Below are 114399 nucleotides of genomic sequence, written 5' to 3'. Positions count from 1 at the left end.
TCGGGCGAGACCGCCAGCGGCCCGGTGAAGTCGTAGGCCTCGTCGGACAGCAGCACGCGCCGCTCGCCGGTGGTCACGTCGATGGCGACCAGCTCGGTGCGCAGCTCGCCCTTCGGCAGGGGGACGCGCCAGGTGGCGATCACGGTGCTGCCGTCGGGGGTCAGCTCGAAGCCGCCCTCGCGCAGCGCGTCGCCCGCGTCGGGGGTCAGGTCGCGCACGTCCTCCAGGCGGTCGGCGCCGAGCCTGGCCGCGAACAGCCTGGGGCGGCCGGGGCCGAGGTCGTGGTCCCAGTAGCGGACGGGGTAGCTCTCGTGCAGGATCGCGCTGATGCCCGCCTCCTTGCGGGCCTTGCGCCGCTCCTCGTCGGCCGACTCCTCGCCGTCGAGCACGTCGGCGACGAACACGACCACGTCGCCTGCCGTCCGCACGCCGCCGATGCCGCCCGGCCTGGTGGCCACCTGGCGGGCCTCGCCGCCCGCCCGCGGCAGCAGCCACAGCGCGGGCACCTCCTCGCCGGCGTCCTTGACCGTCGGGTCGGGGCGGGCGGAGGTGAACAGCACGTCGCCCCCGGCGGTGAAGACCGCCGCCGACTCGCCCTTGGCCGAGCGCGTCAGCCGGTACGGCTCGCCGTCCAGCGGGACGGCCCAGAGCGCGGTGCCGTACGACTTGCCGTCGGGGTTGAGGGATTGCACGGTGGAGATCAGCCTGGATCCATCAGGCGAAAGCCGCAGAGAAAGGACCCGGGGAATGGCCACATAGTCACGAATGTCGTTGAATGCGCTCACTCGATCGAACCTACCTCGCAGAAGGGACCGTCGACACTCCCGCATAGGGTTGTCACGTGGGAATTTACGACGCCTTGCTGGTCCTGTCGTTCGGCGGCCCGGAGGGGCCGGACGACGTGATGCCGTTCCTGGAGAACGTCGTGCGCGGCCGTGGCGTGCCGCGTGAGCGCCTGCTCGAAGTGGCGGAGCACTACCAGAGCTTCGGCGGGGTCAGCCCGATCAACCAGCAGAACCGCGACCTGATCGAGGCGCTGCGCCCGGTCCTCGACGTGCCGGTCTACTGGGGCAACCGCAACTGGCACCCGTTCGGCGAGGACACCGTGCGCCAGATGCACGCCGACGGCGTCAGGAAGGCCGCCGTCTTCGCCACCTCGGCGTTCGCCGGCTACTCGAGCTGCCGCCAGTACTACGAGGACATCAAGCGCATCTCGTTCGAGGGCGGCCCCGAGCTGATCAAGATGCGGCACTACGGCGAGCACCCCGGCTTCGTGGCGGCGATGGCCGACCACACGCGGGCGGCGCTGGAGCGGCTCGGCCGCGACGACGCCAGGCTGGTCTTCACCGCCCACAGCATCCCGGTCACCATGGCCGAGACCGCCGGCCCCGAGGGCGGCCTGTACGAGGCGCAGCTGCGCCGCAGCGCCGAGCTGGTCAGCCGGGCGCTGGGCCGCGCCGAGCCGTGGGACCTGGTGTGGCAGTCGCGCAGCGGCCCTCCGCAGGTGCCGTGGCTGGAGCCGGACGTCTGCGACCACCTGCGCAAGATCGAGGCGCCGGCCGTGGTGCTGGTGCCGATCGGGTTCGTCTCCGACCACATGGAGGTCGTCTACGACCTCGACACCGAGGCCAGGGCGGTGGCCGCCGAGCTGGGCCTGCCGCTGGAGCGGGCCGCGACGGCGGGCACGCATCCGCGCTTCGTGGAGATGGTGCGCGAGCTGATGGCGGAGCCCGAGCCGGTGCCCTGCCCGCTCACCTGCTGCCCGCCGCCGAAGCGGCGGCCTCACGCGTAGGTCTTGGCGTACGCCTGGGCGATCCCCATGACCTTGTTCACGTAGTCCCACGAGTGGTTGTAGAACCAGATCGCCTTACGGAGCCTCTCGCCGCCCTGCCCGGCCTTGTTGGCGCACAGGTAGTTCGCCGCGCCGGGCACGGCGTCGTAGGGGCTCCAGATGTCCTTCTTGCCGTCCCCGTCGCCGTCCACGCCGTAGTGCTTCCAGGTGGCGGGCATGAACTGCATGGGGCCCAGCGCGCCCGCGCTCGACGGCCCGTTGTTGCGGCCGTGGCTGCTCTCCACCTGCCCGATCGCGGCCAGCACCGTCCATGACAGCCCGGGGCAGCGGGTGGCGGCGGCCTTGTAGAGCTCCAGGTAGCTGCTCGGCCGTCCCACGCTGACCTGCTGCTGCTGTTCCTGGGCGGGCTGCTGCTGCTTGGGGGTGCGCGCGGCGGCGTCCAGCACGACGACCTGCGCGCCCTTGCCGAGCAGCTTGCGCACGCCCGCCTCGCCGATCGTGCCCTCCTTGCCGTGCAGCAGCACCGCGACGCCCTGCGCGAACCCGAGCGTCCTGCCGACCTCCGCGCTGACCAGCCCGTCCACGCCGGTCAGCCCGAGCGAGGCGGAGGCCGCGACGCGCAGCCTGGGCCCGCCGTCCACCTGGTACATGGCGCCCAGCACCATCCCGTACTTGCGCATCGCGCCCGCGTCGGCCACCAGCTCGCCCCTGGCCAGCGCGCTCCACACGGCGGGCTGGTCGGCGACGGGCTGCGGCGTCCACGAGCGGAAGCCGGACGGGTCGACGGCCAGCAGGTTCAATCCGGTGCCCGAGACCTTGACGGCGCCCGCGTCGACGATCGTGACCTTCTGCACGTGCTTGAGCTTGGCCAGCTTGAGCCTGGTCTCCTTGGGCACGGTGCCCGGGGCGATCGCCAGCACGCGGGCCGGTGTCGAGGTGACGCCGGGGCCGCCCGCGCCGAAGTCCTTGACCGGCTCGGTGGTGGGCACGAGCTGGTCGAGGCGGGGCGCCGCCACGTCCGTCCGCAGCGGGGTGGCGCGGGGCCTGGCGCGTACCGGCTCCTGTGCGCTGAGCAGGTCACCGTCCATGATCACGACGACACCGCCGGCCGCCGCGGTGACCGCGAGCACGGCGGTGACCATGAGCATGACCGCGCGGACAGTGGGAAGACCGGACACTCGGGACACGTTAACTCACGCCAGCCCGAAACCACTTGCGATCCCGACATATGTACGCAATGGTTAGCTGCTTTGAGTAAGGGGGAAACAGCGTGGTCGGGCCTTACCGGGGGTTGTTCGAAAGGCCCGGCACGAAGGCGTTCGTGCTGGCGGGGCTCCTCGGCCGGATGCCGATGTCCATGCTCGGCATCGGCGTCATCCTGCTGATCACCGGGCTGACCGACAACTACGCCACCGCCGGCGCCGTCGGCGCCGCCTCCAACCTGGCCTTCGCCGCGGCCGCCCCGCTGTCGGGCCGGCTCGCCGACAGGTTCGGGCAGAGCCGGGTGATCCCCCCGTTCGCCATCGTCAACGCGCTGGCGCTGGCCGCTCTCATGCTCTCGGCGGGGAGCGGGCTGCCCGAGTGGACGCTGTACGCCTCCGGGCTGGTCATCGGCGCCACCTCGCTGTCGCTGGGCTCCATGGTGCGGGCCCGCTGGTCGGTGATCCACGGCGGCACGGACCGGCTGCACACCGCCTTCGCGTTCGAGTCGGTGGCCGACGAGGTCGTCTTCGTCACCGGGCCCGCGCTGGTCACGGTGCTCGCGACCACCGTGAACCCGTACGCCGGTCTGATCGTGGCGCTGGTCTGCATGCTGATCGGCTCCCTGGCCCTGGCCGCGCAGCGACGCACCCAGCCGCCCGTGCAACTGGTCAAGTCGTCGGGGGGCACGCCGATCCTGATCCCCGGCGTCGCCCTGCTGGCGGCCGTCTCCCTGGCGCTGGGCGCGATCTTCGGCTCCATCGACCTGATCACCGTGGCCTTCGCCCAGGAGGAGGGCGTCAAGTGGGCCTCGGGGTTCCTGCTGGCCTCGTTCGCGGGCGGGTCGATGGTGTCCGGGCTCTGGTTCGGCTCGCGCAGCTGGCGGATCTCGCTGCGCGCCCGGTTCGTCCGGGCGCTGGTCCTGTTCGTGGTGGGGCTGCTGCCGATCCTGTTCATCGGCAGCCCGGGGGTCATGGCGGCGGCGCTGTTCCTGGCGGGGTTCGCCATCTCGCCGACGCTCATCACCTGCTTCTCCCTCACCGAGCGGCTGGTGCCGCAGTCGCTGCTCACCGAGGGCATGGCGTGGATCTCGACCGCGATCACGCTCGGCGTGGCGCTCGGCTCGTGGGCGGGCGGGCAGCTCACCGAGACGTACGGGGCGTCCGACGCGTACCTGTTCTCCATCGTCGCCGCGGCCGTCGCCGTGGTCGTGGGCATCGGAGGTTCGGGTTTGCTGAGACTTCCCGCGGCGCCTTCACCCTCGCAGAGCTGATCCGCTACGGTCGGGACATCCCTCGCAACACCCATCACACTGGAAGCACTAGTTATGTCCCGACAAATCAGTTCACTTCTAGCTATCGCGGCTGTTTGCGTCACCCTTGCTCCCGCGCCGGCCTTCGCCCAGGCGCCGAAGAAGGAGCCCGTCGACTGCGAGCAGGTCAAGTGCATCGCGCTGACCTTCGACGACGGCCCGGGCAAGTACGCGGGAACGCTGCTGGACACGCTGAAGAAGTACGACGCGAAAGCGACGTTCTTCCTTGAGGGCCAGTACGTGAAGAGCCGCCCCCAGTACGTCAAGCGCATGGCCGCCGAGGGCCACGAGCTCGGCAACCACAGCTACAGCCACCCCGACTTCACCAAGAGCGAGGCGGCGACGATCAAGAGCGAGATCCAGAAGACGCAGGACGCGGTGAAGAAGGCGGCGGGCGTCGAGCCCAAGCTGCTGCGCCCGCCGTACGGGATGGCCGATCTCCAGGTCGCCGACATCGCCGCGGAGTTCGGCATGCCGATGATCCTGTGGACCGCCGGCTCGCAGGACTGGAGCTCCAAGAACGTCGACGCCATCCAGAAGCAGACGCTGGCCGTGGCCAAGCCGAACGCGATCATCCTCATGCACGACTGGGTGAAGCAGACGGTGGACGGCATGCCCGCGCTCATCAAGACGCTGCAGAACAAGGGCTACCACCTGGTCACGGTCTCGGACGTGGTCAAGAACGAGAACCTCGAACCCGGCGACATCTTCCCCGTTCCCGCCGGATGGGAGAAGTGAGTATCGTTCGCGTCTAACCGGAACTGAAGGGGTGCCCGTGGCCTTCGTTAATTGGGCGCGCAACCAGTCGGGCACCCCTGCCGAGGTACGCACCCCGTCCCGGGTCGAGGACGTCGTGCGCGCCGTGCGGGACGCCGCCGCCACCGGGCGGCGGGTCCGCATGGCCGGCACGGGCCACTCCTTCACCGGCGTCGCGCTCACCGACGGGATCATGCTCGAACCGGACGCCCTGACCGGGGTCAGGGCCTGGTCCGGCGACCGTGTCACCGTGCTGGCGGGCACACCCCTGCGGGTGCTCAACGAGCTGCTCGACAGCCGCGGCCTGGCCCTGGCCAACATGGGCGACATCACCGAGCAGACCGTCGCCGGCGCCATCCAGACCGGCACCCACGGCACAGGACGCGACAGCGGCGGCCTCGCCGACCAGGTCATCGAGCTGGAGCTGGTGCTCGCCGACGGCTCCGTCGCCTCCGCCGCGCCCGGCGAGGACCTGTTCGACGCCGCCCGCGTCGGGCTGGGCGCGCTCGGCATCCTGACAGCCGTCACCCTGCGCGTCGAGCCCGCCTTCCTCCTGCACAACCGCCGGCGCAAGCTCGCACTCGGCGACGTCATCGCCTCACTCGACGAGCTGACCACCGCCGAGCACCTGGACTTCTTCTGGCTGCCGCACACCGAAGCCTGCCTGGTCAAGACCAACAACCGCAGCCCAGGCCCGGCCAGGCCGCCCGGCGCCTTCCGCCGCTGGCTGGACACCGTCTTCCTGGAGAACACCGTCTTCGGCGCCGCCTGCGCCCTCGGCGCCCGCCTGCCCGAGCTGATCCCCCGGATCAACGCGCTCAGCGCGGCGGCGCTCGGGGACTCCGAGTCGGTGGACGTGTCGTACAAGGCGTTCACCGCGCGGCGGGACGTGCGGTTCCTGGAGATGGAGTACGCCGTGCCGCGCGAACGCCTGTCACAGGCGCTGCGCGAGACGCGCGACCTGATCGAGCTGATGGACTGGAAGATCACCTTTCCGGTGGAGGTGCGGGTCACGCCGCCCAGCGACGCCTGGCTGTCCACGGCGTACGGGCGGGAGTCGGCCTACCTCGCCTGCCACGTCTACCGGCCCACCCCGAACCCCGCCTACTTCGAGGGCGTCGAGGAGATCATGACCCGGCTCGGCGGGCGGCCCCACTGGGGCAAGCTGCACACCAGGGACGCCGCCTACCTCGCCAAGGTCTACCCCCGCTTCGCGGACTTCGCCGCGCTGCGCGACCGCCTGGACCCCGGCCGCCTGTTCACCAACCCCTACCTGGACACCGTCCTCGGCCCCTAGCTCGCCGGGACGCCGTCCCCCCGCTGCTCGCCCTGCTCCCCGTGCTCCCCGTGCTCCGGCACCCCCTCGGACTCCTCCTCCTCTTGGGTCGGCGGGGCGCTGGACGTGGCCTCCTGCGACGGCTCCACCGTGTCCGACGGCGTCGGCGCGGGCGTCGGCGTCGGCCGCACGCTCGGCGACCCGCTCGGCGTGGGCTTCGGAGTCGGCGTCGGATCCGGGGTGAACGTCTCGGGCACCGGGTAGGCGGGCTCCTCGGTCCCCGTCCACGTCCGCGTCTCCCGGGTGGCCGGAGCCTGCTCCTCCTCCTGCCGCTTCTGCTGGGCCTTGGCCGGCGTCTTGCCGGTGACCTGCTCGTGCACGGTCTGCTGGGCCGCCGCCTGGTAGACCAGGATGCCGCCCATGCTCACGCCGAACACGATCGCCGCCGCCGCGCCGACCTTCAGCCACGGCAGCCTGAACGCCGCCCGCCGGACCGCGGGCATGACCAGGGTCGTGTCCCGCTCCTCCTCGACCGGCTCCCCCCGCCGGTTCTTCAGCGGCGCGTGCTGCTTGACCCGCTCGCCCGTCTGCTTGAGATAGTGCGTGTAGACGGCCGTCGCGACCGTGCTGGCGACGCTCACCACCGCCGCCCCGATCACCGTGCCCGCCACGCCCAGATACGACGCCGCCACCGCCGCCGTCACCGCGGCCAGGGCGCTGCCCAGGATCTGCGGCATGCTCAGCTCGAACTTCCGCTGCTCACCGCTCATCCCCCGGATCAGTCCTTCCTGGCCATGCGTTCGGTAAAGAGCTGTCTCGTGAATAGACGCGAGTGCGTGTCCTGTTGTTCCTGTGACCTGCGTGACAGGCATCCTTCTCACTCGTGCCCCGACGACTCGGCCTGCCCTCCGTATACCTCGCCGCGGCCGTGGCAACGGCCGCCACGACCGCCGTCCCTCTCGCCATGACACCCGCTGCGGGACTTTCCCTGCACCCCGAACAGCCGGAGCCCGCCCGGCCCTACATCGTCACCGCCCGTGACCGGGAGGCCGCCCGCGACCTCGTCGGCGAGGTGCGGTGGCGGGTGCGCCGCTACTACACCTCCGCGCTGCCCGGCTTCGCCACCTTCCTCACCCAGGGCGAGCTGGACGAGCTGCGCGCCGACTCGCGCGTGCGCACCATCGAGCCGGACCGCCAGATCCACCCCATGGCCGTGCGCTCCACGGAACGCGCCCCATCGGTGCGGGCCGGTGGGGCGGGCACCACCGTGTACGTCGTGGACAGCGGCGTCGCCATCCGCCGCCCCGCGCTCGACGACCGGGCCTGGCGTGCCTTCGACGCCACCGGCGGCACCGGGCGCGCCTGCGGCGACCACGGCACCCGCGTCGCCGCGCGCACCCATGCCGTCGCCCCCAAGGCGGGCATCGCCTCCGTGCGGGTGCTCGGCTGCGGCGGCTCGGGCACGCTCGCCGACGTGCTGGCGGGGCTCGACTGGATCCACCGGCACGCCCGCGGCCAGTCCGTCGCGCTCCTGTCCACCGACGGCGCCGACTCTCCCGCCCTCGCCAGGTCCGCGCGCTCACTCGTCCGCTCGGGCGTGTTCGTCGTCGGCGCCGCCAACGGCGACGCCTGCCGCCTCGCGCCCGACGGCCGGGTCTTCTCCGCCCACGCCCCGTACCTCGCCGGAGTCGCCGCCCGCCATCTCGAACGTCATCCGAACGCCGACCCCGCCACCCTCTCCGCCTGGCTGAACTGCACCACCGCCCGAGGCGCGATTCGCCAGAACCCGTCGAGGCCAAATAACCTCCTGGTACGCAACGGCGGGCTCTAGAGGGATGGACACCACAAATGTGACCGGCGTCACATCGCCCCGGGGCTATCCCAGGAAGGCGATGTTCGGACATGCCGGGTACGGTGCTGGCAGGCAACCGGCACACGCGAGAGACTCAAGGGTCCGGGGGAAGAATGGCGACGCTGACGAAGGGACTCGCATGCAGGAGCTCCGACTCGTCGCGGTGAGTGAGGACGGCACCTACCTCGTGCTGGCTACTGCCGGACGGGGTACGCGCTTCACGCTTCCCGTGGACGACCGGCTCCGTGCTGCCGTCCGCGGCAACTTCTCCCGTCTCGGCCAGTACGAGATCGAAGTGGAGAGTCCGTTGCGCCCCAAGGAGATCCAGGCCCGCATCCGTGCCGGAGAGACGGCAGAGGAGATAGCCGCGACCGCCGGGATCCCGGTCGAGCGAGTCCGCTGGTTCGAGGGCCCCGTGCTCCAGGAGCGGGAGTACGTCGCCCAGCAGGCGCAGCGCGTCGCCGTCCGCATGCCGGGCGAATCCGCCCCTGGCCCCACCCTCGGCGAGCTCGTCGCCGAGCGGCTGACCAGGCGCGGCGTCCCCACCGACGAGATCGACTGGGATTCCGCCAAGCGCGACGACGGCCTGTGGCGGGTCAAGCTCGGCTACGTGTGGAACGGTCACACCCGCCACGCCGAATGGCTCTTCGACCCGCGCAAGCGGCACGTCACCCCGCACGACGACGAGGCCATGCGCCTGTCGGCCGCCGACTTCGACCCAGACCCGGCCGTCGTCGAGGACACCACGGTGACGCCCTTCGCGCCCCGGGTGGCCAAGCTGCAGCCGGTGCCGCCGCTGTCCTCCGAGACGCTCGCGTTCCCTTCCGTGGTGCGCGGCGAGCCCGGCGAGCCGGCCGTCCCCTTCACCCCCCCGCCCGCCCCTGCCCCGGCCTCGGCCAGAGAAGAACCGGTGGCACGCGAGCCCTTCCGGCCCGAACCGCCCGCCCGTGAAACCGGCTATGCCCGTCCCGGGGACACCTCGTCCCGTCGTGGCGGGTCTTCGCCGTGGTTGCCCGACTTCGGGTCGGGGAGGGGGGAGCACGAGTCCATCTACGCTCCGGCCACCCCGCCACCGTCCCGCCCCGACACCCGTACCGACGCCCGTACCGACATCGCGCCGCCGCCTCGTTCCGACGCCGCGCCGCCGCCTCAGCCTGACGCGTCGCTGGTGGAGTCCCGTCCGGTGCCTCAGCCGGTCACCGAGGAGCCCGCCTCCCCGGTCAGGACGGGCACCGAGCCCGCCACCCCCACCGGGTCCACCGAGCCCGCCACCCCCACCGGGTCCACCGAGCCCACCGCCCACACCCGGCCCGCCACCGAGCCCGCCGCTCAAGCCGAGCCCGCGCTGAGCTCTGCCGCCGTGCCCACCGAGCTCAGGGCGCCCGCCACCCCGGAACCGGCCGCCACCGCTGCACCCGAGGCCCCGGCCACCGCACCGCAGGCCACCACACCGCCGCCCGCCGAGCCGACCCCGGCAGCGCCCGCCGCCGCGACCGCAGGCGCGGAGACGGTCAAGGAGCCCGCAGCCGCGACGGAGCCCGAGACGGCAATCACTCCCGCTCAGCCGCAGGCGCCAGAGCCCCAGCCGCAGGTGGCGCGGGTCGAGCCGCAGGTGGCGCAGGCACAGGCGCAGGCGGCGGACACTCTGCCTGCGCAGGCCGAGGCGCCCGAGGCCGAACTCGCCGCAAGCTCCACTCCCGCCGCGAAGGCAGACGCCACCGCGGCAGGCGCCACCACACCGGACGCCACCACACCGAACGTCGCCGAGCAGGCCGAAGCCGTCAAGCAGGCGGACGCGGTCGAGCCGGCGGACGCGGCCGAACTGGCGGACGCGGCCGAACTGGCGGACGCGGCCGAACTGGCGGGAGCGGCCGAACTGGCGGGAGCGGCCGAGCTGGCGGGAGCGGCCGAACCGACCCAAGCCGTCGCGAGCACCGACACCACCCCGGCGCAGGCCTCCGCCTCGGAGCCCGCGCCGGCACCCGCCGAGCAGTCGACCGACGCTCAGCCCGTTGCCACGCAGCCGACCGACGCCCAGCCGACCGACGCTCAGCCGACTGACGCTCAGCCCGTTGCCACGCAGCCGACTGACGCTCAGCCTCCGGCCGGCCAGCCGACCGACGCTCAGCCGTCGGCCGCGCAGCCAACCGCGACCACGACCGCGCCCGAGCAGCCGACCGCGACCGCACCGGAGCCACCGGCCGCAACCGCCTCGGCACAGTCGGCGGTGACTCAGCCGGAGCCGGTCGCCCCGGAGGAGCCCACCGCCACCGAGCCCACCGCCACCGAGCGGCCCGCCACCACGGAGCCGCCCGCCGTCACCGAACCGCCCGCGGCAGCGGCTGAGAAGCAGGCCAGCACCGAAGCGGCAGCCGAGACGAAGGCCGTCACCGAAGCCGCACCGGCCGCCGAGAAGCAGGTGGTCGCCGAGCCCGCAGCCGAGGAGCCGGTCGCGCCCGAGAAGAAGGCGCCCGAGCCGGAGCCCGCGCAGAAGACGGAGCCCGCGCAGGAGCCGGAGCCCGCACAGGAGACGAAGCCTCCCGCGCCCCAGCCCAAGCCCAAGCCCGCTCCCGCGGTGCCGGCGGCGCGGGCGGGCGGCAAGGACGAGGGCAAGGAGGAGCCGCCGGTGCCGGTGCCGTCTCCCCCGCCTGCCCCGGCCGCCCGTCAGGCGCGCAAGGGTTCGAGGGGCCGCCGGGCCTCGGTGCCGACGTGGGACGAGATCATGTTCGGCGCCCGCCGCCAGGACTGACCGCAGGAGACGACACCACCGACCACGCCGTCACGCGTCGGGCGCGCGGCGGGCTGCATGCCAGGAACCCCTCCATGGCCGCACCCGCGTCCCCGCAGGAGTGACCGGCCCGGATCCGCCGCGCCCAGCCACCGGCGCCGGCCGGCCTCGTCACGAATACCCGCGCCAGTCACCGACGCCGGCCAACCCCCGTCGCATCACGGCTCGCCGCGCTCCAGGAACGGGGCCAGCCACTCGGGCGTCACCTCCGCCGCGAACTCCACCCCCTGCGCCTCCGCGACGTCGATCGCCGAGTAGCCACCCTTCCCGGCCCCGACCCCGGCGATCAGCGTCAGCACCCCCGCCCGCCGCTGGAACCAGGTCTGCCGCAGCCGCCACCCCACCACGGCCCGCCGTTCGACCACGGCCTGGGCCCGTCGCAGCGACCCCGACCGCACCGCCAGCCGCGCCCCGTCGTACCCGTGCCCGAGCGACGCGTACCGATCGAGCCCCAGCGGCACCCCCGTCGCCGCGAGGAGCAACGCCAGCACGAGCAGGACCCACCACAGGAAACCTCCGGCGAGCCACAACCCGGCGAGGCCGGCGGCGGTGAGGAGGAGCCATGGGGAGACGGCCCGGAACAGGCGGCGTCGGCGGGCCACGGGCGGGTGGGGGCGGAGGGGGGCGTGGTAGGGGCCGATCGCGTCCCCGGTGACCTGGATGGCCACGGTGCGCGGCACGTCGGGCAGGAGTTGCCCGCGCGTCTCCGAGTCGCCGAGCCCGGTCACGATGGCCCACACCCGTACGACGCCGGCCCACCGTTCGGCCAGGCCGTCCACGATCTCGTAGCCGCGCACCCGCTTGGACTCCAGCGACACGCTGCGCCGGTTGATCAGCCCGCGTTCGGCGACGAGGTAGCCGTCGCGGCGTTTGAGGACGAAGTTCCAGTTGAAGACGGCGTACATGAGGCCGCCCGCGAACGGCATCGCCAGCACGAGCAGCGCCGCCACGCCGAGCAGGAGGGAGGGGTGTCCCCAGAGCCACTCCCCCGCACTCAGGGCGTCGTCCTGGCTGAGGCCCAGGTCGTCTCCCCATTGGAGGGCCAGCCCGATCGCGCCGCCGATGAACGCGAACGGGGTGAGCAGGTACGCGCCGGACAGCGGCCCGTACAGGAGCCACTTGCGGGGCACGCCGATGATGGGCCGTTCCTTGGGGCCGGGGGCGGTGTGCGGGACGCGGGCGTCCTCGGGGGCGGCGGTGCGGCGCAGGAGGAGCGCCTTGAGGCGTTCGGCCTCGTCCAGGGAGACGCCGGCGAGCTTGGCCTCCTCCTCGTCGCCGCTCGCCCCCGTGTCGATCTTGAGGATGGTCAGGCCGAGCAGGCGGTGCATGGGCGGGGTGGAGACGTCGACGCCGCGGATGCGTTCCAGGGGGATGGTGCGGACGGAGCGGCTGATCAGTGAGCGCTTGGTCTCCAGGCGGTCGCCGACGATCTCGTACGTGAAGGTGGCCCACCGGATGGTCGAGAACACCACGGCGGCGACGACGCCGACGGCCGCGTAGGCGTAGGAGCGGGCGGAGAAGCCGCCCACGAACAGGACGCCGACCAGGGGGAGGAGGAGGGAGGGCAGCATCCGGACGGGATCGATGAGCAGCACCTTGGGGTGGAGGCGCTGCGGTGCCCGGCGCGGGAACGGCGCTTCAGGGAACGGCCCGCCGGGCGCGGGGTGCGGGCCCTCGAACCCGCCGGGCGCGGGCGGCGCCCAGCCCGTGGGGGCGCCTGCCGGACGAACGGGGGGACCAGCCGGGTGGGCGGGCGGACCAGCCTGGTGGTGGGCCGGGTGAGCGGGAGGGGGCTCATCGCCGTGGGGGCGATCCTCGGGAGCGCTCATGTCGCGTCGTCCCTCAGCTCCTCCGCCCGCCGCGCGAGCTGCTCCGCCAGCTCGGCCGCCACCCGGTAGTCGAGCCCCTTGATCGTGGACGACCCCGCGTGGGAGGCCGTCCTGATCTCGAGCGTGGCCAGCCCGAGCATCCGCTCGAACCACCCCTGCCCCTTGTCGACCGTCTGGATGCGGCTCACAGGCACGAACACCCACTCCCTGGTCAGGAACCCCGACCTGGCGTAGACGACGTCCCCAGAAAGCTCCCAGCGATGCACGAAGTACCGTACGAACGGCTCGGCCACCAGGAACGGCAGGGTCACCGCCATGACCGCGACGGGCAGCAGCCACGCGTCCGCGGCCAGCCATCGCGGCACCCACGACCAGTCGGTCCCGTCGATCCACCGCGACACCAGGAGCGAGCCTCCCAGGAAGAACACGAAGGCGACCAGCGACTCCAGCAGCCACATCCTGATGGCCTTGGGCGAGACGCGGTTCGCCGGATCGCGCAGAGCGCCCATTGACGTCACAAGGCCAGCTTATGGCGCGAACCCGGCAGGCGATCTGTCCCCGGCCCGGTAAGCGCGGCGCGGGCGCGGATTCGTGGCGGGCGGGCGTGTGCAGCGCGCGCGGATTCGTGGCGGGCGGGCGTGTGCAGCGCGCGCGGATTCGCGGCGGGCGGGCGTGTGCAGCGGGCGCGGATTCGCGGCGGGCGGGGCGCCGTACACACGCCAGGGCGGGTCCGGGGCGCGCGGGTGCGTAAAGATCCGCCGCCCGTCCCGGCGTGTCTGCCGGACCCGCGCTCGGCGTCGGTGCCATGCTCGTGGCGGCCAACCGCAGGCTGTCGAGCTTGGCCACGTCGGCGGCGCCACGTACGTGCCAGCCAGGCCCGGCCAGCGTGTGACCGCACCACTGCGCGAGTGCCTCACGCAACGTGGCAGCCGCCGCCCGTTCGAAGCGAGCGTGTACTGCATGCCGCCATCCGGGCGCAGCTTGTTTTTGGGACGCCGATGGTCCGAAACCCATGTCCTTTTCACCGGGACGGGCGGCCTGCCAAGGGCGAATGCGAACACGACACACGCTTCGGAGGGCGGCGATGTGGCCAACCTCACTACGCGAATGCCCTCAATCTTGCGCTTTTCGGATCCTTTACCGACCACCGACCATCGAGAAACGGTCTGCGCACCGCCGAGAGCCGCGTAGCATCGTCCGGCATGGGGCTGTGTAACGCGGCATCGCGCATGCGACGCTTCGCTGTCAGTGTGACGGCGGCGGCGGTCGCACTGTCGCTGTCGGGTTGCGCCAGTCTCGGTTTCATCGGCAGGTCCCAGGCGCAGGACATCGCCGAGATCAACGTCTCCAGTCCTGAGCTGCGCGAGGGCAAGCCGCTGCCCGGCGAATACTCCTGCGAGGGCAACCAGGAAAGCCCTCCGCTGCGCTGGTCCAGCCAACCGCTGTCCAAGGCCAAGTCGATCGCCATCGTGGTCGACAGCCACACGTCCGAGAAGGCAGCGGTGCACTGGGTGCTCTACGACATCCCGGCCACCACGACGGAGCTGGGCCCCAACGCCGCCGCCGACCCGCCGGCGGGCACGGGGCAGGCGAGGGTGACCAGTGGCAAGGTGGGTTACGAGGCTCCGTGCGAGCCGAAGGCCGGCTATCGGTTCACGGTGTACACGCTGAGCGGCAAGGTGGGTCTTCCGGCGGGCTCCCCGCTGCCCGCGGTGCTGAAGAAGATCGCGGAACAGACCATCGCCCGCGGCCGTCTCACGGTGGTGGACATCCAGTGAGAGGCCGATCACGGCAGGTAGTGCCGGTGTACCAATTATTCACGTAGGGTGTGACAACTCTCATAGTGGTCCGACACAATCAGATCCAATTGTTAGGCACTGGTGATCAAAGGGGGCAGATCGCGTCGATGGCCGCGCGATCTCATCGGTGCCAGAGGGAGGCCATGGCTTTGAGGGTGGTGCAATGATCGCGGTCGTAGTGAGCTTGGTCGCTGTCGTGCTCCTCGTGCTCGTCGTCGTGGCACTGGGCATGCGCTCGATGAACCGCAGGGAGAGCTCGCTTCCTCCGGAACGGCTGAAGGAGATGGCCGAGAAGGAGGAGCAGACACAGACTCGTTCGACGGACCAGTTCGCGGCGCACGAGCCGCGGATGGCCAATTTCAGTCCTGACTTCAGTCCGATCGACGAGGTCAAGGCCAAACCGGTGCGTACCGGTCAGCGTGGCAGGCGTGGCGTCGACGAGTGGGGCAACCCGACGACCGACGACGATGACGAGGAGTTCTGGGCCAACATCCGCAGTGACGCGGAGGAGGGCGAGTTCGGCGCCGGGGGCACCGTGGCCGCCAGGAAGGGCGCCTCCCGTCCGGTGGAACGCCCCGACCGTCCCGCCGCCGAGGCCGGGCAGCAGCCCAAGCGTCCCGCCAAGCGGCCCGAGCGCGCCGCCAAGCCGCGGCCCGCCGCCGCCTCCGCCGGTGTCGACCCCAACGCGGCCACCGTTCAGGCCCCCCTCCCGCAGCGTCAGCCCGCCGCCGCGTCGGCCAACCTCGCCGACCTGGTCGAGCCGCAGAAGCGCGCTCCCAGCCAGGCCGAGCTGGCCGACCAGCGCACCATGACGTTCGCGGCGCCGACGCCCGACGTGCTGAGCATCCTCGGCGCGGCGGCCCAGCCGGTGCCCGCCCCCACCCGCCCCGAGCCGGCCCCCTCCCCCCGGCCCACCCCCGTCTCCTCCAACGCGGTCTCGTCCAACGCCATCTCCTCCAACAGCGCCTACCCCGGCACCGCGAGCGGCAGCGGCTCGTTCCCCGCGGTGAGCCCGACCTCCAGCGGCAACTTCCCGGCCGCTCCCGGCCCCATCCACGGCGCGCCGACGAGCGACCCGTTCCCCGCGTACGGCGGCGGCGCGGCCGACGCGCTCGAGACCACCTGGACCCAGCAGCCCGCGGGCACCACGTCCGGCTCCTGGGCGGCCTCGGCCGACATCCTGGACGACCCGGCCCCCACCCCCTCCGCCACGCCCTACCCCGGCGCCAGCTCGTGGCCGGCGTTCGAGCAGCCCGCCGCGCGCTCGTCCTATCCCGCCTCGTACGAGGTGCGCTCCGGCTGGGCCGTGGCCGACGACTCCGACCCGCTGACCGGCCCCTCCCCCGCCAGCGGCACGCCGACCGTGCCCGGCCGGGCCGTCTCGAACTACGACGTGCTGTCCACCCCGACGCCGCCGGTTCCGCCCGCCTCCCCGTTCGCGGCGGGCGCGTACGAGACCGGCGACATCACGACCAGCCCCGCCGCCTGGCCCGAGCCGCCGTCGGCGGGCAACGGCGCCGCCGGGAGCCGGCCCGGCCAGCCCGCGCAGGCGCGCGGCGACGGCCGCGGCAACCACCGGCGCGGCCCGGACCAGCAGGACTATCCGCACGACTACTACCGGTGATCTCCAGTACCCATGAATAGGTAAAACCAGCGCGACTCCCCCCTGAAGCGAGGACGACGGAGCCCTAGGGTTTGCTCCATGTTCCGCGACACGCAGAGTAGCTGGATGAGCACCCTCCGGCATGATGTGCCAGCCTCGCTCGTCGTCTTCCTCATCGCGGTGCCCCTCTCCCTGGGCATCGCGATGGCCTCAGGAGCGCCGCTGGCGGCCGGGTTGATCGCCGCCGTGGTGGGCGGCGTCGTGGCGGGCGCGCTGGGCGGTTCTGCCGTCCAGGTGAGCGGCCCCGCCGCCGGGCTGTCGCTGGTGGTCGTGGACCTCGTGCACACGTACGGGTGGCGCGCCACCTGCATGATCACCCTGCTGGCCGGGGCCGTCCAGCTCGTGCTGGGGGTGCTGAAGGCGGCCAGGGCGGCGCTGGCGGTGTCGCCGGCCGTGATCCACGGCATGCTGGCGGCCGTCGGCGTCATCATCGCCCTCTCGCAGCTCCACGTGGTGCTGGGCGGCAGCCCGCAGAAGTCCGCCATCGCGAACGTGCTGGAGCTGCCCGGCCAGATCGCCGACCTGCACGGGCACAAGGTGGCCGTCGGCATCCTCACGATCACCGTCCTGGCGTTGTGGACGCGGCTGCCCAGGCGCGTCAAGGTGATCCCCGCGCCGCTGGCGGCGCTGGCCACGGCGGCGGTGACGGCGTGGGCGTTCGGCTGGGACGTGACGCGGGTGGACCTGTCCGACAGCCTCGGCGAGTGGGCCTTCCCCGTGCTGCCGCAGGGCGACTGGCACCTGGTGGTGGTCTCGGTGCTGCTGGTGGCGCTGCTGGCCGGGTGCGAGTCGCTGCTGTGCTCGGTGGCGATCGACGGCATGCACGGCGGGCGCCGGGTGGACCTCGACCAGGAGCTGACCGGCCAGGGCGTGGCGAACATGGTCACCGGCGCGCTCGGCGGCCTCCCCGTGGCCGGGGTGATCGTGCGCAGCACCGCGAACGTGCGGGCGGGCGCCCGTACGCGCTGGTCGGCGATCCTGCACGGGGTGTGGGTGCTGGTGTTCGCGCTCGGCTTCGGCTGGACGATCACGCTGATCCCGCTGGAGGCGCTGGCCGCGCTGCTGGTGCTGATCGGCGTGCAGATGGTGAACCTGGGCCACATCAGGAAGGTGCACGGGCACGGCGAGGTGCCGGTGTACCTGGTGACGATGGCCGCCGTCATCCTGCTCGGCCTGGCCGAGGGGGTGCTGGCGGGGCTGGCGCTGGCCGCGCTGCTCGCGCTGCGCCGCCTGACCTGGGTGACGGTGCTCAAGCGGGAGGACCGCGACGGGCGGCTGAACGTGACGATCTCGGGGTCGCTGACGTTCCTGGGCGTGCCGAGGCTGACGCACGAGCTGCGGACGATCCCCGCGGCCACGACCGTCGACCTCGACCTGAACATCGACTTCATGGACAACGGCGCCTTCGAGGCCATCCACTCCTGGCGGCTCGACCACGAGCGCATGGGCGGCACGGTGGTCATCGACGAGCTGCACGACGAGTGGTACGCGCTGGCGGCCAGCGGGGCGCGCACGCTGCCCGCCAAGTCGCCGCTGAAGGCGCCGGACCGCTGGTGGCTGCCGTGGGCGCACCGGCGCCGCGAGCAAGAGCCGGTCAGCGTGTCCCACGACGGCGCGTCGGAGTGCCTGCTGACGGCGGGTGCGCGCGAGTACCACCGCCGTACGGCGCCGCTCGTGAAGCCCATCTTCACCGAGCTGGCCCGCAAGCAGCAGCCGTCGCACCTGTTCATCACGTGCGCCGACTCCCGCATCATGCCCAGCCTGATCACCGCGAGCGGCCCCGGCGACCTGTTCACCGTGCGCAACATCGGCAACCTGGTGCCGCGCAAGGGCTCCGAGCCGCACGACGACTCGGTGGTGGCGGCGATCGAGTACGCGACGCAGGTGCTGGGCGTGCACACGATCACCGTGTGCGGGCACTCGGGCTGCGGCGCGATGGCCGGGGTGCTGAGCGGCGGGGTGCAGGCCGGCAGCCTGCCAGGGCTGCGCAGGTGGCTGCGCCACGGTGACCACAGCCTGGCCACGTTCATCGAGACCGAGGGCGAGCGGCTGCACGCCGGGGCGCTGGACGTGCTGTGCCGCGTCAACGTCCAGCAGCAACTGGAGAACCTGCGGACCTACCGCAAGGTCGACGAGCAGGTGCGGGCGGGCAAGCTGGAGCTGGTCGGGCTGTACTTCGACATCGGCTCCGCCCGGGTGCACATGGTGCCGCCGCTGCGGCCTACGCTCTGCGTGAAGAAGTTCGATCGCACGGTGGTCACGAGCGAGGATTGAACCCATGAAGGTTCTGGTCATGGGTGGGTCGGGGTTCCTGGGGCGCGCTGTCGTGGAGGCGGCGCTGGCGCGGGGCCATGAGGTGACGACGTTCAACAGAGGGCGCAGCGGGGCCGACGTGCCCGGCGTGGAGGCCGTGCGGGGCGACAGGGAGGCGCGCGCGGACCTGGAGCGGCTGGCCGAGGGCCGCTCGTGGGACGTCGTGGTCGACACCTGCGGCTACGTGCCGCGCGTGGTGGGCGAGTCGGTGGCGGTGCTGTCGGGCCGGGTGGCCACGTACGCGTTCGTGTCCAGCGTCTCGGCGGTCGACGGCTTCCCCGCCAAGCCCGCCGTGGAGGAGGCGCCCGGCTGGGCGTGCGCGCCGGACGCCGGGCCGGACGACGGCGACTACGGGGCGCTGAAGGCGGGCTGCGAGCGGGCGATCGAGGAGGGCTTCGACGGCGACGCGCTGATCGTGCGGCCCGGCGTCATCCTCGGCCCGCACGAGGACGTGGCCAGGCTGCCGTGGTGGCTGACCAGGATCTCCCGGGGCGGCAAGGTGCTGGCCCCCGGCGAGCCGTCCGGGCCGCTGCAGGTCGTGGACGCCCGCGACGTGGCGGCCTTCACTCTCGACCAGGCCGCGCGCGGCGCCTCCGGCAGCTTCCTGGTGACGGGCCCGGCCGGCGAGACGACGTACGGCGCGTGGCTGGCCGAGTGTGTGGCGGCCACGGAGTCTGGCGCCGAGCTGGTGTGGGTGGACGACGCGTTCCTGGTGGAGCAGGAGGCGGGGGCGTTCGTGGAGCTGCCGCTGTGGAGCCCGCCGTCGGAGGTCAGGGACAACTTCTGGAGCGTCCCGACGGCCAAGGCCGAGGCGGCCGGGCTGCGCACCAGGCCGGTGGCGGAGACGGTGCGCGACACGTGGGCCTGGCTGCGCGAGATCCCCGAGGACAAGCGCAACTACGGCAAGAAGAACCGGCACGGCATGGCCCCGGAGAAGGAGGCGGCCATTCTTTCCGCATGGGAGTCGCGTTCTGCGTAATCCTCCGCAGAACGGGCGGCGTGGGCCGGGTTAAGGTCGCTCTGCCAGCGAGGTTCTCCACTTGCCCATGGCGCTCCTCGCGACGCCGGTCCTGACTCCCAGGGGCCGGAGGGGCGGAGGTGCCCGACGTCGAGCTATATGCCCTCTGGACGGGGCCGCCGATGGTAGCTCGACGGCGGGACGGATCACCTCCGCCCCTCACCGTGTCTCATGCGGCTCAGCTAACACGGTGGAAACACGTGGGCAGGAATGCTGCCTGCCATGCGAATCGATTTGTCGGCTTCCGGGTAGCTTGTCGTGCCCGCGCATCCCGGGGCGCGATGGGCCGGCGCGTCCGCCGCCTTCGCTCTTCTGACCTTCAGCGGGGTTCCCGAGCCTCCGCCCCTTCCGCTCACCCGCGTGGCCGCCGCTGCGCCCTCGTACACGTCTTACCCGGCGCCCTCGCACACCTCCTATCGGAAGGGCCTCACGCGCTCGCTCGACCGCTACCTGCGCGGCGTGGACGGCGATCTCGCCGTATCGGTGCGGGAGCTCTCGTCCGGCCTGTCCTACTCCTACAACCCCGGACTCAGAACGGCCACGGCCAGCATCGTCAAGGTCGACATGGTGGTGGCCCTGCTGCTGCGCGCCCAGCGGCAGCGGCGCGCGCTGACGGGGTGGGAGAGGCGGGCGGCGGCGCAGGCGATCAAGGTCAGCGACAACGCCGCCGCGTCCCGGTTGTGGGCGGCCATCGGGGGCGGCTCCGGTCTCGCCAAGGCGAACAAGAAGCTCGGGCTGCGGGACACGCGTCCGGGGCCCGGCGGGGCGTGGGGCTCGACCACGACCAGCGCCGCCGACCAGGTGCGGCTGTTGAACGCGCTGGTCTCGGCCAAGAGCCCGCTGTCGGCGCGGCACCGTCGCTACGTGCTGGGCCTGATGCGGGACGTGGTGCCGGAGCAGGCGTGGGGGGTGAGCGCTGCCGGTGGGAAGGCCGAGGTCAAGAACGGGTGGCTGCCTCGGGAGCGGGACGGGGGGCGGTGGACGGTCAACAGCATCGGGCGGGTGCGGGCGGGTGGGCGGACGTATCTGATCGCTGTGGTCTCGCGGCGGCATCGGTCGATGGGGGTGGGGATCAAGGTGGTGGAGCGTGTCAGCGAGCTGGTCGCCGAGGCGGTCGGCCGGGCGATTCGATAGGGCGGTAGGGCGATTCGGTCGAGCGATCCGGCAAGCCCTTCCCGCCGGCCCTTCCCGCCGCCTTATCCCGCAGACCCACCTCTCAGACCCACCTCTCAGACCCACCTCGCAGACCCACCTCGCAGCCCCACCCCGCGAACCCACCCCGCAAACACACCCCGCAAACCCACCTCGCAGGCCCATCCCTAGGCCGATCCCGCAGGCCGACTCAGCCGAGGCGATCCGGCTGGTGATCCAGGCAGGCGATCCGGCAGTGCCGTGATCGGGTGGTGAGGCATGCTGGAAGGAGCCGTTCCAAGGGGATGCGATGACGCGACAGTCCGATTTCCAGCATCCGCGTTTCGCCCAGGCGTACGCGCGGGTGGCCGAGCTCGTGGACCGGCGGGGCGGGTACGAGCACCGGCGGCGGCTGCTGGCCGGGGCCGAGGGGACGGTGATCGAGGTCGGAGCGGGCAACGGCCGCAACTTCGCCCACTACCCTCCGGCGGTCACGCGGGTCGTGGCGGTGGAGCCGGACGACACGCTGCGGGAGCTGGCCAGGGCGCAGGCCGCGTCGGCGCCGGTGCCGGTGTCGGTGGTGTCCGGGCACGCCGAGGAGCTGCCGGCCGATGACGGGGCGTTCGACGAGGTGGTGGTGTCGCTGGTGCTGTGCTCGGTTCCGTCGCAGGCGCGGGCGCTGGCGGAGGCGGCGCGGGTGCTCGGGCCCGGCGGGCGGTTGCGCTTCTACGAGCACGTACGCTCACCCAACCCGGCGTTCGGCCTGCTGGAGGACGTCGTCACGCCGGTGTGGCGGCGGGCGGCGGGCGGGTGCCGGCCGAACCGGGACACGCTCGGGGCAATCCGGCGGGCCGGGTTCGAGGTGGTCGAGTCGGACAGGTTCGGGTTCGCGCCCCAGCCGGGGATGCCGCGGTTGACGCACGTCCTCGGTCACGCGCGACGGTAACCCGCCCCAGGCGCGCCTTGCCGAAAAGCCTTGCCTCCGCCTGCCACGGACGTCACCCTGCCCTGAAGCCCGCCTCCGCCTGCCCCGGGACGTCACCCCACGCGGAATGCCGCCTCCCCTTGCCCCGGGACGTCACCCTGCGCGAAAACCGCCTCCTCCTGCCGGATACCGCCGCGCCGCTTCGTCTCGATCTCCAGCTTGTGCAGCCGTTCGAGAGCGGCCTCGCTCTGGTCGAGCGCCGCGTCGAGCCGCTGCCGGGCCTGCTGCGACCGTTCCCTGGCTCGCCGGCCTCTTTCCCGAGCCTGCCGCAACCAGTCGTGCTGGTGCTCGTTCAAGGACGCACCTCACTCATGGCCCCGCACATACCCCTTGTTCTCCGGCACATTCAGGGCCCGTGCGGTCACCTCTCGGGTGGTTCGAGGAGTGGTGTGGTGGTCAGGATGAGCAGCATGGCGGCGAGATCGTCCACGTGAACCACGTGGTCGGTGATGGCGTCGCGGCCGATCGTGGCCTGCGGCATGGCCGGCTGGGCCGAGCTCTCCAGGCTGGCGCTGATCACGGTGCCGCCGAAGCGATGCACCGCGGTGCAGCCGGTGGCGGCGTCGTTGCCGTGGCCGGACAGCACCACCGCGATCGCCCGCGGCCCCGTCACGACGGCCAGCGTGGTCAGCAGCAGGTCGGCCGAGGGCCGGTACGGCGGGGTGCTGCCGGAGGGGATCAGCGCGATCGTCTCCTCCGTGGTGATCAGGGTGTGCCGTCCCGGCGGGGCGACCAGGACCCGGCCCGCCGTCAGCGGCTGACCGTCCTCGGCCTCCTCGACCTGCAGCGCCGTCGCCCTGTCCAGCAGGACATGCAGCAGGCTGGGCCGGTCGGGCGGCATGTGCTGCAGAACCAGCACCGCCGCGGGAAGGTCGGCGGGCAGGCCGGACAGCACCGTGCTCAGCGCCGGCAGCCCTCCCGCGGAGCACACCAGCGCCACCACGGGTGTCTTTCCAAGGGCGTACTCCCCGATATCCATGGCTTCCCTCCCCCACGGCACGTTCACAGGCCGCGCCGGACCCCGCTCATCGGCTCGGGTACCGACACGGACCGGTATGCCGCGAAACGACCGGTCTGAATCAGCAGGGGCGCCACGGGTTCACGGGATGCTTGCGGGAGGGGACCGCTTGGCGTGGCGGCGCAGGACGTACTCGAAGATCATAGTGTGGAGGTCGCGAGCGGCGGCAGCCTGGTCGCCTGCAGCAGCCGGCCCAGGCGGTGCGTCAGCACCCGCAGCAGGCCGCGCTCCGCCATCGTCAGGTCGCGCACGGTGCGGTAGTGGATCGACATCATCCCCAGCAGCGCGCCCTGGTCGTCGAGGACGGGCGTGGCATGCACGGTACGCGCCTCCGCATCCAGCAGCACCCGCCCCACAGGCGTCTCCGCCAGCTCACGCTCCACCTCGCGCGCGACCCCATCCCGCACGACCCCATCCCGCACGACCGCGGAGACGTCCAGGAACGGCGGGCGCAACCCCTGCTGCACGACGATCGTCAGCCCGCCCTCGGCCCCGTCGAGCAGTTGCACGTCACCCATGTCGGCGCCGGTGAGCTCCAGTGCCGCCCGCAGCGCCGTCGCCGCGACGTCGCGGGGATCGGCGTAGTCCATGCACGGCAGCAGGAAGCGGCCCACGGCACCGGAGGTCCGGCCGTCGGCCCGCAGGCGCTCCAGCCGTTCGCGGGCGTCCGCCTCCCGGATCGCCAGCCGTTGCCAGCTCGCGTCCGCGTTCAGTTGCAGCTCTTCGGCCCGCCGTAACGCGGACTGGGATCTCTCCAGCAGGCGGGCGACGCGCTCCCTGCGCGCGCCCATGTCCGCGCCGTTGCCGATGTCCATGGCATCGAGTGTCAGCCTGGCCACGCTCGCGCGCCACCCGACGAGCCGACATCCTTTCCTCAGGGTATGGCTGAACGGCCGCCCGAGGCCCCGGGCGCGTGGGACGAGGCCGCCCTTGACGTGGGCTCAAAACCCCCGAACCGCCATCATTGGCTACCGTCGGAACATGACCCTGTACTGCTATGTCTGCTTAGGGCAGAAGCGAGCCGGCGAGGCCTACACGATCATGCGAGGGTACGCGTTCTGCTTCGACCACGCCCAGCACATCATGGCCGACAAGAGGACGGGACATCCTGGTCTCGAAGGTTCGGCATTCCGCAGGGATCTGCAAAGGCTCATCGAACGCGATCGACGTGACCGCGGCGGCGACCACTGATCGACACCGTTGACGCGGAGGCCGCCGAGCGGAGGTGACGAGTCGGCCTGTAGGCCGGGTTCTGTCCTTCTTGCGAAGGGGCGACCATCCATCTAGGGCCGTCGTTGCCGGCGGCCTCGAGCGGTCTACCCGCGCGGCTCGGGCGGGCAGCCCTCGAACGTCGCGCGCGGAACGCTCCGTGGAGCGTCCCTTCTTGACCTTGCTCCGGGTGGGGTTTACCTAGCCGCCCACGTCACCGTGGGCGCTGGTGGTCTCTTACACCACCCTTTCACCCTTACCCCCCGGCCAGGCCGGAGGGCGGTCTGCTTTCTGTGGCACTGTCCCGCGGGTCGCCCCGGGTCGGCGTTACCGACCACCCTGCCCTGTGGAGCCCGGACCTTCCTCGGCGGGCCTGGTGTGGCCCGACGCGGTCGCCCGGCCGACTCGTCTGGGTGACCTTATCAAATCTCAAGCCGTTCCCAACTCAGCGACAAGATCGATTCGCTGGAATGGCGGAGTCACCGCCTGAGGGGGGCGGTGGCGACGCGGCGGCCGTGCCGGGCAGTCACTGGCGGTTCCCGGCACGGCAGCCCATCAACGCAGGTCAGCGCAGGTGCCCGGTGTCGTTGAAGGACTTGACGACGGCCGGCCCGTCGGCGTAGTACTCGACCAGCGACAGGCACGCCAGGTCGAGGTGCATACGGTAGAGGGACTCGAGCGGCGCCAGCAGCGCGTCCCTGAGGAGCAGCTTGATGGGCGTCACGTGGGAGACCACGACCACCGTCTTGCCTTCGTACCGCTCCACGAGGTGCTGCCTGGCCGCCTGCACGCGGCGGGCGGTCTGGGCGAAGCTCTCGCCGCCCGGCGGGGCTACGTCGGGGTCGGCCAGCCAGGCCGACAGCTCGGCGGGCCAGCGGCGCTGCACCTCCGTGAACGTGTGCCCCTCCCAGGCGCCGAAGTCGGCTTCCCTGAGGTCCTCGAACACCTCGACCTCGACGCCGGCCTGCTCGGCGACCGCCTCCGCGGTCTGCCTGGCGCGCTTGAGCGGCGAGGTGACGACCACATCCAGACGGTACGGGTCGCGCGACAGCCTGGCGGCGGCCGCCGAGGCCTGGGCCAGGCCGTTCGGCGTGAGCTCGGCCTCGCCACGGCCGGAGAACCTGCGTTCGAGTGACAGCTCGGTCTCGCCGTGCCTGAGGAGCAGCAGGGAGGTGGCGACGCGGGTCGGCGGGGCCCAGCCGGTGCCCTTGCCCGAAGGGGTGGCCCTGGCGGTCTGCTGGGCGGTGGCCACGGAGGCGGTGGGGGCGGACAGCTCGGACATGTCGCCCGCGTCGAGGAGGTCGGTCTGGCGGGCTGGCTTGGACGGGCTCGCGCTCTTGCGGGACTTCGCCGGACCCGCGCCGACGCCCTCGCCGGGCTCCGGATCGGCCGTGGCAGTGCTGGTGCCGCCCGCCTTCCAGGTCAGGCCCTTGGCGGCGGCGTCCATGGCCTCGTTGGCCAGGCGATCGGCGTGGGAGTTGCGTTCGCGGGGGATCCACGTCCACTCCGTCACCCGCAGCCGTCTGACCAGCGCGCCGGCCTCGGCGGCGAGCGGGCGCAGGCCCTCGTTCTTGATCTTCCAGCGCCCGGCCATCTGCTCGACGACCAGCTTCGAGTCCATCCGGACGGCCACCGCCGCCCCGTCGCCGGCCAGGTCGAGCACGGCCCGCAGGCCGGCGATCAGGCCGCGGTACTCGGCGACGTTGTTGGTCGTGACGCCGATCGCCTCGGCCGCCTCCGCCAGCACCTGGCCGTCGGAGGCGTCCATGACGACCGCGCCGTAACCGGCCGGGCCGGGGTTGCCGCGCGAGCCGCCGTCGGCTTCGATGACGTACGAGGTCACAGGCCGGACTCTGGGGTACGGACGAGGATGCGGCGGCACTCCTCGCACCGGAGCACCTCGTCGTGCGGGGCGGCCTTGATGCGGTTCATCTCGGCGATGGACAGGGCCACCTTGCAGCCCTGGCACCGGCCGCCGTGCAGCATGGCGGCGCCCACTCCGTACTGCTCCCTGAGCTTCTCGTAGAGCTTGAGCAGGTCGGCGGGGATGTCGCCGGCGACGCCCGTGCGGCGGCCCTGCACCTCGCCCGCCTCCTTCTCGATGTCGCCCAGCGCGGCGTCGCGGCGGTCCTCCGCCGCGGACAGCGCACCCCGCTCCTCGTCGCGCTTGGTCGCCAGGTCGCTCACCTTGGTGTCGGCGGCCTCCCTGCGCTCCATGATCTCCAGCACGACCTCCTCCAGGTCGCCCTGCCGCCTGTGCAGCGAGGTGATCTCGGACTGCAGGCTCGCCAGGTCGCGCGGCGAGGTCACGGCGCCGGAGTCGAGGCGCTTCTGGTCGCGGTCGGCGCGGGTGCGGACGGCGTCGACGTCGTTCTCGGCCTTGGTCTGCTCGCGGGCGAGGTCGCCGGCCTCGGTCTCGGCCTCGATCACCTGAGTGGAGAGCTTGGCGAAGGCCTTGGAGCGCTCGTCGATCTCGGCCAGCTCGGGCAGGGTGCGGCGGCGGTGCGCCAGCCGATCAATCACGGAGTCGAGCTCTGCCAGGTCGAGCAGTCGCTTCTGTGCCTCAGGGGCTGCTTTCATGATCAATATCCTCTTGTCCAAGCATCGGTGACCGTGGCGGAGACACGTGTTTCAACGGTAACGCCACTCTCGCGCAAGATGGACGCCGCGCTGTCGAGCCAGGGCCACTCGGTCGCCCAGTGCGCAGCGTCGATCAGCGCGGGCCCGCCCGACTCCACGAACTCGCTGGCAGGATGATGCCGCAGGTCGGCCGTGAGGAACACGTCGACGCCCGCGGCGGCGGCCATGCCCAGGAGAGAGTCGCCCGCGCCGCCGCTGACCGCCACGCGCAGGACCGGCCGGGACAGGTCGCCCGCCACGCGGATCCCCGCCGGCGTGCGCGGCAGCCCCTCGGCCGCCAGCCGCGCGAACTCCCCCAGCGTCGTCTTCTCCGGCAGCTCGCCGATGCGGCCCAGCCCGCGCCACGGGTCGTCGGGGAACGGCTGCAGCGGGACCAGGTCGCCCACCAGCCCGACGGCCCTGGCCAGAGCGTCGGACACGCCCGGGTTCGCGACGTCGGCGTTGGTGTGGGCGGTATAGAGGGCGATGTCGTTCTTTATCAGGGTGTGGAGGAGCCTGCCCTTGGGCGTGGTGGTGGCCACGGAGGTGGTGCCGCGCAGGTAGAGGGGGTGGTGGGTGACGATCAGGTCGGCGCCCCAGTCGAGCGCCTCCTCGGCCACGGCGGCGACCGGGTCGACCGCGAGCAGCACCCGGCGTACCTTCTGGGCCGGGTCGCCGCTGACCAGCCCCACCGCGTCCCACGACTCGGCTCGGGCGGGCGGGTAGGCCGCCTCGAGCACCTCGATCACGTCAGTCAACGTCACAGCAGCCACCTGCGCAGACTACCGGCCCGCGGAGCGCCTCGCGGCGGGCGTGGGGAGGGGTGTCTTCAGAACGAGGTTCGGCGTAATGTAAGTGAATCCTGACTTACGTGCGGAGGGCGGCATGGCACCACGCGTCGCGATCGTCGGAGCGGGCTTCGGCGGGCTGTGCATGGCGATCCAGCTCGAACGGGCGGGGATTCGCTCGTACACGGTCTTCGAGAAGGCCGGGGATCTCGGCGGCACCTGGCGGGACAACAGTTATCCGGGGGCGGGGTGCGACATTCCCTCGCATCTGTACTCGTACTCGTTCGAGAAGTATGCGAGCTGGACGCGCCGCTACCCGGAGCAACCCGAGATTCTCGGATATCTCGAACATTGCGCCGATAAATACGACGTCAGGAGAAAAATCCGCTTCCGCACCGAAGTGCGGCGGGCTGTTTTCGACGGCGCGCACTGGCAGATCACCACGACGGACGGTACGGAGGCGTTCGACGTGCTGGTCATGGGGGTCGGGCAGCTCAACCGTCCCCGTATGCCTGACATTCCGGGCATGGCGGAGTTCGAAGGGGTCTCGTTCCATTCGGCCCGCTGGGACCACGAGCACGACCTCACCGGCCGCCGCGTCGCCGTCATCGGGAACGGGTCCTCCGCCGCCCAGCTCATCCCCCGCGTCGCCGAACGCGCCGAGCACCTGCACGTCTTCCAGCGCACGCCCAACTGGGTGATCCCCAAGCCCGACGCCGCGTTCGGGCCGCTGACGCGGCTCGCCTTCCACTACGTCCCGGGGCTGCAGCGCGCCTACCGCGAATGGATCTACCGGTACGCGGAAGGCACCCTCTACCCCGCCCTCTCCCAGGGGTGGAGCGTGGGGCTGCTCAAGCAGCGGGCGCTGCGGCACCTGCGCGACCAGGTGCCCGACCCCGCGCTTCGGTCGAAACTGACGCCCGACTACCCGCCGGGGTGCAAGCGGGTCGTCATCGACAGCAGCTTCTATCCGGCGCTGACCAGGCCGAACGTGTCAGTGGTGACGGACAAGATCGTGCGGGTCACGTCCAAGGGGATCGAGACCACCGAGGGGACGCACGAGGTGGACACGATCGTGTACGCGACCGGGTTCAGGAGCACCGAGTTCCTTGCTCCGATGGAGGTCGTCGGGCGCGAGGGGCAGACGCTGGAGGAGCGGTGGGCCGACGGGGCCGAGGCCTATCTCGGGATCTCGGTGCCCGGGTTCCCGAACATGTTCATGCTGTACGGGCCCAACACGAACCTGGGGCACAACTCGATCATCTTCATGATCGAATGCCAGGTGAACCATGTCATGGCCTGCCTGCCGCACCTGGGCGGGAGCGGGCCCATCGAGGTGCGGCCCGAGGTGATGGCGGCGTGGCGGCGGCAGCTCGACGCGGCCATGGACCGGATGGTCTGGGGGGCGGGGTGTCAGAGCTGGTACAAGACGGCGTCCGGGCGGGTCACGAACAACTGGCCCGGGCCTACGACGCTGTACCGGCGGCTCACGGCCCGGCCGCCGCGGCCGGCGTACCGGGCGATCGGGCCCGGCTAGCACGCGCCCGACCTCCGCTCGACCTCCGCTCGACCTCCGCCCGACCTCCACTCGGCCTGAACCGGCCATGCTCGCGTCAACGCGCCGCGCTCGCCCCTGACCCGCCACGCTCGCCCTCGGCCCCCACCCTCGACCCACCACGCCGGCCCCCGAACCCGCCACGCTCGAACCGCCACGCTCGGCCCGCCACGCTCGAACCGCCGTGCTCGCCCTCAACCCTCCGTGCTCGCCCTCAACCCGCCACACCCGAGCAGCTCCGCCACCCCAGGTCGGCACCTCCCCCATCAAACCCCAGTCGTACAAGTGATCCAAAAGATCGAACCTGGGACGCATTGGAGCAGGTCCCAGCCTCGCGGTAACGTCCTGCCATGACCCTTCCCCTGCACCAGCGCGCAGTCGTGGCCGACACTCACAACGATCTACTGATGGCGGTCTCCGCCCGGCCGCCGCAGCAGTGGGCCTCGTTCTTCCGGGACAGATGGCTGCCCCAGCTCCTCGAAGGGGGCGTCGATCTCCAGGTGCTGCCCGTCTTCATCGACGACCAGTACCGCCCGGAGGGCGCGCTGCGGCAGACCCTGCGCATGATCGAGTGTGCGCACGTGCTGGCGGAGGGCAATCCCGACCACGTACGCCTCTGCCTCGACGCCTCCGGCATCGACCGGACGATCGACGAAGGCAAGATCGCCCTGGTGCTCGCGATGGAGAGCATGCCGGGCCTCGACGCCAGCGTCGAGCTGATCCCGACCATGCACCGCCTGGGCGTCCGGGTGGCCTCCATCGCCCACTTCGGCCGCACCCCGCTGGCCGACGGCAGCGGCGAGGACGCGACGGGCAGCGGCCTGACCTCCCACGGCGTCGCCGCGCTGGAGGAGATGGAGCGCCTCGGCATGGTCTTCGACGTCTCCCACCTGGGCGCCACCGGCGTCGCCCACGTGCTGGAGCTGGCCACCAGACCGGTCCTGGCCACCCACTCCTCCGCCCGCGCCCTGCGCGACCACCACCGCAACCTCACCGATGACCAGCTCCGCGCCATCGCCGCCACCGGCGGCGTCATCTGCGTCAACTTCTTCGCCCCGTTCCTCGCCGAACGCGAGGAGGACATGACGCTCGACCGCCTGCTCGACCACATCGAGCACATCGTGTCCGTCGCCGGCATCGACCACGTGGGCCTCGGCCCCGACTTCATCCGCGAGGTGATGGACGACCTGACGCCGCCCTGCTGCGAAGACCTGCACACCAGAGGCGTCGACCCCAAGCAGGCGGTCCCCGGCCTGGAAGGGCCCGCGGGGCTGCCCATGGTCACGGAAGGCCTGCTCGCCCGCGGGCTGCCGGAGAAGGAGGTCGCGCAGATCATCGGCGGCAACGTCCACCGCTTCTTCGGCGAGCTGCTCGCGTGACCGACACCTCACCAACACACCCCACCAGCGACTACTTCTTCGGGGGACGACCATCATGAGCACGCCCGGCAACACCTCCCACCAGACCGCCGACCTCGTCCAAGACCTGGAGGAGCTGGTCCTGTGCGAGTCCTTCTCCAGCGACCTGGAGGCGGTGGCCCGCAGCGCCAAGGTGGTGGCCGCGATGGGCACCCGCCACCTGGGCACCGCACCGGAGTTCCTGGTGATCGACGGCGTCACCCACCTGCGCTGGTCGTTCGGACCCCCCAAGGTCCTGCTGCTCGGCCACCACGACACCGTCTGGCCGATCGGCACCCTCGCCACCCACCCGTGGTCCCTCGTGGACGGGGTCGCGCGCGGGCCGGGCGTGTTCGACATGAAGGCCGGCCTGGTCCAGACCTTCCACGCCCTGGCCGGCCTCGGCTCGCTCGACGGCATCACCCTGCTCATCACCGGCGACGAGGAGGTCGGCTCCCTCACCTCCTCCCCCCTCATCCAAGACACCGCCCGCGGCCTGGCCGCCACCTTCGTCATGGAGGCCAGCGCGGACGGCGGAGCGCTCAAGACCGCCCGCAAGGGCACCTCCAACTACACCGTCAACGTGCACGGCAAGGCCGCCCACGCCGGCCTCGAACCGGAGAAGGGCGCCAACGCGGGCATCGAGCTGGCCCACCAGATCCTCACCATCGCCGCCATGGGCACCGGCCCGACCACGGTCACCCCCACGGTCCTGTCGGGCGGCACCTCCTTCAACACGGTCCCGGCCGCCGCCTCGGTGGGCGTGGACGTGCGGGTCGCCGAGCTCGCCGAACAGTCTCGCGTGGACGCTGCCATGCACGCCCTGCAGCCCGTGGTGCCGGGCACCCGCCTGGAAATCCTCGGCGGGCCCAACCGTCCGCCGCTGGAAAGCTCGATGTCGGCCGGCCTCTTCGCCCTCGCCCAGGAACTGGCGGTGGGGCTGGGGCTGGGGTCTCTAACGTCGGCTTCGGTCGGCGGGGCTTCCGACGGGAACTTCACGGCCGGCGTGGGGTGCCCAACCCTGGACGGGCTGGGGGCCGTGGGGGGTGGGGCTCATGCGGATCACGAGCATGTGGTGGTGAGTGAGCTGCCTGGGCGGGTGGCCCTGCTGCGAGCACTCATCGAGGCGGTCCGGTAGCGGCACGGCGGCGGCACACGGCGCTCGGCACAACGCTGCGACACGGCACGGTGACACGGCACGGTGACACGGCACGGTGACACGGCACGGCGCGACGCGGTAACACGGCCCGGTGGTGCGACACGGCCCGGTGGTGCGACACGGCCCGGTGGTGCGACACGGCCCGGTGGTGCGACACAACGCGGTGGTGCGACACGGCAGGGTGTGGCGGTGAAGTGCGGCGCTGGGTGCGACGCGAGGGCGGCGGCGGAGGACGCGCGGGAGCGGCGGCGCGGGGATGAGGCCCGGTGCTGGGCCCGGTGGCGGGCTCGGTGCCCGATGTCTCGCGCAGGCCCGGCGCGCGCACAACACCGATGCGCAGTGCGGCGGGTCGCACCGGCGTTTGCACTGGCCAGGCGGTCGGGTGTGACGTGCTGTGTGCGGGTGGTCAGTCGGTGTGCGGCGCGTTCGGTTGTTGGGCGGGGAGAGTGGTGGACCATCGGTCGACGGCCCTTCTTCTGCGTAGCACCAGGACGTTGGCATGGGCGGCGTGTTCGGCGATCAGGGTGTGGACGCGAGGGGCCATGTCCTTGCGGTAGCGGTAGACGTACCGGATGAAGTTCCAGGTGATGCGGTCGTACACGCCGGCGCAAGAGTGCTGGCCGCCGCGGTAGCGCCAGCGGCGGGTGGCGATGCCCCAGAGGCAGGTCAAGGCGGGAAGGTCGAGGAAGATCACGGTGTCTGCTACGGCGAGGCGGATCGGCAGGGTTGAGGCGTAGTTGCCGTCGATGATCCACGCGTCACCGGCGACGAGCGACCGCTGCCGCTCGGCGAACTCTGCGGGCGGCGTGGGCTGCCAGGTGTCGTCGTAGTAGAGGGCGTCGAGGTGGGTGACGGGGAGGTTGAGGGCTGCGCCGAGGCGGTTGGCCAGGACGGTCTTGCCGCTGCCGCCGCAGCCGAGTATCGCGATGCGGCGAGGGCGTCGGCTGGCGTGTTGTGTCATGCCCGCGTTGCTGTCCAAGGCCGCCCTTCCGAGAGTTCCGTCCGAGAGCCATCCTGGCCGAGAACGATCCCGTCCGAGAGCGTGGCTAAGTCGGTCTGGGTCTGAGAGGGCCATCCGGAGGTCGGCAGTCAGTCCCAGGGCCCGGCTCAAAGCCGCCCGCTCCGAGCGAGTCCCGTCCACGGCTGCCCGCTCCGAGCGAGTCCCGCCCACAGCTGCCCACTCCGAGCGAGTCCCGCCCACAGCCGCCCACTCCGAGCGTGTCCCATCCACGGCTGCCCGCTCCGAGCGAGTCCCGCCCAAGGCCGCCCTTCGAGGGAATGCCGCACACGGCCGTCCCTTTGGAGAGGGTGCCGTCCGGCGGTGCGCCCGTTCCGGGAGAGTGGTTCCGGGAGAGTGAGGCCCCCCTTTCGGGAAGTGCCGTCCGACGGAAGCGCCCCGTGCCGGGAGAGTGGTGTGCGGGCGGGGCGGCTGAGACGGGCTACTGGGCTCGGCTGAAGCGGGCTCCCCATTCTCGAACCTGATCGAGCAGCTCAGGCGGGCTGACCACACGAAAGTCAGCCCCGATCAACCCCAACGCCGTGATCGGCCACTCCAGCGAATCGACGACCATCCGAACCAGGCACTCTCCGTCGTCCCCCTCCTCGACCGTGCTCCACCGCCCGACACGCTCGCGCACCACCTCAGCCGGCGCCCGAACCACCACCTCAACCCAATAGGACCAGGGCGCGCTGTCCAGCCCGGTCCGGACGAACTCGGCCGCGTCCCCGGCGGGCAGGGGCCGGGGACGGAAGCGAGAGCCGGCGCCTTGAGGAGCGGACAGGCGGTCGACGCGGAAGCTGCGCCAGTCGTGTCGTTCGAGGTCGTAGGCGACGAGGTACCAGCGGCGGCCGAGCGACACGAGCCGGTGCGGTTCCGTGTGGCGTTCGGTGTGCCGGCCGTCGGCGGCGGTGTAGGAGAAGCGGAGCCGTTCGTTGTCGCGGCAGGCCACGGCGATGGTGGTGAGGACGGCAGGGTCGACGCCCGCGCGGGTCTGACCGTCCCAGCCGGCGGAGACGGTCATGGCGCGCAGGGCGTCGATGCGCCGGCGCAGGCGTACCGGCATGACCTGCACCACCTTGGCCAGTACCCGCACCGACGACTCGGCGATGCCTTCCACCGGGTTCTGGGCGGCGGCTTGCAGGCCGACGGTCAGGGCGACCGCTTCCTCGTCGTCGATCACGAGGGGTGGCAGGGCGGCGCCGGCGGCGAGCTGGTAGCCGCCGTCGACGCCGCGCTGCGCCTCGACGGGGTAGCCGAGCTCGCGCAGCCGGTCGACGTCCCTGCGCAGGGTGCGGGCCGACACGCCGAGGCGTTCGGCGAGTTCGGCGCCGGACCAGTAGCGATGAGTCTGGAGGAGGGACAGCAGGCGGAGGGTGCGGGTGCTGGTGTTCGCCATGTTTCAGAGCTTCCGGCATTCAGGCCAGAAAGTGGCCGCTATTGCTGTCAGTCTAATGCTTGTACGGCAGAACGACCCGAACGGAAGGCGACGACCATGACCGCGAACACGCCGAGCACGGCCAAGACCAGCAGCGACGTGACCGGGGAGCGGGCCGACCTGCTGGCGGCGCTGGCCAACAGCCGCCACTTCCTGCGTTTCACCGCCCGCGACCTCACCGACGAGCAGGCCGGGCTGCGGACGACCGCCAGCCAGCTGTGCGTGGGCGGCCTGATCAAGCACGTGACGCAGGTCGAACGGAACTGGGCGGACTTCATCGTGAAGGGCCCGGCGTCCATGGCGCTTCCCGCCGAGGCCGACGAGTCCGTCTACGCGAACGGGTTCCGGCTGCTGCCCGGCGAGACGCTGGCGGGCGTGCTGGCCGAGTACGACGAGGTGGCCCGCAGGACCGACGAGCTGGTCGTCAGCCTGACCGATCTGGACGCCGACCACCCTCTGCCCGAGGCGCCGTGGTTCGAGCCCGGCGCGCGGTGGTCGGCCAGGCGGGTGCTGCTGCACATCATCGCGGAGACGACCCAGCACGCCGGCCACGCGGACATCATCCGGGAGTCGCTGGACGGCGCGAAGAGCATGGGTTGACAGGAGGACGCGCACGGCGGAAGGGCGCGGGGGCGCCGGTCCCGCATGGAGGAAACGCACGACGGAAGGGCGTGGGGGCGCCAGTCCCGCATGGAGGAAACGCACGACGGAAGGGCATGGGGGCGCCGGTCCAGCGTGGAGGAAGCGCAGGGTCGAAGGGGCGCGGCGGCCCTTGTCCCGTGCGGGGCAAGGGCCGCCGTTCATGCTTCAGCCGGTGACCGGGCCGAGCTTGCGTTCCATCGCGCACCGGTTGGCGAACTCCTCGTAGTACGGGTTGGGCCGCCCATACCAGTGCCCCGTGACCTCGACCTCCACCGGATCCCAGACCAGCGGGCAAGGCCCGGGATCCACCTCCAGGTCAGGCAGGTACCCGTCCACGGAACGCAACGCGTCGCAGGCCGCCAGCGGGTACGGGTGCAGCCCGCCGTCAGGGTCACAGGTGAGGTGCATCGAGTACGCGCCGCCGTCGCGGGGGGTGACGGTGATGTAAAGGTCCGCGCCGGCGGCGGCGTGGGCGGGGAGCGTCGTGAACGGGCCGGCGATGGCCGCGGCGGCGCACAGTCCGAGCGCGGCCAGCCTGCGGGCGGCGGTCAGCACGAGCGACATGATGTCCTCCCAGGTCAATGGGCGTCCCAGCATGGGACGGCGCACCCACCATGACTACAGCGGGTGGCGCGATCACAACTATGAGCAGCGAAGACATCTCAGCGTGATGATATGGATACACAGAGATATCCGTGCAGCTCATAGACCTCCTGTGGTGTCCTTCGGGTGGCGTGCGTAAATGGAGAGATGGAGCATGAGGAGGCGGCGGCCAGGGCCGGCGTGGTGATCAGGGAGTTGCACGAGATCGGCGAGTTCGAGCAGGTCTACCGGCTCTTCGACGAGATCTGGCATCCCGAGCCGGCGAACGTGCCGGTGACCGTGGAGTTGATGGCCGGGTTCGCGCACACGGGCAATTACGTGGCCGGGGCGTTCGCGGGCGGTGACCTGGTGGGGGCGTCCATCGGGTTCCTGGCGTCGGGCGGGGGGTCGGGCGGGGCCTCAGGCGGGACGTCGGGCAGGGTGGCGGGTGAGGCGTCCAGCGGGGCACCAAGCGGGACGTCGGACAGGGTGGCGGGCGAGGTGGCGGCCGGGGCGCTGCACTCGCACGTGACCGGTGCCGTCATCGGCAAGGGCGTCGGGTACGCGTTGAAACTGCACCAACGCGCCTGGTGCCGCGAGCGCGGGCTGGAGCGGATCACGTGGACGTTCGACCCGCTGGTGCGCCGTAACGCCTACTTCAACCTGGTCAAACTGGGCGCACGGCCGGAGGCGTACCTGCCGGAGTTCTACGGGGCGATGGCGGACGCGATCAACGAGGGGGACGCCTCGGACCGATTGCTGGCGGTGTGGCGAGTCACCGGCGAGCAGGACGACAAACTGCCGCTCGACGAGGCGTACCCGGTGGTCAGTGAGGCGGCGGACGGGCGGCCCGCCGTCGAGGAGGGGGGCGGGCACCGGGTGCTGCTGGTGGGGACGCCGCGCGACGTCGAACGGTTGCGGCGGCAGGACGCGGCGGCGGCCCGGGCGTGGCGGATGGCGGTGCGGGAGGCGCTCGGCGGCGCCCTGGATGCGGGGGCGCGGGTGTCCGGATTCACCGAACGAGGCGAGTACGTGGTGATCACCGACTACCGGACGCGGTGAGTACGTGGTGGGTAATTAACTAGGTATTCCACAGGGGTTTCGGATCTCTGTAATGTGGCGGATAGGCAAGCGAGCAAGGAGATCCGCATGGCGGAATTCACCCCCACCGTTCCTGCGCGAGTCCTACCGACCGTCGCCGTCCGCGACCTACCCGAGCCACCCAAGTCAACATGGCGCATCATCGGCCCCGGCCTGGTCGGCGCGGGTGTCGGCCTGGCCTCGGGCGAGTTCATCCTCTGGCCGTACATCGCCTCGCAAGTCGGCCTCGTGTTCATCTGGGGAGCCGCGATCGGCATCATCACCCAGTGGTTCCTGAACATGGAGATCGAGCGCTACACGCTGGCCACCGGTGAGACCGCGCTGACCGGGTTCAGCCGGATGTGGAAACACTGGGGCCTGGTCTTCGTGATCATGACGCTCTGCTCGAACCTGTGGCCGGGCTGGGTGACCACGTCCGCGACCATGGTGACGTACCTGACCGGCTCGGGCGAGGGCTCCGTGCGGTGGATCGCGATCGGCATGCTGCTGGTGATCGCGATCGGGCTGACCATGGCGCCGGTGATCTATGTCCTGCTGGAACGGGTCATCTTCGTGAAGATCGCGCTGGTGGCCACGCTGATCGTGGTGGCGATCCTGTTCGCGATCAACGCCGAGAGCTGGGTGGCGCTGGGCAGGGGCCTGACGGTCGACGCCACGTTCCCGGTGCCGCCGCTGGAGTTCGCGGTGCTGATGGGCGCCATCGCGTACGCCGGAGCGGGCGGCGGCCAGAACCTGTGCCAGAGCAACTGGATCCGCGACAAGGGCTTCGGCATGGGCGTGTACGTGCCGCGCCTGGTCAGCCCTGTCACCGGCCACGAGGAGGCGGTCTCCTCGACCGGCTTCCAGTTCGCGCCGACGAAGGAGAACCTGGCGCGGTGGAAGCAGTGGTGGCGCTTCGCCAACGTCGAGCAGGCGTGGACGTTCGCCATGGTGTCGTTCGTGACGATCGCGCTCATGTCGATGCTGGCCCACTCCACCGTGTTCGGCCGGCCGGGGCTGGAGAACAGCATCGCCTTCCTGGAGGTCGAGGGCCAGGTGCTGCAGGAGACGGTCGGCCCGTGGTTCGGCGTGCTGTTCTGGGTGATCGGGGCGCTGGCCCTGTTCGCCTCGGCCATGGGCATCGTCGACTACACCTCCCGGCTGGCCTCCGACACGATCAAGACGGTCTATCTGCGCGACAAGTCCGTCTCGGTGAACCGGGTCTACTTCTACACGGTCTGGGCGATGGCACTGATCGGCACCGCGATCCTGCTGGCGGGCCTGGACCAGCCGCTCATCCTGCTGGTGTTCTCGGCGTGCTTCGCGGCCGTGATGATGTTCGTGTACTCGATCCTGCTGATCATCCTGAACCGGCGGGCGCTGCCGGAGGCCATCAGGGTGCGCTCGTTCCGGCTGGGCGCGCTGATCTGGTCGGTGGCGTTCTTCGGGACGCTGACCGTGATCGTGGTCGTCCAGCAGGCCGGGCGGCTCATGGGAGGTTGACCTCAACCGGGCTTGAGGTTACAGACTCGGCGGCATGAAGATTGTCGAGGTGACGAAGTTCGGCGGTCCCGAGGTGCTCGTGGCCGGGTCCGCGCCGGAGCCGGTGGCGGGGCCGGGGCAGGTCGTGATCGGCGTGTCCGTGGTGGACGTGATGTCCATCGACGCGCAGCTGCGTGCCGGGTGGGGGCGCGACTGGTTCCCCGCCCGGCCGCCGTTCGTGCCGGGCACCGGCGTGGCGGGGCGGGTGATCGCGGTCGGCGACGGGGTGGACTCCGGGTGGGCGGGGCGGCGGGTGGCCGCGCTGCTTCCCGGTGGCGGCGCCTACGCCGAGCAGGCCGTGACCGGGCTGGACACGGTCGTCGCGGTGCCCGATGAGGTGCCGCTGTGGCAGGCGGCGGCACTCGTCCAGGTCGGGCCGGCGGCGTTGAGCCTGGTGGCGGCGGCTGAGCTGCGGCCCGGTGCGCGGGTGCTGGTCACGGGGGCCGGTGGGGCGCTGGGGCTGGCGGTGGTGCGGCTCGCGAGTGCGGCGGGCGTGCAGGTGACGGCGGCGGCGCACGGCCCGGCCAAGCGCGAGGCGGCCCTGGAGGCGGGGGCGACGGAGGCAGTGGATTACCCGGAGCTCACGAACGTTTTCGACGTCGTCTTCGACGGCGTCGGCGGCGAGGTCGGCGCGGCGGCGTTCGCCCTGACGGCGCCCGGCGGCAGGTTCTTCGCGTACGGCGTTCCCAGCGGCTCCACGGCCCCCATAGACCCCGCGGAAGCCGAGCGAAAAGCAGTACGGGTGACCGGCATGGAACAGGTCCAGTTCACCCCCGACGAGTTCACCCGCCTGGCCGAGCAGACGTTCAAGGAAGCGGCGGCAGGCCGTCTGGCGGCGACCGTGGGCCTGGCGGTGCCCCTGGAGCGAGCAGCCGAGGCCCACGCCGCCCTGGCGACCCGCGAGCTGGTGGGCAAGGCCGTCCTGCTGACCACCGCGCACGCCGCCCGCTACAGCCGCCACGGAGACCCCGACGTTCTCGAAATCATGGAACTCCCCCTCCCCGAGCCAGGCCCGGGCCAGGTCCGGGTGGCGGTCAAGGCGGCGGGAGTGAACCCGATCGACTGGAAGCTGCGCCGCGGCTTCCGCGGCGCCCCGCTGGACGGCCCGCAGGGCGTCGGCATGGAGCTGGCGGGCACGGTGGACGCCCTCGGCCCCGGGGTGACGGGCCTGCGGATCGGCGACCCGGTGTACGGCCAGACCGTCCCGGGCGCGGCGGCCACGCACGCGATCGCCGACGCGCAAGCGCTGGCGCCCAAGCCGGACGATCTCACGTACGAGGAGGCCGCCGCCCTGCCCGTGGCCGTGGAGACGGCCCGCCGCGCGCTGCGCGACCTGGGGCTGGAGGCGGGGCGGACGCTGCTGATCCACGCGGTCGCGGGCGGCGTCGGCCTGGCCGCCGCGCAGCTCGCGCTCGCCGCCGGGGCCGAGGTCATCGGCACTGCCGGCGAGCGTCACCATGACTTCCTGCGTGGCCTGGGCGTCCACCCCGTGGCGTACGGGGAAGGGCTGGAGGAGCGGCTGCCGCCGTCCGTGGACCGGGTGCTGGACGCCTCGGGCAGGGGCGAGCTGGACCTGTCGGTGGCGCTCACCGGCGACCCGGCCAAGGTGATCACGATCGCCGACCGGGCGGGCGCGGAACGGCTCGGGGTGCGGTTCTCCACGGGCGACGGGGCCGCCGCCGCGGCGCGGGCGCTGCGCGAGGCGCCGCACGTGCGGCTGCCGGTCGCCGAGGTGTTCCCCTTGGAGCGGATCGCGGACGCGCACCGGCGCAGCGAGGAGGGCCACTTGCTGGGCAAGCTGATCATCAATACGGAAGCCCCCTTGCCGCATTAGCGGGCACACTGGTGGCCATGCTGGAAACCTCGGCCCGCCTGCTCAAGCTCCTGTCCCTCCTCCAGGCGCACCGCGACTGGTCCGGCCCCGAGTTGTCGGCCCGGCTCGGCGTCTCGACCAGGACGATCCGCAACGACGTCGAGCGTCTGCGCTCGCTCGGCTACCCGGTGCACGCCACGCCGGGCGTGGCGGGCGGCTACCGGCTGGGCGCGGGGGCGGCGCTGCCGCCGCTGCTGCTGGACGACGAGGAGGCCGTGGCGGTGGCCGTCGGGCTGGGCCGGGCGGCCGGGGGCGGCGTGGAGGGCATCGAGGAGACCTCGGTCCGCGCCCTGGCCAAGCTGGAGCAGGTGCTGCCGTCGCGGCTGCGGCGGCGGGTGAGCGCGCTGAACGCCTACACGGTGCAGATCCCGGGCAACGCGCCGGCCGTGCCGCCCGAGGTGCTGACCACGATCGCGAACGCGGCCCGCGACCACGAGGGCCTGCGCTTCGACTACACGGGCCACGAGGGCGAGGCGACCGTGCGCAACGTGGAGCCGCACCGCCTGGTGCACCGGCGGGGCCGCTGGTACCTCGTCGGCTACGACGTGGACCGCGACGGCTGGCGCACGTTCAGGGTGGACAGGGTGCGCCTGCGCACCCCGTCGTCGGGGCCCCGGTTCACGCCGCGCGAGCTGCCGGGCGACGGCGACCTGGTGGCGTACGTGGAGAAGGGGCTGAACACGGCGATGTGGCGGTACCGCGCGACGGTGCTGCTGCACGCCCCCGCCGAACGGATGCGGGAGCTGCCGCTGGGCCTGGAGGTCGAGCCGGTGGATGAGGGCACCTGCCTGCTCAAGCTGGGCGGCGACGACGTCAGCGGGATCGCGGTGTGGATCGGGTTCATCGGCGTGGATTTCGAGGTGCTCGATCCGCCGGAGCTGGCCGAGCACGTGCTGCGGCTGTCAGAGCGTTACCGGCGGGCGGTCAGCGACCGGTAAGGCGCCGGTCAGCGGGCCGCGCGAGGCTCACGTCCATGAAGAACATGACGCACGTGGCGGGCGGCAAGGACGACTTCCAGCTCGTCACGCACCTCACCCTCACCGGCAGCCAGTACGAGATCGGCCGGGACGTCGCGCAGGAGGCGCGCAGGCTCGGCTGGGCGCCCACGCCGATCGACCCGGTGGTCGGCCGGGCGCGCAGGACCTGGTTCGAGCGCCATTGGCCGCAGCACCACGCCCGCATGGACGGCGCCGCGTCCGCGCTCGGCCTGGACCCGGAGCAGGACGAGCTGGTCCTGGACGACCTGGGGTACGTGCCGGCGGGCTACGGCTGCTCGGCCATGTGGATCCCGCCGTCGGCCGCGACGGACGGCCACGGCCGGGTGGGCCGCAACTACGACTTCTTCCCCACGACCACCAGCGAGATCATGGGCGGCGAGCGCCGGCCGGACGAGCTGCCCATGGCCTCCCGCCCGTATCTGATCACCACGGTTCCCGACGAGGGGCTCTCCTCCACGGTGCTCACGATGTCGGCGCTCGACGGCTGCATGGACGGCGTCAACTCGGCGGGCCTGGCGGTCATGCTGCTGATCGCCGACTTCGAGAGCGCCGCGCCGCCGGACGCCTTCGCGCCGCAGGTCGGCGTGAACAGCGTGCAACTGCCCCGCTTCCTGATCGACACCTGCGAGAACGTGGACCAGGCCAAGCAGGCGCTGCTGACCGCCAAGCAGTACGACCACGGCATGCCGTTGCACTACCTGGTGGCCGACGCGCACGGGCAGGCGTTCGTGTGGGAGCACGGCAGGGACGGCAGCGAGCACATCGTCGAGTTCGGCGACGGCCCGCTGTGCGTCACCAACCACCTGCTGCACCGCCACCCCGACCCGATGAACCTGCCGGAGGACAGCGCGTCGAGCTTCGCCTCCTACAGCAGGCTGCGCACGCTGTACGAGCGCAGCAAGGGCGTCACCATGTCGGCCGGCGACCTCCGCGAGAGCCTGCGCGCCGTGGCGCAGCCCGAGGAGGCCGCCGTGCCGTTCCGCACGCTGTGGAGCACGATCTTCGACACCGCCGACCGCACCCTGTCCGTCCGCTTCTACCTGGGCGAGGGGCAGCGTTACAGCGACGAGCTGGTGTTCCCGGCGAGGTAGTCGGCGCGCACCTTCGAGCGCGACAGCTTGCCGGTGGGGGTACGCGGGAGCGCCTCGCGGTACTCGATCACCTTCGGGTGCTTGAACCTGGCGATGCGCGGCCCGCAGTGCTCCATCAGCTCGGCCGTGAGCTGGGGCCCCGGCTCGAACCCCTCGGCCGGCTGCACGAGGGCGACCACGTTGTGGCCCCATTCCTCGTCGGGCACCCCGATGACGGCCACGTCGGCCACCGCGGGGTGCTCCAGCAGCGCGGCCTCGATCTCGGCGGGGTAGATGTTCACCCCGCCGGAGACGATCAGGTCGGTGCGACGGTCGCACAGGAACAGGTAGCCGTCCTCGTCGAGGTAGCCGATGTCGCCGGGGGCGTACCACTCCCCAAGCTTGCTGGCCGCCGTCTTGGCCGGGTCCTTGCGGTACTCGAAGGAGCCCATGCTCGACTTGACGTAGATCATGCCGGGCTCGCCCGGCGGCAGCTCCGCGCCGCCGTCGTCGAAGATTTTCGCTTCGAACGTGGGCGCGGGCCTGCCCACGGTGCCCGGCCTGGCCAGCCAGTCGTGCGGTTTGACGGAGAAGGCGATCGTGGACTCGGTCGAGCCGTAGTACTCGTACAGCACCGGCCCCCACCAGTCCATGATCTGCTGCTTGACGGCGACGGGGCAGGCGGCGGCGGTGTGGATGACCTGGCGCAGGCTCGACACGTCGTACTTGCTCCTGACGTCCGCCGGGAGCTGCAGCATCCGATGGAACATCGTCGGCACCATCATCGCGTTGGACACCCGGTGCCGCTCGACCAGCTCCAGGATGTTGACCGGGTCGAACTTGGGCGTGATCACCACGGTGTGCCCGAGGTGCAGCGCGAACTGGGCGTGCGCGCAGGGCGCCGAGTGGTACATCGGCGAGGTCACCAGGTGGACGTCGTCGCCCGGTTTGAGGTCCACCACCTCGCCGAAGAACCACGTGTACAGGGGCACGATGGCCTCGGGCTCGGCGCCGGGCAGGCTCCGCTGCACGCCCTTGGGGAAGCCGGTGGTGCCGGACGTGTACCACATGACGGCGCCTGAGGTCCTGTCGGCGGGCGCGTCCGCGGGCTGCCCCTCGGCCAGCCCGTCCGTCCCGACCTCCGCGCCCGGCACCGCCTGGTCCGGCCCGGTGACGACGACCTTGGCGTCGCAGTCGCCCAGGATGTACGCGATCTCCGACTCGGTCAGGTGCCAGTTGATGGGCACGTAGTACAGGCCGATCTGCCCGGTCGCCATGACCATGACCAGCGCGTCCACGCCGTTGGGCAGCACGCCCGCCACCACGTCGCCGGTGCTCAGCCCGCGGGCGCGCAGGCCGTGCGACACCTGGTTGACGCGGGCGAGCAGGTCGCCGTAGGTGACGCGGGTGTCGTCGGTGTCGATCACCGCCAGGCGGCCTGGGTCGGCCGCGCCGATGGCGTAGAAACCCGGTAGCTCGCTGACGTCCATTACAGCTCCAGCAGTTGTCCGAGACGGGCGCGGTGGATCCGGGGCGGGCCCAGCAGCACCTCGTCCGCCTTGGCCCGCTTGTAGAACAGATGGGCGTCGTGCTCCCAGGTGTAGCCGATGCCGCCGTGCAGCAGCAGGTGGTCGCGGGCCACCTCGAAGCAGGCGCGGCCGATGTAGGCCTGGGCGAGCGCGGCGGCTCCCGGCAGCTCTTCCGGCGACTCGTCGGCGGCCCAGGCGGCGTACCTGACGATGGACTCGGCCTGCTCCAGCTTGCAGTGCATGTCGGCCAGCTTGTGCTTGACGCCCTGGTAGGAGCCGATGTAGCGGCCGAAGGCGACGCGGATCTTGGCGTAGGCCACGATCGCGTCGAGCGCCGCCCGCATCACGCCGAGCTGCTCGGCGGCCAGGGCCACGCACAGCCGGTCGAAGACGCCGGTCTCCGGCGCCGGGCCGAGCACGCGGGCGGGCGCGCCGTCCAGCACGACCCTGGCCTGGCCGCGGGTGAGGTCGAGCGTCTCCAGCGCGGTCCTGGTGACGCCCGGCCCGGCCAGCTCGACGGCCACCATGACCAGGGCGCCGCCGTCGCGGGCGGGCGCCACGAGCACGTCGGCGTCGCCGCCGGACAGCACCTGCGCCAGCGTGCCGCTCGCCTTGCCACCGTCGTAGGACAGTTCGGTGTGGTCGAGCGTGGCCGCGATCCGGCCCTCGGCGATGCCGGTCTGCAGCTCCTTGTCGGGCACCTGGGTCAGCGCGAGCGCCGCGAACGCGGTGGCCAGGAACGGTCCCGGCAGCAGGGCCGCGCCCGTCTCCTCCAGCGCGACGGCCAGCTCCGACAGGCCGGCGCCCGCGCCGCCGTACTCCTCGGGGACGACCAGCCCCGACAGGCCGAGCTCGCCGTTGAGGCGCGCGTACACCTGCGGGTCGTAGCCCTCGCGGACCTTGGGCAGCGGCGAGGCGGCGCGCAGGAAGTCGCGCACGGCAGAGCGCAGCTCCTGCTGTTCCTGACTGAGTACGAGCTTCACGCCTGCGTCCCCACCTTCAGGTCCTTGAACGGCACATTCTTGTCCACGCGCGGCTCCGGCGGGAGACCCAGCACGCGGTCGCCGACGATGTTGCGCATGATCTCGTTGGTGCCGCCGCCCAGCGCCATGCCGGGGGCCATCGAGATCGCGCGGGCGAGCGGGTGGTCGGCCAGCGCGGTCTCGGGCCCGACCAGCCGTGTGGCCAGGTCGGCCTGGAAGACGGTCAGCTCGGCCAGCAGCAGCTTGGCGGCGCTGCCGCGCGCGCCGGGGAAGATGCCGGCCTTGGTCTCCTGGGCCAGCCGCTGGTTGAACAGCGCCAGCGCGCGGCTGCGGATGTGCAGCTCGACGAGCTCGTCGCGGACCAGCGGGTCGCTGGTGTCGAGGGCCTGGCGCAGCGCCGACAGCGAGGCCGGGTTGTCCTTCTGGCCGCCCATGCCGACGCCCGCCGAGATCGACAGCCGCTCGTGCAGCAGCGTCGTGACGGCCACGCTCCAGCCGTCGTTGACCTCGCCGACGCGGTGCTCGTCCGGGATGGGGACGTTGTCGAAGAAGATCTCGTTGAAGTTGGCCCTGCCGGACATGTCCCTCAGCGGCCTGACGGTCACGCCGGGGTGGCGCATGTCGATGACGTACATGGTCAGGCCCTTGTGCTTGGGCACGTCCACGTCCGTACGGGCGAGCAGCAGGCCCCAGTCGGCGTAGTGCGCGACCGACGTCCACACCTTCTGCCCGTTGATGATCCAGTGGTCGCCGTCACGTTCGGCCTTGGTCTGCAGGCTCGCCACGTCGCTGCCGGCGCCAGGCTCGGAGAAGAGCTGGCACCAGACCTCCTCGCCGCGCAGCAGCGGACGCACGAACCGCTCGCGCTGGGCGTCGGAGCCCCGGTCGACGATGGTGGGCCCGGTCATGCCCAGGCCGATCGAGAAGATGTAGGTGGGGAGGGTGTAGTCGCGCGCCTCCTCGGCGAAGATCCGGTCCTCCGCCTGGGTCAGGCCTTGGCCGCCCCACTGTTTCGGCCAGGTGATTCCGGAATATCCGGCGTCGTAGAGCTTGGCCATGAACTCCTTGGCCCGGGCGATCCCGTCGGCCTCCGGGTAGTCGTCGGTTGGAGCGTTCTCCCGCAGCCACTCGCCGGCCGCACGCCGATACTCAGCAAGGTTCACATCGACTCCTCGGCATCAGTGCTCACTTACTCTAGTCAGCCCGTCCGAGGACGTACAGAGCATTGCTCTGGACAAACGTGCCTGTTTCATCCCACAGGAAGCCGGTAAGGGATCACTTGTGGGACCCCGGCCGAAGCACGTTCGGGCCCACGCGGCTACCATGATCAACGTGACTGTCGGTGAACGGGAAATCCGGACCGTGCCCGGGTTCCTCATACCAGAACAGATCACGCCCGGTTTGTCCTATAAATACTAGTGATCAGAAGTTAGAGTTACTCGCTGTGACAACAGGTTTCAGCCGATTACGGCGCGAGGATTTGCTGAAAACGGCCTGCGAGGTGATCGCGGAGCAGGGATTCGGGCACACCAGGACCCTGGACATCGCCAGGGCCGCGGGAGTCAGCCAGGCACTGCTCTTCTACCACTTCGAGACCAAGGAGCGGCTGTTCGCGCAGGCGTTCAGCTATGCCGCCCGCCAGCATCTGCACGCGCTGACCGACGTCGAGGACTCGGCGGGCACGCCGATCGACCGCCTGCGCTCCCTGCTGCGGCTCTGCTCCCCCGCGATCCCCACCGAGGGCTGGCGGTTGTGGATCGACGCCTGGTCCGAGGCCATGCGCAGCGTGGAGCTGGAGGAGACCTCGCGGCGGATCGACGCCAGGGGCCGCACGCTGATGCGCGGCATCATCGAGGCCGGCGTCGCCTGCGGCGAGTTCGAGTGCCCGGACCCGGACGCGACGACGTGGCGGCTGTTCGCGCTCATCGACGGCCTGGCCGTGCAGACGCACGCGCATCCCAAGGTGTTGTCACGGCGCAGGGTCAACGTGCTGATCCGCTCGGCGGCGGCGAGCGAGCTGGGGGTGCCCGCGGACAAGCTGTGAAACCTGTGGTCCTCACCCTTCCCAGGCTTATTGGATTCTCCGTACAATTACTGGGCGAGGAGAGGAGCGCACGCGATGACATCCGCACCGAGCTCTACCGCCGCCAGAGAACGCGACGAGCAGGTCGCGAACCGCAAGGCCTACCGCGCGGTCATCGAACGCCTCTCGAAGGCGTCGGTCGACAAGCACTGGGAGCCGTACCGCGACATCCCCTGGGACGACCCCGAGTTCCAGGTGGACCAGACCGATCCGCGCTGGGAGCTGCCGGGGGTGGACCGGCTGGGCGGGCACCCCTGGTACCTCAGCCGCTCCCCCGAGGTACGCGCGCGGATCGGCCTGTGGCGGGTCGCCACCGCCATGAAGGTGGGCCTGCAGTTCGAGAACCTGCTCAAGCGCGGGCTGCTCAACTACGCCTACCGGCTGCCGAACGGGTCCCCCGAGTTCCGGTACGTCTACCACGAGACCACCGAAGAGGCGCATCACGGGATGATGTTCCAGGAGTTCGTGAACCGTACACGGCTCCCCATCCGCGGCATGCCGGGGCCGCTGTCGGTCGTCGCCCAGGTGGCGCCCTGGATCCCGCTCATCTCCACCGAGCTGTTCTTCGTGTTCGTGCTCGGCGGCGAGGACCCGATCGACCACGTCCAGCGCAGACTGCTCAAGGACGGCCGGGTGCACCACCCGCTCGAAGAGACGATCATGCGCATCCACATCGCGGAGGAGGCCAGGCACATCTCCTTCGCCCGGCACTACCTGCGCAACCGGGTGCCGCGCATGCCCGCCTACCGCAGGCTGCTGCTCGGGATCGCCTCGCCGATCATCCTCGGCGTCATGGCCCGCATCATGCTCGCCCCGCCCGGCCCGATGATCCGGCGCTTCCGCATCCCCGCGAGCGTCGTGACCGAGGTCTACCTGCGCAACCCCGCCGCCAAGCAGGAGATCCGCGACTCCGTGGGCAAGACGCGCGAGCTGTGCGCCGAGATCGGGCTGATCAACCCGCTCACCCGGCGCATCTGGCAGGTCATGGGAATCTGGGAGGACGCCGCGCCGTCAGCACCTCGGTGACCGCCGCCCGCTCCCAACGGCCCGACGGGTTGGCCGCCAGCAGCTCCCGCCTGGCCGTCTCCACGAAAGCCCGCCTCCTGTCGCCGAGGCGGGCCGGCGCCGAGTAGGAGTAGGAGAGCTGCAGGCCGATCACCGCGTCCAGGTCGTAGGGCAGGTGCTCCTCGTAGTGGGCGCGGTCCAGCACGCTGAACGGCGAGGTGGCCAGCACGTCGTCGTGGTGCTCGCCGGTGGCCTGGAAGGAGCTGGACGCGGTGAAGGTGTTCACGCCGAACGCCTCGCGGACCCGCCGCATCACCGGCTCCCACGGCTCCTGCGGATCCTCCCTGGTCGGGCCGACCAGCGCCACGACGCCGCGCGGCGGCAGCAGCTCGTCCAGATCCGCCAGCACCGCGCGGCGGTCCATCCAGTGGAACGACCTGCCCATCACGACGTGGTCGAACGGCGGCAGGTCGTGCAGCGTCGTCGAGTCGCCCTTGATCCACCGGATGTTCCCAGCCGCCCCGGCCAGGCGCCTGCCCTCGGCGAGCATCTCCTCGTCGGGATCCACCGCCAGCAGCCGCCCCACCCGACCGGCCAGCGGGATCGCGATCGTCCCCGGGCCGCAGCCGAGGTCCAGCACCGTGCTGCCCTGGCCGAACGTCATCGCCAGGTGCTGGATCGCCGGATCGCCGTAGCGGGGACGGTACTTGGCGTAATACGGTGCCGCGCCGCCGAACAGGTCTTCCATGGGTGGGACCATATACGGGTCCGCAAGATGTTGACGGAAGGTTCTGATCTGTGAGGCGGCTACTCACCGTCCTGCTGCTCGCGCTCGCCGCCGCCGGAGTCATGTGCTCCCCGGCGTCGGCGCACAACGTGCTGATCGGCAGCGACCCGGAGGACGGGGCCACGCTGACGGCCTCGCCCGCGCAGGTGACGCTGGTTTTCGACCAGGCGGTGCGGCAGGGGTACGCGCAGGTGGGCGTGACGGGGGCGGACGGGTCGGCCTGGGCCGACGGGAGTGCCGTGGTGGCGGCCGAGCGGGTGTCCGTGAAGGTCAAGCCGTTGCCCGCCGGGGGGTCTTACGTGGTGGGGTATCGGATCCTGTCGGCCGATGGGCATCCGGTCACGGGGAAGATCAGCTTCACGGTGGCGGCGGGGGCTTCCGGGGTGGCTTCCGGGGCGCCTGTGGGTGGTTCCAGCGCTGATGCGGCCGAGGCCGCGGCCAATGGCGGGGCTGGGATGGCTGTGGTGTGGGTCGTGGGAGCGTTGCTGGTGCTGGCGGCTGGGACGGCTGTCGCCCTGCGCCGCGCCGCCCCGGCCGCACCCGCCGCGCAGCCCTCCGCCGCCGGGCCCTCCGCCACCGGGACCTCCGCCGTCCAGCCCTCCGGCGCCCGACCCACTGCCGCGCAGATATCCGGCGGGGAGGCAGCGGGCGCAGAGGCGGCCGGAATCGCTGACCGGGCCGGGAGCGCGGAGGGGGCCGGGGTGGCGGGTCGTGGTGAAGGGGCGGGCGCGTGACCGCCGTAGCCCCTCCCCTGCCTCGCCGGCGGGTCGGCGGCCGGCTGGTGGCCGGCGCGTTCGGCGTGTGCGCGATCATCGCGGCCGTCGCCGCCAGCTCGTTCACCGCACAACAGTCCGTACCGGGCATCCCCATGCCGGGCCCCGTCGTGTCGATCGGGCTGCCGATCGTGCGGGTGTTGCTCGACGTGTCCGCCGTGGCCGTCGTCGGGCTGAGCCTGCTGCCCAAGCTGCTCGGCTTCAAGGCGCCCGAACGTACGGAGCCGGTCATGCTACGGGTGCGCCCGCTGGCCGTGACGGCGGCCTGGGCGTGGGCGATCTGCGCGCTGGTGACGATCGTCTTCCAGACCGCCGAGCTGAACCCCGGCGCCGTCCCGACGTTCGGCATGATCGCCGGATATATCGGAAGTGTCGGCACGGGTCAGGGGCTGCTGTTCAGCGCGGCATGCGCGCTGGCGGCGGCCGGGATCGGCCTGATGGCGGTGCGGTTCGGCGAGAAGGTGCCGGCGGAGCTGCGGATCATCGTGGCACTGTTCGGGCTGCTGCCCATCCCCGTCACCGGCCACGCGGTGAACTCGGTCTGGCACGACCCCATCATGATCTCGATGGAGATCCACGTGATGGGCGCGGCGGCGTGGACGGGCGGGCTGATCGCCACCGCCGTCTTTGTGGCGCCGCACCGTGACCTGCTGGCCGTGGTGCTGCCCAAGTTCTCCAGGATGGCCACCGTCTGCCTGTCGCTGGTGGCGCTGTCCGGGCTGATCACCGGGTTGGGGACGATGGCGCTCACGCCCGGCGTGACGCTGCCGGACGCCATCGTGACCAGCCACTACGGGCTGCTGGTCGTGGTCAAGACGGCGTTGGTGGCGCTGCTGGTGCCGCTCGCGGCGCACATCCGCTTCCGGCTGCTGCCGGTCATCCGCCGCGGCGGGGCCACCGCTCTGGTGGGGTGGGCGGCGGCCGAGGTGGGGGTCATGGGGCTGGCGTACGGGGTCGCGGTGGCGATCACCCGCGCTTCGATCGCCTGAGCCCCGCCCCGGCCGCCAGCTTCTCTTCGAGTGGTCGTCGCAACACCCCAGTTGAGGGGATGCGATGGACTTCGAGATTCGGGAGGACCGGAAACGCAGTCGAGGTCGCAGGGCTCTTTCTCGTGAACGGGCGGCATACTTGCGGCTCGTGCAGCAGGGGATCGTCGGCATCAACCTCCGGACCGGCCGGCGATGGCGTAACGGACGCAATCCGACCGGCACGAATGTGGGGGCGCTACCGATCACATCGGCGGCGCCCCCGGACGTGCGTGGCCGCTACCTGAACGAGACCGAGCGAATTCACATCGCCGACCGGGTACGGGAGAAGGCGTCGATCCGGGAGATCGCGCACGAGCTGGGCCGTGCGCCCTCGACCATCAACCGGGAGATCCGCGTAACCGGCACCCAACCCATGGCCAGTATCGCCCGCATGCGGCGCAGGCCCGAGCGGACGCGCGCCGACCCCCGTCGCCAGGCCCAGCAGCGCCGGCCTCGCTACAGCACACCCATGGTGATGATCAGCGAGCGACCCCGCCGAGCCTGATGACCGTGCCGTGCCCGGCCACGGGGAAGGCGACTGCATCATCGGCAAGAACGGCACCTCGGCGATCGGCACCCTGGTCGAGCGGACCACGCGCTACGTGATGCTCGTCCACCTGCCGATCGACCGCAGCGCCGAGCGCATGCGCGACGCTCTGGTGGAGACCATGGCCACGCTGCCGGGTCATCTCAAGCGCTCTCTGGCCTGGGATCAGGGTAGCGAGATGGGCGCTCACCGGGCATTCACACCCGCCACCAGCTCGACGCCGCCGCCGCCGAGCTGAACTCCAGACCTCGCAAGACGCTCGACTGGGAGACTCCTGCACAACCTCTCACCGAACTCATGACGGCCTGCCTCTGACCAGTAAGAGCAGCAGGACGGCCAGGGCTCCTGGTGGGCTGATCAGCCGCAGTGTTCCTCGATTCTGCCCGTCGGGTTGCCGGACTCCAGTTCCTCGGACAGGAGCTGCAACAGACCGGGCAGATGACGCTCGATGTCCTGCCTGGGCAGTGAGACGGCGCTGCCGTTGCCGTGGTCGCGCTGCATGATCAGCCCCGCCTCGCGCAGCACCCGGAAGTGATGCGTGCGCGCGGCCTTCTTCACCGGCAGGTCGAACGAGCCGCAGGCACGCTCCCGGTCTTCGGGATCGGCCGCGAGTTCGGCCACGACCCGGCGGCGGGAGTCGTCGGCCAGCGCGCGGAACACCTTGCCCAGATCCATAACTCACTCCTAGGTACGATTTGCATCATACCTGGGCGGACGGCTAGCGTTGGCAGGTATGAAAATTGTCGTACCTGAAGGAGACGGGGCGGTCGGTATCTACGGCTTCGCCCGGCCGAAGCCCGAGCGCGCCGATGAACTGGAGCGGCTGCTGCTGTCATTCGTTGAGCCGACCAGGGCCGAGCCTGGGTCGATGCAGTACCAGGTCCACCGCGACGTGGCAGATCCCAGCACGTTCGTGTTCTACGAACTATGGCGGTCGGCCGACGACCTGCGCGCGCATCTCGCGCGCCCCGAACTCGCACACTTCCAGCAGCACCGCATGGACTACCTACGAGAGGACCTGGAGATCCACTGGCTCACGCCCCTCAGCGTGACCCCCTGACCCATTGTCAGCGTATCCACGCCGACAGGCTGAACAGAGTGACCGACCTTGGCCAGATACCCATCACCTGCGTTGGTTCCCGAAGAATCTCGCCGTCGCCCGCATCGCATGAGCAGGCAAGACGAACGGCCGCCCACTCCCCGCTATCGAGGGAGCGGGCGGCCATCGCCGCGACGCTCGGGGTCAGCGCGGACTTTCTTGCGGCTGTGCTGACCGCTGACAGCAATTGATCAATTGTGTTGCGACGACCCCTCGAATCCGCCGCCAAGACAGGGGGCCGTTCGGCGTCCGATCTCCTAAGCCAGCGGCGCGGCTGGTGCGATCACCGGCCGCGTCAGCGCCGCCTCGACCGGCCGCTGCCTGCGCCTGCCCGCCATCCACTCGATGGCCAGCCACGCGACGAGCAGCCCCAGCCCCGCCCACACAGCGGACGGCGTGGCCAGCGGAGGCGCCCCCGCCAGCCCCTCCTGCCCCTTGATCGCGCCGTACACAGGCCCCATGACGGCGTTCTGCACCACCAGAGCGCCGTACGCGATCGCCGTCACCCCGGCCGCCCCCAGCACCGCGCGCACCACCGGCACGCGCACCAGGAACGCCAGGTCCACCAGCAGCCCGGCGACGATCATGAAGAACGGCACCGCCGACGGCGGGAAACCGGTGAAGGTCAGCAGCGGCCAGATCAGCGTCCTGAACAGCACGTAGCTGCCCGCCACGAGGGTGGCCGCGCCGAACCTGCCGACCATCATCCTGGCCACGACCAGCACCGTCAGCACGCCCACCACGGCGTACACCGGGTACAGGTAGTCGGGCACGGGCAGGGTGAATCCGGCCATCATCGTGCGATCGATGGGCCGTCCCATCTGGTCGGCCGCGAACTCGAGCAGGATCGGCTCGGCGTAGGTCGCGCCGTTGTCCCACGCGCCGAGCGACAGGATGCCGTACTCCTGGTGCTGCTCGGGGAAGTGCATGTTCTCCAGGAAGAACGCGAAGAACGCGCCGAGCACGACGACCCGTTCCCGCCCCTGCCGCGCACCCAGGTACCAGCCGCGGATCACGCCCGCGATCATGAAGAACGTTCCAACGTAGAGGAGGATGTGCGACGGGCTCCACGAGGTGATGTCGAGCCCGTTGACGCGGTGGTTGATCAGGTCGAGCGGCACAGCGACGAGGAAGGTGCCGGTGCCCCACTGGATGAGCCGGAGCGCGATCTTGTCGACGCCGTAGCCGGTGTAGCCGTGGATGACGGTGAGGGCGACGACGATGGCCGTGCCGGCGGAGTTGAGCAGATGCGGCGGGGCGAGGTCGTCACGCAGCCACTTGAAGTGCCACGAGACGTCCCATGCCGAGCCGAGCACCTTGAGCGTGAACGCCGCCAGCCAGCCGAAATAGAGCACCCTGAACAGGTCTTGGGGGGTTTCGCGGCCCGCCTCGCCGCGAGTCCAGTAGGGCAGGGCCCAGGCGGCGGCCCTCTTGAACGATGCTGGAGACTTCACGGCAGAGAATCTTACGGTCATCTGCCCCGTACGGTCCGATCGCGGGGCCTCATCTCGCCGAGGCGCGCAGGGAGTACATGAGCGGAATCCCGGGAGCGCCGGCGGGCCGCCGGTAGACGCCGCCGGATTCGACCAGGTCGGCGAAGCGGCGGAACAGCGTGTGATCGTGCTCGTGCAGGAACTCGACGCGCAGGCCGGCCGCCGCGATCGCGCTGACGACGTCGCCGATGCCGTGGTCGAACTGCACGGAGGTCTGGTGTTCGAGGACGTCGTCGCCGGTGTAGGTGTACGGGTACTCCCAGACCTGCGCCTCGCGGTCGAAGTAGTCGCGGACGACGCGGGTGCCGGTGTCGTCGTCCAGCATGTTCTGGAACGGGTGGAACTCCGCGAGGTAGAGGAAGCCGCCGGGGTTCAGCAGGGCGGCCACCGTCTCGGCCCAGCGGGTGAGGTCGGGCAGCCACACGAGGGCGCCGAGGCCCGTGTAGACGATGTCGTAGGTCTCGCCGAGCGCCTGGGCCGCGTCGTAGACGTCGGCCGTCACGAACCTCGCCGGCAGGCCGCACTCGGCGGCGATGCTTCTGGCCTGCTCGATCGCGGCGGCGGAGAAGTCGAGGCCGGTCACCTCGGCGCCGAGCCTGGCCCAGGAGAGGGTGTCGAGGCCGAAGTGGCACTGCAGATGCGCCAGGCGGCGTCCGGCCACGTCGCCGATCTCCGCCAGCTCGAACGGCCGCAGCGGGTTCCGGCCGGACTTGAAGCCGGCCACGTCGTAGAAGTCGCTGGCGAGGTGGATGGGGACGCGGGCGTTCCAGTTGTCCTGGTTGATCCGCACATAGTCGTCCATGCCGGTGATCGTAAGGTGCTAGTTCCGGCGGCGCAGGCGTACCGGGAGGTGTTTGAGCCCGTTCTGGAAGTTGGAGGTGAGCCTGCGCGGGCTGCCGGCGAGCTCGACGTCCCAGGCCAGCAGCTCCCTGAACAGGGAGCGGAACTGGGCGCGGGCCAGGTGGGCGCCGAGGCAGAAGTGCGGGCCGAAGCCGAAGCTGACGTGGTCGTTCGGGGTGCGGGCGACGTCGAAGCGGTCGGGATCGGGAAAGACGGACGGGTCGCGGTTGGCGGCGGCGTGGTAGACGACGACCTTGTCGCCCGCCTTGACGCGCTGGTCGCCGAGGGTGAGGTCGCGGGTCGCCGTCCGCCTGAAGTGCATGACCGGCGGCCAGAAGCGCAGCATCTCCTCGATCGCGGAGTCCAGCAGGGACGGGTCGGCGCGCAGGCGGGCCAGCTCGGCGGGGTGCTGGAGGAGGGAGAGCAGGCCGCCGGGGATGCCGTTGCGCAGGGTCTCGTTGCCGGCGACGGCGAACAGGAAGAACATGTTCTCGAACTCCGCCTCGGTGAGGCCGCCCTCGCGCATCGCCGCCATGACGGACTCGCCGTTTATGGGCGTCTCCGCCAGGGCGTGGGCGTAGGCGAACATGTCGGACAGCGCGGCCCTCGACCGTGGGTTGACGCCCGGCCCCAGCTCGGGCCTGGCCGCGAGCGCCAGGCGGCCCATCGGGGTGAGCGAGGCGACGTCCGCCGTGGACAGGTGCGCGTAGTCGTCGTCCTGGTAGCCGATCACGCGTGACGCCCAGTCGTACAGCAGCCGCTTGTCCTGCGCGGGGACGCCCATGACGTGCGCGAGCGTCCACACGGGCAGGTCGGCGACCACCTCGACGAAGTCGCACTCGCCCGCCTCGAACAGCGCCGCCGCCCGCTCCGCGATCGTGCGCTCCAGCGCCCGCACGGCGCGCGGCGTGAACGCCGCCGCCACGATCCTGCGCAGCCTGGAATGGGCGGGCGGGTCCATGTTCAGCATCTGCGACTGGACGAAGCGCAGGTCGGCGGGGGTGTCGGGGTCGCGGATCTGGGTGGCGCCGAGGTGCGAGGAGAAGTCCTCGCTGGTACGCAGTACGTGCTTGACGTCGGCGTGCCTGAACACCGCCCAGAAGCCGGGGCCCTCGCGCCAGGGGCCGATGGGCGGCTCCGGGATCCAGCGGACGGGCGAATCCTTTCTGAGGCGGGCGAACAGCTCGTACGGGACGGCCGTGTCGTAGGTGGACGGGGTGAAGATCTCGACCGCGTCACCTTCCACACGGCGGTGACCACCGTTCGGCATGCCGTCCTCCCGTCTCCCGTTTCCCGTCTTCCGGACTGGTTTTCCACAGCCGCATCCGGGGCCGCGGCTCCTTGTCCACAGGCTCTTCGCAGGGCCTCTCAAGCACCCCGTCCAGCGTGCATGATGAGCGCGTGACTCCAGAAGACGCAGAGGCGATTCTCCAGGAATACTTCGCCCCCTGGATCAAGCAGCTCGGCCTGCGGGTGGAGGAGGTAGGCGAGCGACATGCCCTCGTCCGGCTCCCCTGGTCCGACGACCTGGCCAGAGAGGGGGGCGGGCTGTGCGGGCAGGCCATGATGGCGGCGGCCGACACCGCCACGGTGCTGGCCGTCTCGTCGGCGCGCGGCGGGTTCGTGCCGATGACCACGGTGCAGCAGTCCACGACGTTCCAGCGGCCGGTGGTGGGCAAGGACGTGCTGCTCGACGTGCGCATCACGAAGCTGGGGCGCACGCTGGCGTTCACCGAGATCACGCTCACGGCCGAGGGCGGCACGGAGACGGTCGCCCACGCCACCACGGTCTACGCGATCATGGGCTGACGCTGCCGCCTTACCTCTCAGGTAATCGCCACGCCGCACCGATTCGAGGAGACTGACACATGCATCGACCACTGAATCGGACTTGGGGGATGAATCATGACTACTTACGACACTGTGCAGGAGCTGTTGCGCCGGATCGGTGAGGGTGACACCGAGCGGGTCGCCGAGTTGTTCGCCGAGGAGAGCGAGTGGCGCTTCAACTGGCCCGCCGAGGGGCATCCTGCGGTGCCGTGGATCCGTCCCCGTTCGAGCCGGGCCGACGTGGCCGAGCACTTCCGCATGCTGGGGGCTCACCACGTGCCCGAGCTCAACGGCACCTCCGTCGCACGGATCCTGGTCGACGGCGACGACGCCGTCGTGCTCGGCGACATCGCGCAGACCGTCGCGGCCACCGGCCGCTCCTACACCTCCCCCTTCGCCCTGCACCTCACGGTCACCGACGGCCTGATCACCCGATACCACATCTACGAGGACAGCCTCACCGTGGCCCGGGCGCTCTCCGCCGACGCCACCGAGAGCCGGCAGGCGTCATGACCGGCGCCCACGTCCCCCTGCGGCGAGTCCACGATCCCCCTGCCCACCTCTCTTAGCACCTTTCAGCAGGTCCCGGCGCCACTCCGTCTCAGGGATCTCTCAGGTGTGGAAAGTAGGCTCACCGCATGAAGCGTGTGGCCGCCCTGGTCGCGGCACTCGCCCTCATCGGGGTGACGACCTGGCTCGTGTGGCCGTCGGATCCCGAGGTGCGGGGCCAGGACCAGCAGATAACCGTCGTCGACGGACCAGCCGACGACCAACGGGTCGAGCTCGATACGACGTTCTTCGCACCTCCCGACGGCGGGAAGGCGCCCGCCGTGCTGCTCGCCCACGGGTTCGGCGGCAGCAAGCAGAGCATGCGCGACCAGGCGGTCCGCCTCGCCCAGCAGGGCTACGCCGTGATGACCTGGTCGGCTCGCGGCTTCGGCCGCTCGACCGGGCAGATCGCGCTCAACTCGCCCGACTACGAGGTCAAGGACGTCAAGCAGCTCATCGACTGGCTGGCCAAGCGGCCCGAGGTCCAGCTCGACGCCGCCGGTGACCCACGTGTCGGGATCGCGGGCGGGTCGTACGGCGGGGCCATCGCGCTGATGACGGCGGCCTTTGATCACCGGGTGGACGCGATCGTCCCGCAGATCACCTGGTCGGACCTGGCGGACGCGCTCTTCCCCAACGCCGCCGCGCAGCCAACCGGCACCGCGCAGCCAACCGGCACCGCGCAGCCAACCGGCACCGGGGCGACTGCCGCACAGCCTGGCGGCACCGGCACCGGCACTGGGGGCGCGGCCACGCAGGCGGGTGCTCAGGGCGCCGGGAGTGCCGCCACGAGCGGGGTCTTCAAGCGCATGTGGGCCGGCATCTTCTTCGGCCAGGGCGTCTCGCTCGACGCCACGTCGCTGCTAGGACGCAGGGAGGCGGCGGCCGGCCCGCTGACGGAGGAGCAGGCGCGTTGCGGCAGATTCCTGCCCGAGGTCTGCGCCATCTACCAGCAGGTCGCCAAGGACGGCCGGGCCACCCCGGAAGCGGTCGAGCTGCTGCGCGAGTCCAGCCCCATCACCGTGGCCGGGCAGATCAAGGCTCCCACCCTGCTCATTCAGGGCCAGCGCGACTCGCTGTTCCCCCTCGGCCACGCCGACGCCAACGCCAGGGCCATCGCCGCGGCGGGCACCCCGGTGAGCCTGGCCTGGTTCGACGGCGGCCACGACGGCGGCAACGGCGAGGCCGACTGGCTCTTCGACCAGTCGGCCGCCTGGTTCGCCCACTACCTCAAGGGCGAGGGCGCCGGGCAGGCCGCGCCGCCGGTGAGCGCGTTCACGGTGACGCGTGACGGCGGGCGCGACCCCGGCACCCGCCAGCGCATCCGCCTCCACCCGGAGGCCGCCTCCTACCCGGGCCTCGCCGGCACCGGCACCACCACCGTCGCCCTCGAAGGCCCCGAGCAGAACATCGTCAACCCGCCCGGCGGCGCCCCCGCCTCGATCTCGACCGTGCCAGGCATCGGCGGGCTGCTGGGCGGCCAGAACACCGGCGGCGGAGTCTCGATCGACATGCCGGGACAGAGCGCCACGTTCGAGTCCGGGCCACTCACCGCCCCGCTCCAGCTCACCGGAAGCCCCAGCGTCAAGATCAGGGTGACGGGTGCGGGCGAGGCGACGCTCTTCGCGAAGCTGTACGACGTGGCGGACGACACCCAGCTCCCCACCTTGCCCGCCGGGCTGGTGGCGCCGATCCGGGTGACGATTCCGCAGGGGGCAGGTAGCGCGGAGGCCACGGTCAGCCTGCCTGCGGTGGATCATCGCTTCGCCGTGGGGCATCGGCTGCGGCTGGTCGTGACGACGACCGACATGGGCTTCGCCACTCCTGCGCAGCCTGCCGCTTACCGGGTGGCACTGGCCTCACCCGCCGTCAGCGTTCCCACCGTCGGCACCTTGGCCGCCGCTCCTACCGGGGTGGCGTGGTGGGTGTGGGCGATGCCGTTGGCCGCTGTGGTGATCGCGGGGATTGTGCTGGCTACGGGGCGTACCACGACGCGGTCCCGGGTTCGGGTTGCTGGGGTGACGGGTGGCGGGTCGGCGCAGGACGATGCGGTTCTCGTCACTGCCGCCGCCGGAAGCGGCGCCGACGGTGGCACCGCTGATGGTGGAGCCTCTGGTGGTGGAGCCGCTGATGGTGGCACCGCTGACGGCGGCGGCCATGACGGCGGGCGTGATGGGGACGGCGGGCGTGATGGTGACGGCGGGCGTGATGGTGACGGCGGGCGTGATGGGGACGCCGGTCGGGTGGCTGCGGGCGGCCGTGAGAACAGCGTGTCCGCGCACAACGGCGACGGCGCGTCACCGCCAAGCACCGGGGCCGAGGTGCCGCTGGAGATCAGTGGCCTGACGAAGGCGTACCGAAACGGCGAGCTGGCCGTCAACAACCTGTCGTTCCGGGTGGAGCGCGGCCAGGTCCTGGGCCTGCTCGGCCCGAACGGCGCCGGCAAGACGACGACGATGCGCATGATGATGGGCCTCATCCAGCCGGACGCAGGCGAGATCCGCATCTTCGGCGAGCAGGTGACCCCGGGCGCGCCCGTGCTGTCCAGGCTCGGGTCGTTCGTCGAGGGGCCGGGCTTCCTGCCGCACCTGTCAGGGCGCGACAACATCCAGCTGTACTGGGCCGCCACCGGCCGTCCCCCGGCCGACGCGCACTTCGACGAGGCGCTGGAGATCGCGAACTTGGGCAAGGCGCTCGAACGCGCCGTGCGTACGTACTCGCAGGGCATGCGCCAGCGGCTGGCCATCGCGCAGGCGATGCTCGGGCTGCCGGATCTGCTCGTGCTGGACGAGCCCACGAACGGGCTCGACCCGCCCCAGATCCGGGAGATGCGGGAGGTGCTCAAGCGGTACGCGCGCGACGGCCGTACCGTGATCGTGTCCAGCCACATGCTGGCCGAGGTGGAGCAGACCTGCAGCCATGTGGTGGTGATGCAGCGCGGCCGGCTGGTGTCGGCCGGTCCCGTGTCGCGGCTGCTCGGCTCGGCCGTCACCGTCGCCAACGGGCACGGGCCGCGACTGGAAGACGTGTTCCTCGACCTCATCGGAGACAAGCAATGACCGCCGCGACCGGCTACGCGCCGAACCGCACGCTGCCGTTGCGGGTGGAGATCGTCAGGCAGTTCAAGCGGCGGCGCACGCTCGGCATGTTCGCGCTGCTGCTGGCTCTGCCGTGGGTGCTGGTGATCGCGTTCCAGATCGGGCCGCAGTCGAGCTCGCAGGGGCAGTCGGCGCTGCGGATGTCGGATCTGGCGACGCAAAGCGGGCTCAACTTCGCCGCGTTCGTGCTGTCGGTCTCGGCCAGTTTCCTGCTCGTGGTGGCGGTGGCGCTGTTCTGCGGCGACACGGTGGCCAGCGAGGCCAACTGGTCGTCGCTGCGGTACCTGCTGGCGGCGCCGATCCCGCGCGACCGGCTACTGCGGCAGAAGCTGATCGTGGCGCTCGGTTACTCGGCGGCGGCGGTGATCTGCCTGCCGCTGATGGGGTTGCTCGCGGGAACGCTGGCGTTCGGCTGGGACGACATCACGGTGCCCGGCACGGGAGAGACCATCCCGGCGCTGGACGTGCTGCCGCGCTTCGGGATCGTGATCGGGTACGCGCTGGTCAGCCAGCTGGTGGTGGCCGCCCTGGCGTTCCTCATCTCCACCATGACCGACTCCCCGCTCGGCGCCGTGGGCGGGGCGGTCGGGTTGTGGATCGTCTCCACGATTCTGCAGGCGGTCGAGGCGCTGGGGGTGCTGCGGGAGTTCCTGCCGACGTTCTGGAACACGGCCTGGACCGATGCTCTGGTGCCTGAGCTGGACTGGAGCGGGATGGTGAAGGGGGCGTCCGTGTCGATCACGTATGCGGTGATCCTGATCGCGGTGGCGTTCCGGCGGTTCCGGCGCAAGGACGTGGTGAGTTAGGGCTGCGAGGACGCGGGGTGTCAGTCGTTGGTCCAGTCGAAGGCCTTGGTGACGGCCTTCTTCCACCCCGCGTAAGCCTTCTCCCGCCGCTCCTCGTCCCAGCTGGGGTTCCACCGCCGCGACTCCGCCCAGTGCGCCCGCAGCTCACCCGTGTCCTTCCAGTAACCGACGGCCAGCCCGGCGGCGTAGGCGGCGCCGAGGGCGGTGGTCTCGGCGACGACGGGGCGGCTGACCGGGACGCCGAGGATGTCGGACTGGAGCTGCATGCACAGGTCGTTGGCGGTGACGCCGCCGTCGACCTTGAGCACGTCCAGCACGACCCCGGAGTCGCGCTGCATGGCTTCGACCACGTCGCGGCTCTGGAAGCAGATGGATTCGAGGGTGGCGCGGGCGAGGTGGGCGTCGTTGTTGTAGCGGGACAGGCCGACGATGGCGCCGCGGGCGTCGGCGCGCCAGTAGGGGGCGAACAGGCCGGAGAAGGCAGGCACGAAGTACATGCCGCCGGAGTCGGCGACCTGCCGGGCCAGTGTCTCGCTCTGGCCGGCGGAGGTGATGACGTGGAGCTGGTCGCGCAGCCATTGGACGGCGGAGCCGGTGACGGCGATGGAGCCTTCGAGGGCGAAGACGGCGGGCTGGTCGCCGAACTTGTAGGCCACGGTGGTGAGCAGCCCGGACTGGGAGCGTACGCGGTCGGTGCCGGTGTTGAGCAGCAGGAAGTTGCCGGTGCCGTAGGTGTTCTTGGCCTCGCCGGGTGAGAAGCAGACCTGGCCGACGGTGGCGGCCTGCTGGTCGCCCAGGATGGCGGTGATCGGCACTTCGCCGCCGAACGGCCCGTAGCGGGCGGTGGCGCCGTAGCCGGAGGGGTCGGCGGAGGGGCGGATCTCGGGGAGCATGGCGCGGGGGATGCCGAAGTACGACAGCAGTTCGTCGTCCCAGTCGAGCGTGTCGAGGTTCATCAGCATGGTGCGGCTGGCATTGGTGACGTCGGTGATGTGCACGCCGCCGTTGACGCCGCCGGTGAGGTTCCACAGGGTCCAGGTGTCGGTGTTGCCGAAGACGGCCTCGCCGCGGTCCACGGCTTCGCGGACGCCGGGCACGTTCTCGAGGATCCACTGGATCTTGCCGCCGGAGAAGTAGGCGTCGGGCCGCAGGCCGGTCCTGTCGCGGATGACCTGGCCGCGTTCGTCCTGTTCGAGCGCGGCGGCGATGCGGTCGGTGCGGGTGTCCTGCCAGACGATGGCGTTGTAGTACGGGCGCCCGGTGCGCGGGTTCCACACGACGGTGGTCTCGCGCTGGTTGGTGACGCCGAGGGCGGCCAGGTCGGTGTCGTGCAGGCCGGTACGTTGCAGGGTGGTCTGGATGACGGCGGCGGTCCTGGTCCAGATCTCGATCGGGTTGTGCTCGACCCAGCCGGCCCTGGGCAGGATCTGTTCGTGTTCGAGCTGGAACTTGGCGACCTCGGCGCCGTCATGGTCGAAGATCATGAAGCGGGTGCTGGTGGTGCCCTGGTCGACGGCGCCGACGAAGTCCGGCATGGTGCTCTGCTCCCCTGGTTCAGTCGGACGGCTTCACGGTGTCGCGGTCCTCGCCCTGGGGGAGGAAGCGGGCGATGCACGCCTGGTAGAGGAAGGCTCCGAGGGCGCCGCCGATCAGCGGGCCGACGATCGGGACCCACCAGTACAGGTCGCCGTACTGGTCGCGCCACGCGCCGCCGTAGCCGGTGAGGAAGCTGGCCAGGCGGGGCCCGAAATCGCGGGCCGGGTTGATGGCGTAGCCGGCGTCGGTGCCGAAGGACATGCCGATGCCGACGACGAGCAGGCCGATGACGAACGGCCCCAGGTTGGCGCTCGGCGCCATGTTGGCCGTGTCGGACAGGGCGAAGACGACGAAGAGGAGGATGGCGGTGCCGATGATCTGGTCGCGCAGGCCGCCCCACATGTCGACGGGCAGGGTGCCGTTGCCGGGCAGGGTGGAGAAGACGATCTGCGACTTGAGGGTGTGGCCCGGGTCGAACATGGCCAGCACCTCGGAGTAGTTCCAGCGCACGATGAGGGCGGCGACGAAGGCTCCGGCGGTCTGCGCGACGGCGTACGGGATGACCTTGGGCCAGGGGAAGCCCCTGCAGAGGGCGAATCCGAGCGTGACGGCGGGGTTGAGGTGTGCGCCCGTGGTGCGCCCGGCGACGTAGACGCCGAGCATCACGCCGATGCCCCAGGCCCAGGCGATGCTGTCGTGGTCGCCGAGCTGGGCGGCCACGACCTGGGCGACGACTCCGGCGCCGAACAGGATGAGCACCATGGTCCCCGCGAACTCGGCGGCGAGCTCTCCCGTCAGCTCTCTGCGGGTGGGACGTCCGGCCACCGGTCACCTCCTTGATGCGGCGTTATGTGCCATTCCCCGATCCAAGGAGCGAACACGCTATGTGTCTTATGAGTTGCGGAACGTGACTGGCGCGGTATGGGGCTGGCCGGCGCGCTCGATGCCAGGAACCGCCAGGAGACGATCGACCGGCTCGGCGGGCAGACGTTCGACGTGCTGGTCGATGGCGCACAACGCCGCATCAAGTCGGCGGGGGCGTGACGGGGGCGGGCGCCGCGCTGGACGCCGCCGCGCACGGCGCGCCGTGATCGCGACCAGGGCCGCGGCGGTGGCGATGCTGCGTGACGAGCGCGGCAAGCGCGAGGTGGGCGCGAGGTGGGCGCGGCGAGCGCGAGGTGGGCGCGCGGGTCCGCGACGAGCAGACGGGCCGCGAGGAGGAGACGGACCGCGAGGAGGAGACGGACCGCGAGGAGGAGACGGGCCGCGAGGTGGACGTCGCCGCCGACCACGCCGAGGACATCGTGGCCCGCATGACGCGCTGCACGCCGAGGACATCGTGGCCCGCATGACGCAAATGCTCATCGAGTCGAACGAGCCGGCCGACCGGGCGGCGCCGGTGATCGCCGGGCTAATGGCCGGGCTAATGGCCGGGCTGATCGCCGGGCTGATCGCCGGCTGATCGCGGGGCTGATCGCCGGGGTTCTGGGGTGGGATCAGGCGCGGGTGGAGCAGGAGGTGGCGCGCTGCCGAAGCCTGGTGGGAGCGGAACGCACCGCCCCGGCCCAAACCAGAACCTCCGCAGCGGACGCCTGAAGGTCCATTCCAGCGAACGAGTGGAGGGCCGCTACAGCGGGCGGCTGAAGGTGACCAGGCTCGTGCCCGGGCCGTTGTAGCCGGGTGTCGGCTCGCTCACTTCGAACCCCATGCGGCGGTGGAAGGCGATGGAGGCGCCGTTGACCGGCGCGGTGATGGCCTTGACGACGCGCCGGCCGTCGGCGCGGGCCAGCTCGAAGAAGCGCTCGTACATGGTGCGGGCCAGCCCGCTCTGCCGCGCGCCGGGCGAGACGCCGACGAAGTGGATGTACGCCTCGTCGGGCAGCGACGGCGACAGCAGGCCGATCAGGAAGCCCGCCGGCTCGCCGGACGGCCCCTCGGCCACCAGGCTGGTGCGGTGGAAGTGATCGAGGAAGAGCCGAGGCAGGGCGCCCTGGATCGGGCGGCCCCACCAGTCGTCGAGCACGGCGGCGATGGCGTCGTAGTCGGCGGGGGTGGCGGGGCGCAGTGCGTACATGCGAGGGATGCTAGTCCCGGTGCGTGCATGCGAGGGATGCCAGTCCCAGTACGTACATGCGAGGGAAGCCAGTCCCAGTACGTACATGCGAGGGAAGCCAGTCCCAGTACGTACATGCGAGGGAAGCCAGTCCCAGTACGTGCATGCGAGGGCTGCTAGTCCCAGTGCGGCGGCCGGTTGTCCAGGTAGAAGGCGTCGGTGTCGGGCTCGCGCCAGTCGCCCCAGCCGAGATCGGTGTCGTCGGCGCTCTGCTCGGGCAGCAACTGCTCAGGTAGAAAATCCTCCACGACGGACATGCTACCCAGGCGTACAAACCGGCACCGAGCGTGTCCGCCGGTCCAAGGACAGGCTGCGACCACGGCGGTACGATGCGAAGGCAGGTGTCGCCTACCCCCCGTGAGGCTGCCCATGGCCACCCCGACCGGCTGGCGGCGTGAAGGCAATCTGCCGGCGGAGCTCACCAGCTTCATCGGCCGGACTCGCCTTCTCGCCAACCTGAAACGGCACCTCAGCGAGTCGCGCCTGGTGACCGTCACCGGCATCGGAGGAGTGGGCAAGTCCCGAACCGTGCTGCGGCTGGCGCACCAGGTGCGTTCCCACTACCCCGACGGCGTCTGGTTCGCCGATCTCGCGCGGCTGCAGGACGCGGGCATGGTCAAGCACACCATCGCCTCCGCGCTCGGCATCGCCGACCAGTCGTCGCGGGCGGAGTCGGAGTCGCTGTCGGAGTGGGTGGGCGAGCGCGACATGCTGCTCATCATCGACACCTGCGAGCATCTGGTGCAGGGCTGCGCCGAGCTGGTGCACGAGCTGCTGGAGGCGGCGCCCAACCTGAAGGTGCTGGCCACCAGCCGCCAGTCGCTGCACCTGCCCTACGAGCACGTGGTGCCGGTGCCGCCGCTGCAGGTGCCGGGCGACGATCCGGCCGAGAGCCTGTTCACCAACGAGTCGGTGCAGCTCTTCGCGGCCAGAGCCGGCGGCAGCGTGCCCGACTTCGTGCTGGACGAGGACAACATCGCCCCGGTGGCGGAGCTGTGCCGCAGGCTTGACGGCATCCCTCTCGCCATCGAGCTGGCCGCGGTGCGGCTGCGGGCGCTGTCGGTGGAGCAGATCCTCGGCCTGCTGGCCGACCGGTTCAGCCTGCTGGCCGGCGCCAGCCGGACGGCGCTGCCCCGCCACCAGACGCTGCGCGCCGCGATCGGCTGGAGCCACGAGCTGTGCGAGCCCGCCGAGCGGCTGCTGTGGGCGCGGCTGTCGGTCTTCGCGGGCGACTTCGAGCTGGACGCGGCCCGGTTCGTCTGCTCCGACGGCCGGCTGCCGTCCGAGGACATCACCGACCTGGTCACCGGGCTGGTGGAGAAGTCGATCCTGCTGATCAGGAGCAACCACGCGGGCGTACGGTACAAGCTGATCGACACCCTGGCCGAGTACGGCGAGGAGTGGCTCGACAAGCTCGGCCAGAAGGAGCAGATGGCCCAGCGGCACCTGGAGTACTACCTGAGCCTGGCCCAGCGCAGCGAGGACGCCTGGTCGGGCCCGCGGCAGATCTACTGGTTCGTCCGCATGCGGCAGGAGCACGACAACGTCCGCGTCGCGCTGGAGCACGCGCTCAGATCGCCGGGCAAGTCGGCGCTCGCGCTGACGTTACTGTCGTCGTTGTGGTTCATGTGGGTGTGCTGCGGCTTCGCCCGCGAGGGGCGTCTGTACCTGGAGCGGGCGCTGGAGGCCAACCCCACGGTGAGCAAGGAGCGCTGCAAGGCGCTGTGGGTGCTGTCCTACGTCAAGAGCGCGCAGGGCGACAGCGCGGGAGCGCTGGCGGCGGCCGAGACGTGCAGCACCGAGGCGGTCCGGGTGGGCGACTCGCGGGCCGTGATCCTGGCCTCGAAGATGCAAGGCACGGCGGCGCTGCTGCAGGGCGACCTGCAGAAGGCCAGCGCGCTGCTCGGCGTGGCGATCGAGTTCAACACCGAGAACAGGGAGCTCAACCCCGGCCTGCTGCCCGCCATCGTCGAGCTGTCGATCGTGCTGACCACGCAGGGCGAGCTGTACGAGGCCGAGTCGCTGCTGCAGGACTGCCTCCAGGTGTGCAAGGAGCGGGGCGAGCTGTGGGTCAGCTCGTACGCGCAGTGGGCGCTGGCCGGCACCCGCATCGCGACCGGCAGGATCTCGGACGCGCTGCAGAACGCCAGGGAGGCGCTGCGGATCAAGCGGCACTTCCACGACACGCTCGGCACGCTGATGGCGCTGGAAACGGCGGCACGGATCTTCGTCCTGTCCGACAGGCTCGCGCTGGCCGCCCAGTTGCTCGGGGCGCTGCAGCAGAACTGGAAGACGGCCGGGCTGCCGCAGCTCGGCGCGCCGTGGATGACCGAGGAGCACAACGCGTGCATGCGTGACTGCCGGCGGCGGATGGGCGAGCTGGCCTACAAGGACGCCTTCGAGGAGGGCGCCCGGCTGGATCTCGATGAGGCGTCCGCGCTCGCGCTGGACGACCCGGACGCCCCCGACGAGAGCTGAGGTTGCGGGACCGTTTTCAGGAATTCTGCGATGGCCTGCGGCGGGGTGCCGTCAGGCCTGGGGGACCGTCAGACGGCTTGCGGCCACTGGGTGCCGTCAGGCCAGGCGTGCACGTAACGCGCACTGCCGAGGGAGAACGCGATGTGGCCCCGCACCCAGTGCTCGAGGCCTCGTACGTACTTGCGGACCGGGAGCGGGGCCCACTGTTCGAGTGCCGCCCGCCGGTCGAGGAACGCGGCGATGGCGTCGTTGTGCATCTGCGCGACCTCGTGCAGCGCGTCCTGCAGTGACAGGGCCTTGTGCGTGGCCAGCACCGTGACGAGGTTGTGCCGGGCCTTGTCGTTGCCGCGCTCCTTGGCGTACGACAGGAGGTCGTTGTCCCAGCCGATGAGGTCGCAGGCCAGGTCGGACAGGGTGCGGACGTCGGGGTGGTGCCACTCCTCCGCCTCCAGCCGGTAGCCGCCGCCCGCGTCGATGAGGGCGAAGCAGGTGTAGGTCGCTCCGGTGATGCGGCGCATGAGGACGTAGTCCTCGGGGGTGGGGATGAGGTCCACCTCGCGATTGGCGGCCTCCCAGATCTGGGCGAACAGGTATTCCTTCACCGTGATGCGCCACCGGTCCACCTGGGCGGGGGTGGCGTACGCGGAGATGCGGCGCAGCAGCTCGTTGAGTGCGAGACCGAACGGGTCGCCGGCGTCGGGTTCCCGGCGTCCGTCGAGGATCTCCAGGAGCGGCGGCAGTGCGCGGGCCAGTGCCGAGGCCCGGTGCCCCATGAGCTCGCCTTCGCAGAACGCGTCGTCGAAGGCGAAGAGCCAGTTGTACCAGTCGTTGATCAACCGGAGGCTGTCCCGCGGCATGGTGGGGTTGGTCCGTGCCGCGAGCAGGCCGATCTTTGAGCGCCGGAAGTGCTCGATGGTGTCGGCGCCGTTGAGCATGTGTGAGGCGGCCAGCCATGCGTGGCTCTCCGCGTCGACCTCCGAGGCATGTGCGTTGATCTCACTCGGGAACGGACATGGCAACGGAGGGATGTGGAGCGGTCGCCTACTGAAGGAGTGCGCAGAAGTAGCCACGCCCCCAGCATGACTATCGAGTGTTCGAAAGGCCACACTCGGCAACTTCGAGCCCTTTAATGCTTATTTCATACTATGAATCTCTTTGCGCGAACCATTGGATAAACTGGTCATTTGCGAACATTCGCGCGGTCTCCAGCGCGGACGGCTGCCCGGCCTCCGGATCGGCCCCCGCGTCCAGCAGGGCTCTGACCACGGCAGACTTCTTCTTGACAACCGCGCCCGCGAGCGGCGTCTGCCCACGGTCGTTGGCACGATTCGGATCGGCGCCGCTTGTTACAAGCATGCGTGCGGTCTCGGCGTGACCGTAATAAGCCGCCGGCATCAGCAAAGTGTCACCTTTGCCGTCGGTCAGATCGACCGGCGCCCCGGCGGCGACGCAGGCGCGCATCGTCTCGGCCCCCGGCCCTGGCCAGGTCGAACAGCTCGGTGGCGAACTCATCCAGCCCTGGATCCCCGTCCATGGGTTCATTGTCCCTCGATAGGGTGCCGTGCGCGGAATCGATACGACCCGCCGTAGGTTCTGGAGAAGAGTACCTAGGGAAAGGCTGTTTAACCGTGTTCGACCCGAAGGATCTCTACGAGCTCGCAGCCGACGCGCCCGAGCTTGCCGATCCGGTGTTGCTGTACCACTTCGACGGCTTCGTCGACGCGGGCTCGGCCGGACGGCTGGCAGTGGGCCACCTGCTGGCCGAGCTGGAGCACCGGGTCGTGGCGACGTTCGACGTGGACCGGCTGCTCGACTACCGGTCGCGGCGACCCATCATGACGTTCGACACCGACCGGTGGATGGAGTGCGAGAGCCCCGAGCTGGCCGTTCATGTCGCCAAGGACTCGACGGGGACGCAGTTCCTGGTGATGAGCGGGCCCGAGCCCGACCGTGAGTGGGAGCTGTTCACCAAGGCCGTCGGGGCGCTGGTGGCGCAGCTCAAGGTGAGCAAGCTGGTGACGTTGCACGGCATCCCGATGGCCGTGCCGCACACCCGCCCGCTCGGCATCACGATGCACGCCAGCAGGCCGGAGCTGATCAACGCGCAGACCAGCGCGTTCGGGCGGGTCCAGGTGCCAGGCAGCGTCGCCGCGCTGCTGGAGCTGCGGCTCGGGGCGCAGGGCCACGACGCGCTGGGCTACGCGGTGCACGTGCCGCACTACCTGTCGCAGGCGGAGTACCCGACCGCCGCGGTGAGCGGGCTGGAGGCCGTGACGCGGGGGACGGGGCTGGTGTTCCCGATGGACGCGCTGCGCGACGCGGCCCGCCGTACGACGACGGAGATCGAGGAGCAGATCCGGGCATCCAGCGAGCTGTCCACCGCCATCAGCGGGCTGGAGCAACAGTACGACGCGTTCGCCGCGGGCGCCGAGCGCGAGAACCTGATGGCCGAGACCACCCCCATGCCCACGGGCGACGAGCTGGCCGCCCAGTTCGAGCGCTTCCTGGCCGAGCGCGACGACGAATAGCGGCCACCCCTCGATACGCTGGGTCGATGAGTGAGATTCGCGTCGGCCTCGTCGGCTACGGCACCGCTGGGGCGTACTTCCACGCCCCGCTGATCGCCGCCACTCCCGGCCTGTCCCTGGTGGCCGTGGTCACCAGGAATCCCGATCGCCAGGCCGAGGTGGCCGGCCGGTACGGCGCGGCCGGGGTGGCCGACGTGCGTGACCTGTGGGAGCGGTGCGACCTGGTCGTGGTCGCCTCGCCCAACAGGACGCACGTGGCCACCGCGGCCGCCGCCCTCGACGCGGGCCTGCCCGTCGTCGTGGACAAGCCGCTGGCCAGGACCGCCGAGGAGGGCCGCGAGCTGGTGCGGCTGGCCAAGGAGCGCGACGTCCTGCTCACCGTGTTCCACAACCGGCGCTGGGACGGCGACTTCCGCACCGTGCGCAGGCTGGCCGGCGAGGGCCGGCTGGGCGACGTGCTGCGGTTCGAGTCGAGGTTCGAGCGCTGGCGGCCGGCGCCGAAGGGCGGCTGGCGGGAGTCCGGCGGCCCCGAGGAGGTCGGCGGCCTGCTGTACGACCTGGGCAGCCACCTCGTCGACCAGGCCGTGCAGCTCCTCGGGCCGGTACGCGAGGTCTACTGCGAGAGCGACGTCCGCCGTGCGCAGGTCTCGGCCGACGACGACACGTTCATCGCGCTCACCCACGCGAGCGGCGCCCGCTCGCACCTGTGGGCCAGCTCGATGGCCGCCCGGCTCGGGCCGCGCTTCCGGGTGCTGGGCTCGGCCGCCGGCTTCGTCAAGTACGGGATGGACGTGCAGGAGGAGCGGCTCAGGGCGGGGATGACGCCCGATTCGCCGGGGTTCGGCGACGACGTGGAGGACCGCTGGGGCGTGCTGGGCACGGAGGACGACCGCGAGATCGTGCGCACGGAGCCGGGGGCGTACCTCGACTTCTACCGGGGCGTGGCGGCGGCGCTGCGCGAGGGCGCGGCGCCGCCCGTCGATCCGGAGAGCGCGGTGGACGTGCTGGCGGTCATCGAGGCGGCGCGCCTGTCCGCGACCGAGCGGATCGTCGTCCACCTCGATTCCTAGCTCGATTCACAGCTCGACTCATGGGGGGTCAGCCGCGCAGGCGGGCGCGCATCGCGGCGGTGTCCTCGTCCGTCCAGCCGTTGCGTGACAGCCAGCCCAGCGGCCCGCCGAAGCGGTCGTCGAGCACGCCGAGGAACTGCTCGATGTACCGCGCCCTGGGCATGTGGTCGTCGGCCGGGCGGGAGTCGAGGTCGTCGCGGTAGGTGTCGCTGCCCCGCAGCCGCTTGAGTATCAGCTCCAGCCGCTCGCCCGTGACCACGTAGTCCTCGACGATCGCCTCCCTGGTCGCCCCGGCCAGCTCCAGCGCCAGCGCCGACAGCACCCCGGTGCGGTCCTTGCCGGCCGCGCAGTGCACCAGGGACGCGCCGTCGCTCAGCGCCATCGCCCGCAGGGCCGCCACCACGGCGTCCGGCCGGTCGCGCAGGTAGCCGAAGTAGAAGCCGGTCACCCGGAGCTCCTCGTCCACCACCCGCTCCGCCCAGGGCAGCACCCGGTCGCCGTCGATGGTGTCGGCCTCCACGTCGGTGTGCCGGCCGCCCTCCGCGAACAGCGTCAGATGGTGGTGGCGCACCTCGGGCACCCGGGTCAGCGGCCCCGGCCCCTCCAGCGACACCTCGGCGTTCGAGCGCAGGTCCACCACATGCCGCAGCTTCAGCTCGCCCACCAGCAGCGCCACGTCCGCGGCTGTCAGCCCTTGCAGGTTGTCGGCGCGGAAGATCTGCCCGCGACGGGTGAGGCCACCGTCGCTCGTCGGCAATCCGCCCAGGTCACGCGCGTTGACCGCGCCTTCCAGATCGATCCACCTCGTCGTCTCACTCATTATTACGACCCTATATGTCCCTCAACTATGAGCGGATTCGCGGTTCATAACGCAGCATGAACGTATGGATCCACGTGCTCTGCCTCCACGGCTGGTGATCGATCCATCGCTGCACCCGGAGATCTCGGTCGAGCTGCGGTCGAGTCCGCACATTCTCCGCATGGCTCGATCGGGCGCGCGAATGGACACGACCCGCAACCCCGCCCTGCTCTTCGTCCTGCCGGCCTTCCTGATGTTCCTCATGTTCGTGGCCGGCCCGGAATACTTCTTCATCGCGAGCATGGGAGTCGGCCTCATCGTCCTCATCCGGTGGATGGCGATGGACAGCACCTACAGATCGACCAAGCGAAGACTCCGCCTCGCCAGGGAGCACGCCAACCAGTACATCCTGCCGGAGGACCTCGACTATCCCTGCCAGCAGCTCCTGCGCCGCGCGCAGAACGCGGTCGAGGCGATCATGGCCTCGGCGGTGCACAAGGCGGGGCTGATCGACAGCATCGACAACCAGGTGTCGCTGCCGGAGGAGATCTGGCAGATCGCCACCAGGCTGCGGAAGCTGTCGTCGATGCACGCCGAGCACGGCAAGATCATCCCACGCGAGCTGCCGCCGGGCATGGAGGACGCGTTCAAGCCGTACACCAGCGCGCTGGACGCCGCCTGGACGTCGCTCTCCCAGCGGGTGCGCCACCTGGAGAAGTACGCCAAACAGGTGCTCAAGGCGGACAAGGTGTACCACGCGCACACCCGGCTGGAGAAGCTGGCCGCCAAGACCCCGGAGTACCAGCAGCTCCTCGCCGAGACCGTACGGGACGAGCTGGCGCACGAGCGGATCAGGGAGTTGTCGGACCAGGCGGCTCACGTACGCAAGCTGTTCGAGGAGAGCATCCTCCAGGCCAGGCAGGCGGCCGGGGAGCTGTTGCGCTCACCCCTCACATGAAACTGCTCAGGCAGACGGGGCGGCGCGCCGCAGGAGCTCCAGCGTCCTGCGCATGCCGGCCTCGTTCCCGAGGCTGCGGTAGATCTCCCTGGCCTGCTCCAGCGGCTGCACCGCGGCCCCGCGCCCGCCCGCGTCCAGGTGCGCCTCGCCGAGGTAGCGCAGGCTCCTGGCCATCCACCACCGGTCCTCCAGCTCCGCGAACTCCCGCACCGCCCGGCGCAGCTCCTGCTCGGATTCCTCGATCCGCCCGAGCCTGGCCAGCGCCCGCCCGGCCGACACCGCGTTCCTGGCCACCCCCCACGAGTCGCCCAGCGCGACCAGGATCTCCTCGGCCCGCCGGACGTAGTCGAGCTCGCGCAGCCCGTTGTCCGGATCGCCCACCTCGCCGGCGGCCCGCAGGCAGCGCGCCTCCTCCCACAGCTCCCCGCGCTGCTTGAACATCTCGCCGGCCCGGTCGAGGCTGAAGCCCGCCCTGGTGAACAGGTTGGCGGCCAGCCGGTGGTCGCCGTCGCGGTGCTCGCCACGCGCCTGGGCGGCCAGCACCTCGCCGTAGACGCGCAGGGTCTGGGCCTCGGAGTAGCGGTTGCCCTCCCGCTTGAAGATCTCCAGGGCGTCCTCCAGCAGCTCCCTGGCCTCCTCGGGCCGCCGCTCCGCCATCCGCATCTCGGCCAGGTTGCGCTGGGTGCGGGCCATCCACCACAGGTCGTCCTCGCCCTTGAACCCGGTGATGGCTCCGATCAGGAAGTCCTGCGCGCGGTCCAGGTGGCCGTCGCTGAACAGGGTCATGCCGATCGTGCGCATGGCCCTGGCCGCCCACCAGGTCTCGCCCAGCTCGGTGAAGAGCGCCAGCGCCCGCTCCGACTCCGCCAGCCCGCGCTCGCGCAGGCCCAGCCCGCCGTGCACGGCGGCGGCGTCGAGCAGCGCGATGGCCAGCGAGCGGCGGTCGCCGGTCTTCTCCGCGGCCTCGCAGCCCAGCTCCGCCACGGCCACCCAGTCGGCCCAGTACGCGCGCAGCGAGTGGCACAGCGAGCAGAACGCCCTGGCCAGCCCCCACGTCAGCTCCCAGAGCCGGAGCTGGTGGGCCAGGTGGATCATGGCGATGAGGGAGAGCCGTTCGGCGTTGAGCCAGTCGCCCGCCCCGAGCTGCCCGTCGGCGCTGGCCCGCCGGCCGCCCCTGCTCCAGTCCTGCGGCCAGCGGTTCTGCGCCGCCGTCTCGGCGCGGCGGCGGTAGCCGTAGAGCACGCGCTCGATGGCGGCCCTGCGCCGCTCGTCCTCGTCGTGGCCGGCCAGCTCGGCGGCGAAGACCCGGACCAGGTCGTGCAGGCGGTAGCGCATGGTGCCGGTCTGGTCGGTGCCCGAGCACTCGGCGAGCTGAGCGTCCATGAGCGCTTCGAGCTGGTCGGCGCCGTCCAGGCCGGAGATGTCGAGCAGCTCGCCGGCCACCCAGCCGGGCACGTCCGGGGAGGTCAGCGCGCTGAGCAGGCGCAGCAGGCGGCGCTGCATGCCGGTGCAGTCGTCGTAGCTGAGCTGCACGGAGGCGCGCACGCTCTTGTCCACCGTGGGCGCGACTTCCAGCATGTCGAGGATGCGCCGCGTGTCGGCCAGCCGGCCCGCCATCTCGCGCATCGTCCACTGCTCGCGGGTGGCCAGCCGGCCGCCGCAGATGTTGATCGCCAGCGGCAGGTAGTCGCACAGCCGCACGACCTCCTTGGCGGCCTCCAGGTCGTCCACGACCCTGGCCCCGCCGGCCAGCCTGGCCAGCAGCTCCACCCCGTGCGCCTCGCTGAACTCGCCGAGCCGCGTGTCGTGCGTGCCGTTCAGGAACAGCGGGGCGCGCGAGGTGACCAGCACCGCGCAGCCCGGCTCGGCGGGGATGAGCGGCTTGACCTGCTCGGCGTCGTGCGCGTTGTCCAGGCCGATGAGGATCCTGCGGCCCTTGGTCCAGGTCAGCCAGAGCTTGCGCAGCTCCTCCAGGCCGCCGGGGTCGGTGGTCAGGCGCACGTCCAGGGCCCGCAGGAAGCCGATCAGCACCTCGTCGGGCCGCACCGGCGCGTCCACGCCGCCGCGCAGGTCGGCGTAGAGCCGGCCATCGGGGAACCAGCCGGCCACCTCCTGGCCGAACCTGGTCATCAGCGCCGACTTGCCGACGCCGCCCCGCCCGTAGACGGAGACGACCAGCGGCGGCGCGAGGTCGGAGGCCTTGCGCCGGGCGGCGAACACCCCGCGCAGCTCGGACAGCGCCTCGGCGCGGCCGGTGAAGTGCTCGGGCACGGGCGGCCACTGGTCGGGCGCCAGCGGGCCGGGCTCTGATCGGGGCCGGCTCTTGGCGGCGGCGCGCGACTCGGTGGTGGCCCAGGTGGTCAGGCCGACGAGCAGGGCCGCGGCGGCGGTCACGCCGACCTTGGCGGCGGGCGGGATCTCCCACTCCACGGACGCGGCCAGCACACTCGCGGCGGCGGCCGCCAGTCCGGCGGACACCGGAGCCGCCCAGGGCACCTTTCTTCGTCGTGGTTTATCCGGAAGGTTGTCCCCTGTCAACGAACACCCCCTTTGGGGGTGATTCAAGCCGATGGGGTACGGCTTGCGCCAGCCGTACCCCATCGTTCACTCAGATTCCGATCACATGACAGGTGGCCGTCATGGTCTTGCTGGGATCGCTCTCCGACGTGGCGGTGAGCTTGACCCTGGCCAGCCGGTCGCCGCCCGCCTCACGCACGGCGTTGACGGTCACGAGCGACTGCTTGCCGAACGCGACGGAGGCCAGCGCATTGGGCAGTTGGGCGGTCCAGCCCTTGCCCTGCACCTCGGCCTTGAGCCGGTAGAGGTCGGACTTCAGGTACGCGCTGACGTCCTCCGGGTGCTGCCCCTGGGCCGCCGCCGCCTTGCCCGTGTTGAACAGCGGGAACTTGCAGGTGGAGATGTTCCTGGCGGTGGGGATGCCCGCGGCGGGCAGCAGCTTGAGCCCGCGCCGCTGCGGCCCCGCGCCGTCGAGCGAGCGGATCGCGACGGTGTAGGACAGCTCGCCCTCGCGGTTGCGGTGCACGTCCGTGATGTAGAAGTGCAGGCGGTTGGCCTCGTCGACGTACTCGTACTCGCTGCCGGAGTCGGTGCCGGCGTGGAAGAGCGCGTCGGAGAGCTGCCGGTAGTCGCCGATCGTGATCGGCACCTTGGTCCCGTCGGGCAGGACGTAGTCGGTCAGGCCGATGTCCTGCGGGTTGGCGTCGATCACCCACTCGAACGCCGGGAGCTTCCAGCCGGGGCCGCGGTCCTCGTTCTTGGTCTTGGCCAGCAGCACGCCCGCGTCGGGGGTGAAGGAGTCGCTGCCCATCCGGTCCACGACCTCGACGGTGTAGTTCTCCCAGCCGCCGCCGTCGCAGAGCGGGTTGGTGGTGACGTCGCAGGCGGGGCTCTTGTCGCCGGTGTCGAAGGAGATGTTGACGCCCGACAGGCCGCTCTCGCCCGGCTGCACGGCGCGGGCCGTGACCTTGGCCGTGACCAGGCCCGACTCGTCGAGCGCCTCGCGGGAGAGCCGCAGCACGTTCTGCTCGTCCACCATGCCCAGCTTGATCTTGTTGCGCAGCATGTGGTGGGCGCCCATGGACGCGCCGCCGGTGGGCGGGATCAGCCAGCGGGAGTGCGGGCCGCCTGGGCCGTTGAAGCTGCCGCGGCTGAGCATCTCCCAGATGCCGGTGTAGGCCCTGTTCACCGGTGTGGCGTAGGGGTTGTTGTAGTTGTCGGCGATGCCCATGATGTGGCTCAGCTCATGGGCGTAGACCGCCATGCCCGAGCTCTCGGCCTGCACCGAGTCGATGCCGAAGCGGGCGTTGGGCCAGAACGAGGATCCGGCCTGCCAGGAGGTCCACTCGACGTAGCGGGTGGGCGACCAGTTGGGCAGCGCGGGGTCCGGCGGGCCCCACTCGTCGGTCACGTCCTCCTTGGTGGGGAACTTCATCATGCCGAACTCCTGCCAGGTGGACGATTCGTCCTGGCCGGCGCTCAGGTAGAAGACGAAGTCGTACTGCGCGGCCACGTCGGGGCCGACGGCGGCGAGCCAGGCGGCGTTCCCGTCGGTGCGCAGGTTCTTGGTGCAGGTGTCACCCGCGGGGCACGCGCTGCGCTGGTACTCCATCGCGTACTCGTGGTCCTTGCCGGGCATCGTGTAGGGACCGAACCCGGTCAGCTCCACGCCGATCCGCCCGCCGGAGTCCTCCATCCAGTACTCATGGATGGTGTGCCCCTTGTTGAGGTCGTTCGGGGTGTTGAGGAAGTCCTGGTAGAACTTCGCGACCTGCTCGCGCGGGACGTCGTGGGCCTCGGCGCTCGGGTTGCCGAAGACCGTCGAGCCCTTGGGCTGGGTCACCACGAACTGCTGGTTGGGGTAGTCGAGCAGGACGAGCGCGCCCTTGAAGGTGCGCTGCGACCCCTTGACCGCTGGGTCGTTCCAGGTGGTGCCGGGCGGCCTCTTGTAGTCCGCCCAGGTCATGTTGTCGGGATTCTCCCAGTTTTGCGGGTCGATGGGCTTGAGGTCGCCCGGTAAGGGGCGGGTGCGCAGGGCCTGGGCGTCGTCGAGGGGGGTGTCCGACTGCCAGGGCTGCGTTTGCGGCCAGTGGTCCAGCCGCCACGGGTGCTCGGGATCCTCGGGGGGTGCTGCGGAAGCAGGGGTCGCCATCAGGCTCACCGGGATCAGCACGATGGCCGCCAGCAAACCCTTCAGCAGCTTCTTCGGGGCGTTCACGGATTGACGGTATAGACGTTATTGACGGAGATCACCGAGCAGTTGTAGGGAAGACACGTAGTGACGATTCCGTCATTTGACGAAAAATCCACGTAGAGGTGGGAATGTGGCGGATCTCCAGCGGACCGTTGACGAGTTGGCCGCCCGGCTCGACCGCCCTGCCCTGCTGGAGGACCGCGTCCAGCGCGTCGTGGCGTACAGCGAGCAAAGCGGCGCCATGGACGACGTGCGCCGCGACTCCATCCTGCGCCGGCACACCGTGCCGGAGGTGCGGCAGTGGCTGCGGGACGCCGGCGTCCACGAGGCCACCGAGCCGCTGCGCACGCCCGGCGCCCCGCACCTGGGCCTGCTGCCGCGCGTCTGCGTGCCGATCAGGCACGCGGACGCGCTGCTCGGGTTCCTCTGGCTGATCGACGCCGACCCGCCCATGACGGACGCCGGCGTCGCCGAGGCCGCCGCCACCGCGCCCGGGCTGGCCCTGGCGCTGTTCCACGAGAGCCTGGCCAGCGGGCTCGCCTCGCACCGCGAGCTGGAGGCGGTCACCGGGCTGCTGCTCGGCGAGCGGGACGCCGCCGAGCAGCTCATCGAGGCCGGCGCGTTCCCGCAGGCACAGCCGGTGAGCGTACAGGTGGCCAGGCCGCGCACGGCCGAGCCGGACGACGCGCTGCGGCTGGCGCTGGAGCAGGGGCTGCTCGCGCTGCGGCGGCGGCTGAGCGGGCACCATCCGCTGCACCTGGTGCGCTACGACCACGCCGTGCTGCTCACCGCCGGGCCGCCGGTCCCCGCCGACGACCTGCACGCGGCCATGCCGGTGCCGGTGGTGGTGGGGATCGGCAGGCCCCGGCCGGCGCTGGCGCAGGCGGCGGGATCGTACCAGGAGGCCAGGCACGCGGCCGAGGTGGTCGCGCGGGTGCCCGGGCTCGGGCGCACGGCGGAGTGGGCGCGGCTGGGCGTGTACCGGATGCTCACCCGGGTGCCGGACCAGGAGCTGCATCCGGGGCTCGAAGGGCTGCTCGCCGACGCGCAGTACCTGCCGCTGCTGGAGACGCTGGAGACGTACCTGGACCTGGCGGGGAGCGCGGTGGCGACCTCGCGGGCGCTGCGGCTGCACCGCACGTCGCTGTACTACCGGCTGCAACGGGTGGAGGAGCTGGCGCGCACGGATCTGAAGGACGGCGGCGAACGGCTGGCGCTGCATCTCAGCCTCAAGCTCGCCCGATTGTCGGGGCGCTACTTACCTAGAGATTCACATCATTCGCCCTGATTGCGGTGATGTCACGGATTCACGTTTAATGCTCTGAGGGCTGATTTCTGACGGGGAGTAGGAAATGCCGTCCGTGAAGCGTGCCAGGCCGATGCTGGGCCGGCGCGCGCCCGCACCGGTGGTGATCCACTCCGCGCCGCTCGTCCTGCCCATGTGCGCCGAGCCCTTCCGCGACGGCGCGGTGGCGACCCGGGACGAACGGGTGATCTCCGTCGGCCCCCGGGCCGACCTGCTGACGTCCCACCCGGCCGCCGAGGAGGTGCGCTGGCGGGGCATGATCGTGGCTGGTCTGGTGGACGCGTGCTCGGCCGGTCCGTCCGCCGGGCCGTCCGCCGCGCCGGGAGTGACCGCGCGCGCCCGCGTGGTCTCCGACCTGGCCGACTCCGGCGGCTTCCGCGGCGTCTCCTACATCGAGGTGACGAGCGGCAGCGAGCAGGAGTGGGAGGACGTCGAGCGGGACGCCGTCATCACCGCCATCCGCGAGATCGACCGGCCCTGCGCGGTCGGGATCGCCGTGCACACCCGCGACTCCCTGGTGCTGGAGGACGTGGCCGTGCTCGCCAGGACGTTCGGGCTGCGCCTGCTGGTCGACCTCGACCGGCACTCCCCCGCCGCGCTGGACGAGGCAGGGGTGCTGGGCTCGCTGTGCCACGTGGTGTGCGCCAGGCCGCTCGACCCGGGCGAGCGCAAGCTGCTGCGGCTGCGCAGGACCGTGGTCGCGCTGTACCCGGCGGCCGAGGACGCTCTCGCCCTGCTGGAGGAGGGCAACGTCGTCGCCTTCTGCGACACCGGCCCGGCCGGGCCGCTCGGGTCGGCGGCGGCCGTGCGGCGGCACGTGCGCGAGCGCGGCCTGCGGCCCCGCGGGCTGGACCGCCGGCTGGTGGAGGCCGCCACGCTGGGCGGGGCCAGGGCGCTGGGCATGGACCGGGGCAAGGGCAGGATCGGGGCGCTGGCGCCCGGCGCCCGCGCCGACTTCGCCGTGTACGACGCGCGCGGGCGCTACCCGTACTCGGCGTTGCTGGCCGGGCCGCCGTGCCTGGGCACGGTCGTCGGCGGCACCCTCGCCCAGACCGCCTGACCCGCTCACCGGAATTGCGCGTCCACCAGCATCAGCAGCTCGCCGAGCTGCCCGCGCTGTTCCTCCGACAGCACCTCGAACAGCTCCTCCCCCGCCCGCCTGCGCGCGTCGCGGGCCTGCTCGGCCAGCTCCCTGCCCCCGGGCGTGATCACGAGCAGCGTCGAGCGGCGGTTGGCCGGATCGACCTCCCTGCGCACCAGCCCGGCCTCCTCCAGCGCGTCCACGACCGGCGTGAGTGATCGCGGCACGATCCGCAGCTCGTCGGCGAGCCTGACCATGCGCATGGGCCGCTCCGCGTCCGCCAGCGCCCGCAACGCCCGCGCCTGGCCGGGGTTGAGCCCCAACGGCACCAGCCGATGGATGTAACCGTGCCGCAACCGCTTGCCGACCAGGAACAAGAGCTCGGCGAGCTCCTTTTCTGCCATGCGGATCAGTTTAGCGGAACAATTATGAGCTAACCTCTGTTTGAGTGGACATCTGAAAGGGGGCCCCGATTTGGCGGAGGAACCACGCGCGCCGCTCGGGCGCATCGTCAAACTGTTCGGCGCCTACCGCGCCCGCCTCGGCGTGGTGGCCTCGCTCATCCTGCTGTCCTCGCTGGTCTCGCTGGCCTCGCCGTTCCTGCTGCGCGAGGTGCTCGACGTGGCGATCCCGGCACGCGACGCCGCGCTGCTCACGCTGCTCGCGCTGGGCATGGTCGTCGTGGCCGTCGTCACGAGCGTGTTCGACACGCTGCAGACGCTGGTGTCGACCACCGTGGGCCAGCGGGTGATGCACGACCTGCGCATCGCGGTCTACAACCACCTCCAGCGCATGTCGCTGGCCTTCTTCACCAGGACCAGGACCGGCGAGGTGCAGTCGCGCATCGCCAACGACATCGGCGGCATGCAGGCGGTCGTCACCTCGACCGCCGCCTCCCTCGTCTCCAACCTGACCACCGTGATCGCCACGATCGTCGCCATGATCGCGCTCGACTGGCGGCTCACCCTGATCTCGCTCGCGCTGCTGCCCGTGTTCGTGCTGATCAGCCGCAAGGTCGGCGCCGAGCGCAAGCGCATCACCTCCGAGCGGCAGCGCAAGCTGGCCACCATCGCCTCCATGGTGCAGGAGTCGCTGTCGATCAGCGGCATCCTGCTGGGCCGCACGATGGGCCGCTCCGCCGAGCTGACCGAGCGCTTCGGCAAGGCCTCCGACGAGCTGGCCGAGCTGGGCGTGCGCACCAGCATGGCCGGGCGGTGGCGGCAGTCGTCCATCCAGATCGTGATGGCGGCGATGCCGGCGGCGATCTACTGGGCGGTCGGCCACACCGGGGCGATCTCGGTGGGCACGCTGGTGGCCTTCACCACGTTGCAGACGAGCCTGTTCAGGCCGGCGGTCTCGCTGCTGCGGCTCGGGGTCGAGGTGCAGACCTCGCTGGCGCTGTTCGGCCGCATCTTCGAGTACCTGGACCTGCCGGTGGACATCCACCCCGGCACGCGGCGGCTCGACGGCGTGCGCGGCGAGGTCCGCTTCGAGCACGTCGACTTCGCCTACGGCGACGAGCCGACGCTGGCGGACGTGGACGTCACCGTCCCCGCCGGCACCGGCCTGGCGATCGTGGGCGAGACGGGCTCGGGCAAGACGACGCTGAGCTACCTGCTGCCCCGCCTGTACGACGTCACCGGCGGCCGCGTCACGATCGACGGCGTGGACGTGCGGGAGCTGACGTTCGAGACGCTGAGCGACGCCGTCGGCGTGGTGTCGCAGGAGACGTACCTGTTCCACGCCTCGATCGCGGAGAACCTGCGCTTCGCCCGTCCCTCGGCGACCGACGAGGAGCTGGAGGCGGCGGCGCGGGCCGCGCGCATCCACGACCACATCGCCTCGCTGCCCGACGGCTACGACACGCTGGTCGGCGAGCGCGGCTACCGGTTCTCCGGAGGGGAGAAGCAGCGCCTGGCCATCGCCCGCACGCTGCTGCGCGACCCGCCGGTGCTGATCCTCGACGAGGCCACCAGCTCGCTGGACACGCAGACGGAGCTGGCCGTGCAGCAGGCGCTCGACGCGCTGGCGCGGGGCCGTACGACGATCACGATCGCCCACCGCCTGTCCACGATCCGCGACGCGGACCAGATCGTGGTGCTCGACCGCGGGCGGGTCGTGGAACGCGGCACCCACGACGAGCTGATGGCCCGCGGCGGCCAGTACGCGACCCTCGTGAGCCGCGATCAACCCCTCGAACTCGTTTGACTGCGTTTTAAACGTGTCTTGCCTCACATTCCGGTCAGACCGGAATCGGCCCGCCGGAACAGTGCGTTTGTTCCCGCGGTGCATCTTCAAGGCAAGGATCCGTTTTGCTCCCCTCCTCCTCCACGTTCAGAGCCCTGCGTCACCACAATTACCGGCTCTGGGCGGGAGCTGACATCGTCTCCGTCACCGGCACCTGGATGCAGGTGCTGGGCGTCAACTGGCTCATCCTCACCCTCACCGGCTCGGCGACCAGCGTCGGGCTGAGCCTCGTCATGCAGGCCCTGCCGACGCTGCTGCTCGGCATGTGGGGCGGCGCGCTCGCCGACCGGCTGCCCAGCCGGCCCGTCGTGGTCGCCGCCCAGATCGCGCAGGCCGCGCTCGCCGCCGTACTGGCGGTCATCGCGTTCGCCGACGTGCGCTCCGTGCTGCCCATCTACGCCGTGGCACTGGCCGGCGGCGTGGTCAACGCGCTCGGCGGCCCCGCGCTCGGCCGCTTCGGCGCCGAGGTGGTGCCGCCCGCCGACCTGCCGAACGCGATGGCGCTCGGCTCGATCCTGAACTCCGCGGGCCGCATCCTGGGCATGAGCCTGGCGGGCGTGCTGCTGCCGTTCACCGGCATGGGCGGGCTCTTCGTGATCAACGCCGCCAGCTTCTTCGTGGTCATCGCCGCCGTCGCGGCCATGCGGCGCGCGGAGTTCCACGTGCTGGCCGCCGCCGGACGGCAGCCGGGCGCCGTGCTCGACGGGCTGCGGTACGTGCTGCGCACGCCGTGGCTGCTGGCCGTCCTCGCGCTCTGGTTCGTCTCGGGCAGCGTCGGCCGCAACTACCAGGTCACCATGGCGGCCATGAGCGCCGGCCCGCTGGAGTCGGGCGCCGCCGGTTACGGCCTGCTGTCCACGGTCTTCGCCGTCGGCACCGTGCTGGGCGGCTTCCTGGCCGCCACCAGGCCGCACCTGACGCTCAGGCTGCTGCTGATCACGGCGTTCGTGACGGGCGTGGCGCAGGCGCTGAGCGGGCTGATGCCGTCGGTGTGGACGTTCGCGGCCCTGATGCTGCCGATCGCGGCCGGCGCGGTGGCGCTCGACACCACCGTCTCCGCCAGGGCGCAGCTCGACAGCCCCGAGAACATGCGCGGCCGGGTCATCGCGGCCCTGTCCATCGTCAGCGCGGGCGCGGGCGCCGTCGGCGGGCCGCTGCTGGGCTGGCTCAGCGACACGCTCGGCCCGCGGGTCGCGCTGGAGGCCGGCGGCGTGTCCTGCGTGGCCGCCGCGCTGCTCACGGCCGTGGCGCTGGCCCGGCTGTCGGGGCGCACGTTCAGGCAGGCGGTCAGGTTGCGGCCGAGCCTCGAGAACGCCTGACTTCAAGGGGAATTTTCTTCCTCACCCCTCTTGGTTTGATCTCAGTGAGCAGGTAACCTACAACTGAAGTTAGAGGTTAGCTGCAACCGATCATCCACGAGGAGGGTGGAACATGTTGTTGACCTCGATCGACCCGTTCTTCCAGGAGTTCGAGCGCCAGTTCAACCGCCTGGCCCGTCAGAGCTTCGACAACGGCGGCGGCGCCGTGATGCCGATGGACGGGCTGCGTCGCGCCGACGACGTGCTCCTGCGGTTCGACCTGCCCGGCATCGACCCCGACTCCATCGAGGTGACGGTGGACCGCGGCGTCCTGAGCGTCAGCGCCCGCCGCGAGGAGGAGATCGCCGAGGACGAGCGCCTGTTCGTCAGGGAGCGGACCATGGGCACGTTCACCCGGCGCGTCTACCTGTCGGAGCACCTCGACAGCGACAAGATCGACGCCGGGTACGCCGACGGCGTGCTGACCGTCCGCATCCCGGTCCTGGAGCGGGCCAAGCCGCGCAAGGTGGCGATCCAGCGCGGCCAGGCCAAGGCCATCAAGGCCTGACGCGCGGTACGGGGGCGGGTGTTCCCCCGCCCCCGCGCCACGAGGAGAATGGAAGCATGCCGAACCTGCCGTTCGACGACGAACACGCGCCGCTCTACTCGCTCGGGCAGGTGGCGGAGATGCTCCAGGTGCAGCAGGCGTTCCTGCGCAGGCTCGACCAGCACGACGTCATCAGGCCGAGCCGGTCCAGCGGCGGCCAGCGGCGGTACTCACGCCGCGACATCATCGTCGTGCAGCATGTGACCCGCATGACCCAGGAGGGCATGACGCTCATCGCCATCCGCCGCATCCTGGAGCTGGAGCACGAGGTCGCCGTGCTCCGCCGTGAGCTCAAGAAGGCCCACGCCCGACTGCGCGACCAGGAGTGAGCACGCAGCGCGTACCCTCGTGACGTGCACAACACCAGATACGCGCCCTCCGGCATGGTGTGCAGCGTCGACCACCTGGCCTCGGCGGCCGGGCTGACGATGCTGGAGCGTGGCGGCTCTGCCGCGGACGCGGCCATCGCCACCAACGCCGTGCTCGCCGTCGTCGCCCCGCACATGTGCGGCCTCGGCGGCGACCTGTTCGCGCTGGTCCACGAGCCGGGCCGCGGGGTGAGCGCGCTCAACGCCTCCGGGCGGGCGGGGTCCGGCGCCGACCCCGTCCGGCTGCGCGCCGAGGGGCACGCGCGCATGCCGCACCTGCACGACATCAGGTCCGTGCCGGTGCCCGGCTGCGTGGACGGCTGGGTGGCGCTGCACGCCCACCACGGCCGCCTGCCGCTGGCGGAGCTGCTCGCGCCCGCGATCAGGCTGGCCGATCACGGCTTCCCCGCCTCACCGCTGATGGTGGCCGGCGCCCTGGGCGCGGCGCGCCGGCCCGGGGGCTCCGACTTCGCCTCCGTACGCGCCGCGGGCGACCGCATGACGAGGCCCGGTGTGGCCCGCGCACTGCGTGCCGTGGCCGGCCACGGCCGGGACGGCTTCTACCTGGGCGAGTTCGGGCAGGGCCTGATCGGGCTGGGCGCCGGCGAGTACACCGAGGCCGACCTGGCCGCGCCGGGCGCCGACTGGGTCGAGCCGCTGAAGGTGCGCGCGTTCGGCCACGACGTCTGGTCGATGCCGCCCAACTCGCAGGGTTATCTGCTGCTGCGCTCGCTGGCCATCGCCGAGGGGCTCGACGTGCCCGCCTCGCCCCGCCATCCCGCCTGGGCGCACCTGCTGGCCGAAGCCGCCAGGGTCGCCGGGCACGACCGGCTCGACGTGCTGCACGAGGCCGCCAAGGACCTGCTCGACCCGGCCGAGACCGCCAGGCGGCGGGCGCTCATCGACCCGGCCTCCCGGCTGCGGCTGCGCGCCCCCGCCGAGGCCGGCGACACGACGTACCTGTGCGCGGTCGACGCCGACGGCATGGGCGTGTCGCTGATCCAGTCGAACGCGGCCGGGTTCGGCAGCATGCTCTTCGAACCCCGTACCGGCATCAACCTCCACAACCGCGGCATCGGCTTCTCCCTCAAGCCCGGCCACCCCGCCGAGTACGGCCCCGGCAGGCGCCCGCCCCACACGCTCACGCCCGCACTGATCACCCGCCGCGACGGCACCCTCCGCTCGGTCGCGGGCACGATGGGCGGCGACGCGCAGCCCCAGATCCTGCTGCAGGTCATCACCCGCCTGCTGCTGCACGGCGAGGAGCCGGGGCAGGCGATCTCCGCGCCGCGCTGGCGGCTGGGCACGGGCGGCACCGGCTTCGACACCTGGGACGCCCCCGACGACGCCGTACTCGACCTGGAGGAGGGCGCGACCTGGGCCGACGGGCTCGCGGCCGTCGGGCACCGGGTGGCGGCGCTGCCGTACGGGGGCTCGTTCGGCCACGCCCACCTGATCGACGTGCGCCCCGACGGGATGCTGGCCGGCGCGGCCGACCCGCGATCCCTGGTGGGCGCGGCGATTGGATGCTGACCGTCCGGGTAGCGAGCCACACCATGGCTACGGACGTCATCACTCTCATCACGCAGGACCACAGGGTCGTGGAAGGCATCTTCGACAAGCTCAAGAAGGGGCAGGGCGACCAGAAGGCGCTCGTCTTCGAACTGCACGCGCTCCTGCTCGCGCACGCGCGCGCCGAGGAGGACCGCGTCTACCCGGGCATCGACGCCCACCACAGCGTCGAGGAGCACAAGGAGGCGGAGGTCCTGCTCGACTCGCTCGTACGGGCGCGGCCGGGCACGGCGGAGTTCGCCAAGGCCCTCGACGATCTCATCGAGTCCATCAACCACCACGTCGAGGAGGAGGAGACCAAGCTCCTGCCCTCACTGAAGAAGTCGGCCGACGCCAAGGAGCTGGAGCGGCTCGGCAAGGCGTTCCAGCAGCGCAGGGCCGAGGAGCTGGCAGCGCTCGGCTCCCCCACCGAGCCCACCAGGGCCGAGCTGTACGAGCAGGCGCAGCAGGCCGGCATCTCCGGACGCTCCCAGATGGGCAAGGAAGAGTTGGCGCAGGCCATTCAGGAGGGCAAGTCCTAGGATTTCGGCCCGCTCTATGGGTAGGGGGCGCATATGACCGAAACACCTCCGAACCGGCACGGCATGGCGGACGAGCAGGAGATCGAAGTCAGTGAGTGGACTGACGATCTCGGCCTCCGCCACGAAGTCGTCGAGGACGATCCCGCGCGCCGGGACACCCTCGACGAACGCCTGCGCCGGGAGGCACCCGAGCGCCTGCACGAGCCCCGCCCCAAGCATCGGCTGACGCAGCCGGACGAGGGGCTGGAGCCGGACCGGGACGACGAGGAGATCGGCGTGGACTACCTCGACGACGATGACGACCTGTCGGCCGAGGAGCGCGCGGTCCGCATCGATCCCGACGAGAACCTCACGTAAGGCGTTCCAGAGCGGGCACAAGCGCGTGCAGGTCGTCGGCGACCACGTCGGCGGCCCGCGCTTCCGGCCGGTCGGCGTGCAGGTAGCCCCAGGGGCCGCGGCGCAGCAGCGCGGTGCGCATGCCCGCCGCGGCCGCCGGGAGCACGTCGTTGTCGAGCCGGTCGCCCACGTAGAGGATCTCTGCCGGCTCGCGGCCCGCGACCGCGGCCACCTTGGCGAAGAAGCCGGGCTCCGGCTTGGACACGCCCCACCCCTCGGACGTGTGCACCGAGTCGGCCGGCAGCTCCATCGCGACGAGCGCGTCGTAGGCCCGGCTTGGCTGGTTCCCCGCGATGATCACCTGGTACCCGGCCGCCCGCAGCGCCGACAGCGCCTCGCGCACGTCGGGGTAGAGGTCGTCGGCGTCGAAGTGGTTGCGCAGCCCGCCGGGGTCGTCCCGCTCCCAAGCGGCGTCCTCGGCCTCCAGGTCGAACCCCGGGCGGACGAGCCGGAAGGCGTCGCCGTGCGGGCGGTCCAGCGCGGCCATCCCGCCGAGCAGGCCCATCAGCAGGAAGTGGCTCACACCCAGGCGCTCGGCCCAGCGGGACCAGATGCGGGTCTCGCTGATCAGCGTCTCGCCGACGTCGAACACCACAGCTTTGATCATCGATCCCCCTCAGACGAAATACCTGCAAGGGGGATTTTTTCATGCCCTCGGAGCACGATGCGATTCTGTCGCTGAGGGTGATGGCGTGGTGACATACTTAGCGTACCCGTTCGACCACGAAGGGACAGTTTCGATGGTGGCCATGGCGATCGAACCTGCGCCGATCCACTTCCGCACTATCAGAGAGGTGTTCGATGCCCTACCGCCCCTGCCCGGCTTCCGGGCCGAAATCATCGGAGGGAACCTACTCGTGAGCCCCTCCGGCACCCCCGAGCACTTCTTGATAGGCGGTGAGCTGCACCATGCCCTGCACAGGTTGTGCAAGGAACGCGGCTGGCACGGCACCTACGGCCCGTATGTCTGCATCGACGGTCCGCGCGACGCCGTCCAGCCCGACTACGTGATGTGGGAGCCCGGCTGCCGGCGCTGGGGCGATGAGCTGCTGTCATCCGGAGTGCTCATGACCGCCGAGGTGATCTCGCCCAGCAGCGTCCGCACCGACCGCGCGGACAAGCTGCGCCTCTACGCCCTCGGCAGGGTCGCGCTCTACCTGCTGATCGACCCGATCACCGAATCCCCGAGCGTGACCGTGCACAGCGACCTCGAAGACGGCAGGTACCGCGCGATCAGCACGGTCCCCATGGGCAAGCCGCTGTACCTGCCCTCCCCCATCGACTTCGAGCTCGACACCTCGATCTTCATGGTGTGAGCTTCTCCAGCGCCTTCCCGATCCGCTTCTCCGACACAGGCGTAGGCGTCCCCAGCGTCTGAGCGAAGAAGCTCACCCGCAACTCCTCGATCATCCACCGGATCTCCACCACGTCCGGGTCCCCCCGCCGCGCCGGGTGCAGCCGCTCCACCACGTCGTGGTAGTCGTCCTCGACCTTGTGCACCCGGTCCATCCACTCCTGGTCCCGCCACGGCTCCTCCGGCAGCTTGGCGAGCCGGCGGTCGATCGCCCACATGTACCGCAGGATGTCGGGCAGCCGCCGATACCCGGTGCCCGTGACGAAGCCCTTGTACACGAGCTTGCCGAGCTGGTCGCGCACGTCCTCCGTGGCCGCGCCGGCCCGCAGGGCGTCGAGGCGCACGTTCGACTCGTGCCAGACGGCGAGGATCTGCTCCACCCGGCCCAGCACGTCGGCGGCCGTGTCGTACAGGTGGGCGCGGACGTGCTGGTAGAGGCGGTCGAAGCCGACAGGGTCCCAGGCGGGGCCGCCGCAGTCGAGCATCAGCTTGTCGATGGCGGCGTTGACGACGTCGTCGAAGAGCGCGACGGCGCCGCCGTGGGGGCTGCGTGACAGGGCCAGCTTGGCCTGGTTGGACAGGCCGCCGAGCAGCGACTTGGCCGGGTTGGTGACGTTGAGCAGGAGCAGGCGGCGCACGCCGGGCCAGTGGGAGCGGCGCTGCTCGGCCTGCGTCTCGAAGATCTTGATGGAGACGGAGTCGCCGGCGTCGACCAGAGCCGGGTAGCCCTTCATCCGGCCCTGCTCGAAGACCTTGGGCAGGGTGCCGAAGCTCCAGGTGTGCAGGCCGGTCTGCTCCAGGTCGTCGCCCGCCTGGGAGAGCGTCTGGCGCAGGCGCGGCGCCAGGCGGCGCTTGAGCGCGTCGAGGTCCTTGTCCTCGGCGACCGTGCGCCTGCGCTCGTCGATCACCCGGTAGGTGATGCGCAGGTGGTCGGGCACCTGGTCGAGCTGCCAGGCGTCGTGCGGCACGCGGACGCCCGTCAGGCGCAGCAGCTCGCGTTCGACGGCCGCCAGCAGCGGCTCGCCGCCCTGCTCGACGCCGTCGAGCACCTGCTTGGCGTAGTTGGGGGCGGGCACGAAGTTGCGGCGCAGGTGCTTGGGCAGAGAGCGGATCAGCGCGGTGATCAGCTCTTCGCGCAGGCCGGGGATCTGCCAGTCGAAGCCGTCGGCGCTGACCTGGTTGAGCACCTGGAGCGGCACGTGCACGGTGACGCCGTCGGCGTCGGCCCCCGGCTCGAACTGGTAGGTCAGCTTCATCCGCTGGCCGAGCTGTTTCCAGGTGTCGGGGTAGTCGCGGGCGCTGATGTCGGCGCCCTCGTTGACGAGCATCTCCGGCGAGAACGTGAGCAGGTCGGGCTGCTCCTTGCCGGTCTTCTTCCACCAGGAGTCGAAGTGGCGGGCCGAGACGACCTCGGCCGGCACCCGCTGGTCGTAGAAGTCGAACAGGGCCTCGTCGTCGACCATGATGTCGCGGCGGCGGGCGCGGTTCTCCAGCTCCTCGACCTCGCCGAGCAGCCGCCTGTTGTCCTTGAGGAACCTGTGGTGGGTGTCCCAGTCGCCCTCGACCAGCGCGTGCCTGATGAACAGCTCGCGTGACAGGTCGGGGTCGATGCGGCCGTAGTTGACCTTGCGGCCGGTCACCAGCGGCACGCCGTACAGGGTGACCTTCTCCAGCGCGATCACGGCGCCCTGGTTCTTCTCCCAGTGCGGCTCGGAGTAGGTGCGCTTGACGAGGTGCTGGGCGAGCGGCTCGACCCAGTCGGGCTCGATCTTGGCGTTGACCCTGGCCCACAGGCGGGAGGTCTCGACCAGCTCGGCCGACATGATCCACTGCGGCTGCTTCCTGGCGAGCGCGGAGCCGGGGAAGACGGCGAAGCGGGCGTTGCGGGCGCCGATGTACTCCTGGATGGGCCTGCGGCCGCCCTCGCCGCCGCGCTGCTTGTCCATGACGTCCTTGACGCCGATGTGCGACAGCAGGCCGACCAGCAGCGAGGTGTGCACGTGGTGGGCGTCGGCTGGGCTGCTGTTGGGCTGGGCGCCGAGCGAATGGCGGACCTGGCTGTAGATGTCCTGCCACTCGCGTACGCGCAGGTAGTTGAGGAACTCGGCCTTGCACAACCGCCGGAACGCGCTGGACGACAGCTCCTGCTGCTTCTCGCGCAGGTAGTTCCACAGGTTGAGGTAGGCCATGAAGTCGGAGTCGGGGTCGGCGAAGCGGCGGTGCTTCTCGTCGGCCTGCTGCTGCTTGTCGGACGGGCGCTCGCGCGGGTCCTGGATGGACAGCGCGGCGGCGATCACCATGACCTCGCGCAGGCAGCCGTTCTTCTCGGCCTCCAGGACCATGCGGCCCAGGCGCGGGTCGACGGGGAGCTGGGCGAGCTTGCGGCCGACTCCGGTGAGGTTGTTCTGGGCGTCGAACGCGCCCAGCTCGTGCAGCAGGTTGACGCCGTCCTTGACCTGGCGGCGGTCCGGCGGCTCGACGAACGGGAACGCCTCGATGTCGCCGAGCCCGATCGAGGTCATCTGCAGGATGACGGAGGCCAGGTTGGTGCGCAGGATCTCGGGGTCGGTGAACTCCGGCCGGTTGAGGAAGTCCTCCTCCTCGTACAGGCGGACGCAGATGCCGTCGGACGTACGCCCCGAGCGGCCCTTGCGCTGGTTGGCGCTGGCCTGCGAGATGGGCTCGATCGGCAGGCGCTGCACCTTGGTGCGGTGGCTGTAGCGGGAGATGCGGGCGAAGCCGGGGTCCACGACGTACTTGATGCCGGGGACGGTGAGCGAGGTCTCGGCGACGTTGGTGGCCAGCACGACGCGGCGGCCGGTGTGGCGCTGGAAGACGCGGTGCTGCTCGGCGGCGCTGAGCCGGGCGTAGAGCGGCAGGATCTCGGTGTTGCGGAACTCGGCCTTGGCCAGCGCGTCGGCGGCGTCGCGGATCTCCCGCTCGCCCGACAGGAACACCAGGATGTCGCCGGGGCCCTCGCTGATCAGCTCGCGGCAGGCGTCCACGATGCCCTGCGTCTGGTCATCGTCCTCCTCCAGCGGCCGGTAGCGCACCTCCACGGGGTAGGTGCGGCCGGAGACCTCGATGATCGGCGCGTCGTCGAAGTGGCGCGAGAAGCGCTCGGGGTCGATCGTGGCGCTGGTGATGATCACCTTGAGGTCGGGGCGCTTGGGCAGGAGCTGTTTCAGGTAGCCGAGGATGAAGTCGATGTTGAGGCTGCGCTCGTGGGCCTCGTCGATGATCAGCGTGTCGTACTGGTCGAGCAGGCGGTCGTTCTGCAGCTCGGCCAGCAGGATGCCGTCGGTCATGAGCTTGACCAGGGTGCGGTCGCTCGCCTGGTCGGTGAAGCGGACCTTGTAGCCGACCACCTCGCCGAGGCCGGTGCCGAGCTCCTCGGCGATGCGCTCGGCGACCGTGCGGGCGGCGATGCGGCGGGGCTGGGTGTGGCCGATCAGCCCGCGTACGCCCCGGCCCAGCTCCAGGCAGATCTTGGGGATCTGGGTGGTCTTGCCGGAGCCGGTCTCGCCCGCGATGATGACGACCTGGTGGTCACGGATGGCCTCCAGGATGTCGTCCTTGCGCTGCGATACAGGCAGGTTTTCCGGATATTTCACTACTGGTACGGCTGCGCGGCGCCGTACCAGTCGCTGCTCTGCCCGTTCCACGTCGGCGAGGATCTCGGCGGCGATCTTGTCGCGTGCTTCCCGCGAGCGTACCCGGCGCATGCCGTCGAGCCTGCGCCGCAACCGCCGCTGGTCGCGCGGCATGAGCTCGGGCAGGCGGGACTGGAGCTCGGCGAGTGGAGAGGACAACGAAGGCGTTCCCATACTGCTTTCAGGATATTTGAGCCCCGCATCCCCGGAGCCAACCGCCCATGGTGCCTGACGCGCCCGCCTCGCGCATCCCAATATCGCCCGTGTCTCGGTGATCGTGAATCGCGATCACGTGCGGCGGGGCCGCCGGGGAGTACGTCAGAATTCTGACATGACGCACGACGATGCCGCCCCGACCATCGGCTATCAGCTCAAGCGGGTGCAGACCGCCCTCAGGGCCGCCATGGACGCCGCGCTGCGGGCCCACGGGCTCACCACGCCGCAGTACGCGTGCATGGAGCTGCTCGGACGCCGGCCCGAGCTGTCGAACGCCGAGCTGGCGCGCGGGACGTTCGTGACGCGGCAGTCGATGAACGTGGTGCTGCACAACCTGGAGGAGGCGGGGCTGGTCTCACGGCCCGCCTCCGCTCCGTCGGGGCGCGCGCTGCCGACGCGGCTAACGGAGGCCGGGGAGAGGGCGCTGGAGGCGGCCAGGGCCGACGTGCTGGCGATCGAGCGGCGGATGACGGCGGGGCTGGACCAGGCGCAGGCGCAGGTGCTGCTGCGGCAGCTCGACGCCATGGCGGAGGCGCTGTCCCGCCCGGAGTGACCGCCTGGGCTCGTGACCGGGATGCGGGCTCGGCTCGATGGCCTGGGCGCGGGTGCACCCAGGCGGCAGGAGGACGGGCGTCAGTGCACGCGTTGCATGCGGCCCGCCGCCGCGTGCGCGGCGCCGATGATCCCCGCCTGGTTCTGCAGCGCGGCCGGCACCACGGGCGTGTCGAGCCGGACGTGCGGCAGGAACTTGGACGCCTTCTTGCTGACGCCCCCGCCGATCACGATCAGCGACGGGGAGAACAACATCTCGACGTGCCGCAGGTACTCCTCGACCCGCTCCGCCCACTTCTCCCAGCTCAGGTCGTGCTTCTCCCTGGCACGGTCCGACGCGTGGTGCTCGGCCTCCTTGCCGTTCAGCTCCAGGTGCCCCAGCTCGGTGTTGGGGACCAGCACCCCGTCCACGAACAGGGCGCTGCCGATGCCCGTCCCGAAGGTCAGCACCAGGACGGTCCCCCGCCGGTCCCGCCCCTCGCCGAAGCGCACCTCGGCCAGGCCTGCCGCGTCGGCGTCGTTGAGCACGGTGGCCCCGCCGAACAGGTGCGCCGCGTCCACCCCCACCCAGGAGCGGTCCACGTTCGCGGCGGTCTTGATGACGCCGTTCACGACGACGCCGGGGAAGGTCACTCCGATCGGACCGGTCCAGCCGAAATGACGGGAGATCGACTCCACCACTCCGGCCACCTCGTCAGGGGACGACGGTTGCGGTGTGGGGATGCGAAGCCGCTCTTCCAGCAGCTCACCGGCCTCTGTGTCGACGGGCGCGCCCTTGATACCGGAGCCGCCGATGTCGATGCCCAGCACGTTCATGACTGTCTATCTTCCCCCCAGGCGCGAATAACTCTATTTCTGGCCGGGCTGAACCCCGCCTCTTCCCTCCGCGTATCTCGCGTCACAAGCGCTAACTAGGAGGCAACGGATGCGGCCACGCATCATCACACTCTGCGCTGTTGCGGTCGTCTTGGGAGCGACTCTCACCTCTCCCGCACACGCCACCACCAGGACGCGATTCGACGTCATCAACCTTGTGTCGGACGTTCAGGGCAAAGCCCCGGTCACCGACCCCAAGGTCGTCAACCCGTGGGGCCTGGCCATGGGCAAGACTCTGTGGGTGTCGAACACCGGCACCGGCAGTGCCACCGTCTACTCCGGCACGGGCAAGAAGGAGAAGACGGAGGTGGCCATCCCGGGCGGTGCCCCGACAGGCCAGGTGTTCAACCCCGGTGAGGGCTTCACCGTCAAGGACAAGCCCGCCACCTTCATCTTCTCCAGCCCCAGCGGCGCCATCAGCGGCTGGAACGCGGAGGTCGACCCGGCCAACGCGATCATCGCCGCCTTCACGCGCGGCGCCGACTACAAGGGCCTGGAGCTCGTCCAGACCGAGGACGAGGCGTTCCTGCTGGCGGCGGACTTCGCCAGCGGGCGCATCCACGCCTTCGACGAGGATTTCCGGCGCATCCAATTGGCCAAGTGGCAGTTCAGGGACCGGGCGCTGCCGAGGGGCTACAACGCCTACAACGTGGCGGTGGCCAACGGCAACATCTGGGTCGCCTACGCCCTGCGCGACCCGAGCACCGGCAAGCCCGTCTTCGGCAACGGCAAGGGCTTCGTGAGCCGCTTCAACGCCAGCGGGCGCCTGACCGGCCGCATCTCCCGCGTCGGCCTGAACGCCCCCTGGGGCATCACCGCGGCGCCCAAGGGCTGGAGCCAGTACAGGAACGCGCTGCTGGTCGGCAACTTCGGTGACGGCACCGTCCACGCCTACAGGAGCGGCCGCCACCTGGGCGCGCTGCGCAGCTCCGACGGCAAGGCGATCGTGCTGCCCGGCCTCTGGGACCTCGAGCCCGGCACCGCCGCCACGGGCGGCGAGAGCGCGCTGTGGTTCTCCGCCGGCATCGACGGCACCAAACACGGCCTGCTGGGGGTCATCGCCCCGCAGGGCACGAAGGTGAGCTCCAACGGGGCGGCGAGCACGCCGTCGAGCAGCCCGACGCATCCTGCGGGCCACCAGTCGAGCGCCCCGAACACCCAGCCGACCTCCCAGAATCCCTACGGCGGGTACTGACAGGCGCTCAGTCGCCGCCGCCCCCTGGCCATGGCGAGAAGCGCAGCTCGCCCAGCACGGCGAGGGGGCGGCGGTCCATCCGGCCCGGTGGCCTCTACGGTTGGAGGCCATGAGTGAGCAGACGTTCAGCGAGTGGCTGAGGCAGCAGTGCGAGCCGGAGTGGACGGCCGTGGTGACCCACCCGTTCGCGATGGCGATCAACGACGGATCGGCGGCCGACGATGACCTGCGGCGCTACCTGGAGCAGGACTTCCAGTTCGTGGACTCCTTCACGGCACTGCTCGGCGCGGCCGTGGCCGCCGCCGACACGTTCGAGGCGCGGGTGCCGTACGGCACCTTCCTCGGGCAGGTGGCGACCACCGAGGAGAAGACGTACTTCCACCGGGCGCTGGCCGAGCTGGGCGGGCGCACCGAGGTGCCGCTGGAGCCGGTGACGGCGGCGTTCAGGCGGCTCATGGACGAGGTCCGCGTCTCGCAGGACTACCCGCTGATCGCCGCCGTGCTGTGCGTGGCCGAGTGGTGTTACCTCGGCTGGGCCTCGCGGGCCGCGCAGCCGCTCCCTGAGCGTTTCGTGCACCGGGAGTGGATCGAGCTGCACGAAGGCCCCGGGTTCCGCGCCTGGGTGGCCTTCCTGCGCGGCGAGCTGGACCGCCTGGGCGCCGGGATGGGCGAGGAGCGGCGCCAGGAGGTGCTGAACGTGTTCCGGAGGGCCGTGGAGCTGGAGCGGGCCTTCTTCGACATGGCCGCCGGTCAGCTCAGGACGCCGGCCAGATCCTTCAACGTCCGGTAGTGCACGCCGGTCATGCCGAGGGCGATGGCGGCCTCCACGTTCGGCAGCCGGTCGTCCACGAACAGGCAGCGCCCGGGGTCGGCCCCGGCCCGCTCGGCCGCGATCCGGTAGATGCGCGGATCGGGCTTGGCCACGCCGACCCTGGCGCTGCTGACCACGTCGTCGGCGAAGTACGTCAGCCCGAGCCGGTCGATGTGCTCCTCCAGCGTGTCCATGGCGTTGGTCACGATGATCACCGGCACCCGTTCCTGCGCCTTGGCGAGCAGCGCCTTGACCTCCTCGTCCACCCAGAACTCGATGGCCATGAACTCGGCCACGGCCTGCCGCGCGCGCTCGTCCCCGCCGAGCGCCGTCGCGATCGACTCGGCCCACTGCGCCTCGGTCAGGTGGCCGAGCGTCGGAGGCAGGATCAGTCCCGGGTCGAAGGCCGTCTTGCGCAGAGGCAGCCCGTAACGGGCCTCGATCTCGGCCTGGGCGGCGTGGTCGAAGTGGCGCAGCACGCCGTCGAAGTCGGTGAGAACCGCGTCGAAGGGGAACACGGAACAGCATTCTGCCCCACACCGGCACTCCAGGGCTCCCCCGCCACAGGTGCCGGAGTGACCGGCGGCACTACCATCTCCGAGACAGGATTCGGTATCGGAACGGTAGGGCATGAGCGATCATCGGCTGCCACGCGAGCTGGGCGCCCTGTTCGCCGACGGCGGCAGGGGGCGCAGGCTGCCCGTGGCGCTGCCGCCCGGTGACGTGGTCTGGCCGGATCCCGGCTACACCGGGCAGGGGGACGCGCCGCGGCCGGCGTTCTGGATGAGCGAGGAGCCGGTGTCCGGGGCGGACTGGACGCTGCTGCGCGAATGGCACCCCCACAGCGGCCTGTGGCCGCTGCTGCTGGACGAGTCGGCGCAGCCCTGGGCGGTGGGGCAGGTCGTGCCGGACGACCCCCGCCAGATCGACCACTTCACCGCCGAGGGGTTCATGGCGGAGGTGTGGCAGGAGTGGGTCATGCAGATGCCGGCGAACGCGCTGGACGAGCTGGAGCCGTTCGGCGCGATCTGCCCGGGCCCGGCCGCGCCCGGCGTGCTGAAGGCCGTCCCAGGGGCGGTCGCCGACTGGCTGGCGGGCGAGCTGGCCACCAGGGGCATGCCGCTCGGCCTGGTCGCCGCCGACCGGAGCTCGGACGCGCTGGCGGTGATGGGCTGGCAGGGCGCGCTGCACCACAACGAGTGGATGGTGCCGATGGCGGCGGTGGTGCGGAGCTGGGAGGACAGGTTCGGGGCGCGGGTGGTGAGCGTCGGGTTCAACACGCTGGAGCTGAGCGTGGCCGCGCCGCCCTGCGACTTCGAGCACGCGTTACACGTGGCGGCCGAGCACTGGGCGTTCTGCCCGGACAACGTGGTGCAGGGCCCCGGCGACCTGCAAGGTTATGCCGCTCAGATCACGGGCGGACACATCTGGTCATTCTGGTGGGACTGAAAGATCTCTTTTGCGCTACCTTTAACTTTCGTGGCTTGGGGAGATCTGACGCCGGAGTTGCTGCACTCCTCCGTCTGGGCCGACGGGCTGGTGGAGGCGGCCGGCATTCCCCTCTATGACATGCCGCTGGTGTCGGTGGGCGGCGGCATCGGCTCCTTCACGCTGCTTGACGTGCTGCGCATCCGCGGCGTGGCCACCGCCGACATGCGGGTGCTGTCGACCAGCGACTCGCCCTGGCAGACGTGGGAGTACCTGACACGGGTCTCGCAGCTCCCGGCGCACGAGCGCATCCGCTCCGACTCGGGGGCGCGGCCCGACAACATCTGGGGCTTCCCGTCGTACGCGCTGCAGGAGGCCTGGCAGGAGCGCTCCATGGAGCCGCTGCTCCAGGTGCTCACCGAGCCGATCGCCGCCGACTTCTACAGCCCGCCCGCCGCGCTGGTGATGCGGAGCGTGCAGCGCGAGGCCGAGCGCATCGGCTACTGGGAGATGCTGGCCAAGGGGCAGGTCCGCATGGTCAGGAAGCGGCTGGGCGGCGGCTACTTCACCGTGCTGACGCCGCCGGCGGGCAGCGGGCCGACCAAGCGGGTGGCGCTGCGCTCGCGGTACGTGCACCTGGCCGTCGGGTATCCGGGGCTGAAGTTCCTCGACGACCTCCAGGAGTTCCGGCAGCGGCGGGGCGAGCGCCATCGGGTGGTGAACGCTTACGAGCCGCACGAGCACGTCTACGACCAGCTCAGGAAGCGGCCGGGCGTGGTGGTGGTGCGGGGTGCGGGCATCGTGGCCTCGCGGGTGCTGCAGCGCCTCATGGACGACAGGGAGCGGTACGGCCTGCAGACGACGATCGTGCACCTGTTCCGCACGTACGTGACGAGCTCGCACGGGCCGCACGCGTTCATGCGGCGCAAGGGCGGCGACGGGTGGGCGTACCAGGCGTTCACGATGCCCAAGTCGGCGTTCGGCGGCCAGCTCAAGGCGCAGTTCCGCAAGGCGACGCCGGAGCGGCGGGCCAGGCTGGCGGCGCTGGTGGCGGGCACCACCACGCCGAAGCTGGCCCGCTGGCAGGAGCAGCTCGGCAGGGCCAGGCGGGGAAGCTGGTACCACCCGGCGCACGCCGAGGTGGAGCGCATCGACCTGACGCCCGACGGCCGGCTGGTCACCCACACCCGCAGCGCCAGCGCGGCGCCCATGCAGTACGTCTCCGACTTCATCATCGACTGCACCGGTCTGGAGGCCGACATGCCGGAGCACCGGGTGCTGGCCGACCTGCTCCAGCACGGCGGCGCCCGCCCCAACAGAGCGGGCAGGCTGCAGGTCGGGCAGAGCTTCGAGGTGCTGGGCGCGGAGAACGGCGACGGCAGGCTGTACGCCTCGGGCGCGGCGACCGCGGGCAACCACTTCCTGGCGGTGGACAGCTTCCTCGGCATGCAGACCGCGGCTCTCGACATCGCCGACGACCTGGCCAGGCGCGGCTTCTGCAAGGGGCTGGGGCCGGTCAGGTCGGTGTCCCAGTGGGTCAGATGGGCGGCGAACAGGAGACCGGCTTGATCCCGACGCTGGCCGGGCGGTTGCAGACCCGGCTGTTCGTGCTGGCCACGGTGGGCGTGGTGTTGACGGCGCTGCTCGCGCTCGTGCTGCCGATGTCCTTCGGGGACGCGTTCCTGGTGCTGCTGGCCGTCGCCGTCGTCGGCGCCGGCTGGGAGCTGCTGTACCACCTGCTGATGCAGTTCCGCTGGGACAAGGACTGGCCGACGCTGTTCGGGCTGCTCACGGCCGTGCCGGAAGGGCTGCTCATGTGGCTGCTGCTCGATGCCGGCCTGGTGCCGGGGGTCGGCGGGCCGGTGTCGTTCTGGGCGTTCTGCGTGATGTTCGGGGTCGTCTGGCTCGGTCAATGGCTGTTCGTGAACGGACCCATGCGGGTGCTGTTCGTGCAGTGGCGGCTAAGGGGCGGCCGCCTCCTGTGAGTGACGGCCGTCTTCCGTGAAGGGCGGCCAAGGGACCGGCCGGTGACGACCCGGCCGGGCCCGCGACCGCAGGCGTCGGCAGGCGTCAGGGAATGCGGGCCACGGCGCCGTAATTGCCCGACGCGCTGGGCTGATCCGCACAGGCGGTGTCGTGGTCGTCGGGCCGCCATTCCGGAATCCACACCAATCCCGGATCGACCAGCACGAGACCTTCGAGCAACGCCTCCACCTCCTCCCGCGTGCGTATCGCGTGTCCCGGCAGTGTCATCGCCAGCAGGTCGTGAATGGCCGGCAACAACTCCGCCGGAATGGCGTCGAACGTGGTCTGCAGCACCGACAGGTAACTCCTCTCGGGGACCACCTGCCGAATGCGCTTGATCACGTAATGGAAGTACTCGTCGTCGTTCAGGCTGTGGGTGGACAGCAGCAACACGGCCATCGGCCGGTCCCAGTCGAGGAACGTCTGCAGCACCCGGTCGTCGAGGATGTCGTCGATCTCGCGCACGTCGCCCTCTACGACGCGGACGAGATCGGTGACGGGCTCGATGGTCGCCCTCGCGCCGGCCAGCACCATAGGGTCGTTCTCCACGTAGACCACGCGCGGCACCGAGACGCGCAGGGCGTCTGCCGCCACGTCGTGCAACTGCCTGCCCGGCGGCAGGCCACTCGGGACACCACTCCCGACGATCACGAACTGGTCCACGCCCTCATTCGCCAGATGACGGACCACGCGGCGTAAATATTCAAGCACGGCCCTGGCGGCCGTCGTCGTGATGGGCGCGGCCTGATCATAACGGCGTATGACATCCCGGTCCGCCACGAAGTTGTTCTTCCCACCCGCGGCCGCGTCGAGAATGCGAGTGAGCCGTGCGTGGGTCATCTCCAGCTTCGCCAGGTTTCGGATGGCACGCTGACGCATTGAGTGTTACCCCTTTCCCCTCGCCCACTATCTCGGGAAAAGCTGATCCTTTCGGACCCCACTCGATGACCCAGACCATATGATCCTCGCCCCACGGCCAAAGACAACCGCAAAAGCCATTGATTATGGATATACCTACGTTACCAATGGTTGGTACGAATGGTCTGGACTGATCAGATGCCCAGAGAACGCGAAAGTCGTTCGCGATGGTAATTCAGCATCTCGAAGGTCTCGTCGCGGGTGGTCGTCGTCACCGACAGCTTCGTGAACGCCTGGTGGAAGGCCTCCACGGCGGCGGAGTCGGTGATCAGCGCGTCGGACTCGATGCCATGGGCGGCGGCGATGTCGGGCTCGAAGGCCTCGGCGAAGCGCCAGAGGGTGAACGGGCCGGTGCGCGGCACGTACGCCGGATCCTCCATCGGCACCACGTGCAGCGAGACGTTGGGCCGCTTGGCGTGCTCGATCAGCACGTCGAGCTGGCGGAGCTGGACGTGCCGGCCGACGATCGAGCGCGTCAGCACGCTCTCGTCGACCACCGCCCACAGCACCACGCCGTTGTCGCGGGGCACCGCCTCCTGGCGGGCCAGCACCAGCGCGAGCGCCTCCTCCACCGTCTGCTGCCCCAGCGTCGCGGGCCCGGCCACGGTGATGGCGGCCCTGGCGTACTCCTCGGTCTGCAGCAGCGGCGGGACGAACTGGTTGTGGTACGTGCGGATCACCGTGGCGCGCCCCTCCAGGGCGTAGCCGGTGGCGAGCCAGACGGGCACGGACTGCGCGTCGTACCAGGCGGCCTCGCGCTCGCCCCTGGCCAGCGAGAGCACGTACTCGCGGATGGGGGCGACGCAGACGCCGTAGACGGTCAGCAGGCGCTCGACGGTGATGGGCGGCGGCGCGATGCGGCCCTCCTCGATGGCGGGGATGGCCGCCGCGCCCCTGCCGATCGCGGTCTCCACCTGCTCGACGGAGAGCTGCGCAGACAGCCGCAGGCCGTGCAGGCGCTTGCCCAGCGCCCGGCGCTGCGGGCCGCTCAGCGGCGCGACCGCCTCGGGGATGTCGGAGGTCGGCTCCGGCTCCTCGGGCAGCCCCTCGGCCTTGCGGGCCAGCTCGACCACGCCGCGCAGCACGGCCAGCGAGCCCTCCGACAGCCCGGAGGCGGACAGGCCGATGGTGGCCGCGCGCAGTTGCAGGTCCTCCACCGAACCGGACTCGAGGTAGTCGTCGCCGACCAGCCAGCCGACGCTCACCTGGAGGCAGGCCGCCAGCGCCCTGAGCACCTGGAGCGTGGGGTTGGTCTGCTTGCCGGTGCGCAACTGGCTGACGTAGGCACGGGTGATCGGGATGCCGGCCTCCGTCAGGGCGGAGGCGACCTGCGCGCCGGTGAAGCCGCGCTTGGTCAGCGCGAGATCGAGCCGCTCGGCGAAGTTCGCCACGGCACACCTCCTAGCCGCCCGTGAACATGGTCCAGCGTAAGGGACGCGAGCCCCACTGTCCCCTGCCATGCGGGCAAGCTCTGCCACGCAGGCAGGTATCAACTTATGCGCAAACTGTCAGTTGACATAGCCCCCTACAGAAGCAGACTATCGGAGCACGTGGTAACTGGGGCTTAACAGGCCCCAGGGGTTCTGGAGAGATCCCCCTGCGAGGAGGTGGCCGGACGTGACCATGGATTCGACCTTCCTGGACGGCCCGGCCGTCCCTGGTCAGGAGCCGGTGGTCCAGCGCATCTGCGCCCGCGTCGCGGGACCGGTGGCCGGGCCGGGCGTGCACGTCGCGAGCCTGCCGCTCGGTGGCGTCCAGGTCTGGCTCGACGACCCGGATCACCGCTGGCGCTTCCACCACCGGATGGCCCGCGAGCTGCGGCTGGCGGGCTGGCACACCGAGACGGGCCCCGACCGGCTGCTGTTGCTCGGGTGGAGTGCGGTCTGCCTGAGTCACCGCGTCAGGATGCTCGGCGCGGCCCTCACGGGACGGCTGGCCGACTTCGACAGGACGGCGTTCATCGCCGTCATGGTCGCCACCCGGCTGCGGCACGAGGGATCGCCGGCCGCGGAGCTGCCCGTCGAGGTCGAGGCCCACTGCGCCGGGGAGCTGCGCTGGCCGGCCAGACTGGCCGACCTCGACGGACTCGAACGGCGCTCGTCGCTGGAGCCCATCAGGCTGCGGCTGGCCCAGGTGGCCGGCCTGGAGGCCAAGGTGGGCCGGCGCTGCGGCGAGCATCTCGCGCTCGCCTCCAAGGTCGCGCGCATGGTGGCCGGCGGTGCGGGACCGGCCCGTACGCGGACGGCCGGCCCGAGAGCCGGGCTGACGGAGCGCATGGTCTGCGTCAGCGTGCCGAACGTGGCCGAGAGCGACGTCACCGAAAGCGGCGTCACCGGAAGCGCGGTGACGGCTCGATGAGACTCCTCACCCCCACCGGCCGAGGCGCGACGGCGGTCATCCCGTCCGCGTCCCGGCCACCGCTGCCACCCGGCGGCGCACGGCCGCCTGCCGCTCGCGGCGGGCGCGATCCGTACGCGGCCCGCGTGGCAGCGCTCCCAGCGCTGGCCCCGGCGCTTCCCCACCCCCCCGGCACCGTGCGGCACGTGCCCGACTCAGTCGGCGCGGTGCTGTCGGCCAGCGCGGTAGCGGCTGGCGTGCTGGCCGTCTCGGAGGGTGGCGCCTGGGGCTGGCTTTCTTACCGTCCGCCGGGTCGCGCGGACACGTCCGCCGCCCTGCCGCTGAACACGTGGCGGCGGCGTACCCGCGACCCGCGGCGGCTGAGCGGCTCCTCGGGAGCCGCCGACCCGCGGCCGGGCGGCTCCACGGTCGTCCGCCGCGTCGGGCTCCGCAGGGTCGTCCACGCCGGTGATTGCGGCCTGGACGGCACCATCGGTACGGCAGCGACACCGGGTGGAACGATCGCCGTGACGGGCGCCACGGTGCCGATCGGCCGGCGAAGGCCGGCACCCGGGCACGCCTGCGTGCCCATGGCCGTCCTGCCGGCCACCGTTCTGCTCGCCGCCACGGCGCTGGTGCGGGTCGCCGGGGCGTCGGAACGTCAGATCGGACCTCGATCCCGACGCGCGGCACAGGAGGGGCCGGCGGCGACGCGCCGCCGGCCCCTCGCCGGGCCGCGCGCAGCTCTCGAACGGGTACACGGCACGGCCGGGCGACGACCGGCCCGCCTTGAAGAACCACCCCGAGTAACCACCCGCTGCACATAGGAGTGATCATGCTCACCGACGAGTCGCGCAGGTCACAACCACACGAAGTTCACGCGCGGGGCATCAGGCCCGGCGCGCCGCCACCGTCCTGGGGCGGGGAACCACGAGGCGAGGAACCACGGGGCGAGGAACAGGCGGCGGGATCGGCGCGCACCGTGCACCGGCTGCGCCGCATCCGGCAGGTGTCCGTAGAAGCCATCACCGAGATCGACGAAATGCTGCGGCACCCCGCCCACTGACTCACTCTCGCCTTCCCGCACAGGAGGACACGAACCATGCGCACCGTCCGGGGCACACGATGAGCCGCCGCAGAATCGGCGTGCTCGTGGCGCCCGCGAACCCGTCAGCGGAGCCGGAGCTGACCAGGCTGCTCGGCTCGCGGGCCGACATGCACGTCGCCCGCCTTCCCGCGCGGCCGGGGCCGTCCCTGCTCGACCGGCTGGAGAGCTACAACGCGGCCGTGCCCGCCATGATCGGCGCGTTCGACGGCCTGCGGCTGGACGCGATGGTCATGGCCTGCAGCGAGCCCCGCTACCTGCTCGGCCCCGAGGAGGACCGCGAGCAGTGCGCCGAGCTGACGGCCGCCACCGGGGTGCCGTTCGCCACCGCCACGCAGGCCACGCGCGAGGCGCTGGAGCACGTGATGGTGAGCGACATCGTGCTGGTCTCGCCGTACCAGCCGTGGGTGACGGACCTGGCCGAGCGGTTCTGGAAGACGTCCGGGCTGAACGTCACCCAGGTCGTCCAGGTACGCGCGCCCGACGGGTACTCGCCCTACGGGCACACGCCAGCCTCGCTGATCGACCAGGTCGAGGTGGCGGAGCTGCCCGGCGACGCCGTGCTGCTCTTCACCGGCACCGGGCTGCCCACGCTGCCCGTGCTACGCCCGCTGACCAGCGGCAACGACCGCACTCTGCTCACCTCGAACCTCTGCGTGGCCTGGTGGGCCCTGTCCAAGGCCGTCGGCCGGCACGTGACGCTCAGCCGCGTGCCGTACCGCCGCCACATGGCGGCCGCGGCCCGCGTGGGAGGCAGGCCATGAACGGCGTCGGCGTCAGGGGAGGCAGGCCATGAACGGCGTGATCGTCGTCGGCGCCGGGCCCGCCGGACTGACGGCCGCGCTCTGCCTGGCCAGGGCCGGGATCCCGGTCACCGTGCTGGAGCGCGAGAACGAGCTGCCCCGGCAGGCGCGCGCCTGCACCTTCCACCCCGCCACCCTCGACCTGCTGCACGACCTCGGCGTGGCCACCAGGCTGGTCGGCGCCGGCCGGGTGGTGGACCGGGTGCAGTGGCGCGACCGGTCGGGCATCGTGCTGGCCGAGATGGGCATGAACCGGCTCGACGGCCTGACCAAGCACCCGTTCAGGATCCACGCCGACCAGGCCTCTCTGACCCCGCTGCTGCTCGCCGCCCTGAACGTCTACCCGGACGTGGACGTGCGGTTCGGCACCCACGTGGACGGCGTCGCGGAGGGCGGCACAGGGATCCGGGTCCGCGTCGGCCACACCTGGACGCGGGCCCGGTACATGATCGCCGCCGACGGCGCGCACAGCACCGTGCGCGGCTCGCTCGGGCTGCCGTTCCCCCGGTCCACCTGCCCCGCGCAGGCGTTGCGGGTGTTCACCGACTCGCCGCTCGACCGGCTGCTGCCGAGCGTGGCGCCGCTGACGTACGTGCGGGACGTGCAGCAGTCGTGCACCCTGCTCGCGCTGCCCGACCACTGGCGGATCATCTTCAAGATCCCCTGCGACACGCACGAGCCGCTGTCCCCTTCGAACCTGTCCCTGCTGGTCCGCAGGGCCCTGCCGGGGACCTCCGAGCCGGTCAGGATCACCGGCGCCGACCGGTTCGGGCTGTCGAGAGGGGTGCTGACGTCGTACCGGTGCGGGCGGGTGCTGTTCGTGGGCGACGCCGCCCACCTGACGTCCACCGTCGGCGGGCTGAACATGAACGCGGGCATCCACGACGCGGCCGAGGCAGGCCAGGTGCTCGCGGCCGTGCTCGGCGGCCACGCCCGGCCCGCCGCGCTGGAGGCGTGGGCCTGGCGGCGCCGCTCGGTGCTGCTGCAACGGGTGATCCCGCGCGGCGAGACGCGGCTGGCCGGGGTGCGTGAACGCGACAGCGCCCGGCTGGCGGCGGCCATGGCGGGGCTGCGGGCCATCGCCGGCGACCCGGACGCCACCCGGGCCTACCTGGCCCAGGCGTCTCTGCTGGACACGCCGAGCACTCCCAGGACCGCGAGCGCCGCCGACTCTGCCGGGAGGACCTAGCACCACGACCCACACGTGACCGCGTACCGACTTGGAGGAGGTGACACCGGATGTGGCGAACCCTGTCCGACGACGCGCGCCAGGCCATTCGTGACCTGTGCGACAAGCACGGAGCCCGCCTCTACGACTACTGCCGCACCGAGCTCGCGGCGGGCGACGCCGAGCAGGCCGTCGCCGGCGCGGCGATGACGGTGCACCTGTACGCGGATCGCGTGGTGGATCCGGCCCTGCGCCGGCCCTGGCTGTACGCGGTGGCCCGAGCCCATCGGGCGGTCGTCGCCAAGCCCGCGAGCATCGGCTCGTGGTCGCGGCCCGGCCGCATGTCGGAGCTGCTGCCCGAGGCGCTGCTGTCCCTGGAACGGCCGCAGCGGGAGCTGCTCGACCTGTCCGTACGGCACGGGCTGGCCGACCGCGAGCTGTCCGCGATCTTCGAGCTGCCCGAGCCCGAGGTGCGCGCCATCGTGACGCGGGCCGCGGAGGGCCTGGAGGCCTGGTTCGCCGCGATCATCGCCGCCCGCTCCCGCGACGGCTGCCCCGACCTGACCGCCCGCACGGCCGAATGGGTCGCCGCCCCCGGACGGCGGGCCAGGGCCAGGATCGGCCGGCACATCCAGTCCTGCGCGACCTGCCGGGCCGCGCCCAGGACCATGACGGCGGGCGCGCTGCTGCGCCGCCTGCCCATCGCGGCACTGCCCGGCACACTTCCCAACCGGCTGGCGTCGGCGCAGCCGTTGCCCGGCGAGGGGCCACTCTGGCGGGCCGACGGCTTTCCTGTGCAGGCCCGCACGCTGGTGGAGACCGGCTCCTCGTCGCCGGCTCCTCCGGCCGCCGATGTCACGCCGCCCGCCCCGGTCGCCGGCCCCACGACGGCGACCCCGGGAAAGCCCTGGTCGGCGGCGGGCGCGGCTGCCGCCGACCAGGAGCACCCCGCTGGCCCCGACCGCCCGGCCGCGACGCCGGGCCACCGCCCATACGCGGTTCCGAGCCAGCGCAGCGACCGCCCGGACGCGGTGCCGGGCCGGCCCGGCGACCGTCCGGGCGTGGCTCCGGGGCAGCCTGGCGACCGTCCGGCCGCGGCGCTGGAACGGCCCGGCGAGCATGACCGTCCTGCGGAGCAGCCCGGTGGCGAGGTGGAGCGGCCCGGTGGCGGGCTCGGGCATCCGGGTGCGCCTGCCGTTCGTGGGCGGCATCCGTTCACGCCGCCGAGCCGTACGCGGCCCTTCCGCGGCGGCGCGTACGGCGACAAGCTCGTCTTCACCGCCGCCACCAAGGGCGAGAGCAACGGCACCCACCACGAGGGCGCGGTCATCCGCTACGGCGGCATCACCCTGTCCGCCCTGGAGCAACCGGCCAACGGGGACGCCGTGCAGTGGCAGGAGTACTGGCGGCTCCCGGCCGACGAGGACGACGATCCCGAGCCGGGCACCCCGATCAGGGCCGTGGCCAGGCTCGGGCTGATCCTGGGCGTGGGCCTGCTGGCGGCCGGCCTCATCTGGGCCGTGCTGAACGCCCAGTCGCACCCCGCCACGCTCACCAAGGCCGCCGCGCAGACGAGCGTCCTGCTGGAGGAGCCCTCGCGGTGGGTCGCCGAGGTCACCACCCGGACCGCCGCCGGGTCGGCGATCGAGTCCGTGCCGCGCAAGGCGAGCCTGCCCCGTCCCGACCCGCCGGTGGCCCGGCTGTCGCCCTCGTCGGCGTGGCTCGGGTCAGGGCGCAGCGGGACGTTCTCGCTGGCGTGCGACGGCCGGTGCGAGATCGTCTCGGCCTCCGGCACCAACGGCATCGCCGTCTCCGGCAACCGCTTCAGCGTCCGCTCGGACCCTTGTGACCTGGAGCCGGGCGTGCGGCGCGGGAAGATCGCCGTGCAGTGGACCGGCCGCGCCACCGGCGACGGCCGCGCCACCGGCGGCGTCACGACCGCCGCCGGGACGCTGACCATGAACGTGGCCTGGACCGTCGGGCGGCGGCCGGCGGACGACCGCATCCTGATGGTGGACACCGACGGCGACCTCATGCGCCGCTGCTGACCTTGCGGGACGTCCCCCGCCGCGCGGGGTGCGGCGGGGGTCGTCGTGCGTCCGGGACGCTCTAGAAGAGTCGTGCGTCCGGGACGCTCTAGAAGAACTGGAACTCGGGCTCGGGCTGCGGCAGCTCCACCCGCTCGGGCCCGCGGAACGTGGCCGCGTCCTTCGGCACGTCCGCCAGCGGCGTCCCCAGCACGAACGGCACGCTCACGCTGCTCCTGGCCAGATCGACGGTGACGGCGGCCCCCGTCCCCGCCTCATCGGTGTACGTCGCGTCGGTGCCCGCGATCACCAGCCCGATCCGGTGCCCCTTCTTGAACGTGTAGTCCTGCGGCAGGGTCAGCCAGCGCACCGTGCCGTACGTCCCCGCGGGCAGCGGCGTGGACTGGCTGAGCGACAGCCGGTTCTGCACGTCGATCCAGCCGCGCGCGACGATCTCCAGCGGCCGGGTGGCGACGTTGGTGACCACCTTGCGGTAGCAGGCGTCGTCGGCCGCCGTGCTCTCGCCGTGGCAGTCCTCCTCCGCCAGCGTGGTGATGCCCTGGCCGCGCCGCCAGTCCACGCGGGTGTCCTCGCCGAAGTCCACCAGCAGCGCCGTCAGGTTGGCGGTGGGCTTGTCGAGTTTGACCCGCAGGTCGGCGGTGGGCGTGCCGGACAGCCGCAGGTTCAGCGGGAGCGCTCCGGTGGTGAACGCCACCCGTCCGGGGTTCGGCGTGCCCACGTCGGCCACCATGTCGTTCTCGCTCATGGCGACGTCGGTGAAGGAGGCGGTGCTGTTCCTGGCGGCGGGACGGAGGCCGAGCGAGCCGTCGGGCGCGGGCCGCAGGGACGCCTTGATCGCGTACGGGGCCGGCCAGTCGCGCTGCGTGATCCACCGCGCCGGCCCGATCTCGACGTCGGCGCGGGGCTCGCTGGTGATCCCGTTGCGCACGCCGTGCAGCCAGTGGTCGAACCACCGGTGCAGGGTGTCCACCCACAGGTCGCGGCGTCCCTCGAAGTCGAACGGGTCCACGTGCTGGGTCTGGCCGACCCAGATCTTGCGCGGCACGTGCCGGTCGGCCAGGGCCTTCCACCAGGTGGAGAAGTTGTCGGGCTTGACGTTGAGGTCGTTGACCGTGTGCACGACGAAGACGCTCGCCCTGACCTTGGAGACGTCGGCGAGCAGGCCGCCGATGTAGTCGCGCTCGGCCCAGAAGGCGTTGTAGTTGCCCGTGTCGTCGCCGTCCTCTGCGTCCATCCTGGCGCGCACGGCCTGGCACTTGGCCTCGGGGTCGGTGTCGACGTAGTTGGCCAGGAAGGAGGCGTAGTCGTAGTTGTAGATCACGCCGTTCGAGCGCTGGTACTTGTACCAGGAGCTGATCGCCGAGATGGGCACGATGGTCTTCAGCCCCTCGACGCCCGTGGCGGCGACGGCGTTGGCCAGCGTGCCGTCGTACGACTTGCCGATCATGGCGGACTTGCCGGTCGTCCAGTCGGCCATGGCGGGGGTGCCGTCGGCCCTGAAGGCCTTGGCGCGGCCGTTCAGCCAGTCGATGACGGCCTTGCCGCCCAGCACGTCGGCCTTGCCGCCGACGTCGGGGCAGCCGTCGGACCTGGTGGTGCCGAGCATGTCGACGTTCAGGACGGCGTAGCCGCGCGGGACGAAGTAGTTGTCATAGAAGAGCGGAAACTTCGTGACATTTCCGGCGGCGTCGTAGACCTTGCGCTCCGACTCGTTGCCGCGGCCCGAATTGTCGTAGTACGGGCTCTCGTCGATGATCACCGGCACCCTCAGCGAGGGGCCGGACTCCCTGGGCCGGATGATGTCCACCCTGACCTTGTCCAGCGCGCCGTCGAGATCGCTGTCGACGGTCGACTCGACGTACACGTGTTCACGGACGGCGTCCGCGTACGAGAAAACCGGCTGCGTGCGGCCGTCCTGGACAGTGATCACAGGAGCGGCTGCGGCGGCCTGGGCAGGGGTCGCCATCGCGAGGGTGAGGGCGACTGCGAAGAGGGCTGGGCGTAATTGTGACACGCGTGACCTCCGGGACGGTTGGCCGAAACAAGCGCAATCTCTCAAACGGCCAGAGAGGTGGCAATATCCAGGACATGGAAGTGTTGGATCGGGTACGGGGCTGCCTCCTCGGCGGCGCGATCGGCGACGCGCTCGGCGCGCCCATCGAGTTCCAGTCGCTGCGGGAGATCCGCAAGCATCACGGCACGAACGGCATCACGGGATATGTCACGACCTGGCGCGGCAGGACCGGCCTGATCACCGACGACACCCAGATGACCCTCTTCACCGTCGAAGGCCTGCTGGACGCCCGCATCACCGCAGCTCACGCTAGCGGAGCGGGCGGCGAGGAGGGTGGCGGCGCGCGGGAGGCGGTGGAAGGCGGCGCCGGGGCCGGGTCCCCGGCCACCGCGCACCGGGCACGGGCGGTGGACGCCGTACGCCGGGCCTACCTGCGCTGGCTCGACACCCAGCAGCACCAGGCGCCCCCGCCGGCCACCCTGCCCCACCAGACGGGCCCGCTGCGCGAGGAGCCCTGGCTGTACTCCCGCCGCGCCCCCGGCAACGCCTGCCTGTCGGGCCTGCACCGACCCTTCCCCGGCCCGTCCGGGTGGGGCGCGCCCGGCCCGGTGAACCCCGATTCCAAGGGCTGCGGCACGGTGATGCGCTCGGCCCCGTTCGGGCTGGTCAACCGCCTGCCGCAGGAGGCGTTCGAGCTGGCGGCGGCCTGCGCGCAGATCACCCACGGCCACCCGACCGGCTACCTCGCGGCCGGCGCGTTCGCGGCGATCATCACGCACCTCATGGCGGGCGAGGCGCTGGAGCCGTCGGTCCACCAGGCGATGGAGCTGCTGGCACGCTACCCCGGCCACGAGGAGACCACCGGCGCCCTGCGCGCCGCCGTGCACCTGGCGGGCGGCGGCGGGCACTCGCCCGAGGCGGTCGAGTCGCTGGGCGGCGCCTGGGTGGCGGAGGAGGCGCTGGCCGTCGGCGTCTACTGCGCGCTGGTCGAGCCCGCCGTGGAGCAGGCGCTGCTGCTGTCGGTCAACCACTCGGGCGACAGCGACTCCACGGGCTCGGTGTGCGGCAACCTGCTGGGCGCCCTGCACGGCACCGCCGCGCTGCCCGCCGCCTGGCTGTCCCCGCTGGAGGGCAGGGACACGATCGAACGCCTCGCCGCGGAGCTCGCCTGATCGCGCCGGCGTCTAAGGTGGATGTTCTTCAGCCGTTGAGGAGATGGGTGCATGCGTAACGTCGCCAGGACGTCGCTCGTGGACGCCGCCATCGCCGAGCTCCGCCGCGAGATCGCCGCCGGGGTGTGGCCGGTCGGCACCAAGATCCCGTCCGAGAGCCGTCTCGCCGAGAGCCTGGGCATGAGCAGGCTCTCGGTGCGGGAGGCGGTGCGGGTCCTGGCGCACGCCGGCCTGCTGCACACCCGGCAGGGCGACGGCACGTACGTGACCGCGACCGACGAGTCCAAGGTCGCGCTGCGCCGGCGGCTCGACACGGCCGCCGCCATGGACATCATCGACGTGCGCCGCGGCCTCGACCTCGTCGCCGCCAGGCTGGCGGCCGGCCGGCGCACCGAGCAGGACCTGACCGCCATGCGCGAGAGCCTGGCCCGCAGGGACGCGGCGGGCCGGGCCGGCGACCTCGACGGGTTCGCCGACGCCGACGTGGACTTCCACCTGATGGTGGCGGACGCGGCGCACAACGCGCTGCTCGGTGATCTCTACCGGAGCATGAGCGACGCGCTGCGCGACAGCGTCAGGGATCAGGAGGAGGCGGCGCTGGTTCCGGACAGGTCGCACGAGGAGTTGCTGCGGGCGATCGAGGAGGGCGACGCGGCGAAGGCGGTGGCGGTCTCGGTGGCCATCCTCGACCAGCAGGAACGCGACCTCTGACCGCCCCTTCTGCGATCGTCAGCGCATCCTGACGATCAACCGGCGGATCCTGCGCAGATCACGCACTCTGTGCTCGTACGTGGCGCCGGTGAACAGCAGCAACGCGCCCGCCACCGCGATCGGCAACCAGCGCGGCCCCTGGTCCACCAACTCGGCCACCGCGGGCGCGAACTCCTGCGCCGCCGTCACCACCAGCACCGCCCCGCCGAGAATCAGCGGAGCCTGCAACCGCGCCCTGGCCCCGGCCAGGGTGGCGGCGAACGCGGCCACGCCCAGCAGCAGCGGCCTGGCCAGGCCGGGGTCGTTCCAGGCGGCGTACGCGCTGGGCAGGAACGTCAGCGCCAGCGCCGCGCCGTATCCCGTCCAGGAGGAGATCCTGGGGTCGCGCCGCCTGGCCAGCCACGCCGCGACCAGCCCGGCCACCGTCAGGGGAACGGTGTACGCCTCGGGGGCCGTGACGCCGGACAGCGCCAGCCGCAGCCAGAGCGCCACCTGCAGCAGGGCCAGGCCGGGCCAGAAGGCGGGCCTGCGGTCGGGGCGCAGGGCCACGACCAGGGCCAGCACGCCGGCGACGGCCAGGGCGGCGGCCAGCAGGTCACGATCGTCGCCCGCCAGCACCACACCGGCCACGGCCAGCCCCCACCCGGCCACCTCACCCCCGACCGCCACCCTCCCCACGGCACCCTCCTCCGCGACCGCCACCCTCCCCGCGGCACCCTCCTCAGCGACCGACGCCCTGCGCCGCCGCTCCCGCGTCGTGAGCCCCGCGGCGACCAGCACCCCCACGGCGGCGACGCCGAGCACCGCGAACCCCGCCTCCGCCACACCCCCCCCCGCCGACAACGCCCCCGCCGCAGCCAGCCCACCCGCCGCGACGGTGGCCCCAGCAGCAGCCCCCGTCCGCACGACGTCACCCCGCGCCCCTGCCGAGGCCACCACCCCCACCACCACAACCCCGGCGAGAACCACCAGCGTGTACGCCTCCACGTCCATCGACCAGGCCACCACGTGCCCACCGGCCACGAGCGCCATCACCCCGGCCACCCCCGCCCGCTCCCCCACGCCCGCCTGCACGGTCAGCGCCACCAGCACCACCCCGTAGAACACCAGCACCCACGGATGAGCCAGCTCCGCCACAGCAGGCACCACCCCGAGGCACAACGGCACCACCACGGTCGCCACAGCCCGAGCAGTCCCCGCCCCGCGCAACCTCCGCGCCATGATCACCACGGTGGCCACCACGAACACCCCGACCCCGAGCGCGGTCGCCGCCTCCCCCCGCTCGAACCCGAAGGTCAGAACCGACGGCTGCCCGGACTCCCACACCTCCTGATGCGGCACCCACCCCCCGAACCGCTCACTCCACGGATGTCCGATCACCTTGAACGGGAACCCCAGCACCTCGGCCCAGACCCGCACATGCGGCAGGATCGCCGCCCCACAGGCGACACCCGCCAGCGCGTACGCCGCCCCCCTGACCCCATCGCTCACCCGCCACGCCGAAGCGGCCAGCGCCAGCGCCCCCACGGCCAGCACCAGCGTCAACCGCGCCCCGTCCTGCGCCAGCACCGCGGCCACCGGCCACAACGCCAGCGCCGCCGCCCCCGACGGCCCGGCCACCGCCGTGGGCAGGACGGGCAGCGCGGCGGCCCGCGACATCAGCACGATCACCAGCAGCAGCACCAGCGCCGCGTCCGGCTCGCCGAGCCCGCCGCCCAGCGCCGCGGCCACGCTCTCCGCCCCGACGGCCAGCCCGGTGATCGTGGCCGCCACGCTGGTCACCGGCGAGCCCTTGCCCCGGATCGCGCACACCAGCCCGGTCACCACGATCGCCGCCAGCACCGCGAGGGTCGCCGTCCGGTCGGCCAGCGACCAGGACACGGCCAGCGTCGCCGTCCAGAGGCTCGCGCCGCCCGCCGCCGTCCGGTTCACCGCCGACCAGAGCGCGAGCGCGGCCGTGAGCGCGACGAGGAAGGCCAGCGCCGCCCAGTACGGCAGGTCGGCCACCACCGGCAACGTCGTCGCCGCCACGGGGAACGCGATCCCGGCCACCCCCACGGCGGCCTGCCTGCCCCAGCGCGCCCAGGCCGCCAGCGCACCCGCGGCTCCGGCCAGCACCAGCACGGGCATCAGCAACGGCTGCGCCTCCCAGGCCCCGGCCGGGCTGAGCGCCTCCCGCGCCCCTTCCGCCGCACCGGCCCACGCGTGCGTCAGCCAGCCGTACGGACCGACGAGCGCCGGCACGACGGCACTGCTCAGCGGCAGCGGCGCGAGCACGGCCAGCAGACACGCCTCAACCGCCGCCACCGTCCGCCAAGCGCCTCGCGGCCTGCGCCACGCGGAGGCCGCGGCCAGCACCGCACCGACGGCCATCAGCAGCGCCAGCCCCTCATTCCCGCCGGGGAGCGGCGCTGCCGCGAACTGCACCAGCGCCACCGACGCCACCACCACGGCCGCCACCTCGGCCGCCGTCCTCCCGCCCGGCCGCACCAGCCCGCTCAGCCGGTCGAGGACCCCGAGGGCGACGGTGGCGCCCGTCCTCCCGGCCCGGACCACGGCGGCGGCCAGCTTGCGCGACGGCCTCGTCACCACGAGCGTGGCGGCCCGCACCCCGAGCATCGCCGACGCCGCCGCCAGCCCGCTCCCGAACAACGCCCACACCAGCACCCCTGCCGCCAGCGTCGCCCCGGCGCCCCCGACGGCCTGCACCACCGTCGGCCTGCCCGCCACGGCACAACCGGCCAGCACCCCCAGCAGCACGGCCGCCACCGCCACAGCGGCCTCCCGATCGGCCAGCGCCCAGCACATGGCCAGCGCGGCCAGATACACCCCGAGCCACAACGGCGCCGCACACCCACCCACCAGCACGCCCACCGGCGTGGTGCCGCCGGACCGGCGAGCGGCCAGCCACAGCAGCGCCCCTGCCAGCACCACGAGCACCCCCAGCGCCACCTCGTAAGGCATCCCCGCCGCCACCGGCGCCGTGAACACCGCCAAGGAGCCCAGAACCAGGCAGAGCGTGCGGCGAACCGCAGCCGTCCACAACTCCCCCCGCGGCGGCAGCAGCACCACCCCCACCGCCACAGCCGCGAGCACCACAGGCACGGCCCCACCGTCGTCCCACCGAACCCCGGGCCCGAGCAGGTCAGACGCCCGGCCACCCCGCTCCCCCCGCACGGACGTGAGCCAGCCGAGCGGCCCGGCCGCCACCGCGATCACCGCCTGCGTCTTCCAACAGGCAGCCACCGCCAGCACGAGCCCGCCTCCGGCCCGCACCCCGTCCCGCAGCCCCACAGGCAACCGAAGCGCGGCGACCAGCACCAGCAGCCCCGCGCACGCGACGACGGCGGCCTGCCACGAGAGCGGCACCATCGAGGCGGGCACGGCACAGCAGGCCCCCACCGCGGCGAGAGCAGCGCAGGCGGCGATCAGCAGGCGTGCGCTCCCGCCCCGCGTCGCGCCCGCCCACAGGATCGCCACCACCGAGGCGGCCCCCAGCACGAGGGCCATCGCGTAATCCACGCTCACCACGGCAGGCCCGGGGTCCATGACGGGAACGCCGACGAGCGTGAAGCCACTGCCCGCCGCCACCGTCACGAACGCCGCCACCCCCGTCCCGCCGACCCAGGCCAGCGACCCGACCGCGGCGGTGGTCACGTATTCGGCCGCGAGCCGGGCCCGCCGCGCCACCCGCCACAGGACGAGATCGAACGCGGCAGTGACGATCAACGCCCCGGCCGGCCACGCCAGCCCATGTTCAGTGGCGGAGCCCATGGCGAGGGCGGCCAGCGGCAAGGGTGTCTGGGCCAGGGCGATCGCCACCGGGGTGGGGAGCCGCAGCGGGGCCCGCCACGCGTACAGGGCCCACAGGACGCTCAGCGCGGCGCCGCCCAGCGCCCAGCCCCACAGGGGATCCGGCCCCGGCCCGCCGGTGGGCCCGCCGTCGGTGAAGACCTGCGTGACGGCGACGGCGTCCAGGGGGATCAGTACGAGCCCGAGCAGGGCGACGGTCTCGGCGGTCGCGACCAGCCGCCGGCGTACCAGCAGCCATGGGGCGGCCAGCACCACGAGCGTGAAGACGATCAGGATGAGCGCACGCAGTGCGGGGACCTGCCAGCTCACCAGCGTGAACACCACCGCCGCGATCGACAGCAGGGTGCCGCCCAGCAGGAGCAGCACGTTCTGCACGGCCCGATGCGACAGATCCCGCCGAGGCCCCCGCCCACCCGCCGACTGCACGACCGGCCCGTGATGCACATCGACCGCGGCGGGCGCGGCGGGCACGGCGGGCGC

Annotated in this window: 101 protein-coding genes, 1 other RNA gene and 3 pseudogenes (1 of these 105 only partly in view); 64 read left to right on the top strand and 41 right to left on the bottom strand. The window is 71.5% G+C overall.

What is annotated here, in order from left to right; all coding sequences use genetic code 11:
* On the bottom strand, positions 1-830 hold the 5' end (the start) of the coding sequence (locus tag FXF51_RS11355; RefSeq protein WP_148434258.1) for an alpha/beta hydrolase family protein. The gene continues 1192 nt to the left of window position 1, outside the view; 830 of the gene's 2022 nt are visible here — the first part of the coding sequence; its start codon is at positions 828-830; its stop codon lies off the left edge, out of view.
* Between the two features lie 11 nt (positions 831-841).
* On the opposite strand from FXF51_RS11355, the gene FXF51_RS11350 reads away from it, so the two are divergent.
* Entirely contained in the window at positions 842-1792 is a 951-nt protein-coding gene (locus FXF51_RS11350; RefSeq protein ID WP_148434257.1) for a ferrochelatase, read from the top strand.
* On the opposite strand, the gene FXF51_RS11345 is transcribed toward FXF51_RS11350, so the two are convergent.
* Entirely contained in the window at positions 1783-2970 is a 1188-nt protein-coding gene (locus FXF51_RS11345) for a lytic transglycosylase domain-containing protein (RefSeq protein WP_148434256.1), read from the bottom strand. The genes FXF51_RS11350 and FXF51_RS11345 overlap by 10 nt on opposite strands.
* 92 nt (positions 2971-3062) lie before the next feature.
* Here FXF51_RS11345 and FXF51_RS11340 point away from each other — a divergent pair, with 92 nt between their 5' ends.
* Genes FXF51_RS11340 through FXF51_RS11330 form a run of 3 tightly spaced genes read left to right on the top strand, consistent with a single transcriptional unit; the run spans position 3063 to position 6357 of the window.
* Positions 3063-4265, top strand: a complete 1203-nt coding sequence (locus tag FXF51_RS11340; RefSeq protein ID WP_148434255.1) for an MFS transporter — start codon at positions 3063-3065, stop codon at positions 4263-4265.
* Positions 4266-4319: 54 nt separating this feature from the next.
* Positions 4320-5042, top strand: a complete 723-nt coding sequence (locus FXF51_RS11335; protein ID WP_148434254.1) for a polysaccharide deacetylase family protein — start codon at positions 4320-4322, stop codon at positions 5040-5042.
* A gap of 37 nt (positions 5043-5079) precedes the next feature.
* On the top strand, positions 5080-6357 hold the full coding sequence (locus tag FXF51_RS11330) for a D-arabinono-1,4-lactone oxidase (protein ID WP_148434253.1): 1278 nt from the start codon (positions 5080-5082) through the stop codon (positions 6355-6357).
* Here the strand turns inward: FXF51_RS11330 and FXF51_RS11325 are convergent.
* The gene (locus tag FXF51_RS11325) at positions 6354-7106 is read right to left on the bottom strand and encodes a hypothetical protein (protein ID WP_148434252.1); all 753 of its coding nucleotides are present in this window, start codon (positions 7104-7106) and stop codon (positions 6354-6356) included. The genes FXF51_RS11330 and FXF51_RS11325 overlap by 4 nt on opposite strands.
* Positions 7107-7219: 113 nt before the next feature.
* Here FXF51_RS11325 and FXF51_RS11320 point away from each other — a divergent pair, with 113 nt between their 5' ends.
* A complete protein-coding gene (locus FXF51_RS11320; protein ID WP_148434251.1) occupies positions 7220-8167 on the top strand; it encodes a protease inhibitor I9 family protein in 948 nt (315 codons plus the stop codon).
* A 160-nt stretch (positions 8168-8327) separates the two neighbouring features.
* Positions 8328-10937, top strand: coding sequence for a septation protein SepH (sepH, locus tag FXF51_RS63445; RefSeq protein ID WP_316247617.1), 2610 nt, complete (start codon positions 8328-8330; stop codon positions 10935-10937).
* A gap of 197 nt (positions 10938-11134) precedes the next feature.
* On the opposite strand, the gene FXF51_RS11300 is transcribed toward sepH, so the two are convergent.
* Both FXF51_RS11300 and FXF51_RS11295 read right to left on the bottom strand, forming a co-directional pair.
* Positions 11135-12805, bottom strand: coding sequence for a PH domain-containing protein (locus FXF51_RS11300; protein WP_262379430.1), 1671 nt, complete (start codon positions 12803-12805; stop codon positions 11135-11137).
* On the bottom strand, positions 12802-13314 hold the full coding sequence (locus tag FXF51_RS11295; protein WP_187414333.1) for a PH domain-containing protein: 513 nt from the start codon (positions 13312-13314) through the stop codon (positions 12802-12804). Before FXF51_RS11295 ends, FXF51_RS11300 begins: the two co-directional genes overlap by 4 nt.
* 720 nt (positions 13315-14034) lie before the next feature.
* Between FXF51_RS11295 and FXF51_RS11290 the strand changes: the two genes are divergently transcribed.
* The 6 genes from FXF51_RS11290 (at position 14035) to FXF51_RS11265 (ending at position 21675) form a co-directional block, all read left to right on the top strand.
* On the top strand, positions 14035-14583 hold the full coding sequence (locus tag FXF51_RS11290; RefSeq protein WP_148434250.1) for a YbhB/YbcL family Raf kinase inhibitor-like protein: 549 nt from the start codon (positions 14035-14037) through the stop codon (positions 14581-14583).
* Between the two features lie 184 nt (positions 14584-14767).
* On the top strand, positions 14768-16228 hold the full coding sequence (locus tag FXF51_RS11285) for a hypothetical protein (protein ID WP_148434249.1): 1461 nt from the start codon (positions 14768-14770) through the stop codon (positions 16226-16228).
* Between the two features lie 105 nt (positions 16229-16333).
* Positions 16334-18541: a SulP family inorganic anion transporter gene (locus FXF51_RS11280; RefSeq protein ID WP_262379429.1), complete on the top strand. Its 2208-nt coding sequence runs from the start codon at positions 16334-16336 to the stop codon at positions 18539-18541.
* A gap of 4 nt (positions 18542-18545) precedes the next feature.
* The gene (locus FXF51_RS11275) at positions 18546-19559 is read left to right on the top strand and encodes an NAD-dependent epimerase/dehydratase family protein (protein WP_148434247.1); all 1014 of its coding nucleotides are present in this window, start codon (positions 18546-18548) and stop codon (positions 19557-19559) included.
* Positions 19560-19958: 399 nt separating this feature from the next.
* Positions 19959-20732 (top strand): serine hydrolase, encoded by a 774-nt coding sequence (locus FXF51_RS11270; protein ID WP_148434246.1) that lies wholly within the window; start codon positions 19959-19961, stop codon positions 20730-20732.
* 307 nt (positions 20733-21039) lie between these two features.
* Positions 21040-21675 carry a class I SAM-dependent methyltransferase gene (locus FXF51_RS11265; RefSeq protein ID WP_148434245.1) on the top strand — a complete coding sequence of 212 codons (636 nt, stop codon included), beginning with the start codon at positions 21040-21042 and terminating at the stop codon, positions 21673-21675.
* A gap of 92 nt (positions 21676-21767) precedes the next feature.
* Here the strand turns inward: FXF51_RS11265 and FXF51_RS11260 are convergent, their stop codons facing one another.
* From FXF51_RS11260 to FXF51_RS11250, 3 genes are all read right to left on the bottom strand, one after another.
* Positions 21768-22010, bottom strand: coding sequence for a hypothetical protein (locus tag FXF51_RS11260; protein WP_148434244.1), 243 nt, complete (start codon positions 22008-22010; stop codon positions 21768-21770).
* Between the two features lie 65 nt (positions 22011-22075).
* Positions 22076-22693, bottom strand: coding sequence for a chemotaxis protein CheB (locus FXF51_RS11255; RefSeq protein WP_148434243.1), 618 nt, complete (start codon positions 22691-22693; stop codon positions 22076-22078).
* A gap of 179 nt (positions 22694-22872) precedes the next feature.
* Positions 22873-23547: a hypothetical protein gene (locus FXF51_RS11250; protein ID WP_148434242.1), complete on the bottom strand. Its 675-nt coding sequence runs from the start codon at positions 23545-23547 to the stop codon at positions 22873-22875.
* Positions 23548-23713: 166 nt separating this feature from the next.
* Here FXF51_RS11250 and FXF51_RS11245 point away from each other — a divergent pair, with 166 nt between their 5' ends.
* On the top strand, positions 23714-23923 hold the full coding sequence (locus FXF51_RS11245) for a hypothetical protein (RefSeq protein WP_148434241.1): 210 nt from the start codon (positions 23714-23716) through the stop codon (positions 23921-23923).
* Positions 23924-23957: 34 nt separating this feature from the next.
* Here FXF51_RS11245 and rnpB read toward each other — a convergent pair.
* The 4 genes from rnpB to FXF51_RS11225 all read right to left on the bottom strand — a co-directional run bounded on the left by rnpB (position 23958) and on the right by FXF51_RS11225 (position 27324).
* Positions 23958-24349: RNase P RNA component class A (gene rnpB, locus FXF51_RS11240), an RNA gene on the bottom strand.
* A 157-nt stretch (positions 24350-24506) separates the two neighbouring features.
* The gene (locus FXF51_RS11235; RefSeq protein ID WP_148434240.1) at positions 24507-25784 is read right to left on the bottom strand and encodes a bifunctional RNase H/acid phosphatase; all 1278 of its coding nucleotides are present in this window, start codon (positions 25782-25784) and stop codon (positions 24507-24509) included.
* Positions 25781-26521 carry a zinc ribbon domain-containing protein gene (locus tag FXF51_RS11230; protein WP_148434239.1) on the bottom strand — a complete coding sequence of 247 codons (741 nt, stop codon included), beginning with the start codon at positions 26519-26521 and terminating at the stop codon, positions 25781-25783. The genes FXF51_RS11235 and FXF51_RS11230 overlap by 4 nt, the downstream gene beginning before the upstream one ends.
* A 2-nt stretch (positions 26522-26523) precedes the next feature.
* The gene (locus FXF51_RS11225; RefSeq protein ID WP_148434238.1) at positions 26524-27324 is read right to left on the bottom strand and encodes a Nif3-like dinuclear metal center hexameric protein; all 801 of its coding nucleotides are present in this window, start codon (positions 27322-27324) and stop codon (positions 26524-26526) included.
* Positions 27325-27445: 121 nt separating this feature from the next.
* On the opposite strand from FXF51_RS11225, the gene FXF51_RS11220 reads away from it, so the two are divergent.
* From FXF51_RS11220 to FXF51_RS11210, 3 genes are all read left to right on the top strand, one after another.
* A complete protein-coding gene (locus FXF51_RS11220) occupies positions 27446-28885 on the top strand; it encodes a flavin-containing monooxygenase (protein WP_148434237.1) in 1440 nt (479 codons plus the stop codon).
* 368 nt (positions 28886-29253) lie between these two features.
* Positions 29254-30282, top strand: coding sequence for a dipeptidase (locus FXF51_RS11215; RefSeq protein ID WP_148434236.1), 1029 nt, complete (start codon positions 29254-29256; stop codon positions 30280-30282).
* 55 nt (positions 30283-30337) lie between these two features.
* Complete coding sequence (locus tag FXF51_RS11210; RefSeq protein WP_148434235.1) at positions 30338-31438, top strand: M20 family metallopeptidase; 1101 nt, start codon at positions 30338-30340, stop codon at positions 31436-31438.
* 427 nt (positions 31439-31865) lie between these two features.
* On the opposite strand, the gene FXF51_RS11205 is transcribed toward FXF51_RS11210, so the two are convergent.
* Positions 31866-32420, bottom strand: a complete 555-nt coding sequence (locus FXF51_RS11205) for a topology modulation protein (protein ID WP_148434234.1) — start codon at positions 32418-32420, stop codon at positions 31866-31868.
* 478 nt (positions 32421-32898) lie between these two features.
* Positions 32899-33855, bottom strand: a complete 957-nt coding sequence (locus tag FXF51_RS11200; protein WP_148434233.1) for a helix-turn-helix transcriptional regulator — start codon at positions 33853-33855, stop codon at positions 32899-32901.
* Positions 33856-33951: 96 nt separating this feature from the next.
* Here FXF51_RS11200 and FXF51_RS11195 point away from each other — a divergent pair, with 96 nt between their 5' ends.
* Positions 33952-34494, top strand: coding sequence for a DinB family protein (locus FXF51_RS11195; RefSeq protein WP_148434232.1), 543 nt, complete (start codon positions 33952-33954; stop codon positions 34492-34494).
* Between the two features lie 207 nt (positions 34495-34701).
* On the opposite strand, the gene FXF51_RS11190 is transcribed toward FXF51_RS11195, so the two are convergent.
* Positions 34702-35100, bottom strand: a complete 399-nt coding sequence (locus tag FXF51_RS11190; RefSeq protein ID WP_262379428.1) for an SSI family serine proteinase inhibitor — start codon at positions 35098-35100, stop codon at positions 34702-34704.
* A gap of 186 nt (positions 35101-35286) precedes the next feature.
* On the opposite strand from FXF51_RS11190, the gene FXF51_RS11185 reads away from it, so the two are divergent.
* From FXF51_RS11185 to FXF51_RS11160, 6 genes and pseudogenes are all read left to right on the top strand, one after another.
* Positions 35287-36180 (top strand): GNAT family N-acetyltransferase, encoded by an 894-nt coding sequence (locus FXF51_RS11185; protein ID WP_148434230.1) that lies wholly within the window; start codon positions 35287-35289, stop codon positions 36178-36180.
* A gap of 87 nt (positions 36181-36267) precedes the next feature.
* Positions 36268-37701 (top strand): Nramp family divalent metal transporter, encoded by a 1434-nt coding sequence (locus tag FXF51_RS11180; protein WP_148434229.1) that lies wholly within the window; start codon positions 36268-36270, stop codon positions 37699-37701.
* A gap of 34 nt (positions 37702-37735) precedes the next feature.
* Positions 37736-38653, top strand: a pseudogene (locus FXF51_RS63715) (zinc-binding dehydrogenase); the annotation flags it as partial.
* Positions 38654-38725: 72 nt separating this feature from the next.
* Positions 38726-39574 carry an NADP-dependent oxidoreductase gene (locus FXF51_RS63710; RefSeq protein WP_148434460.1) on the top strand — a complete coding sequence of 283 codons (849 nt, stop codon included), beginning with the start codon at positions 38726-38728 and terminating at the stop codon, positions 39572-39574.
* A 17-nt stretch (positions 39575-39591) separates the two neighbouring features.
* Positions 39592-40551, top strand: a complete 960-nt coding sequence (locus tag FXF51_RS11165; RefSeq protein WP_148434228.1) for a helix-turn-helix transcriptional regulator — start codon at positions 39592-39594, stop codon at positions 40549-40551.
* A 35-nt stretch (positions 40552-40586) separates the two neighbouring features.
* A complete protein-coding gene (locus FXF51_RS11160; protein ID WP_222871241.1) occupies positions 40587-41702 on the top strand; it encodes a C45 family autoproteolytic acyltransferase/hydolase in 1116 nt (371 codons plus the stop codon).
* Here the strand turns inward: FXF51_RS11160 and FXF51_RS11155 are convergent.
* The 3 genes from FXF51_RS11155 to FXF51_RS11145 are packed head-to-tail and all read right to left on the bottom strand — an operon-like array spanning position 41669 to position 45356.
* Positions 41669-43171: an AMP-binding protein gene (locus FXF51_RS11155; RefSeq protein WP_148434227.1), complete on the bottom strand. Its 1503-nt coding sequence runs from the start codon at positions 43169-43171 to the stop codon at positions 41669-41671. The two genes, FXF51_RS11160 and FXF51_RS11155, sit on opposite strands and share 34 nt — an antisense overlap.
* A complete protein-coding gene (locus FXF51_RS11150) occupies positions 43171-44193 on the bottom strand; it encodes an acyl-CoA dehydrogenase family protein (RefSeq protein ID WP_148434226.1) in 1023 nt (340 codons plus the stop codon). The genes FXF51_RS11155 and FXF51_RS11150 overlap by 1 nt, the downstream gene beginning before the upstream one ends.
* Complete coding sequence (locus tag FXF51_RS11145; RefSeq protein ID WP_148434225.1) at positions 44190-45356, bottom strand: acyl-CoA dehydrogenase family protein; 1167 nt, start codon at positions 45354-45356, stop codon at positions 44190-44192. The genes FXF51_RS11150 and FXF51_RS11145 overlap by 4 nt, the downstream gene beginning before the upstream one ends.
* Before the next feature lie 281 nt (positions 45357-45637).
* Between FXF51_RS11145 and FXF51_RS11140 the strand changes: the two genes are divergently transcribed.
* Both FXF51_RS11140 and FXF51_RS11135 read left to right on the top strand, forming a co-directional pair.
* Entirely contained in the window at positions 45638-46237 is a 600-nt protein-coding gene (locus FXF51_RS11140; protein WP_148434224.1) for a TetR/AcrR family transcriptional regulator, read from the top strand.
* Positions 46238-46312: 75 nt separating this feature from the next.
* The gene (locus FXF51_RS11135; RefSeq protein WP_148434223.1) at positions 46313-47302 is read left to right on the top strand and encodes an AurF N-oxygenase family protein; all 990 of its coding nucleotides are present in this window, start codon (positions 46313-46315) and stop codon (positions 47300-47302) included.
* Here FXF51_RS11135 and FXF51_RS11130 read toward each other — a convergent pair.
* Positions 47259-48029 carry a class I SAM-dependent methyltransferase gene (locus tag FXF51_RS11130; protein ID WP_187414314.1) on the bottom strand — a complete coding sequence of 257 codons (771 nt, stop codon included), beginning with the start codon at positions 48027-48029 and terminating at the stop codon, positions 47259-47261. The genes FXF51_RS11135 and FXF51_RS11130 overlap by 44 nt on opposite strands.
* Before the next feature lie 50 nt (positions 48030-48079).
* Between FXF51_RS11130 and FXF51_RS11125 the strand changes: the two genes are divergently transcribed.
* The 4 genes and pseudogenes from FXF51_RS11125 to FXF51_RS62525 form a co-directional block, all read left to right on the top strand.
* Positions 48080-48802, top strand: a complete 723-nt coding sequence (locus FXF51_RS11125) for a copper resistance protein CopC (RefSeq protein ID WP_148434221.1) — start codon at positions 48080-48082, stop codon at positions 48800-48802.
* Entirely contained in the window at positions 48799-49830 is a 1032-nt protein-coding gene (locus FXF51_RS11120; protein ID WP_148434220.1) for a copper resistance D family protein, read from the top strand. Before FXF51_RS11125 ends, FXF51_RS11120 begins: the two co-directional genes overlap by 4 nt.
* A gap of 64 nt (positions 49831-49894) precedes the next feature.
* Positions 49895-50212: pseudogene (locus FXF51_RS62530) on the top strand (helix-turn-helix domain-containing protein); the annotation flags it as partial.
* Between the two features lie 120 nt (positions 50213-50332).
* A pseudogene (locus tag FXF51_RS62525) lies at positions 50333-50654 on the top strand (IS30 family transposase); the annotation flags it as partial.
* A gap of 119 nt (positions 50655-50773) precedes the next feature.
* Here the strand turns inward: FXF51_RS62525 and FXF51_RS11110 are convergent.
* Positions 50774-51091: an ArsR/SmtB family transcription factor gene (locus FXF51_RS11110; RefSeq protein ID WP_148434219.1), complete on the bottom strand. Its 318-nt coding sequence runs from the start codon at positions 51089-51091 to the stop codon at positions 50774-50776.
* 58 nt (positions 51092-51149) lie between these two features.
* Here FXF51_RS11110 and FXF51_RS11105 point away from each other — a divergent pair, with 58 nt between their 5' ends.
* Positions 51150-51476: a putative quinol monooxygenase gene (locus FXF51_RS11105; protein WP_148434218.1), complete on the top strand. Its 327-nt coding sequence runs from the start codon at positions 51150-51152 to the stop codon at positions 51474-51476.
* 296 nt (positions 51477-51772) lie between these two features.
* Here FXF51_RS11105 and FXF51_RS11100 read toward each other — a convergent pair whose 3' ends face one another.
* The 3 genes from FXF51_RS11100 to FXF51_RS11090 are packed head-to-tail and all read right to left on the bottom strand — an operon-like array spanning position 51773 to position 55118.
* Complete coding sequence (locus FXF51_RS11100) at positions 51773-52969, bottom strand: hypothetical protein (protein WP_262379427.1); 1197 nt, start codon at positions 52967-52969, stop codon at positions 51773-51775.
* Positions 52970-53018: 49 nt separating this feature from the next.
* Complete coding sequence (locus FXF51_RS11095; RefSeq protein WP_148434217.1) at positions 53019-53810, bottom strand: class I SAM-dependent methyltransferase; 792 nt, start codon at positions 53808-53810, stop codon at positions 53019-53021.
* An 18-nt stretch (positions 53811-53828) separates the two neighbouring features.
* Complete coding sequence (locus FXF51_RS11090) at positions 53829-55118, bottom strand: cytochrome P450 (RefSeq protein WP_148434216.1); 1290 nt, start codon at positions 55116-55118, stop codon at positions 53829-53831.
* 131 nt (positions 55119-55249) lie between these two features.
* On the opposite strand from FXF51_RS11090, the gene FXF51_RS11085 reads away from it, so the two are divergent.
* The 4 genes from FXF51_RS11085 (at position 55250) to FXF51_RS11065 (ending at position 60131) form a co-directional block, all read left to right on the top strand.
* The gene (locus FXF51_RS11085; RefSeq protein ID WP_148434215.1) at positions 55250-55657 is read left to right on the top strand and encodes a PaaI family thioesterase; all 408 of its coding nucleotides are present in this window, start codon (positions 55250-55252) and stop codon (positions 55655-55657) included.
* Positions 55658-55753: 96 nt separating this feature from the next.
* Positions 55754-56191 (top strand): nuclear transport factor 2 family protein, encoded by a 438-nt coding sequence (locus FXF51_RS11080; RefSeq protein ID WP_148434214.1) that lies wholly within the window; start codon positions 55754-55756, stop codon positions 56189-56191.
* A 125-nt stretch (positions 56192-56316) separates the two neighbouring features.
* Positions 56317-59286, top strand: a complete 2970-nt coding sequence (locus FXF51_RS62520; RefSeq protein WP_262379425.1) for an alpha/beta fold hydrolase — start codon at positions 56317-56319, stop codon at positions 59284-59286.
* Positions 59283-60131, top strand: coding sequence for an ABC transporter permease (locus tag FXF51_RS11065; RefSeq protein ID WP_148434213.1), 849 nt, complete (start codon positions 59283-59285; stop codon positions 60129-60131). The genes FXF51_RS62520 and FXF51_RS11065 overlap by 4 nt, the downstream gene beginning before the upstream one ends.
* A gap of 20 nt (positions 60132-60151) precedes the next feature.
* On the opposite strand, the gene glpK is transcribed toward FXF51_RS11065, so the two are convergent.
* Together glpK and FXF51_RS11055 are read right to left on the bottom strand one after the other, a co-directional pair.
* Entirely contained in the window at positions 60152-61666 is a 1515-nt protein-coding gene (gene glpK / locus FXF51_RS11060) for a glycerol kinase GlpK (RefSeq protein ID WP_148434212.1), read from the bottom strand.
* A 19-nt stretch (positions 61667-61685) separates the two neighbouring features.
* The gene (locus tag FXF51_RS11055; RefSeq protein ID WP_262379424.1) at positions 61686-62492 is read right to left on the bottom strand and encodes an MIP/aquaporin family protein; all 807 of its coding nucleotides are present in this window, start codon (positions 62490-62492) and stop codon (positions 61686-61688) included.
* A gap of 96 nt (positions 62493-62588) precedes the next feature.
* Here FXF51_RS11055 and FXF51_RS62515 point away from each other — a divergent pair, with 96 nt between their 5' ends.
* A complete protein-coding gene (locus tag FXF51_RS62515; protein WP_262379423.1) occupies positions 62589-62711 on the top strand; it encodes a hypothetical protein in 123 nt (40 codons plus the stop codon).
* Positions 62712-62791: 80 nt separating this feature from the next.
* A complete protein-coding gene (locus tag FXF51_RS60710; RefSeq protein WP_187414313.1) occupies positions 62792-63019 on the top strand; it encodes a hypothetical protein in 228 nt (75 codons plus the stop codon).
* Positions 63020-63294: 275 nt separating this feature from the next.
* Here the strand turns inward: FXF51_RS60710 and FXF51_RS11045 are convergent, their stop codons facing one another.
* Positions 63295-63741 (bottom strand): GNAT family N-acetyltransferase, encoded by a 447-nt coding sequence (locus tag FXF51_RS11045; protein WP_148434210.1) that lies wholly within the window; start codon positions 63739-63741, stop codon positions 63295-63297.
* Between the two features lie 155 nt (positions 63742-63896).
* A complete protein-coding gene (locus tag FXF51_RS62510; protein ID WP_262379474.1) occupies positions 63897-64028 on the bottom strand; it encodes a hypothetical protein in 132 nt (43 codons plus the stop codon).
* A gap of 109 nt (positions 64029-64137) precedes the next feature.
* On the opposite strand from FXF51_RS62510, the gene FXF51_RS11040 reads away from it, so the two are divergent.
* Complete coding sequence (locus FXF51_RS11040; RefSeq protein WP_262379422.1) at positions 64138-66258, top strand: ATP-binding protein; 2121 nt, start codon at positions 64138-64140, stop codon at positions 66256-66258.
* A 68-nt stretch (positions 66259-66326) separates the two neighbouring features.
* On the opposite strand, the gene FXF51_RS11035 is transcribed toward FXF51_RS11040, so the two are convergent.
* Both FXF51_RS11035 and FXF51_RS11030 read right to left on the bottom strand, forming a co-directional pair.
* Positions 66327-67193: a terpene synthase family protein gene (locus FXF51_RS11035; RefSeq protein WP_148434209.1), complete on the bottom strand. Its 867-nt coding sequence runs from the start codon at positions 67191-67193 to the stop codon at positions 66327-66329.
* Positions 67194-67401: 208 nt separating this feature from the next.
* Positions 67402-67800, bottom strand: coding sequence for an ankyrin repeat domain-containing protein (locus FXF51_RS11030; RefSeq protein ID WP_316247616.1), 399 nt, complete (start codon positions 67798-67800; stop codon positions 67402-67404).
* An 86-nt stretch (positions 67801-67886) separates the two neighbouring features.
* Here FXF51_RS11030 and FXF51_RS11025 point away from each other — a divergent pair, with 86 nt between their 5' ends.
* Positions 67887-68786 (top strand): proteasome assembly chaperone family protein, encoded by a 900-nt coding sequence (locus tag FXF51_RS11025; protein WP_148434208.1) that lies wholly within the window; start codon positions 67887-67889, stop codon positions 68784-68786.
* Between the two features lie 26 nt (positions 68787-68812).
* Positions 68813-69856, top strand: a complete 1044-nt coding sequence (locus tag FXF51_RS11020) for a Gfo/Idh/MocA family oxidoreductase (RefSeq protein ID WP_148434207.1) — start codon at positions 68813-68815, stop codon at positions 69854-69856.
* A gap of 28 nt (positions 69857-69884) precedes the next feature.
* Here the strand turns inward: FXF51_RS11020 and FXF51_RS11015 are convergent, their stop codons facing one another.
* On the bottom strand, positions 69885-70676 hold the full coding sequence (locus FXF51_RS11015) for a tyrosine-protein phosphatase (protein ID WP_148434206.1): 792 nt from the start codon (positions 70674-70676) through the stop codon (positions 69885-69887).
* Positions 70677-70740: 64 nt separating this feature from the next.
* Here FXF51_RS11015 and FXF51_RS11010 point away from each other — a divergent pair, with 64 nt between their 5' ends.
* On the top strand, positions 70741-71613 hold the full coding sequence (locus tag FXF51_RS11010) for a hypothetical protein (RefSeq protein ID WP_148434205.1): 873 nt from the start codon (positions 70741-70743) through the stop codon (positions 71611-71613).
* A gap of 6 nt (positions 71614-71619) precedes the next feature.
* Here the strand turns inward: FXF51_RS11010 and FXF51_RS11005 are convergent, their stop codons facing one another.
* Entirely contained in the window at positions 71620-74091 is a 2472-nt protein-coding gene (locus FXF51_RS11005; RefSeq protein WP_148434204.1) for an ATP-binding protein, read from the bottom strand.
* Positions 74092-74221: 130 nt separating this feature from the next.
* A complete protein-coding gene (locus FXF51_RS11000) occupies positions 74222-76348 on the bottom strand; it encodes a M6 family metalloprotease domain-containing protein (RefSeq protein WP_262379420.1) in 2127 nt (708 codons plus the stop codon).
* 106 nt (positions 76349-76454) lie between these two features.
* Between FXF51_RS11000 and FXF51_RS10995 the strand changes: the two genes are divergently transcribed.
* On the top strand, positions 76455-77612 hold the full coding sequence (locus FXF51_RS10995) for a PucR family transcriptional regulator (protein WP_148434203.1): 1158 nt from the start codon (positions 76455-76457) through the stop codon (positions 77610-77612).
* A gap of 64 nt (positions 77613-77676) precedes the next feature.
* Positions 77677-78690, top strand: a complete 1014-nt coding sequence (locus FXF51_RS61825) for an imidazolonepropionase-like domain-containing protein (RefSeq protein ID WP_222871240.1) — start codon at positions 77677-77679, stop codon at positions 78688-78690.
* A 5-nt stretch (positions 78691-78695) separates the two neighbouring features.
* Here the strand turns inward: FXF51_RS61825 and FXF51_RS10985 are convergent, their stop codons facing one another.
* Positions 78696-79115, bottom strand: coding sequence for a MarR family winged helix-turn-helix transcriptional regulator (locus tag FXF51_RS10985; RefSeq protein WP_148434202.1), 420 nt, complete (start codon positions 79113-79115; stop codon positions 78696-78698).
* A gap of 70 nt (positions 79116-79185) precedes the next feature.
* Here FXF51_RS10985 and FXF51_RS10980 point away from each other — a divergent pair, with 70 nt between their 5' ends.
* From FXF51_RS10980 to FXF51_RS10950, 7 genes are all read left to right on the top strand, one after another.
* Entirely contained in the window at positions 79186-80919 is a 1734-nt protein-coding gene (locus FXF51_RS10980; protein ID WP_316247615.1) for an ABC transporter ATP-binding protein, read from the top strand.
* A 104-nt stretch (positions 80920-81023) separates the two neighbouring features.
* On the top strand, positions 81024-82277 hold the full coding sequence (locus tag FXF51_RS10975; protein ID WP_148434200.1) for an MFS transporter: 1254 nt from the start codon (positions 81024-81026) through the stop codon (positions 82275-82277).
* A 112-nt stretch (positions 82278-82389) separates the two neighbouring features.
* The gene (locus FXF51_RS10970) at positions 82390-82824 is read left to right on the top strand and encodes an Hsp20/alpha crystallin family protein (RefSeq protein WP_148434199.1); all 435 of its coding nucleotides are present in this window, start codon (positions 82390-82392) and stop codon (positions 82822-82824) included.
* Between the two features lie 56 nt (positions 82825-82880).
* The gene (locus tag FXF51_RS10965; RefSeq protein WP_148434198.1) at positions 82881-83192 is read left to right on the top strand and encodes a MerR family transcriptional regulator; all 312 of its coding nucleotides are present in this window, start codon (positions 82881-82883) and stop codon (positions 83190-83192) included.
* Between the two features lie 24 nt (positions 83193-83216).
* Positions 83217-84764 (top strand): gamma-glutamyltransferase family protein, encoded by a 1548-nt coding sequence (locus FXF51_RS10960; protein WP_148434197.1) that lies wholly within the window; start codon positions 83217-83219, stop codon positions 84762-84764.
* A 23-nt stretch (positions 84765-84787) separates the two neighbouring features.
* On the top strand, positions 84788-85324 hold the full coding sequence (locus FXF51_RS10955; RefSeq protein ID WP_187414312.1) for a hemerythrin domain-containing protein: 537 nt from the start codon (positions 84788-84790) through the stop codon (positions 85322-85324).
* Positions 85325-85357: 33 nt separating this feature from the next.
* Positions 85358-85681, top strand: a complete 324-nt coding sequence (locus FXF51_RS10950) for a DUF5709 domain-containing protein (RefSeq protein ID WP_262379419.1) — start codon at positions 85358-85360, stop codon at positions 85679-85681.
* Here the strand turns inward: FXF51_RS10950 and FXF51_RS10945 are convergent.
* Entirely contained in the window at positions 85674-86327 is a 654-nt protein-coding gene (locus tag FXF51_RS10945) for an HAD family hydrolase (RefSeq protein WP_148434195.1), read from the bottom strand. The genes FXF51_RS10950 and FXF51_RS10945 overlap by 8 nt on opposite strands.
* Between FXF51_RS10945 and FXF51_RS63705 the strand changes: the two genes are divergently transcribed.
* Positions 86272-87036 (top strand): Uma2 family endonuclease, encoded by a 765-nt coding sequence (locus FXF51_RS63705; protein ID WP_148434194.1) that lies wholly within the window; start codon positions 86272-86274, stop codon positions 87034-87036. The two genes, FXF51_RS10945 and FXF51_RS63705, sit on opposite strands and share 56 nt — an antisense overlap.
* On the opposite strand, the gene hrpA is transcribed toward FXF51_RS63705, so the two are convergent.
* Positions 87026-90901, bottom strand: coding sequence for an ATP-dependent RNA helicase HrpA (gene hrpA, locus FXF51_RS10935; protein WP_148434193.1), 3876 nt, complete (start codon positions 90899-90901; stop codon positions 87026-87028). The genes FXF51_RS63705 and hrpA overlap by 11 nt on opposite strands.
* Positions 90902-91058: 157 nt before the next feature.
* On the opposite strand from hrpA, the gene FXF51_RS10930 reads away from it, so the two are divergent.
* A complete protein-coding gene (locus FXF51_RS10930) occupies positions 91059-91496 on the top strand; it encodes a MarR family winged helix-turn-helix transcriptional regulator (RefSeq protein ID WP_148434192.1) in 438 nt (145 codons plus the stop codon).
* An 80-nt stretch (positions 91497-91576) separates the two neighbouring features.
* On the opposite strand, the gene ppgK is transcribed toward FXF51_RS10930, so the two are convergent.
* Positions 91577-92311, bottom strand: coding sequence for a polyphosphate--glucose phosphotransferase (ppgK, locus tag FXF51_RS10925; RefSeq protein ID WP_148434191.1), 735 nt, complete (start codon positions 92309-92311; stop codon positions 91577-91579).
* 217 nt (positions 92312-92528) lie between these two features.
* Here ppgK and FXF51_RS10920 point away from each other — a divergent pair, with 217 nt between their 5' ends.
* Together FXF51_RS10920 and FXF51_RS10915 are read left to right on the top strand one after the other, a co-directional pair.
* On the top strand, positions 92529-93566 hold the full coding sequence (locus tag FXF51_RS10920) for a TIGR03118 family protein (RefSeq protein ID WP_187414310.1): 1038 nt from the start codon (positions 92529-92531) through the stop codon (positions 93564-93566).
* A gap of 109 nt (positions 93567-93675) precedes the next feature.
* Positions 93676-94356, top strand: coding sequence for a TenA family protein (locus FXF51_RS10915; protein WP_148434189.1), 681 nt, complete (start codon positions 93676-93678; stop codon positions 94354-94356).
* Here FXF51_RS10915 and FXF51_RS10910 read toward each other — a convergent pair.
* Positions 94317-94895 (bottom strand): HAD family hydrolase, encoded by a 579-nt coding sequence (locus tag FXF51_RS10910; RefSeq protein ID WP_222871239.1) that lies wholly within the window; start codon positions 94893-94895, stop codon positions 94317-94319. The two genes, FXF51_RS10915 and FXF51_RS10910, sit on opposite strands and share 40 nt — an antisense overlap.
* 112 nt (positions 94896-95007) lie before the next feature.
* Between FXF51_RS10910 and FXF51_RS10905 the strand changes: the two genes are divergently transcribed.
* Genes FXF51_RS10905 through FXF51_RS10895 form a run of 3 tightly spaced genes read left to right on the top strand, consistent with a single transcriptional unit; the run spans position 95008 to position 97790 of the window.
* Positions 95008-95826, top strand: coding sequence for a DUF4253 domain-containing protein (locus tag FXF51_RS10905; protein WP_148434187.1), 819 nt, complete (start codon positions 95008-95010; stop codon positions 95824-95826).
* A 30-nt stretch (positions 95827-95856) separates the two neighbouring features.
* Positions 95857-97374, top strand: coding sequence for a hypothetical protein (locus FXF51_RS10900; RefSeq protein ID WP_262379417.1), 1518 nt, complete (start codon positions 95857-95859; stop codon positions 97372-97374).
* Positions 97371-97790, top strand: coding sequence for a hypothetical protein (locus FXF51_RS10895; protein WP_148434185.1), 420 nt, complete (start codon positions 97371-97373; stop codon positions 97788-97790). Before FXF51_RS10900 ends, FXF51_RS10895 begins: the two co-directional genes overlap by 4 nt.
* An 85-nt stretch (positions 97791-97875) precedes the next feature.
* On the opposite strand, the gene FXF51_RS10890 is transcribed toward FXF51_RS10895, so the two are convergent.
* Positions 97876-98709 carry an SAM-dependent methyltransferase gene (locus tag FXF51_RS10890; protein WP_262379416.1) on the bottom strand — a complete coding sequence of 278 codons (834 nt, stop codon included), beginning with the start codon at positions 98707-98709 and terminating at the stop codon, positions 97876-97878.
* A 173-nt stretch (positions 98710-98882) separates the two neighbouring features.
* Positions 98883-100139, bottom strand: coding sequence for a helix-turn-helix domain-containing protein (locus tag FXF51_RS10885; protein WP_187414309.1), 1257 nt, complete (start codon positions 100137-100139; stop codon positions 98883-98885).
* A 226-nt stretch (positions 100140-100365) separates the two neighbouring features.
* Here FXF51_RS10885 and FXF51_RS10880 point away from each other — a divergent pair, with 226 nt between their 5' ends.
* The 6 genes from FXF51_RS10880 to FXF51_RS10855 all read left to right on the top strand — a co-directional run bounded on the left by FXF51_RS10880 (position 100366) and on the right by FXF51_RS10855 (position 106209).
* The gene (locus tag FXF51_RS10880) at positions 100366-101106 is read left to right on the top strand and encodes a hypothetical protein (protein ID WP_148434183.1); all 741 of its coding nucleotides are present in this window, start codon (positions 100366-100368) and stop codon (positions 101104-101106) included.
* 185 nt (positions 101107-101291) lie between these two features.
* The gene (locus tag FXF51_RS10875) at positions 101292-101912 is read left to right on the top strand and encodes a hypothetical protein (protein WP_148434182.1); all 621 of its coding nucleotides are present in this window, start codon (positions 101292-101294) and stop codon (positions 101910-101912) included.
* A gap of 8 nt (positions 101913-101920) precedes the next feature.
* Entirely contained in the window at positions 101921-102151 is a 231-nt protein-coding gene (locus FXF51_RS10870; protein WP_148434181.1) for a hypothetical protein, read from the top strand.
* 59 nt (positions 102152-102210) lie between these two features.
* Positions 102211-102954, top strand: a complete 744-nt coding sequence (locus FXF51_RS10865) for an arylmalonate decarboxylase (RefSeq protein WP_148434180.1) — start codon at positions 102211-102213, stop codon at positions 102952-102954.
* A 28-nt stretch (positions 102955-102982) separates the two neighbouring features.
* Positions 102983-104182, top strand: a complete 1200-nt coding sequence (locus FXF51_RS10860; RefSeq protein ID WP_148434179.1) for an FAD-dependent oxidoreductase — start codon at positions 102983-102985, stop codon at positions 104180-104182.
* A 50-nt stretch (positions 104183-104232) separates the two neighbouring features.
* Positions 104233-106209, top strand: coding sequence for a hypothetical protein (locus FXF51_RS10855; RefSeq protein WP_148434178.1), 1977 nt, complete (start codon positions 104233-104235; stop codon positions 106207-106209).
* Between the two features lie 88 nt (positions 106210-106297).
* On the opposite strand, the gene FXF51_RS10850 is transcribed toward FXF51_RS10855, so the two are convergent.
* On the bottom strand, positions 106298-108223 hold the full coding sequence (locus FXF51_RS10850) for a Xaa-Pro dipeptidyl-peptidase (protein ID WP_148434177.1): 1926 nt from the start codon (positions 108221-108223) through the stop codon (positions 106298-106300).
* A 74-nt stretch (positions 108224-108297) separates the two neighbouring features.
* Here FXF51_RS10850 and FXF51_RS10845 point away from each other — a divergent pair, with 74 nt between their 5' ends.
* On the top strand, positions 108298-109395 hold the full coding sequence (locus FXF51_RS10845) for an ADP-ribosylglycohydrolase family protein (protein ID WP_148434176.1): 1098 nt from the start codon (positions 108298-108300) through the stop codon (positions 109393-109395).
* Between the two features lie 51 nt (positions 109396-109446).
* Positions 109447-110106 (top strand): FadR/GntR family transcriptional regulator, encoded by a 660-nt coding sequence (locus FXF51_RS10840; protein WP_148434175.1) that lies wholly within the window; start codon positions 109447-109449, stop codon positions 110104-110106.
* An 18-nt stretch (positions 110107-110124) separates the two neighbouring features.
* Here FXF51_RS10840 and FXF51_RS60705 read toward each other — a convergent pair whose 3' ends face one another.
* A complete protein-coding gene (locus tag FXF51_RS60705; RefSeq protein ID WP_222871238.1) occupies positions 110125-114294 on the bottom strand; it encodes an SCO7613 C-terminal domain-containing membrane protein in 4170 nt (1389 codons plus the stop codon).
* Between the last annotated feature and the right edge of the window lie 105 nt (positions 114295-114399).

The organism is Nonomuraea sp. PA05, assembly GCF_008086045.1.
GTDB classification, from domain to species: Bacteria; Actinomycetota; Actinomycetes; order Streptosporangiales; family Streptosporangiaceae; genus Nonomuraea; species Nonomuraea monospora.
This window is presented reverse-complemented; position numbering and strand designations above follow the sequence as displayed.

Bases quoted from the DNA above. Each gene is read 5' to 3' on its own strand.
- FXF51_RS11335 (WP_148434254.1), top strand. From the start codon at position 4,320: ATGTCCCGACAAATCAGTTCACTTCTAGCTATCGCGGCTGTTTGCGTC.
- FXF51_RS11325 (WP_148434252.1), bottom strand. From the start codon at position 7,106: ATGAGCGGTGAGCAGCGGAAGTTCGAGCTGAGCATGCCGCAGATCCTG.
- sepH (WP_316247617.1), top strand. From the start codon at position 8,328: ATGCAGGAGCTCCGACTCGTCGCGGTGAGTGAGGACGGCACCTACCTC.
- FXF51_RS11300 (WP_262379430.1), bottom strand. From the start codon at position 12,805: ATGAGCGCTCCCGAGGATCGCCCCCACGGCGATGAGCCCCCTCCCGCT.
- FXF51_RS11295 (WP_187414333.1), bottom strand. From the start codon at position 13,314: ATGGGCGCTCTGCGCGATCCGGCGAACCGCGTCTCGCCCAAGGCCATC.
- FXF51_RS11290 (WP_148434250.1), top strand. From the start codon at position 14,035: ATGCGACGCTTCGCTGTCAGTGTGACGGCGGCGGCGGTCGCACTGTCG.
- FXF51_RS11285 (WP_148434249.1), top strand. From the start codon at position 14,768: ATGATCGCGGTCGTAGTGAGCTTGGTCGCTGTCGTGCTCCTCGTGCTC.
- FXF51_RS11280 (WP_262379429.1), top strand. From the start codon at position 16,334: ATGAGCACCCTCCGGCATGATGTGCCAGCCTCGCTCGTCGTCTTCCTC.
- FXF51_RS11275 (WP_148434247.1), top strand. From the start codon at position 18,546: ATGAAGGTTCTGGTCATGGGTGGGTCGGGGTTCCTGGGGCGCGCTGTC.
- FXF51_RS11265 (WP_148434245.1), top strand. From the start codon at position 21,040: ATGACGCGACAGTCCGATTTCCAGCATCCGCGTTTCGCCCAGGCGTAC.
- FXF51_RS11255 (WP_148434243.1), bottom strand. From the start codon at position 22,693: ATGGATATCGGGGAGTACGCCCTTGGAAAGACACCCGTGGTGGCGCTG.
- FXF51_RS11250 (WP_148434242.1), bottom strand. From the start codon at position 23,547: ATGGACATCGGCAACGGCGCGGACATGGGCGCGCGCAGGGAGCGCGTC.
- FXF51_RS11245 (WP_148434241.1), top strand. From the start codon at position 23,714: ATGACCCTGTACTGCTATGTCTGCTTAGGGCAGAAGCGAGCCGGCGAG.
- FXF51_RS11230 (WP_148434239.1), bottom strand. From the start codon at position 26,521: ATGAAAGCAGCCCCTGAGGCACAGAAGCGACTGCTCGACCTGGCAGAG.
- FXF51_RS11220 (WP_148434237.1), top strand. From the start codon at position 27,446: ATGGCACCACGCGTCGCGATCGTCGGAGCGGGCTTCGGCGGGCTGTGC.
- FXF51_RS11215 (WP_148434236.1), top strand. From the start codon at position 29,254: ATGACCCTTCCCCTGCACCAGCGCGCAGTCGTGGCCGACACTCACAAC.
- FXF51_RS11210 (WP_148434235.1), top strand. From the start codon at position 30,338: ATGAGCACGCCCGGCAACACCTCCCACCAGACCGCCGACCTCGTCCAA.
- FXF51_RS11205 (WP_148434234.1), bottom strand. From the start codon at position 32,420: ATGACACAACACGCCAGCCGACGCCCTCGCCGCATCGCGATACTCGGC.
- FXF51_RS11200 (WP_148434233.1), bottom strand. From the start codon at position 33,855: ATGGCGAACACCAGCACCCGCACCCTCCGCCTGCTGTCCCTCCTCCAG.
- FXF51_RS11195 (WP_148434232.1), top strand. From the start codon at position 33,952: ATGACCGCGAACACGCCGAGCACGGCCAAGACCAGCAGCGACGTGACC.
- FXF51_RS11190 (WP_262379428.1), bottom strand. From the start codon at position 35,100: ATGTCGCTCGTGCTGACCGCCGCCCGCAGGCTGGCCGCGCTCGGACTG.
- FXF51_RS11185 (WP_148434230.1), top strand. From the start codon at position 35,287: ATGGAGCATGAGGAGGCGGCGGCCAGGGCCGGCGTGGTGATCAGGGAG.
- FXF51_RS11180 (WP_148434229.1), top strand. From the start codon at position 36,268: ATGGCGGAATTCACCCCCACCGTTCCTGCGCGAGTCCTACCGACCGTC.
- FXF51_RS63710 (WP_148434460.1), top strand. From the start codon at position 38,726: ATGGAACTCCCCCTCCCCGAGCCAGGCCCGGGCCAGGTCCGGGTGGCG.
- FXF51_RS11165 (WP_148434228.1), top strand. From the start codon at position 39,592: ATGCTGGAAACCTCGGCCCGCCTGCTCAAGCTCCTGTCCCTCCTCCAG.
- FXF51_RS11160 (WP_222871241.1), top strand. From the start codon at position 40,587: ATGAAGAACATGACGCACGTGGCGGGCGGCAAGGACGACTTCCAGCTC.
- FXF51_RS11155 (WP_148434227.1), bottom strand. From the start codon at position 43,171: ATGGACGTCAGCGAGCTACCGGGTTTCTACGCCATCGGCGCGGCCGAC.
- FXF51_RS11135 (WP_148434223.1), top strand. From the start codon at position 46,313: ATGACATCCGCACCGAGCTCTACCGCCGCCAGAGAACGCGACGAGCAG.
- FXF51_RS11130 (WP_187414314.1), bottom strand. From the start codon at position 48,029: ATGGAAGACCTGTTCGGCGGCGCGGCACCGTATTACGCCAAGTACCGT.
- FXF51_RS11110 (WP_148434219.1), bottom strand. From the start codon at position 51,091: ATGGATCTGGGCAAGGTGTTCCGCGCGCTGGCCGACGACTCCCGCCGC.
- FXF51_RS11105 (WP_148434218.1), top strand. From the start codon at position 51,150: ATGAAAATTGTCGTACCTGAAGGAGACGGGGCGGTCGGTATCTACGGC.
- FXF51_RS11095 (WP_148434217.1), bottom strand. From the start codon at position 53,810: ATGGACGACTATGTGCGGATCAACCAGGACAACTGGAACGCCCGCGTC.
- FXF51_RS11090 (WP_148434216.1), bottom strand. From the start codon at position 55,118: ATGCCGAACGGTGGTCACCGCCGTGTGGAAGGTGACGCGGTCGAGATC.
- FXF51_RS11080 (WP_148434214.1), top strand. From the start codon at position 55,754: ATGACTACTTACGACACTGTGCAGGAGCTGTTGCGCCGGATCGGTGAG.
- FXF51_RS62520 (WP_262379425.1), top strand. From the start codon at position 56,317: ATGAAGCGTGTGGCCGCCCTGGTCGCGGCACTCGCCCTCATCGGGGTG.
- FXF51_RS11065 (WP_148434213.1), top strand. From the start codon at position 59,283: ATGACCGCCGCGACCGGCTACGCGCCGAACCGCACGCTGCCGTTGCGG.
- glpK (WP_148434212.1), bottom strand. From the start codon at position 61,666: ATGCCGGACTTCGTCGGCGCCGTCGACCAGGGCACCACCAGCACCCGC.
- FXF51_RS62515 (WP_262379423.1), top strand. From the start codon at position 62,589: ATGGGGCTGGCCGGCGCGCTCGATGCCAGGAACCGCCAGGAGACGATC.
- FXF51_RS11045 (WP_148434210.1), bottom strand. From the start codon at position 63,741: ATGTACGCACTGCGCCCCGCCACCCCCGCCGACTACGACGCCATCGCC.
- FXF51_RS11035 (WP_148434209.1), bottom strand. From the start codon at position 67,193: ATGCTCAACGGCGCCGACACCATCGAGCACTTCCGGCGCTCAAAGATC.
- FXF51_RS11030 (WP_316247616.1), bottom strand. From the start codon at position 67,800: ATGAACCCATGGACGGGGATCCAGGGCTGGATGAGTTCGCCACCGAGC.
- FXF51_RS11020 (WP_148434207.1), top strand. From the start codon at position 68,813: ATGAGTGAGATTCGCGTCGGCCTCGTCGGCTACGGCACCGCTGGGGCG.
- FXF51_RS11015 (WP_148434206.1), bottom strand. From the start codon at position 70,676: ATGAGTGAGACGACGAGGTGGATCGATCTGGAAGGCGCGGTCAACGCG.
- FXF51_RS11010 (WP_148434205.1), top strand. From the start codon at position 70,741: ATGGATCCACGTGCTCTGCCTCCACGGCTGGTGATCGATCCATCGCTG.
- FXF51_RS61825 (WP_222871240.1), top strand. From the start codon at position 77,677: ATGCCGTCCGTGAAGCGTGCCAGGCCGATGCTGGGCCGGCGCGCGCCC.
- FXF51_RS10985 (WP_148434202.1), bottom strand. From the start codon at position 79,115: ATGGCAGAAAAGGAGCTCGCCGAGCTCTTGTTCCTGGTCGGCAAGCGG.
- FXF51_RS10970 (WP_148434199.1), top strand. From the start codon at position 82,390: ATGTTGTTGACCTCGATCGACCCGTTCTTCCAGGAGTTCGAGCGCCAG.
- FXF51_RS10965 (WP_148434198.1), top strand. From the start codon at position 82,881: ATGCCGAACCTGCCGTTCGACGACGAACACGCGCCGCTCTACTCGCTC.
- FXF51_RS10955 (WP_187414312.1), top strand. From the start codon at position 84,788: ATGGCTACGGACGTCATCACTCTCATCACGCAGGACCACAGGGTCGTG.
- FXF51_RS10950 (WP_262379419.1), top strand. From the start codon at position 85,358: ATGACCGAAACACCTCCGAACCGGCACGGCATGGCGGACGAGCAGGAG.
- FXF51_RS63705 (WP_148434194.1), top strand. From the start codon at position 86,272: ATGCGGGTCTCGCTGATCAGCGTCTCGCCGACGTCGAACACCACAGCT.
- FXF51_RS10945 (WP_148434195.1), bottom strand. From the start codon at position 86,327: ATGATCAAAGCTGTGGTGTTCGACGTCGGCGAGACGCTGATCAGCGAG.
- hrpA (WP_148434193.1), bottom strand. From the start codon at position 90,901: ATGGGAACGCCTTCGTTGTCCTCTCCACTCGCCGAGCTCCAGTCCCGC.
- FXF51_RS10930 (WP_148434192.1), top strand. From the start codon at position 91,059: ATGACGCACGACGATGCCGCCCCGACCATCGGCTATCAGCTCAAGCGG.
- ppgK (WP_148434191.1), bottom strand. From the start codon at position 92,311: ATGAACGTGCTGGGCATCGACATCGGCGGCTCCGGTATCAAGGGCGCG.
- FXF51_RS10915 (WP_148434189.1), top strand. From the start codon at position 93,676: ATGAGTGAGCAGACGTTCAGCGAGTGGCTGAGGCAGCAGTGCGAGCCG.
- FXF51_RS10905 (WP_148434187.1), top strand. From the start codon at position 95,008: ATGAGCGATCATCGGCTGCCACGCGAGCTGGGCGCCCTGTTCGCCGAC.
- FXF51_RS10890 (WP_262379416.1), bottom strand. From the start codon at position 98,709: ATGCGTCAGCGTGCCATCCGAAACCTGGCGAAGCTGGAGATGACCCAC.
- FXF51_RS10870 (WP_148434181.1), top strand. From the start codon at position 101,921: ATGCTCACCGACGAGTCGCGCAGGTCACAACCACACGAAGTTCACGCG.
- FXF51_RS10865 (WP_148434180.1), top strand. From the start codon at position 102,211: ATGAGCCGCCGCAGAATCGGCGTGCTCGTGGCGCCCGCGAACCCGTCA.
- FXF51_RS10860 (WP_148434179.1), top strand. From the start codon at position 102,983: ATGAACGGCGTGATCGTCGTCGGCGCCGGGCCCGCCGGACTGACGGCC.
- FXF51_RS10855 (WP_148434178.1), top strand. From the start codon at position 104,233: ATGTGGCGAACCCTGTCCGACGACGCGCGCCAGGCCATTCGTGACCTG.
- FXF51_RS10845 (WP_148434176.1), top strand. From the start codon at position 108,298: ATGGAAGTGTTGGATCGGGTACGGGGCTGCCTCCTCGGCGGCGCGATC.
- FXF51_RS10840 (WP_148434175.1), top strand. From the start codon at position 109,447: ATGCGTAACGTCGCCAGGACGTCGCTCGTGGACGCCGCCATCGCCGAG.